The following is a 113,810-nucleotide window of genomic DNA, read 5'->3' as shown; positions in this document are numbered from 1 at the left end:
CTTCGGCTGTGGCGAGTTACGTCACCAAGGCGCACGCGGAAGGCACCGTCGAATTCCTGCTCGATATCATTCCGAAGACCGCCCTGAGCGCCTTCGTCGACGGCAATATTCTGCAGATCCTGTTTTTCGCGCTGCTGTTCGCCTTCGCGCTCCAGGCCATGGGCCAACGCGGCAAGCTCGTGCTCGATCTCGTCGATCAGACTTCGCATGTGCTTTTCGGCATCGTCGGTATCATCATGAAAGCGGCGCCCATCGGCGCTTTCGGTGCGATGGCTTTCACGATCGGGAAATACGGCGTTTCGGCGCTCGGCTCCCTCGCAGCCCTGATGGGCACTTTCTATCTGACGTGCATCCTTTTCATCGTTTTTGTTCTGGGTTCCATTTCCTGGTTCGCGGGCTTCAGCATCTTCAAGTTCATCCGCTACATCAAGGATGAGCTGTTAATCGTGCTCGGCACCTCATCTTCCGAGTCGGTTCTGCCCCGGATGATCTCTCGCATGAAGCGACTCGGTTGCGATGAGTCCATCGTCGGGCTCATCATCCCAACAGGCTATGCGTTCAACCTGGATGGCACCTGCATCTATCTGACGATGGCGACGCTGTTCCTCGCACAGGCGACCAATGTGGATCTATCGCTGGCGCAACAGCTCGGCATTCTCGGAGTTCTCCTGCTGACTTCGAAGGGCGCCGCCGGGGTTACGGGATCGGGCTTCATCGTGCTCGCGGCGACCCTTGCCGCCAGCGGTACGATAAACGTGACCGCGATGGCGATCATACTCGGCATCGATCGCTTCATGTCGGAAGCGCGTGCGTTGACCAACCTCATCGGCAACGGAGTTGCGACGGTCGTCGTCGCCAAGATGGAGGGAGCGCTCGATCTTGAACGGATGCATGCTGAGCTTGATCGACACCCAAGGCCGAGCGTGAACCAGGACGATCAGGGCCTTGAGCCATCCCGAGTGTCGTAATTCAAGGGTTTGGCGATAAGGTCCCTTGCTTAGGTTGACGATTGGTCATTGTGCCCTGCCGATCAGGCGGCCGGATCACAATGTGGTTCTAGTCAAGGGCTCACCTCCGGGTGCCGGCGAAAAATTGCCGTTGCGGTAACGGGGCCGCTTTGCTTTATCTGTCAGGAAACTTCATTCACTACTAAGATCGATCGTCGAGTCGCTGGGGTTAAGGGTACAGACCGGGAATCCCGTTTGCATAATGACATTGAGTTCCGTTCGGTCACCAAGAACTATGGTGCCGTAACGGCTGTTTCAGATGTCGATCTGCAAGTGCCGAAGGGCGCCTTTCTCGCGCTTCTCGGCCCTTCAGGTTGTGGGAAGACGACGTGCTTGCGGATGATCGGGGGCTTCGAGCAGCCGACCTCCGGTACGGTATTGATCAGCGGACGGGAAATGAACGGCATCGCGCCGTACCGCCGTCCCGTCAACATGGTGTTCCAGCACTACGCATTGTTTCCGCACCTCAATGTCGAGCAGAACGTCGGCTACGGACTGAAGCAGATGCGGCCTCGCATAGAGGCTTCCGAGATTGCGCGGAAGGTAGCCCTGGCCCTCGAGATGGTGCGCCTTGGCGGCTTCGCACAGCGACGCGTCCATGAGCTATCCGGCGGCCAGCAGCAGCGGGTCGCGCTCGCGCGGGCCATTGTGAACAAGCCCGCCGTTCTCTTGCTCGACGAACCGCTTGCGGCGCTCGACAGAAAGCTCAGAACCGCCATGCAGATCGAGTTGCAGACGCTGCAGCGCGAACTCGGCATCACCTTCGTTCTCGTCACGCACGACCAGGAGGAGGCTCTGTCGATGGCCGATCTGGTTTGCGTGATGAATACCGGCAGCATCAGGCAGCTCGGCACCCCGCAGGAGGTTTACGACCACCCGACCGACCTGTTCGTGGCGGATTTCGTCGGCAAGACCAATCGCGTCACCGCGACACTGGAAACCGACGGCCGCACCTTGCGGCTTGCTGATGGCTCGGCACTCAACGTCGGTGAGCGGCGCGGCATGACTGCCGGCGATGCGATCCTGGCCATTCGCCCTGAAGCCATTCGCGTCGATCGCCATGCAAAGCCTGGCGCCACCGGGTTCCAGGGCACCGTGACAAACCGGATATTCCTTGGCTCGACCGCGGAATATTCGGTCGCCGTTCCGGGCCTCGGCGACTTCCTGATTACGTCCGACCGCCGCAACCTTCACGAAAGCGAACTTGTCGAGCCGGGGCAGACGGTCTTCCTCGGCTTCGATCCTACCACTGCTCATCTCTTTCCTGTTTCAAGCTCCGCCTGACCAGAAGGGAATACGCACATGACCAAGAAGCACAGGGAAAACCTGCCGATCTCTCCTGACGATTTCATGCACGAGTTCATGCGCTTCAAGCGGGGCTCGGTGACCCGGCGCCACTTTCTGGGCGTCACCGGTCTCGGCCTCGCAACAGCAGTGATGGCACGCAGCCCAGGCGCGTTTTCGACGGCCGCATACGCGGCGGAAGACCTCGGCACGAAGATGTCGATCGCCACATGGCCGAACTACCACGATCCGGCGACATTCGAAAACTTCAAGGCCGCCACCGGCGTTGCAGTCGAGGTCAATGTCTTCGGTTCGAACGAAGAGATGCTGGCCAAGCTCCAGGCCGGCGCCACCGGCTGGTCGCTCTTCGTGCCGACCAACTACACGATTTCGACCTATCACAAGCTGGGCCTGATCGACGAACTCGACCTGTCGAAGCTAACGAATTTCAGTGCCGCGACCGAGAACCCGCGCTTCACCAAGGAAGGGCAGATCGATGGGAAGACCTACGCCGTGCCGAAGAATTGGGGCACCACGGGTTTTGCCGTCAATACTTCCAAGCTCAAGACGCCGATGAAGACCTGGAAGGACTTCTTCGAGGTTGCTCAGACGGAGGCTGATCATCGCGCTATGGTGCACGATTATCAGCTCACCACGATCGGCAGTGCGTTGGTGGCGCTTGGCTATGGCTTTAATTCGATCAAGCCCGATGAACTCGCAAAGGCGGAAGAATTACTCATCAAGGTCAAGCCGCATCTTTTCGCGATCAACAGCGACTACCAGCCCGGCATGCGCGCGACCGATGCCTGGATGACCATGTGCTGGACCAACGACGGCGCGCAGCTCAATCGCGACATACCGGCGATCGCGTACGTTCTGGGCACGGACGGCGGCGAGATCTGGACGGATTACTATGCTATCCCCAAGGATGCTCCGAACAAGGCGGCCGGCTATGCGCTGCTCAATTATCTGATGGATCCGCAGAACGCGGTGAAGGAGCATATCGCCAACGGCGCTCCGACCACCGACAGCCGTGTGATCTCGCTGCTGCCCAAGGAGATCGTGTCGAACAAAATCGTCTATCCGGATGAAGCCGCGTTGACGCCGCTTGAATTCGGCGCGGCCGTGACGCTGACAGACCCAGGCCGGGCCGAGCTGATGGCGCGCTTCAAGTCCGCCTAAGCAAGCCCGACCTAGTTGCCTTTGAGACCACAGTCCGGTCCTCGCCGTCCCGGCGAGAACCGGACGGCCTCAGGGGATAGCACTTCCCGAAAGCCAAGATCACATGGCGGTTTCAGCCGAGAACAAGCGAAGGTTGGTGACCGCGGCCCTGGTTGGGCCCGCAGCGGTCTGGCTATTCACGTTTCTCGTGCTGCCCTTCACCGCCGTCGTCATATTTGCATTCGGCGAGCGGGCGCCGGAGGGCGGCTATCAACCGGCTTTCACTCTTGCGCAGTTTGCCAATCTCGGAGCCCGCTCCGCAGCCTTTGCAAATACGCTGACGCTCGCTCCGATCGGGGCTCTCGCCTGTCTGCTGATCGCGTATCCGGTCGCTTATTACTTGGCGATCAAGGCCGATCAAAAATACCGGATGTTACTCATCTCGCTGATCGTCATACCGTTCTGGACGAGCATGCTCGTGCGGACCTATGCCTGGATGTATCTCCTTGGCGCGCGCGGAATTCCGCATCTTTTCGAACTCGCAGGCATCGACGATGTGCGGCTTCTGAATACTCCGGGCGCGGTGCTGCTCGGCATCGTCTACGGCTACCTGCCGCTGATGATCCTGCCAATCTACGTCAGCCTCGAAAAGCTCGACCGGCGTTTGCTCGATGCCTCGGCAGATCTTGGCGCGTCGCCCGTCTCGACCTTTTTCGGCGTTACGCTGCCGTTATCGCTGCCGGGAGTGATGACGGGTGTCGCACTGGTCACGATTTTGCTGCTCGGCGAGTATTTGATCCCCCAGCTCCTCGGAGGAGGAAAGGTCTTCTTCATCGGCAACGCGCTGGTCGACCTCTTCCTGCAATCGCGCAATTGGCCGTTCGGATCCGCCATTGCCGTCACGCTTGTCGTGGTCGTCGTCGCAGTGCTTCTGGTGGCCATGCGCATCGCATGGCGCGTCTCCGGCTCACGTCAGGTGGATCTGATCTGATGCGAGCGCTGGTTTTCGCCCTGTATCTTTTCCTCTACGCGCCAATTGCGCTGGTGGTGCTGTTCTCGTTCAATTCGGGCCGCAACGCGAGCGAGCTCGTCGGCTTCTCGACGCAATGGTACGGCCGCGCGCTTTCCAATCCTTTTCTCATGGATGCCCTTCAAACCAGCCTAATCGTCGCCTTCACCAGCGCGAGCCTTGCCGCGATTTTCGGCACCATGGCGGCGATTGGCTTAGAACGCCTCGGTCAACGGACGAGAGCCGTCTTTGACGGCCTCCTTTCGGCTGCCATCGTCGTACCGGGCGTCGTCATCGGCATCGCCACGCTGGTTGCGCTTGTGGAGCTGTTCTCGTTTTTGAATCCCGCGATCGCCGCGGTTTGGCCCGGCACCGATCCACCGAAACTCGGCCTCGGCTATGGCTCTATCGTCGCGGCACATGGGCTGTTCACCATGGCTCTCGTAACGATGATCGTGAGAGCGCGACTCGCGAGCCTTGGCCGGGACATCATCGACGCGTCGAGCGACCTCTATGCGACCCCGCTGACAACGTTCCGGGAGATCGTGCTTCCGCAGATCGCTCCATCCATCCTTGCGGGTTTTCTGCTCGCCTTCACGTTCTCGTTCGACGATTTCATCATCGCCTTCTTTGTTGCCGGCTCAAGAACAACGCTGCCAATGTATGTTTTTGCCTCGATCAGGCGCGGTATCACGCCCGAGATCAATGCTATCGCAACGATCGTTCTCGTCGCCTCGCTCGTCCTCATCGTCATGGCGCGCTTCCTGACGCGCGAGAAAAAGCTCAAATCCGGCGCCGTGCTTCAAAAAGCCTGATCTGGAGCTGCCGCAGGAAGATCGGCCAGACCGAGCACTTCTCTCACCGGTGCGAATGAACGGCGATGTATGGGGCAAGCGCCGAGCCTCTTGAGAGCGGCGAGGTGCTCGCGAACCGGATAGCCCTTGTGTTTCGAGAAGCCGTAACCTGGATGCTCGGCGTCGAGCTTGTCCATCAGTTCGTCCCGTGCCGTCTTGGCGAGAATGGATGCCGCGGCGATCGTCAGACTTTTCGCATCACCGCCGACGATCGCTTGCTGATCTATGTCGACGTCCTTGATACGCCGGGCATCGATCAGCAGATGCTCGGGAGCCGATTGAAGCCCTTCGACGGCGCGGCGCATCGCGAGGATGCCAGCCCAATAGATATTGATTGAATCGATTTCGGCGACCTCGGCAAAGCCTACCGACCAAGAGAGAGCCGACTCCTTGATTTGCACGGCAAGCCGAGTACGGGCTGCAGCGGTGAGCTTCTTCGAGTCGTCGATACCAGGAATGCGCGAGCCAGGTTTGAAAATTACGGCAGCTGCGGCGACGGGGCCTGCGAGGGGGCTCATACCGGCCTCGTCGATGCCGGCCACGTGCACGATGCCTTTCGCCCACAGCGCGTTCTCATACCGTAGCAAGTTCCGAAGCCGCTGGCCTTCGGAGCGATTTGAAAAACGACGGCGCGCAATGGCTTCCAAGATGGCTTTGGCACCCGGCCGAGGATCAGTCGCGAGCATCAACTCGGTGACTGCATCAAGAGGTTGCGCTTCGATCAAATAGCGCTGTCGTATGTAGGCGAGCGAGATGGTCATAACCAGATAAACATACTCAGAACGGGGGCCACGAGTTTAGCGTCATTTGGGTGCAAATTTCGGTCAAGTTTTGTTCTGCGGAGCCTGAAATGCCTTATCCGAACAATAATAGCCTGCCGCCGTCGGTTCGTGATCACCTTCCTGACCACGCACAGGATATTTATCGCGCCGCGTTCAATCATGCGTTCGAGGCGCACATCGGTGATCCGCGGCAGGAGGAAGCCGCGCACCGCATAGCTTGGGCGGCCGTCAAGCGTGATTACGTGAAGGTCGGGACCCGTTGGATTGCGCGAAGCGATGCCGATTAGCACATACTCTCTTCCCCAAGCCTCAGCCAATCGCCGCCCCACGATGCATCCTCCCGGCATCCCGCATTGAGATTAATTGTTCGAGACGCTAGCGTTTGCCATGAACGATGGGCGGTTTCGCCAGTTCTTCATTCAAGGCGCGGCGCTGGAGGCGCATCGTCGTGTCGATGACGCCCGACCAGCCGCTCATGATATTTATGCATGAAGGGAGTGACTGCCATGAAAGTAATGGAGGCAATGCACAAAGGTGCGGAATGGGTCAGCCCAGAAACGCCGCTAACCCAGATCGCGCAGATGATGAGAAACCTCGATATCGGCTGTGTGCCCGTCGGGAAAAACGACCGGCTCGTCGGGATGGTGACCGATCGCGACATCATATGCCGGGGGCTTGCCGACTCTTCGAACCCGTCGAAGCTCACCGCCGCAAGCGTGATGACCAAGGGCATCGTCTACTGCAAGGCGGAAGAGGACCTTGAGGATGCTCTCCACATCATGGAGGAGAAGAAAATCCGGCGCTTGCCCGTCATAGACGACAACAAGCGGATGGTCGGGATGCTGAGTATTGGTGATATTTCGCATTCCGTGCCTCGCGATCTTTCCGGCGAGGTCATCTCTGCGGTGTCTGCTCACCACCAATGATGGGAATTAACCGGCCCGTGACGCTGCGCGACCGGCTGACGCCTGGCACACATGACTCGGATTTCAGCCGGTTAGCCGCCGTCAGATCGCATCTACTATTGGGATCAACCTGGGCCCCGGCTTTGAGGGCTCTGAAATTCCCGCAACGCCTGAAAGTTTTTGCACAGATAGCTAAGTTCGGCTTCAGAGATATAGAAATTCAAAAGCTTGCAAAGATATTGATTGCTGCGAGCGGCGTTCTGGCCCCTCGCCTGGCGGGTTAGTAGAAATGCGCAATCCTTGCACGTACCGAAGGGACGGCGCGGATGCTCTCCCCCGATATTCGTCAATAGATAGCGCAGAACATCGCGAAGATGCAGCAAGTCCGCGGCGCTTAGATCGTCGATCTCCTGCCCCAGGTGCGCGAGCGGATCCTCTTCCATGACCGCACTTCCCGCTTCGGTAATCGTAAATACCGAACTGCGCCCATCGCGCTCAGAGATGTCGCGCTCGAGGTAGCCAGCTTGTTCGAGATATTTGATCGTCTGTGAAGCCGTGCCCGCAGTCGTCGCCTGATACCGAGCCAGCCCCGTGAGGGTACGGCTGTACGCATTGGATCGCGAGAAATAGCGAAGGGCGATCCACTGCGCGGCCGTCAATTGGTCTCCGTCGTTTTCTGCAAGAAGCGCGCGACTCAACTGCAAAAGAACGTCAACAACCTCTTTCTCAACCATTATTCCCCCGAACCAGCACAGCCTTCATACCCGAATCCTGCCTCCAGAAGTCAACAAGAAATATGGAGAAGAAACCGCGATCGAATGGGGGCAACGAAAGAAACTTGTTTCGCATCGCAAGCATCGTCTTTCGTGCTGGTTCGAGATGTCCATCCGATAGATAGCGTCGACGCAAATTGCTCGCCGATTTAGAAATTGCTTCACCATATCGCTCTCACACTGCGGGCCGACTGCTTGCAGTGGGAATTGCCAAATGAGCTTCGATCCCGGAACAGAGCACCACAAGAGGAATAGAATCGTCCTCTCCTCCGGCGCATTGCGGAGCGACCTACAGCTCACCGTCGAGCAAGAACTTGTCGCGACAATCCTTTCTTGCACGCACGAAGCGGTGATCATAACCGATGCCAACGGCACCATCATCAGCGCCAATGCCTCGTTCTCGCGGATAACGGGCTACTCGGCTGAAGATATCCGCAACCAGAACATGCGCGTTCTTCAATCCGGCATGCATCCGAAGTCGTTTTATGAAGCCATGTGGAATTGCCTCAAGGCGAACGATTATTGGCATGGCGAAATTTGGAATAGGAGGAAGAACGGGGACATTTATCCGGCGCTGCTTACAATCAGCGCCGTCCGTTCCGAGGATGGCCAGCTGACGCACTATGTCGGCACCAGCGCGGACCTTACTCCGATCAAATCATCACAACGCGAACTCGAGCGCCGCGCGCAACACGATGACCTTACCGGACTTCCAAATCGGCGCCTTCTCGCGTCGCGACTTGATCAAGCGCTCGCGCGAGCACAAGCCAAACAGTCAACGGGTGCCGTCATTTTCGTCGGCCTTGACCGATTTAAACTCGTCAATGACAGCCTCGGGCATTCCGCCGGGGACGAGGTTTTGATACGCGCGGCCGAGCGCCTTTCATCGTGCGTGCGAACCTCGGACATGGTTGCGCGGTTCGGAGGCGACGAGTTTGGGTTGCTTTGCGAAGGGACGCCACGCTCGACGATTGGCGATCTCGTCAGCCGGATTTTGGATCAGCTATGCCAGCCTTATTTTCTTTCGGGAGGACGGCAGGTGTGGCTCGGCGCAAGCGCCGGGATCAGCCTATTTCCCGATGACGGGCGAGACGCCGCGTCGTTGATACAGTACGCAGACGCGGCGCTCGATCACGCAAAATGCGCCGGCAAGGGCACGTATCGCTTCTTCTCGACCCGCCTGACGGAAGCTGCCAACACGCGGCTTTCGGCCGACCTGCAGTTGAGGCAGGCGCTCGAGCGCGAAGAGTTCGTTCTCCACTATCAGCCTCTCGTTTCGATGCCCGGCGGCAGAGTTACGGGCTTTGAGGCCCTTGTCCGCTGGAAGACTCCGAACGGCAAGGTCGTGCCGCCGGGAGATTTCATCCCGGTGGCCGAAGAGACGGGACTTATCGTTCCACTTGGCGAATGGGTACTTCGGACCGCGTGCCGCGATATGAAAGAGCTTCTTGCCGGCGGCGCGGACCTCAAAACGATGGCGATCAATGTGTCGGCTCAACAGCTCCGCCACGGCGGTTTTGTCGATACGCTTCAGTGCATTATGAAGGAATTCGATCTCAATCCTTCCGTGGTCGAACTCGAGATAACCGAAGGCACGCTCATGGGCCAAGGCAAAGCCCCTGTAGCCATCCTTCATGCTTTAAAAGCCTTGGGATTGCGCCTCGCCGTGGACGACTTCGGCACCGGTTATTCGTCGTTGGCGTATCTTCAAAAGCTGCCGATCGACAAGCTCAAGATCGACCGCAGTTTCGTTTCGGATCTGGAATCCGGCGGTGCCGCGCAGGCCATCGCCGCGGCCATCATCGGTCTCGGCAGGAGCTTGCGCCTCGAGGTTCTCGCGGAGGGCGTCGAAAACCGCTTCCAATTGGACTTTCTAGTGAACAACGGATGCAGAGAGGCACAGGGATATTATTTCGGACTTCCTATCCCCAAGGAAGCCCTACCTGCTTTAGGAGGGATCAAGTGGAGGCGAGAGGCGGGCGCTAGGCGGCGTGCTGATCCACAGCCGGCAACACCGTATTCAACGCAAGAAGGCTGATCATACGGCCGTCGATCGGGATCACGCCCCGCACGAATGACTTGGCCATATCAGAGGCGACTTCTGGCGTCGGCTGAACCTGCGCCAAATCAATTGTCAGAATGTCGGAAACGCCGTCGACGAGCAGACCGATCACTTGCTCGCCCTGCTGAGTGACGACGATGGCATGACGCGCAGTTGGCTCGGCCGGGGGAAATCCGAGCCGGGCCGCGAGGTCGACAATTGGCAGCACGATGCCACGCAGGTTGACCACGCCGCATAGGAAACTCGGGGCATGAGGCAGCGGAGTGGCCGGTGTCCAGCCGCGGATTTCCCGCACCGCCACCACGTCGATGCCGAAGTCCTGGTTGCCTACGCGAAACGCCAAAACTTCGAGAGTTTTCGTTCCCTCAGTCATTTGGTTCTCGATCATTGTTCAGCCTCGGATCGGACTTCGATCAATCATGGTCATGTGTCCAGAAACGTTAAAATTCCTCCCATCCCTCGTCAGGCTTGCGCGCCGCGGATGAACCGCCTGGCGAGGACGGCGTTTTCAAAGCTGTCGCCCGGGCGTCGCGCCTCGACTTTGCCGCCCCGGGTTTCATGCTCGATTGCCGCGCCGCCGTCATTTGAGCCGATGTTTGCCTCAGCGCCATGATCGACGAGTTCTGATTGACTTTGAACTCGCTCATGAGGTCTGAGAGCTGGTTCGTCTCCTCCGTCAGCGAGTGGCAAGCCGCCGTCGTTTCTTCCACCATCGCAGCATTTTGCTGCGTGGTCTGATCCATGCCGGCGATCGCGGTGTTGATTTGCTGCAGACCAGTGGCCTGCTCCTCAGAAGCACCGGCGATCTCGGCGATCATCTGATTGATGCCGACGACGTGGGAAATAATCTGCTCGAGAGTCTTGCCGCTTTCGGAAACGTAGCGTGCGCCCTGCTCGACCTGTCCGCTCGAAGTCGAGATGAGCATCTTGATTTCCTTCGCGGCTTCGGCTGAACGCTGCGCGAGCGCGCGGACCTCAGAGGCAACCACAGCAAATCCGCGTCCGGCATCGCCTGCGCGCGCGGCTTCGACACCTGCATTCAGTGCGAGCAGATTCGTCTGAAAGGCGATTTCATCGATCACACTAATGATCTGAGTGATCTGCCTTGAAGATTTCTCGATGTTGCCCATCGCATCGACCGCTTGGCGTACGACTTCGCGGCTCGATTCAGCAGCGTTCTTGGCTGCGGCGGCCGTATCGCGGGCGTGGGCGGCGCCCTCCGACGATTTCTTGACGGTCATCGTGATCTCTTCAAGAGCGGCGGCCGTTTCTTCGAGGCTGGCCGCCTGCTGCTCCGTGCGGCGAGAGAGATCGTCGGCGGCGGCCGCTATCTCGTGAGTTCCCGACGTCATCTTCTCAGAGCTTGCGATGACAGATTGCAGGGTCACATCGAACTGCTCGAGAGCCGCATTGAATTCCCGCTGCAGCTTGCGATAGGCATCCGGAAGATCGTCGGTCAATCGGAACGACAGGTCTTTTGCGGCGAGTTTGGCGACGGCTGCCCCAATAGAATTGGATACCATGGCGCGTTCGCGCCCGATCGCCTCCTCTTCGGCTTTTCGCTCCGCCTCGCGTCTCGCCTGCTCTGTCCGGATGCGCTCGGCTTCGGCGTCCTCTTCGTACTTGCGTCTCGCGTCCTCGGCGGCCTCGGCATACACAGAAATGGAGAAATCCATATCGAGCATCATTGCCTTGACGAGCGCGCCTAGGCATCGCCCAACATCCTCGGCGTCGTTTTTCTTCCGGCCAAGCGAAAAGCCGGTGGGCCACATGTCGTTGACGACCGCACGAATGAGGTGTTCGACCACGATCGCATAGCCGCCGATATACCACCGGGGCTCAAGGCCGATGCGTGCGTGCGTCTGGCCGACTTTTCGCACATTGGAAACGTAGCGCGCGTCGAAATCCGCATTGCTTATCGACGCCCAGTGGTTGACCTGGGCCGTCTTGGCCGCAACCATGTGCGTGTCGTTTTTGAAGAATCTCCGGGTTTCAGGAGTCTTGCGGATCGTTTCGTAAAACACGCCGAGCGCCACGGGCAGCTCGCGGTCGATGATGGGCTTAATACTACGGAGGCTTTTGCATCTCTCGTCGTCGAGTTGAATAAAGGACATGCGTTCGGCCAACCCGCCATCAGTTGCAGAAGCCGCGTTGTTATGCGCACCGTGACTCATATCACCCCCCGGGGTTATGCCCAATGTCCGTTTGCAATTCTCAATCTGATATCGCGCACTCTCGCTTTGCGGCTTTTCTTGCCCCGCGCCCCAACAATTCGCCGCGCAGCAGCCGAATAGAATCAGTGCGCTGATTGTGCGCTGATTTGCCGTTGCGCGGCGTGGCGATAATGAGGATCGATGATATTTTGGCGCGTTCGTTTGCGGCTGAAATGGAAGCCTAAGCGTTGCGCAATCAGATACTTTTGATCCGCAATTAACAGTGGACGGAAATCGATAATGGACGAGCTTCTGAACTGATCGGTTCCGTCGCCACGCTGATGGCTCGGCGCGAAGTCTAATCAGCGCGCCTATAGGCATCAGATCTTGCGCCAGCCATCGTCGCTCATGTGGAAGGCTGGCATCCGCCGCTCGATTGCCGGACCGCACTCGCCCGGCTTGTGCGGGATCCGCTAGGCTGGGATGGCGCTTCGCTCGTGACGCAAACGGCTGCCGAGCGATATCCACCAGAGACCGTGAAGCAAAAGGTCGATGCCAACGACGAGACCCAAAACCCACAAGCCGCTGACGGGCCATTTTGAAAGAATGACAAGGCCTGCCGCGATGCCTACTACCCCCGAGAACAGCAGCAGCCAACCGGCCCATTGCCAGTACTCGACCGCCTGGACGATACGTACGGCGCCCGAGGCGATGAGCGACAGGGCGAATACCAGAGCAAGTATGATGGAGGCGCGTCCAGGATCGGTTACGAGCATCAAGCCGCAGACGGCATATAGAGCGCCAATGAGGATCCTGAGCAAGAAGCCCCGCCAATGCGGTGCCGAGAACGCCTGGATTGCCTCTGAGACACCGGCGATGAGAAGCACGATGCCGATAACAACGGCGCTAATCACCGTCGCCGCGACGACGTCCCCCAGGAGGAAGAGGCCGGCCGCAACGAATACGGCGCCGAGAAGCATCGCTCCCCACCAGCTTGGACTTTCCGTTCCCGAATGAGATTCTAGAGTTGGCCTGAACGCCATGGCTATCTCCTAACGGACGAACAAAAACTTCTTAGTCGCGACCGGCGTCCCTGCTCGGCAGGAAACGCCGATCGCGTTCTTCAATGAACAAACTCAATTGAGCGCGATAACATCCTACTTGTCCGGCGTATCCGGGCTCTTCGGTGTGCTCATTTTCGGGACTTGGTTGGTCATGGAGTTCGTGGCGGGGAGTTTTCCTTCGTCGCCCATTCTGTGGGACGTACCTGCGGTGCCTTCGCCTGTGCCGGTACCAGCGCCCATTTCTGGAACTCGACTATTCACCGCGCCACTTGGCGGAAGTTTGCCTTCCTCGCCGAACGTGTGGCGCGCTCTGTCCGTTGCTGATTGATCTTCGGCGATTGCCAGTGTGGTCGCCGCGGATAGACAGAGCGCAGCGAATGCCGGAGCGATAATATACTTCATCATATTTGGACTCCTTGGTGATCGGCAGTTCCTCCAAGTGTCCCCCATCTGCTGCTAGTATAGCGCCCCATGTACGCAAGCTGTCTTATGTTTGTATTTAAAAATCGCGATAATTTTTGATCAGCGTTGCTCTCATTTCCATTCTATCATGCACCGGCAGCGTCATCACGAATGGCGGCAAAGTTGTTTGCGTTAATCCAGCGAGCCGTTGGCAAATTAATTGGGACACGAGCTTCGATCCTGTGCAGTGGAAAAATCCCGATTTGCGTTCCGAAAAACACCTGCTCACGCTGCTCAGCGTGATCGCCGGCATGACTGAACTCCTTGGATTTATAACGCTTGGCAATATCTTCGCCGCGCATATGACGGGTAATCTCGTATTGGTCGCGGCCGACCTCGTCAGCAGCGGGTCAATGAAAATTGCACAGGCACTCACCATTCCTATGTTTGTCTTGGCCATTGCAGGCACCTGGCTTATCGCAACACGATCGAAGGCATCCGGCGCTGCTCTCTTGCGTCTTTTACTCGTCACACAATTTGCATTCCTTGTGGCCGTTGTCGTTCTTGCGAACACGCTGCAACCCTCTTTGAACCCGCACCGGTTGTTGACCGGCATCGCCGCGATGATGGCGATTTGCGCCATGGGATGCCAATTTACGTTGCGTTATTTCTGCTTTCCCCAAGCGCCATCCACTGTTGTCATGACGTCAAATCTGGCGAACGCGGTGCTTAGCTTTGTCGGAGCAATTGCGCGAACACCGGCAAGCAATGCTGATATGCTGTCGTTCGAACGCCATTTTCGCCCGGTTTGCGGCTTTGTGATTGGAGGCGCGTCGGCTGCGCTTGCCGTCTATTTTATGGGTAGTTTCGCCTGGGTGTTACCGGCTGCCTGCGCCGCCATTGCCATTCAGCTTTGTCCGCGTCAGGACTAATTCGAGCACGCAAGTTAATCCATGACTTCGCCTTCCTACCGGAATAATCCTATTGCGGTCTGCCCTATGGTAACGTCACGTTCTGTCAGAAGCGGAGACTGATGCGATGTCCGAAACTGCGCAGCCTAGCGGACCTGACTTAACGAAAGGGATCTCGTTCTCAGATTTACCCGCCGGTGCAATGCTGCTCGGTCATATTGGCGACGAAGCGGTTCTGGTCGCCCGGCAGGGCGAAGAAATCTTCGCGATCGGCGCAATTTGTACGCATTACAATGGCCCCCTCGCCGATGGCCTTCTGGTCGCCGACACGGTCCGCTGTCCGCTGCATCACGCTTGCTTCAGCCTTCGCACTGGGGAGGCATTGCGCGCACCAGCGCTCAACCCGGTTTCTTGCTGGCGCGTCGATCGCGATGGCGACATGCTATTTGCCCGCGAGAAGATGAAAGTCGATCGCAAGCATGCGCGGAGCGACACCGAGTTGCGCTCGGTCGTCATCATCGGCGGCGGCGCGGCCGGCAATGCCGCCGCGGAGATGTTGCGCCGTTACGGATATGACGGAAGCATCACCATGCTGAGCGCGGACGATGCGTTGCCTTATGACCGGCCCAATCTGTCGAAGGATTTTCTCGCCGGGACCGCCCCTGCGGATTGGATCCCGCTTCGCTCGGCCGACTTCTACTCGAAAAGGCGGATTGACGTTCGCCTCGGTGCCCGGGTCGCGTCGATCGATGCGACTGGCCGCGTCGTAACGCTGGAGGATGGCGGTCGCTTCGAGTTCGACGCACTGTTAATCGCAACCGGAGCCTCTCCGGTTCGGCTCGACATTCCCGGCGCGAACCTCGCAAAGCTGCGCTACCTGCGCACACTCGATGACAGCATCGCACTCATTGACGAGGCGAAGACCGCTAAGCGTATCGCGGTGATCGGCGCCAGCTTTATCGGCTTAGAGACCGCTGCGGCGCTGCGCGAGCGCGGCCTCGACGTACATGTGATCGGGCCGCAATCACGGCCTCTGGAACGTGTTCTCGGTCCAGAGCTGGGCGACATGATCCGAGCCATTCACGAGGAGCACGGCGTCAAATTTCTGCTCGGCACGAGCGCGGCAGCAATCGACGAAAGGGGTGTCATTCTCAAGAGCGGAGAAGCTATCCAGGCGGACCTCGTCGTCGCTGGCATCGGAGTTCACCCTGATACGGCGTTGGCATCGCAAGCGGGCCTTCGCGTCGATAATGGTATAGTTGTAGACGAGTATCTGCGGACAACCGCGAACCGCATCTTCGCAGCCGGAGACATCGCTCGCTGGCCCGACCAGCATACGGGCTCTTCCATTCGCGTCGAACATTGGGTTGTAGCAGAGCGACAAGGGCAAACGGCTGCGCGCAACATGCTCGGGCACAACGAGCGTTTCGATGCCGTACCATTTTTCTGGAGCCAGCATTACGATGTCGCGATCCGCTATGTGGGTCACGCCGAACGCTGGGACAAGATTGAGATCGACGGCAATCCCGCAGCCCGCGATTGCAAGGTCACGTACTTCCAAGCGGGCCGAACGGTAGCAGTCGCTACGGTATCGCGCGATCTCGCGAACCTTCGCGCCGAGGTCGATCTGGAGCGGGAGATTTTTCAGCGCAGCCAGCTATAGTCAACGCCCCCCGAGCGAAGCGTCACTGTTCTGCATGGATTGATCAACACCTGGCGCTAAATCCTAGGATGGCGTGCTCGGCACAAATCTCCGGGTTTTGTTCAGAGAACATAAAGATGCTTGGCTAACACTGACCCCTCGCTTAAATGCCCCGGCATTCTGCGACAGGCTGCCGAACGACGGTACGCCAATCAATGCCGTGAAGAACGCTCGATCAGTTTGAGCCGAGGTGTAAGTACGCGCGACGCGGCGAACGAAGGGGCGAGCGCATCGTGGCCCGGCCGCCAAGCCGCACACCCTTGGATCCAAACCACGAAAGGATCTCGTCATGAAACTGAGACATCAAGTTCCCTCGACACTGCGCAATGACATAACTCGCTCAGGCGCCGTTCTCTTTGGCCCTTTGCACCGCGAGATCGATCGCTTGTTCGAGGATTTTTCGCAGGGCATCGCCGCCCAGCAGAAAATGATGCATCTGCTGCCAAACATCGACGTTGCCGAAAACAATAAGGAAATCGATATTACCGTCGAGATGCCCGGACTAGAACGCGGCGATGTCGACATGTCACTCGAAGACAACGTGCTGACGATCCGCGGCGAGAAGAAGATGGAATCCCATCGCGACGACAAGAATGTCTATGTCAGCGAACGCGCCTACGGAACGTTTCTTCGAACAATCGAACTACCGGCTGGCGTCGATTCATCGAAGATCAATGCGACGATGTCAGATGGCGTGCTGAAGATTACCATTCCGAAGCCAGCCAACATCGAAGCCAAGAAAATCGAAGTGAAAGAGGGCAAAAACGGAAAGCCATCTAGCCGCGCTTAGTAAGTCACGTCAGCATATGAGCGCAGCGCGAGCATGAACACCAAAATCCCTGCCGAATTTCGGCAGGGCTTTTCTGTCAGGCAAAGTGCGTGTCTATTCCGGAGACGCCAATACACTGCCAACGTCGGTCTTCTTGGATCCTGGCGGTGGCGAGAATACAAAAGTATCCGCGGTTAAACTTGGTGCCTTTTCCCAGGTGAATTCGTTGACCTGCAACGTCGCGGATGGATCGTCCACGTCGCCACTAACGAGCTTGCATGGGAGATGAGGTGCCGGCATCTCTAACGACACATCCCATTTCTCGACCATCGATGTCACAATGAAGCGATCGCATTCGCGTCCGCCGACGGTTCCCGCGCCCTTGGGGGTAATCTGAACAGAACTTAGTCCGTCTGACGCTTGATCGAGTGCTGCAAAGAAATCGAAGATACGCGCCTGAAATCCCATGAGACCCGCAATCAAGGACATGTTTCCCTGTACATTCGCGCGGGCCGCGACCTGCGCATACGACTTCTGAGCAATGTTATAAATCGTCAACACCGTACCATCGGAGACGTATTCATACGACGCGTTATGAGTCGAAACCTCGATCCGAAATTGATTGGGCTTCCGGACCAGAAAGTGTGCCGACCCTTCCGATTGGATGTTCAGGACGTTGCTGGAGGTATGGAACGAAGTTTTAAAGTCCATCGTCTGTTCGGCATCGACATGAGCGCGAAGGTCCTTGAGTGCCGGAGGAAGCGTTGAGGCACCACCCTGAGCTGCTGGAACGTCGTTCTCCGCCTCCATCGCCGTTTGCGCGCAGGCGGGGGATACAAATAAGCAAAACAGGACAAAAACGACTACGCGATTAAACATGGAACGACGCCCCAATTCTCATATTTATTTTTGCTTTATATTTGCGCCAATGACGAATTCAGCACAAGTGTTCTGACTATTCAAGAATGGCAGATGCGCATTAACATCGTTTAGATTTTGATTTTCTTCCGCAAACTTCTGAGCTTGTCGTCAATACGATGTGAAATTAGCGCTTCACTATTAATCTGCATGCGTTCTTTCCATCTCAGGCGCCGGACGAAAGCTGATGCGCGGGCCGGAACGCCGCTAAGGGTGCAGCATTAACTAGTGTTGGTTCTGCGCCCGCTCGGAGGGAACATGCATTTCCCAAAGATGCCTGTTCCCAGTCCTGATGTCTGGAAAGCCGGCCTACGCACAGCAGTCGCTGGCGGGCTCGCATACGGCGTCGCGGATTTTTTCGCCCTCCCCCAAGGTTTTTGGGCCGTCGTAACGGCCATTGTCATCATGGGGCAGCCCCGGGTCGGCGCATCACTCAGAGCCGGCGCCGATCGCTTTATCGGCACGATCGTCGGTGCGTTGGCCGGCTTTTTGGTTGCCATGATGACTCCGTCGACCGTGTTCGGCACGGCGAGCGGCTTAGTCGTTTCCATTGGCGTTCTTGGGATACTAGCAGCGCGCGATTCAAGCTTCCGTGTTGTGCCATGCCTTATATGCTTCGCGATATCGCACGCGAGGCGACGAGAATTTCAACCACGACACCTCCGTCTCGGGACTACCGGTCAGCGTCGTACTGGCGAATTGTCCTATGGAAAGAATTTCACCTAATTGTTGCTCCGCATGCGTTCCAAATCTTCGTTTGAGTCTCTCGCGATACTCACTATCGCCTGACGTCCGCACGCTATCCCAATAGCCGATCGCATCGAATACTTCCCTGCGAATGAGTAGGGAGGAATAATTCTCTTGAACGAAACTCGTAATACTGGTCGGCATCACGCGCCCACTGCACTCCATCCGGATCCATCTGGAAATATTGGATGCGGAATTCCCGCCAGCGGTAATCGCCTACATCTGAAGCGTCAATTTTTCGGGATGAGCGATGTCATCCGCGTCGTGGCATGTGATGAACTCCCCCGTTGCAACCGAAAGGGCCGCATTGCGTGATATATATGGGCCAACGTTCCGATCGTTGCGGCGAATTTTTACTCTCTGATCTTCCTGCGCCAATGCCGCGATCAAAGAGCCTGTTTCGTCGGTGCTTGCGTCGTCCGTGATAATGACCTCCACGTTGCGCCAAGTCTGATTCAAGATTGATTTCGTCGCGCGACGGATGCTCGATGCCGAATTGAAGGCGCTAATCAGTACAGTCACCAGCGGACCGCCTTCGAATTTCCCGGACGTGCGAAATTCGAATGGAATTTGCGCGTCGACCGGATTGAGACCGGCCGAGACGCCACTTGCCGCAAAGGCGTGTTCGATCCAACGCGCCCGTTCGGCAGCGCGCCTCGATAAATTTGCAGCCAGTAGAGACGTATCTTCCCTATCCGCGCTTTCTGCACGCTGGGTGCTCGCATCTGCGAGGCGGCGTCTCTTCGCTCCATTCGCCGGCTGCCGCGAAGCCCACTCATCGACCAAGCCAAGTGGAAACACCGCAACAATTTCTTCGATGTCGCAACCGTTCACGATCGCAAAGATATCGTCGAGCAGCGGACGCAGCGAGCCCCCGCCGCTGTGAGCGATCACCCAACGGATATCTTGAGCAAGCAACCGGCGCAGGCGCTCCAAGACGGCATCGCGGCGAACGTCATTGTCGAACAGGCGGCGAAGCACCAGGAGAGATTCGCGGAACTCCATTTCGGTTTTGGGTTTTCGGACCGGCGTTTGAGCAAGGGAGGTTCTGAAGGTCCATTCTTCGGAAAGGCGCTGAAGAACCCCAGATCGTCGAACCGAGCCAAGCACGTCCACCTCAGAAGTTATTCGCGTCGAGATCTCATTTCAAAATTCAAGATCGGATGTCCACGCCTGAACAAACGCGGCGCGCCGCTATTGCTCGGTGTCACATTCGAGTTTGAAACGATGTTGTCCCAAAAGGGATAGCCGATGACGTAATGCGAAAAGCTATCCACGGAATTTTATGCTCACCCCGCGAACTTCTGTAGATACCTGCGAAAGGATCGATCATGCTCACCCAGTACGACCAATCAAAAACTGTTCCCGCAATTGGGGCAGGCGAGCGAAAACAGCTGATACGATACTGTAAATGGCGCGTTTCACAGTTACAGTATGCACCTCCAAGCGGCTCCAAATGCTTAGCCGCGCGCTGGAGAGCTTGAGCCAGCTTTCAGTCCCGAATGGTTCCTCCCTTTCCATCGTCGTCGTGGAAAACGATCACGAGCAACGGTCGCAAAGCGTCGTCGATCAATTTCGCAGTTCGCACGCAATTCCCATAACTTATTATTTCGAACCAAAAATCGGCATCCCGCACGCGCGAAATCGCGCGATTGAGGTCGCAATCGCCGGGAATTGCGATTGGATCGCGATGCTCGACGATGACGAATACGCGCCGCCGGATTGGCTGCTTCGGCTGTTCGACGGGTGCACCCGATTCGGCGCAGACGTTGCGACCGGCCCGGTAACGCAGGTGACCGATAGCGAGCCGCCCCACTGGTGGAAGCCGATTCCGCAATCACGACGGGTGACAGGTGAATTCCGGCGGGACGCTTATACGAACAACGTCCTATTCAATTCCCGCATTGTTGAACGCGATGGGCTGGGCTTACGCTTCGACGATCGTCTTACATTCGGCGCCGAGGACGTTGATTTCTTCAGGCGCGCGCATGCGAAAGGCGCACGCATCGTATTCGTCGCGGAGGCGATGGTTATCGAAACCGTACCAGCCTCCCGGCTGACGCTCAGGCGCATTTTGCAGCGCACATACATGGTCGCAGCGGCGGCTGTATTTCTCGACATCATGCGCGACGGCTATCCGAAAACCGCAGCCAAGCGCTTGCCGCATGGCGTGAGGCGGATCTTCATCGGTATCTTATTGATGCTCGCCGGCGCGTGTCTCTGGCCGTTGCGGAGGTTTGCGGGCGAAAAAACAATGCTGAAGGGCATGATCAGCGTCACCAAGGCGTGGGGAAACCTCTCGGGCTTTTTCGGAAGAACATCGACCTATTACCAACGTGTCGATGGCGCGTGAGCACGCCGCGTACCGGCGGCTAAGCTAGGCCGGCTTCGCCGATCACCCCTTTACCTCGCGCTCTGAGTGCATCGGCTGCTTCGCACTAAACCTCCGTGCTCAAAATCGAAGCATTTTTCTCAATTGCTTCAGGCCGATTTGCGGTTAGTGTGCAGCGCCAATTGCGGGAATGCCATGCGAACCAATCTCAGCATCAATTCACGACGCCTGTGGGACAGTTTGATGGAGACCGCCAAGTTCGGCGGCACCGGCAGAGGCGGCATCCGCCGTCTCGCTCTCTCGGATGAGGACCAGAAGGTCCGCGACTGGTTCAAAGCCCAGTGCGAAGCGCTTGGCTGCACGGTTCGTGTCGACGAGGTTGGCAATATGTTTGCCGTGCGGCCCGGCCGCAACAACGACCTGCCGCCGATTGCCATGGGTTCGCATCTCGATACTCAGCCGACCGGCGGCAAGTTCGACGGCATTCTCGGCGTGCTTGGCGGGCTCGAGGTGATGCGCACGCTCCACGAACAGGATTATGAGACGAACGCACCGATCGAGATCGTCAATTGGACGAACGAGGAAGGTTCGCGATTTCCCCCGGCCATGATGGCATCCGGCGTCTTCGCGGGAGCGTTTCCGGCGGAATACATCTACCAGCAGACCGATCGGGACGGCGTCACCTTTCTCGAAGAGCTTGAACGCATCGGATATCGCGGCCCGATGAAGGTAGGCGACCACACATTCTCGGCCATGTTCGAGCTTCACATCGAGCAGGGACCGATCCTCGAAAACGAGCAGAAGATGATCGGCGTTGTCACCGGCGTGCAGGGCATGCGCTGGTACGAGGTAACGGTCAAAGGCGTCGATGCCCATACCGGTGCTACGCCAATGTACCTGCGGAAGAACGCGCTTGTCGGCGCGGCCCGCATAATCGATGCCGTGGACGCGATCGGCCAGAAGCATCAGCCGGGCGTCGCAACTGTGGGCCTCATTGAAAACAAGCCCAACAGCCGCAACGTCGTGCCAGGCGAAGTCTTCTTCACCATCGACCTGCGCCATCCCGACGAGGAAGCCCTTGACATCATGGAAGCGGAGTTGCGTGCGGCTCTTAAAGCCAACCTCCCTCCTCTGCAGTTGAGCTACGAGGAAAAGCGGATCTGGTCGTCGCCGGCGGTAAAGTTCGCGCCGGAGTTGATCGATTGCGTACGCCACGCGGCCGGCAAGTCGAGCTTCGCAATGCGCGATATGGTGTCGGGCGCAGGCCATGACGCGGCATACATCGCCCGCGTCGCCCCGACGACGATGATCTTCGTGCCGTGCGAAGGCGGCCTCAGTCACAATGAGGCGGAATCGACAAGCATGGACGAGTGTGCCGCGGGCGCGCAGGTGCTGCTCGATGCGGTGCTCGCATACGATGAGATACTGGCGAGCGAAACGCGAAAATGATCGAGAGCCCGGTGCCTTGTCGGGACGGGCGTTTCGTTACACTCACTTGTCACAGACTTGGGATAAGCGACCCCTAACCGATCATCACCGGTCGGCTTTCTTTGGGGGACTACTCATGAAATTCACGACAGCGCTCGCTCTGGCTGCTTTCAGCTTCTTTGGAACCGGCTTGGCAACGACGGACGCCTTCGCAAAGGCCAAGCCGCACAAAGCTGCGCATCATCACAAGGCGAAAAAAGACAAGAAGAAAGACTGCAAGGGCGCCTTCAAGTACTGGAAGGGCGGCAAGTGCGAAGATTCGCGCAAGAAGAAATAGCGGCAAGATCGACCCCGGAGGCCACTCACGGGGTCGATCGACCTTTCACGACCGGCGGCCGAAGAGCGATCAGGCTCGCCACAGGGCGCCGAGAACGAAGCCCGCTGCCGCCGCCATGGCGAGCGTCGTATAGGGCTCATTTTTCATCGATTTATTGATCGCGCGCTTGAATTCGGCGCCGACGCTTTGGAGATCGTCAAATGCCGAGACGGCGAAATCGGCAGTTTGATCGATATTTTGCTTAGCGACGCTCGTGGCGCTGCGGACCGTCGCGGTCACATCTGGTTGAGAAGCCATCGAAACTCTCCCTAACAGCTATCGTCAGGGAAATGACTGATCGTGGCGCTTTGTTCCCGTTTGGAACCGCCGCAATGCCTCTCATCGACGCCTGCGCCGGCCTACATGGGACAATTCGCGAAAAAGCCCGTGACGTCGCCATCACGGGCAGGTTTTGCGTCGTCTTTTTGAGGAATTAAGCGTGGCTAGCGAATGAACTGGTTGACGAAATCGGCTCCGAGGCCAACCTCTTCGTAGTGCTTGCGGCAAGCTTCGATGAGTTGGAAGTTGTCTTCGACAAGCGTGACTTTATCCTTCTCGTCGATGTAGAGCGTCGCGCCCTGGATGAAGAACAAGGTCTGCATTTCATCGCCGCTGTCGCATGTCAGCGTGTGCGTTTCGCCGGGCGGCTCCATAACGTAGGAGCCTTCGGTCGCGCGCCATGTATGCTCGAGATACCGCCAGCTGCCCTTCAGGACGAAACCGTGCACGGGCGACGGGTGACGGTGGCGCGAGAGAACGCCGCCCTTTTTGACACGCAGCACTTCGCCGTGTGCGCCGGAGTTCATGTCGAAAAACAGCGGTCGGAACCAGACGTTCGGCTCCAGGAGCACCCAAATGCGCTCGTCCTTCACGGGCAGCACAACCAGCTCCGGGATCATTCCAAGATGAGCCAGCTGAGGAGGGTCGAAGGTGACGTGTTCAGATTTAACCGGCGCGATAAGTGTCATCAGCAGAACCTCTCAGGAAACGCGTGGAGTGTCGGCAACGATCGGATGGAACTCGCCGCGGAAGAAGACCAAGGGGTTGCCCTCCGGAGCGCGCCGCATTTTCACAACTTCGCCGACAACGATTTCGTGATCGCCGCCATCGTATGTGGTCCACAGGCGGCACTCGAATGTTGCGATGGCATCCGGCAGCACGGGGCAGCCCAATGATCCGCGATACCATTCGACGCCGTCGAAGCGATCTGCGATCGGAGCCGCGAAACGCTTCGCGAGTTCGACGTGCTCGTGACGAAGGACGTTCACGCAGAACGATCCGCTGCCCTTCACAAGACCGACGCTGGCCGCGCCTTTGCGGACGCTGTAGAGGACGAGCGGCGGCGTCAGGCTGACAGGCTGGAACGATGATGCCGTCAATCCGAAGCGCGCACCTTCTTCCGTCGTTCCCGTGATGATCGTGATGCCCGTTGCAAAGCAGCTGAGGGCCTTGCGCAGGTTCAACGGGTCGTCGGGCGAGATCCAATCGTCTGCAGCCATCATTCTGCGGCGACCTTCCTGGCTTGAAGCTCGGAATTCAACTTCGCGATGATCCGCTCTTTGCCTGCGTCGTCGAGCTTGCCCAGCTCAGTCATCAGAACGGGCTCGTCGACCTTCTGATTCCACCAGTCGATCGCTTCGGCCCCGAACAGGCCCCATTTGCCGATGAGTTGCGCGGTGACTTCGTTGGACGGCGCCATGATCCAACCGGCCTTCGAGTCGCGCACGAGACGCTCGAGCTCGAGGTCGCGCATATAGCCTCGGCCGCCGCAGGCCTGGAGCATCTTGTCTGAGACTTCGAATGCGAACCGCGTCGAAAGAAATTTCGCCTTGAAGCACCATAACGCGTATTCGGAGCGCGGCATCGCTTTTGGGTCTTCGTAGTAAATGTCCCAGCGGCCGCCGTCTGTCGCGTCGTCCAAAGCCTTTGCGACGGAGTAGGCATACAAGCGCGAGGCTTGGGCATCCATGATCGCACGGCCGAACACGTCCTGAATCGTCGGATAGTCGGCGACGCGGCGGCCATATTGCACATGGGCCTTGCGTGTCACGTGTCTTTTGGCAACGTCGATACAGGCGAGCCCGACGCCGTTATACGAGCCCGCATACATGAGCATCGCGAGCGGATCGATCGCCTCGTCGTTGGACATCGCTCCATCGCCCGGCCAGCCGACGATGCGGTTCAGCGGAACGACCGTGTCGATCTCGACTGGGCCGGACTGGTTGCCGTGCATGCCCATCGCGTCCCACTTGCCGGCGGAACCCTGCACTTCATTCTTGTAAAAGAGGAATACGGAAAGGTTGCCGTAGTTGCCGTCGAAGTCCGGGCTCGTCGTCTGAGAGATATACCAGTCGGCGTAGCCGGACGACGTCGTCCAGGCGGCTTTCTTGTGCACGTGCCAGCCGTCTTCGACGCGTTTCGCACCCGACATTTTGGGGTACCAGAAATGTCCGCCGGTTTCGGGGTCGGTGTATGACGCGGTGCCGATGAGGCATTCGCTGTCGATCCGCGACAGCAGGCTCTCGATCTCGGTGTTGCCTTTGGCGCGATAGACGAGCCCGGCGACGGCCACCATATGCATCATGTAGATCAGCGCGGTGGACGGACAGCCATACCTTGCGATCGTCTCGGCGATCATCGTGATCCCGACATGATTTTCGCCTCGGCCGCCCATTTCCTTTGGCACGATGGCAGCCAGAAGCCGCAGCTTGGCTAGCGCTTCGATGTTTGCGCGCGGATAAGCGCTCGTCTTATCGCACTCGATCGCGTTCGGCCGCAGGACCTTGTGGCAAACCTCGATCAGCTCACGGCGAAGCTGTTTTTGCTCTGCAGTTAAAAACCAGTCCGGATTGAACTCTGCATCCAGTCCGTAATAGGCGCTATCGCCCCACATTGTCGTCATGCTCATCTCCCGCGAGCGGCCACCTCGCCCTTGCGGGGGGATGATGGGCGGGAGAAGAGGCGCCGGTCTCTCGGAATATTGCGAATTTTGCTCAGGAAAGGGCGCGGCGGCGCCATTCACGGGGAGGCATGCCGACGTGGCTAAGGAAAACCTGGCCGAAATGGCTCTGGCTTTCGAATCCGACCAGCGAGGCGACGTCGATGATGGTCGTGGTGCGGCTCAGGAGCAATTCCTTGGCGCGTTCGATACGCAGCCCGACGAGCCAGCGGTGGGGCGGCGTTCCGACGGCCGTCTTGAACGCTCGTACGAAGTGGAAGCGGCTTAACCCTGCAGCTCCCGCCAGGTCGTCGAGCGAGATATCTTCCGAGAGGCGATCCTCGACGAGCGACAGCACGCGGCGCAGTTGACGCGCCGTCAACGCGCCAGCCGTGCTCGCGCCTGGCTTTCCATCTTTCTGGCAATGGCGGAACAGGATGCGGCGCGCGATGACATCGGCGGCCATATCGAAGAAAAGCGGCGAAATGCTTGCGGGACGCTGCATTTCTTCGGTGAGCGCCAGGATCGTATGACGAAGCGGCGTGTCCGTGAACGCGAGGCGATCGGAGATGTCTGCGCGGCCGTTGCCGGCCTCAGCCGCAATCCTGTCGAGAAAATCAGCGTGCAGGAATACGTGCGCTTCTTCCGTCGGCCGGTCCCAGCGCCACACGTTGCTGCGCTCCGCTGCCATGATCAGGGATTGACCGGGCAGAACACGTCCTTTGACCTTTTCCCCGCCGAGGCACGCTTCGATGACCAACGGTCCACCGAGCGCAACCGAGACGTAATGAAAAGGGAGCTTCGGACATTCGACTTCTTCCGCCAAGCCGTCGAAGCGGAAATGACCGATTGCCAGAACCGGCGAGGCCGCGAAGCTCTGAGGCCTCACTGGGCTTCCGCCGAGTTTGCCTATCCACGCTTTCGCCGACAAAATATCGGGATGGCCATCACGCGGGGGCGCAGAGCTATCGGGCAAATTCATCATTGCGAAATTATGCCTTGCAAATTTCGCCTGACAAGTTGAAATTTTAGGCGTGACTAATCAAAGGCCTGGGGGAACGCAAATGCCGGCGTCAATTGAGAAGGCGGCGACGGCTTCGGAGGACGAAGATCTGACGCCGACGCGCGTTGGTGCGGAAATTCGCGACCTCCGAAAAGCCAAACGGCTGACGATAAAGGAGCTTTCCCTCGCGACTTCGTTGTCGATCGGGCATCTGAGTGAGATCGAGCGTGGAATTGCTTCTCCCGGCATCAAGACGTTGCATGATATTGCCAAGGCGCTTGGCGTCACCATCGGATGGTTTCTGCACAACGCAGAGGGTGGAGACCCGGACGAGCGCGACTATATCGTGCGCGCGGGCAACAGGCGTACGCTGCGCTTTTCGTCGGGGATAACCGACGAGCTGCTGTCGCCCAATCTGCGCGGGCAGCTTGAGTTGCTGATGTCGCGATTTCCGCCCGGATCAACGGAGGCCGGAACGCCCTATACGCATAATGGCGAAGAGGCCGGGCTGATCCTCGCCGGGTCGCTCGAACTGTGGATCGGCGAACAATCGTTCATGCTGCGAGAAGGCGATAGCTTCAGCTTTCCTTCGACAACGCCTCATCGCTACCGCAATCCGGGCAGCGTAGAGACCGTCGTCGTCTGGGCAATCACACCGCCGTCCTACTGACTCTCAAAACATTGGCGCTCAGAAGATGGGTGGCGTGCACGCGCAGGCCACAACCGCTTCGGTCTTGCCGACGTTGCGCAACCAATAGGGCACGCGCCCGAAAAGCTGATAACCACCACCTTTGCGCAGGCGGTACGTCTCGCCGCCGACTTCGACTTCGATCGTCCCTTCGATGACCAGGACCGCGGTTTCGCCGTCGTAAATAATGGGATCGTCGCCAGTGCCGGCGCCTGGCTTATAGCGCTCAATGAACATTTGAAGCCTCTTGTCCCGGCGCTCACCGCCGAGAACGCGAAGATCGGCGGCGCCGCGGGAGACGACGGCGAGATCCTCCGCATTGTAAAAAAGTGCGTTTTTCTGCGACACCGGCAATGCGAAGAAATCCGCGAGTGAGATCGGTATCGCCGTCAGCAGACGATGAAGCGACGCAAGTGATGGTGCGTGGGTTTCCTGCTCTATTGTCGATACGGTCGCGTTGGTGACGCCCGCTCGCTTGGCGAGTTCGCGTTGCGAAAGGCCTGCTGCTTCGCGCACCTGCTTGAGACGGGACCCAACCGCAAGCTCGCTTGCCTCCGCGCGTGCGCGAGCCTTCGCGGTGACCGCAACTACCGCTTTTTTTCGCTCAGCCATCGTCTTCCCATCCACGCGAATGTCGGTGTTTCGCAAATACGCTCCAGCGCTTGCGCGTAACCCACGTCATCACGTTTGGATGCCGGGTCGTCAACGCTCCAGATCGACATCGCGAAGCGCGACGGCGATCATATTTTTATGGCGCTATGTTCGATAAATTTATACACTGAGGCTCTGAACTCAGCAACGGAGTAGAGACCAATGGCGGCTCTGGACGATTTCGCATTCCTGTCCGGCAAGATCTACGTCGGGGGCAAATATGTTGCCAGCCGAGCGAGCGAACGTTTCGACGTCATCGATCCGGCGACGGAGGATAAGCTCGGGTCGATCGCCGACTGTCCCGACGACGAAGTCGACCACGCCATCGACGTCGCGAATGACGCGCGCGGCGTTTGGATGGCGATGGACGCGCGAAGCCGCGCCGTCATTCTGCACGACATTGCGTCGGCGCTTCGTCAAGGCAGCCGCCCGTTCGCCGAATGCCTGACGCGCGAAGAAGGCAAGCCCTTCAAAGAATCCACGGACGAGGTTTCGTGGTGCGCGACCGCAATCGATTATTACGCCGAACTCGCACGGCACGAGACCGGACGCCTCGCTGGCGCTACGGTTCCCGGGCAGTTTCATTTCAGCGTGAAGGAGCCGCTCGGCACGATCGTCATCATCCTGCCGTTCAACTATCCGCTCGTTCTGTTGTGCTGGGAAGCCGCGGCGGCGCTGGCGGGCGGAAACTCCGTCATCATCAAGCCGCATGAACAGACAAGCCTGACCACGCTCAAATTCATGGAAGTTTTCGCGGGTCTGCCGGCTGGGTTGCTGCAGGTCGTGACAGGCGGCGCGCGCGTCGGCCAGCGCCTCATCGCGAGCCCGAAGACGCATGGCGTTGCCTATACTGGTTCCGTTGCTGTCGGTCAGGCCGTGGCGCGGACGTGCGCGGAGAGTTTCAAACCGAGCCTCATCGAAGCTTCCGGCAACGATCCGTTTATCGTCATGCCGTCAGCGCCGCTCGACATGGCCGTCAGAGGCGCCGCCTTCGCCGCGTATCTCAATTGCGGTCAGGTCTGCACGTCGGCTGAGCGGTTCTACGTTCATGAAGACATTCACGACGCCTTCGTCGAAGGGCTTGTCGCCGAGGCGCGCAAGCTTCGCATCGGCAACGGTCTCGGCGCCGTCGATCTCGGCCCGCTCGCGACCAGCCGTCAGCGCGATCGTTTCGAAGGGCTGATCGCGCGCGCGCGCCAACAGGGCGCCAAGGTGGAAACGGGCGGCGGACGTCCCGCAGCGCTCAACCGCGGCTGGTTCGTCGAGCCGACCGTTCTGTCCGGCGTCACTCCCGATATGGAGATTCTCAACGAAGAGCCGTTCGGTCCCGTCGCGCCGATCTGCAAGGTGAAGAGTTTCGACGAAGCCATCACGCTCGCCAATCGCTCTCGGTTCGGGCTCGGCGCTAATCTCTATTCGCTCGATATGGATGAAGCCTTCCGCGCAGTGCGCGAAATCGAATCCGGCATCCTCTGGGTCAACGCGCCTCTACTCGACAATGACGCCCTGCCCTTCGGCGGACGGAAGCTTTCAGGAAGCGGCCGTCAGCTTGGACCGGAGGGCCTTGCGCAATTCCAGAATACCAAGTTCGTGATGATCGATCCGAAAGCTTCGAACCAGGACTTCTGGTGGTTCCCGTATTCCAAGGCGGAAAGCTTCGAGCCGGCGAAGTCGTAATATCGCGACCGCTTTTCTTTCTTGCTAACGGAGCGGGGGCTTCATGCGGCCAGGCGTTGCCATGTTATGGATGGTGACGGCCCGGTCCCGGGGCCCCCGCAGTCTTTCCCTTCGCTTCACCGAGGATTTTGCACGGATGAAAATTCTTCTCGTCACTGCGCATCCGCGCTCCGACTCGCTCACCTATGCCGTTGCCAAGGCTTTCGCCGAAGCTGCAAAGAAGAACGGACACGAAATCGAAGTTGCCGATCTCACGGCCGAATCATTCGACCCCGTACTACGTGAACCCGATGAACCCGACTGGGCTGATTCCAACAAGGTCTATTCGGCTGCGGTTCAAAGCGAGATGGCGCGAATTGAACGTAACGACGCGACCGTGATGATCTTTCCGGTATGGTGGTGGTCGATGCCGGCCCTTCTCAAGGGCTGGATCGACCGCGTTTGGAATAACGGTTGGGCTTACGGCGATAAGAAATATCCGCAGTCGCGCGCCTGGATGCTCGCCATCGCGGGAAGTTCAGCAGAGACCTACGCAAAACGCGGCTATGACGACGCGATGCGCACGCAGCTCGAAGTCGGCATCCTAGGTTATTGCGGGATTGCCGAGACGCGGCTCGAAATTCTGTTCGACGCAATTGAAGGACCGCCGGGGCCGGAGAACATTCTCGCGGCCGCGCGGCGACTAGGTTCTGAATTCTAAACCCGCTCAGCTTTTGATGCGTTCGCTCTTCGGGTCGTACCAGGGCGCAAGCTGCGCGCGTGCCGGATAGCGCTTCCACGCGACTTCGACTTCGAGCGGTGCAGCGGCGAGCCACGCAGCGTCGACGCCCTCTTCGCAGCGCACGTAGCCCATGCCGAGCGACGCGCCGATACGGTGGCCGTAGCCGCCAGACGTGATCGAACCGATCACCTTGCCGTCCCGCCAGATCGGCTCCTCGTGATAGAGCAACGGCGCGTCATCGCCTTCGAGTTGGATTTGCACCAACCGTCTTTTCAGCGGACCGCTGTCGCGCTGCTTCAGGAGCGCCTCGCGGCCGATGAAGCCACCCTTCTTGTCCCAGGCGACAGCGAACCCGAGCCCGCCTTCGAGCGGGGTGTCGTCTTCGCCGATGTCGTGGCCCCAGTGCCGGTAGCCTTTCTCCATGCGCAGCGAATTCATCGCGAAATAGCCGGCCTGCTTCAGGCCAAAGGCTTTTCCTGCTTCGACAAGAACATCGAAGATGTGCTGGGCGAATTCGGCCGGCATCAGAATCTCGAAGCCGAGCTCGCCGACGAAGGTCACGCGGTTCACGCGCGCCTTGGCGTATCCGATCTCGATTTCGCGGCTGGTGCCGAACGGAAATGCGGCGTTCGAGAGGTCCGCATTCGAGATGGAGCTTAGAAGCTCGCGCGACTTCGGGCCCATCAGCGCCAGCATCGGCAGTCCGGAAGAGATGTCGCGCGCGAAAACGTGCGCGTCTTTCGGCAGGTGCCGCGTCAGCCACGCAAAATCGCGAACCTGCGATACTGCAATCGAGACAACCATGAAGGACGTTTCAGAGAGGCGCGTGACGGTGACGTCCGCCTCGATGCCGCCGTGCTCGTTCAGCCACTGCGTATAGACGAGACGGCCGACTGGAACGTCGATATCGTTGGCGCAAATGCGATTGAGCGCGGCACAGGCGTCACGGCCGTCGACTGCGAATTTTGTGAAGCAGCTGTGGTCGAACAAGGCGACTGCGTCGCGCGTCGCCCGGCACTCTTCCGCTGCCAGGTTGAACCAGTTCTGGCGTCCGTAGCTGTATTCGATTTCGGGCTTCGTTCCCGGTGCACCGAAGAAGCCGGGACGTTCGAAGCCTGCGGCCTCGGTCATGAACGCGCCTTGCGCGATCAGCCTGTCGTGGAACGGGCTGCGGCGGACGTTGCGCGCCGTTTCGAACTGCCGGTAGGGCCAGTGCATATCGAAAAGCAGGCCGAGCGTTTCGGTCGTCCGGTCATAAAGATATTTGCTGTTCGACTGGAACGGCATCATGCGGCGAACGTCGACGTCCGTCAGCTCGACCGGCGGACGGCCGTCGCGGATCCATTGCGACAATGCCTTGCCGACGCCGCCGGACGACAGAATGCCGATGGAATTGAAGCCGCATGCGCAGAAGAGATTCTCGACCTCCGGCGTTTCGCCAAGCAGATACCGGTCATCGGGCGTGAAGCTCTCGGGACCGCAGAAGAAAAGCTGAATGCCTGCATCCGCGAGCATCGGTACGCGGTTCATCGCCCTTTCCAATATCGGCTCGAAATGCTCGAAGTCCTCGGGCAGAGAGTCGAAGCAGAAGTCGGGCGAAATGCCTTCATGTCCCCACGGCTTGGCATTCTTCTCGAAGCAGCCGAGCAAGATCTTGCCAGCGTCCTCTTTGTAATAGGCCTCCTCGTCGGTGACGAAGAGAACGGGTAGATCGCGCGGCAGGTTCGGCAGCTGTTCGGTGACGATGTAGAAATGCTCGGCGGCGTGGAGCGGAAGCGATACACCGCTCAGCGCGGCGAGATCGCGCGACCACATTCCGCCGGAGATGACGACCTTATCAGCGCGAACTTCGCCCTGATCGGTGATCGCGCCAACGGCGCGGCCGCCTTCGATGAGGATGCGTTCGACGCGAACGTTCTCGAGGATCGTTGCGCCGGCTTTGCGCGCACCCTTCGCCATCGCGATCGTCACGTCGACGGGATTGACCTGCCCGTCTTTCGGCGCCCAAAGGCCACCGACGAGGCCGTCTGTGTTCAATGGCGACCAGCGCTCCTTGAGTTCTTCCGGCCGCAAGACCTCAACGGGCAGACCGAAATTTCTCGCCATCGAGGCGCCGCGCTTCAACTCTTCGAAACGGCCTTCCGTTTTCGCCGCGCGGAGCGCACCGTTCTGACGGAAGCCGGTTGCCTGGCCTGTTTCGGATTCGAGGCTGGCGAAGAGTTCGCCCGTGTATTTCGCCAGCTCCGTCATGTTGCGCGTGGCGCGGAGCTGGGTGACGAGGCCGGCTGCGTGCCAGGTCGTGCCGCACGTCAGCTGCTTGCGTTCGCAAAGCATGACATCGGTGATGCCGAGCTTCGCCAAGTGATAGGCAATCGAGACGCCGGCTACGCCGCCCCCGACAATCAGAACCTCGACGCGATTCCGGAACGACGACATAAAACCTACCTATCGACTGATTTTCCCTCCGCAGATCTTCATCTGTCATCGTGAAATTTTCAATCGAAATTTTCACATATGTGATTTTTCTTGACGTATTTTATTTTTTGCCGCGGCGTGAAAGTCCGTACCAGACGTAGGCGAGACCAACGGCCGTGAACACCGAAGCCGCCAATACGAACGACGCGACCGCGATCTGAGGTGTCGCGCTCGAGCGGAGCGACAGCCAAAGCATAACCGGCAATGTCTGCGTTTCGCGCGTCGTCAAGAACAGCGCCATGATGAATTCATTCAGTGACGTGATGAATGCAAACAGGCCTGCCGAGACGATGCCGGTCATCGCGACGGGCATGATGACGTTGAAGAACGCCTTGAGCGGCGGCGCGCCGAGATCGCCAGCCGCCTCCATCAAACTCTTGTCGAGCGTTTCGAACGTCGGCACGAGAACCGTGATCGCCAACGGAAGCGCCCAAAGCGTGTGTGCGCAAGCGACGAGGAATTTGGAGCCGAACAGATCGTATCCGAACAGACTGACCGAGCCGAGAGCCATCGCCACCGATATGCCGAGCACGACGCCTGGTACAAAGAGAGGTAAGATCAAAAGCGTTTGCAAGACAGGCCGGGCTTTTTTGCCATTCGCCAGTGCGTAAGACGCCGGCAGCGCCAGGATCATCGACATGAAAGCGGTCAAAACCGCGATGTGGAGTGAGTTCCAGGCGGCGTTGATCCACTGTGCGTCGTTGAAGAACTGGGCAAACCAGCGTCCGGAAAAGCCGCGGATCGGAAAGCGGATGACGTTGTCGTCGCTGAACGCCATGACTGCTGTGATGCCGAGCGGAACCAGCACGTACAGAATGAAGATCGCCGCAAAAGCGCGATGGAGATATCCGAAGGCGCGGTCCTCAAGCATGGCTCGATGCCTTTCTATGCCGGAGCCATTGCGCCACGAGCGCCGTCGCAGCGATGATCGCAATCAACACGACGGAAATCGCGGCGGCCATCGGCCAGTTGCGGCGCGTCAGCATCTGAAGTTGGATTTCGTAGGGCATCGTCCAGAGCGAATCCGGTCCGAGCGCGTTCGTGGTCGCGTAGATGCCCATCGTGAAGACGAACGCCTGCGTGAACGCTGCTGCGATGCCGCCTTTTGAGAGGGGCAGGAGGACCGTGAAGAAGGTTCGTAGTGGCGATGCGCCAAGGTCGCCGCTGGCGGTCAGAAGATTGCGATCGATCCCGTTCAGAACGCTCAAGATCGAGAAGAAGCAATATGAAATCGAGATGTAGGATAGGCCGACGATCGCCGCGATCTGTGTGCCGAGGAGGTTGACCTTCTGATCGCTGAGCCCGGTCGAGATCAGCGCGTAGGAAAGAAGACCGTTCGAAGGAAAGAACATCCGCCATCCGATGATGACAGAGACCTCGGAGATCAACATCGGCGCGATGGCTATGGCGAGCAGCATAACCTTATTGCGCCCTTCGCGCAGCCAAACGAATTGCGCGAAGAAAAATGCGGCGACGACGGTGACAGTAGCGGTAACCAACGAGATGTAGATCGTTCTGCCGATCATGGCGAGCATGTTGGGCTCGGTCATCACGACCAGATAGTTCTGCAGCGACCATGCCTCGACATAGATCCCTTGCGCGGGATGTATGTTGAAACTCATGCGCAGCAGATAGAGCAGCGGCCAGCCGAAAGCGAAGACGATAAACACCAGCGTCGGCAGCATCAGCCATGGGATGCTCGGCAGTGCTGCCGAGACCTTTGAGCGGCTCGGCACGATGTCAGCCTCGACAGTCATGAGTTCGGAAAATAGGTTGCGTCGGCTGTCTTCCAGCCAACCTTGACCATGTGGTCGGGGCCGACGGCCGGAGCTGCCGGGCTATCGAAGAAAAGATTGCCGCGATCCGTCTCGGCATGGATTCGATATATGCCGCCGAGGTACTCGACCGATGTGATGCGCGCCAGGACCTCGTTTTCGGCGCCGGCTCCGTTGACCAATCCGAGGCTCGTCGGACGGATGAAGACTTTTCCGGCTGCCACATCCGGGCCAGTTCCGCCGAGAGCGGGCGGCAGCCGCAGCGAACAGGACTCGCCGACGAAGGCGTAGACGAATTCGCTCGCGGGTCTTTCGAATATTTCGATGGGCGAACCGATCTGCTCGATTTTGCCCTTGTTCATGACTGCGATGCGATCGGAGAGCGCCATTGCCTCGCTCTGATCGTGCGTCACGAAGACAGCCGTATAGCCCAGCTCTTCATGAAGGCGGCGGATCTCAGAGCGCAGCTCGAGCTTCAGTTTCAGATCGAGCGCGCTCATCGGCTCGTCAAAAAGCAATATGCTTGGTTCGACGACCATGGCGCGCGCCAGCGCCACGCGTTGGCGCTGGCCGCCCGACATCTCTGCCGGATAGCGCTGGCTAAAACTCTCCATCCTCACGACATCGAGGATGCGCTTCACGCGCGGGGCGATATCGCCCTTCGATACGCCGCGCATCTTCAATCCGTAAGCGACGTTTTCCGCCACCGTGAGGTGAGGAAACAACGCTCCGGATTGAAAGACGGTGGCGGTATCGCGCTTGTGACTCGGCAGGCGATCGACTCTGCGCCCCATGATTTCGATGATGCCGCCGTCAGGACGATCCATCCCGCCTATGAGACGGAGTGTGGTCGTCTTCCCGCAGCCGCTCGGGCCGAGAAGAGTGAGAAACTCACCCTTCTCGACCGAGAGATCGATTTCATCGACTGCGGCGTGATTTCCATAACGCCTGACGACACGTTCCAACCGAAGGGCGCAAACCATATTCAGTCTTAGCCCTTCGAAGTCTTAAGCACTGCTTGTTGGAAGCGCTCGCCCATTGCGTCGAAGTTCGGCAACAACCGCTCCAGGCCCTGCATCGTCATCAAGCGCACGTTTTTCACCAGGTCTTCGTTCGTTACAGGATAGTTGTTCCAGAAGGTCGGAACCTTCACGTCCTTACGCGACATCACCGACATCTGCACTTGAATGAAACGATCCTGCGTCTCTTTTTCAAGCAAATAGCCGAGGAAGGCGTCTGCAAGCGCATCGTGCTGCGTGCCTTTAACCTTGATGTACCAGTCGCCGTAAGCGACGGTGCCGTCCGTCGGAATACCGGTCTTGTACGTCGGGCCGCCGTTCTGCATGAGACCGAGAGCATCGGCCGAATATATCTCCGCAAACGACGCCTGCTCCTGCAGCATGAGGAACGAGAGTTCAGCGCCATCCTTGTAGTACTTGGCGGGTCGCAGCCGTTCGACCGCATCGAAGATGGGATCGGACGCCATGCCGGGCTTCCAGTCATAGAAGGTGTTGAAGTCGACCTTGGCGCCCCACAGAGCCGAGATTGCGATCAGCCACCAGTAGGCGCCGGCGTCGAGCGCGAGCTTGCCTTCGAGATCCTTGTCCCACATCGTCGACCAGCTGAGCGGCTTGTCGGTCGTGAGCGCCGTGTTCATCATCGGGAGCAGGAAGCCGAGGCCCAACGGCACGCCGTAGTCGCGAGCGGCTTCCGGCCGTGCCGTGAGGTAGAACGGCTGCACTTCGGAAAGCTGAGGAAGCTTGGACCTGTCGGTCTTCGCGTAGAGGTCTTCGGCGAGCGCCCCGAGCGTGGTGTATTCCTCAGAGATGGTGATATCGAACGGAGGCTTGCCTGCCGGCGCCGCCTTCATCTGCGCGACCATCTGATCCCAGCCACCGACGAGCGAAACCTTCGTGCCGTACTTGGCGTTGAACGGATCGGAAATCGCGGTCTTGAATGAGTCCAGGTAACCACCGGACCAGGCGCAAACCGTCAACTCTTCGCCCTTGAAAGCGTCCTTGGCGTCGAGTGCGTAAGCGCGCCCGATAATTGCGGGCATCGGCAAAAGCGCGGCGCCGGCTAGGACACTGCCCGTCTGCAGTATCTGGCGGCGAGACAGAGTCTTCTTGTTGGTCTTACCTTCACCGTCATTCATTTCAGAAACTCCCGATGGCTGCTGGTGCTGTTGCGAAGTAGGTCAGGCGGGATCGCGTTTCGCCCGAGTTCGATGACTGGAGAAAGTCTCGTCGGGGCGGCGCGCAGATCGGCCTGATGACGAAGCCCGGCGCGCCGATGAGACAGCGCGCGTTCGGCGGAGCGAAGAAGGCGAATGGCCCGGGCTTTTGAAAAAGCCACGGCCGGCGCATTGCGCGGCCCGATCGCCACTTCGGCATTCCAAGAATGCATCGTGCCCCCGCGGCGCTCGGCCGACATTGAAGACAGTTCAATTAGTCCGTTCAACGCGCGTTGCGTCTCACGTCCGTCGAATGGCGCCTCGATTTGGATGTTTGTCCAAATTCGAGGCAGGTTGCGCATCAGGCAAGCAGCAGCAAACCGTAATGCGTATTTCAGAAGACTTAGACGACCGTATTTCGCAAATTGATCTAAGTCAACGACCCCCTTCCGCTCTTATGGGCTTTCTTTTTACAGTGGGCGCTCGGATACCCGCCCCGCGTCGCCATCCGATTTCCATACGCATCCTGAGCGCGACGACGCGAAGCGTCTCTCGAAATATTGCGCAATGGTGCGGGCGCGCGAGGTTATCCGCGCGCCGCCAGCTCGGGGCGCGCGGTCCAGCTCGACAGTTCGAGGCTTACTTGTAGTCGCCTTTCCTCATGCGCATGACGAGGAGACGCGTCACGGCGACGAACACGATCCCGGCGATGAGAGCGGCCGGTAGCGAAGCGGTGGTATATTCGTAAGGCCACCTGCTCTCGTAGGAGACAGGATTCAGAAGATAGAGATAGGTTGCGAAACCTGCCGCCATCGCGAGCAGAGCGGCCGGATTGAAGCCGCCCCAGAATTCGTAAGGCGTGCCCGGTCCATCTTGATAGATCCCACGGACGTTAAGCGAATTGCGCCGCAGCAAAAAGGTATCGGCGATTTGGATCGCGCATAGCGGCGCAAAGAAGACGCCGATGAACGCCAAGAACGTGCCGAAGTTCGAGAAGAACTCTTCGGGGATGAGAATGCCGACTGCCGCGACCGGCACGATCGAAAAGAGAATGAGCGTGCCCCAGCGCGCATCTCCGAGGGCCGGCACGCGGCGCAGGCCTATGGCGGTCGAATAGACACCGGCGAGCGATGGCCCAAGATTGGCGGCCATGATCAGCAGCAACGCAATGAGGCCATAGAGCGGGCCGCCGAGAGACACGAGCCACGCGGTCGGGTCCGGCACCTGCAGCACCAGCATCGCTGCGAGCCCGACAATGCTCAGCAATGGCAGCGACAATCCCATCGCCAGCATGGACGGCAACACAGACTTCGACGGAGACGGCGATTCACGGACGATCGTGCCGAAGTATGCCCAGAACCCAAGAAGCGAAACGATGCTGATTTCGACGCCCGTGACGTAATTCCAGGCCAAGCTTGGCGACGCCATCGACGGCTTTGCGACGGCCAGAGCTTCCGCGTTCGAGGAGAGCAGCTGATAGAGCATCCAAATGCCGATGCCCACGACGACGAAGAAGAGCACGTTGGAGGCGGCTTCAAGACCCTTGAGCCCGCGAAGCAGCACTAGATAGACGACGATACACGTCACCCCCGATACAATTCTGACGATCGTGAGGGAGCTTTCCGGATCGGCCAATCCCAGCGTGATCAGAGCTTGAGCAACGGCTTTTCCAAAGAATACGAGCAGCAGGGTATTCCAGCCGATGATCGACGCATATTGCAGGAAGACGGTGATCAACCAGCCGCGATTGCCGAACTGCGGCTTCGACGCTGCGATCGAGTCGATGCCGTATTTCGTCGACATCGGCACGACGGCAAGCGTGAGCATCAACATCCCGATCATCGATCCTGCGATCAACGCCGAGACACCCATTTTGAAATCGAGATAGAAGGCGACGTATTGGCCAATGAGATAAGACCAGTTCCCGCAGGCGGTCACAAGCAGGACGACGGTCAACTGTCTCGTCGTCCACGTCCGGTCTTTGACCGTCAGCGGCCAGCCGGATTCGGCTACGCTGTCCTGCGTCGAACTCATTTTCCCCCCTTACGATTTCTTCGCGATTTTCTTGATTCCAAAGTCCATCGAGAGCACCAGCACAGCACCTGCCAGCATGAAGACAGCCAGCAGCGCGATGGCATACTGCGAAGATGCGCCCTGCTGCTTGGCGAAGCCAACCAGATACGGGCCGAAAAAACCACTGCTGTTTGCGACGGAATTGATAAGTGCGATCCCGGCTGCGGCCGCGGGCCCTGTGAGGATCGCCGCCGGTACGGTCCAGAAGACCGGGAAAATCGACAGTGTGCAAGCGGATGCGATGGTCAGCAGGACGAGCAACAGAACCGGTGAAGATACGAAAGCGCACAACGCAAAGGCGGCCGCTGCGACAAAGTTCGGGATCGCGATATGCCAAATGCGTTCGCCCGTCTGATCCGAATGGCGGCCCCATGCCCACATGAAAAGCGCGGAGATCAGGTATGGCACGGCGACGACAAAGCCTGTTTCGGTATTCGTCAAGGACATGCTCTTGACGATTTGAGGCAGCCAAAAGCCCAGCCCATAGAGTCCTATGCCTGTGCCAAAGCAGGAGGCGGCAAGGACCAGCACGCGCCGATCCGTCAAAGCCCCTCGGATAGAGTGACTGTGGCTCGGGATATTCACTTCACGATCGGCCTTGAGACGGGCAAGCAGTGCGTCGCGCTCTTCTTCGGACAGCCATTTTGCCTTTGCGGGCGTATCCACAAGAACGAAGAAGCAGATCACGCCAAGGACGATTGCGGGCACGGCCTCAAGCACGAACAGCCATTGCCATCCACGGAATCCCAGGACGCCGTTCCATGCATCCAGGATCCAGCCAGAGAGCGGCGATCCGACAACCGTGGATATCGGGACGGCCATCATGAAGATGGATACGACGCGAGCGCGTTCCGCCGCCGGAACCCAGTTGGTGAGATAGTAGATGACGCCCGGGAAGAAGCCCGCTTCCGCCGCACCGAGCGTGAAACGTAGAACTGCGAGAACCTTGACGTCGGTGACGAATGCCGTCGAGGCCGACAACAGGCCCCACGTAACCATTATCCGCGCCAGCCAAATTCGCGCGCCTACCCGCGACATGACGATGTTGCTCGGAACCTCGAAGAGGCAATAGCCGAGAAAAAACACGCCGGCGATGAATCCGAACGCTTCAGGCTGGATCGAAAGATCCGCATTCATCTGAAGCGCTGCGAAACTGACATTGACCCTGTCCAGGTAGGCCGTGAAATAACCCGCGATCAGCAGAGGCAAGATTCGATACTGCACTTTGGCGAGCGCACGGGAGAGCGGTGGCGGCATATGATGATGATCCGTGATGCGGGTTCTGAGAGATCAGCCGAGAGACGCTGTTCTGCTCGAAAGGACTGGGTGGGATTGGCGGAGAAGCGGGACGCGCACGGCCATCAGGCGCCCGCCCGTTCCTGCTGATCGGATATCGTCTCATCGCGGATGGTCGAGAGACGCTTGTAGAAAAGATTGCTGTAAATCGACACTTCGAGCCGAGCAACTCCCTGAAGCGACCGGACGCTCTGGTCGATCACATCGAGCAGTTCGCGATCTGTCTGGCAGATGAATTCCGTCAGGATGTCATAGCGCCCGGCGCAGATGACAATGTAGGTTGTATTCGCCAATCGCGCTAACGCATCGGCGACGTCCTTCACGCTATGCCCGGCCGCCACATTGATCCCGACCCACGCCATCGACCGGAACTCGAGGCTCATCGGGTTGATCAACGCGATGACACTGACGGTGCCGGTATCTGACAAATTCTTGAACCGCAAACGCACTTGGCCTTCAGAAACGCCGAGTTCCTCAGCGACCTGCAAAAACGGCTTGCGTCCGTCCTCGCTCAGCGAGCGAATGATGCGAACATCCATTCCGTCTATCTCTCGGGGCCGCACGCCCGTCTCGCTCTCGGCCTTGTTCTGGGCGGCCGCGAAATGCGCGAGCTGATAGTGGAGACTGAGATAGGGCACGATCTCGATCGTCTGAATGCCCTCGATTTTGCCGACCTCGTTTTCGATCGTCGCCTGCAGGGCGGCGCGATCGCGACAAAGAACTTCGGCGAAAAGAGAAAAATGAGAGGCCGAAACGACGACGTAATCGATCGAGGGAATGCTCTGGAGCTGCCGTGCAATTTCACTCGCTGGACGGTCCGGCCGGTTCGTCATGCAAAGGAGCGCTGCCGCGCCATAGCCCAGCACCGATGGATCGGTAACCGCAGTAATCTGCATCACTCGCTGCTCGATCAGATCAAGGACGCGCGTGCGCGCGGTCTTCTCGGTCACTCCGACTTCGCGCGCGATGCGTGAGAACGGCATCCGTCCATCAGCTTGCAGCAGCGAAACGATGCTCCGATCGAGATTGTCGAGCGATGCGACGAGCCGGAGATAGTCCGGCGTCGTCATAGTTCCCTTCATTCAAGCCTCCCCAGCCAGCACGATACACCGCTCCTGCGAAAGAGCCCGAACCTCGCGATTGGATCAAGCCCGGAATGCGTTTCCCAGTCTTGACACGTAAGTTCGTACGAATTACAGCATTATCTAATGATATTTTGACGAATTACGGTTATGGGAGCGGCCATCGGTGAAAGTAGGGATCCTTCAGGAAGGCGAAGTAATGCCGGGCGTGAGTTACGCCCAACGCTACCGGGACATCATCGAAGAGGTCGCCCTCGCAGACAAACTGGGGTTCTCGACCTGGGGGACTTCGGAACAGCATTTCAGCCCTCCCCGGTTCACCGTCTCCGCTCCGGAGGTGCTCTACGCCGCCGTCTCGCAGCACACCAAGCGCATCAAGCTGCGCGTCATGTGCTCGGTATTGCTGAAGTGGAATCATCCCATCCTCGTCGCCGAGCGCCTTGCAACGCTCAACATCGTTTCTAATGGCCGCGCAGAGATCGGCACCGCCCGCTCCAACAATCTCACGACGCTCGGTGCCTTCGGCGTGAAGCCGAATGAAACTGTCGAACAATGGAACGATTCGATGGCCGTGCTGGCCAAGATCTTCGCCAGCGACCAACTCGAGCATGACGGTCCTGTTTGGAAAATTCCGCAGAGAACGATCGTCCCCTCGTTCGATAAGGATACCCATCCTCCTGTGTCCGTTGCCGCCTCCAGCGTCAAGACCCATGCTTCGGCGGGCGAAATGCAGATCGGCGCAATGTGTTTCGAAAATTACTTCGGGTTCGATTACCTGCAGGAATGCATCAACGCCTATCGCAATGCCTATCCGACCGGCCGCAACGCGATGCCGAACCCCAACTCCTACATGGGGCTTTACGTTGCGACTTCGTTCTGCGGGCCGACGCGCGCTGAGGCTGCCCGCATCGCTCGCGATGTCGCGCTCGGTTATTTCAAGTTCATTCTCGATCTTTACGTGCCGCTATCCAAGAACCCGAGCTACGAATACCTCGAGCGCATCCAGCTTTTGGAAGCCAACGAGACCAATCTCGACTTCCTGATGACCGAGACGCCTTCCGTGTTGATCGGCTCGCCCGCCGACTTCATCGAGCGGCTTCGGAAGCTTGAAGCCATGGGCATCGATGAGGTTTTGCTGCGCATCGACGGCGTTCCTCACGAAGAGATCATGAAGAGCATCCACTTGATCGGCACGGAGGTCATCCCCGCTGTCGACCGCGAGCACAAGATTGCAGCTGAATGACCGGAATCGATAGCACTCCAGAACCGGCAGACATCGTCGTTCTCAGCCGTCGCATCATAACGATGGACCCTGAGACCGATCCGCGGATCGAAGCCGTTGCCGTGCGAGGCAAGCGCATCTTGCGCCTGCTCCGCCGTGACGAAATCTCTGCGGTCACCGACGAGAAAACGCGGATCATCGATGTCGGCGATCGTCCAGTCATGCCGGGCTTCGTCGATCCTCACGCCCATATCGAAGTTGCATGCCGTTCCTCTTACGGCGTTGTCGACTGCCGCGCACCGGAATGCGGTACGATCGACCAAGTCATTGCGGCGCTCTCGGCAAAAGCCGTCGAGACGCCTCCGGGCGAATGGGTCGTTGGCCAAGCCAATCTCTTTTTCGACCGCAAGCTCGCCGAGAAGCGCTTTCCGACGCGCTACGAACTCGATCGCGTGAGCACTGCGCATCCTGTTGCGCTGCGCGCTGGCGGCCATCTCACCATCCTCAACTCGAAGGCGCTTGCGGTCTGCATGATCGACCGCAACTATTCCCCGCCTCCCTATTCGATCACGGGCCTTCCGAGCGTCGAGCGCGATGAGTCGGGTGAGCCGACCGGCATCGTGAAGGAGATGGACAATCTGCTGCCGTTCTCGGCCATGGATCGCGAACAGCTGGCTGCCGCCTTGCAGACGGGCATTCCGAAGCTCTTCACGCAGTTCGGCGTCACGACGATCGGGGAAATCTCCGAGACGGTCGACGGGCAGCAGATCATGAACGATATGGCCGCTCGCGGCGACCTGCCGGTATCCGTGCGGACATATCTCTGGGCACCAGGAACACTGGCGCTCGAGGCGGCATGCAATTGGAAGAAGAGTATTTCCGTCACCGCGCCGGACGATCTCTTCCGCATCCAGGGCGTCAAGCTGTTCGCCGACGGTGGCTTCTCTGCGAAGAGCGCGGCCGTCAAATTTCCGTATCTCGTGTGCGGATGCCGCGGCGGACACACATTCCGCGGCGAGGTCGCGCTCGATAAGGGCTTTGCCCAGCGCGCGATCGAACTGACGCAGAATGCGGGCTTGCAGTTGGCGGTTCACGCCAACGGCGACCGGGCGCAAGAATGGGTTTGCGATACGCTTCTCGAAATGGGCGGCGCTCCAACAGGGCGGATCCGCACGCGTATCGAGCACGCGGGCAACCTGATGCCTTCCGAGGTGACAGCGGATAAGTGGGCTGCGGCGGGCATCATCCCCGTTCCCCAACCTGTGTTCCTCTACACTTTCGGCGAATACTTCCCCGACTATCTTGGCGAGCACGGCGCGATCGGCCGCTTCTCGTTCTCCACGCTCATGAAGCAGGGCTGGCGGCTGTCGGGCAGCTCGGACGTTTGGGTCGGCTCGGAAAGAGGCGCAACGAATCCTCTCTTCAGCGTCTGGTGCTGTCTCAAGCGGGAAACGTATTCCGGCGCAACGCTCGACGCCGACGAAGCAATCACGCTCGATCAGGCGCTTAGACTGCACACGCTCGACGCGGCATCCGTGCTTGGCGAAGATGACGTTCGCGGCAGCATCGCCCCCGGCAAGTTCGCCGATCTGATCGTCCTCGATCGCGATCCGCACGCCGTTGCCGTCGACGAGTTGCCGAAGCTCAAAGTCGATCTCGTGTTCAAAAACGGCAAGCAGATCTGGGACCGTACGAAGACTGCGGGGAATTGATGCTTCAAACCAGCGAACTCGCGATGAAAGGCCTCCAACCCGTCGATCCTGGTGAGTTTCGCTCTGCGATGGGCGACATGCCGGGCGCCGTCACGGTCATCACGTCATGGGGGCCCGACGGCGCGCCATCGGGGGCAACGCTTTCCGCGGTCGTTTCGCTGTCGCTCGACCCGCCTCAGATGCTGGCGTGCTTCGATCATGGATCGAACACGCTCGCAGCCATCCAGTCTCATGGCCGCTTTCTCGTGCACGTGCTGGCGCACGGCCAGCAAAGCGTTGCAATGAAGTTCTCCGGGAAATCGCCGGATAAATTCAACGGCGTGGAATGGGAGGCCGACGTTTTCGGGCTCCCGAGGATCGACGGCTGCGTCGTCGCGGTCGCATGCGAACTCGATAAGATCATCGAATCCGGCGACCACAAGATCGTCATCGGCCGGGTGGTCGAAATCGAGCGCGCGGGCAAGTTGAATCCAATGGTCTATGCGCGCAGAAAAATGCTTCCATTCGAAAGCGACGGAGCGAACCAATGATACGCCTCACAGTAATTTACGGTGTGCCGACCGACGCCGCGAAGTTCGACGCGTACTATAGGGACGTGCACGCTCCGCTCGCAGCGAAGATGCCTCTCCTCAAGGACTTCAGGTATAGCCGCGGCGCGGTCACCAGCAGCGATGACGCGAAGCCGGTGCATCTCGTCGCGTTTCTCGACTATGCTTCCAAGGCCGATCTCGAGGCGTCTCTCAACTCGGAAGCCGGCAAGGCGGCGGTGGCTGACGTCGCCAATTTCGCCAACGGCGGAGTGACGATCCTGACGACTGATATTTAAGGCGCTGCGAACACGACAGGCGAACAGATATAGGGAATCCGGCATGGGCGGCTTCGATCCAGAACTTGAACGGCGCATTCGCTCTTTCGAAAACGCGACCGCGGATAACGCAAGTTTCACCTTTTGGGATTGGCTCGCGCTCGTGGCGCTTGGAGTAGTCTTTCCCGCCGGCCTCCTGATCTGGGGATGGCCGTGGTGATGCCAGCATCCCGGCGATCAGCGTTTTTTTCGATGAGCAGCCATCCTCGCTCGCTCGCACTCAACCAGCGTAGGTGAACCTCTAAATGTCGAATTCCGCTTCGAAGCAGACGACCGAATTTCTGTCCGCGCAGCACAAGCTCGTAATTGGCGGAGCCGAGGTCGGCAGCACGTCGGGAGAGAGTTTCGAAACTTTCGATCCGGCATTTGGAAAAGTGCTGGCGTCGGTCCAGCACGCCAAGCAGGCGGACGTCGATGCGGCTGTCGCCTCGTCGCAAGCGGCGCAGCAGGTGTGGCAGAAAATGGCGCCGAGCGAACGCGCTGCACTCATCATGCGGTTCGCTGACCTTATCGAACGCGATACCGCATGGATTTCGGAAGTCGAAAGCCTGGATTCCGGAAAGCCCAAGGTGCACATCGCAGCGGTCGACATTCCGTTGGCCGTGGGTGCGCTTCGCTATAACGCCGGCTGGTGCACAAAGCTCGCGGGCGAGACCATTCCCGTCAACGCTCCTGACATGCACGTCTATACGCGCCGCGAGCCCGTCGGCGTCGTTGCTGCGATCGTTCCGTGGAATTTTCCGCTCTGCCAAGCTTGCTTCAAGATCGCCCCGGCTCTCGCCGCAGGCTGCTCCGTCATCTTGAAGCCCGCTGAGCAGACACCGCTTTCGGCCCTCATTCTCGGAAAGCTTGCCCTCGAAGCAGGCATCCCGCCCGGCGTTCTCAACGTTCTGACGGGCGAAGGCGCGACGACGGGCCAGGCGCTCGTTGAGCATCCGGGCGTCGCCAAGATTTCGTTCACGGGCTCCGAAGAGGTCGGCAAGCATATCGCGCGCAGCGCTTCCAAGACGCTCAAGCATGTCTCGCTGGAACTGGGCGGCAAAAACCCGAACATCATCTTCGCCGATTGCGACGTCGACGCCGCCGCTTCGGTCGCCGCAGGCGCGATCTTCTTCTACAGCGGGCAAGTCTGCTCGGCGGGCTCACGCCTTATGGTCGATGCGGCCGTCTACGACCGCGTCGTCGACCGCGTCGTATCGGAAGCGAAGCAGCTCAAGCTCGGCCATGGTTTGAACGCCGATACGACGATGGGGCCGCTGATTTCCGAAGACCAGCTTGCGCGGGTCAATGGCTTCGTCGAACAGTCGCGCAAGGGCGGTATCGACGTTGCCATCGGGGGAGCGCGGGGCAAAGGCGATCTGGCATCCGGTTCGTTCTATGAGCCGACCGTCCTCTGCGGGGCGGACGATAACGCCAGCGTCGTCAAGGAAGAGATTTTCGGACCCGTTCTTACGATCCAGAAATTCAATTCTCTCGACGATCTCGTGCCGCGGGCGAACAACAGCAACTTCGGTCTCGCGGCCGGGATCTGGACACGCGACATCTCCAAGGCCCACGCTGCCGCCGCAGCGATCCAAGCCGGCACAGTCTGGATCAATACCTATAACCAGTTCGATGCAGCTGTCGGTTGGGGCGGCTTCAAGCAATCGGGCTACGGCAAGGACAACGGACGCGAAGGTCTCGATAAATATCTTCAGACAAAGACCGTTTGGGTCAACTACGCTTCATAACACTGCCAAGTTTTCCATAGACGGCCCGATGGAAGGCTGTCTTTAAAACTGTCGCGTCCGGTGATACGGACGCGCCCAAGAAGCCAAGGGAGTGAAAATGAAAAAGTACGTTATCGAACGGAACATACCCGGCGTCGGCGATTCAAGTGCGGAGCAGCTGAAAGGCGCAGCAGCGACTTCCAACGCTGCCCTGGCGAAGTTAGGGCCGGACGTGCAGTGGCTTCACTCCTACATCGCGGGCGACAGCACATTCTGCGTCTATCTCGCAAAGGACGAGGATGCGATCCGCAAGCATGCGGAACTCAGCGGCTTCCCCGCGAACCGCATCATCGAAGTCAAGACGGTCATTGATCCTTCGGCTGCAGGCTGAAGAACAGGCATTGGTTGGGGCACTATCGGGGCGCGCAGATGAAGGTCTGCGCGCCCCACTTCGTTTCACCGGGTATCTCAAACAGGGCGGCCGGCCTGAACCCGCTTTACAATCTTTCATATTAGTGAAAACCTGCGTCCCGCTTCATAGGGGGGCGAACGATGGTTGCCGGCTACCAAGCAAAGTCCGTGTGGGCCGAGCGCACTTTCGCGCCCCTGGCCTCCGACGCGTTGAAGCCGAGCGAAAAAGTCGATCTCGCCATCGTCGGCGGCGGAATTCTCGGTCTTTCCTCAGCCCTTCACGCAGCACGCTGCGGACTTTCCGTCTGTGTTCTTGAAGCGGCGAATGTCGGCGATCGTGCATCGGGCCTCAACGGCGGCCAAGTCATCCCCGGGCTGAAGTACGATCCGGATTGGCTGCTCCAACATTTTGGCGAAAAGCGCGGCGAGTCTCTCGTGCGTTTCGGGGCATTGCTCGCAGACGGCGTCTTCGATCTCATTGCGCGCGAGAAACTCGATGTGCCCATCCAGCGAGCGGGTTGGATCCAGGCGGCCCACTCGGAGGGTGCGGTGCGGACCGCCGAGCAGCGCGCCAAGCAATGGGCTGCAAGGGGCGTACCGGCCAAGCTTTTGAGCGCGGCCGATGTCAGCGGCCTCACCGGCGCGCGCGGATATCACGGCGGTTGGCTCGACCCTCGCGGCGGCGCTATCCAACCGCTCGCATATACGCGCGAGCTGGCGCGGGTGGCCATCGATGCGGGCGCCCGCATTGCCGAAAACACGCGAATAACGGCGCTAAAACGTGAGAATTCCGCTTGGGTTCTCAAGTCCGCCGATGGCCGTTCTCTCTCTGCGAACGGCGTCATCGTCGCGACGAATGCCTATGCTGATGCCCTCGTTCCGGGTCTCGCGCGGACGCTTCTGCCGCTGCATTCATTTCAAATCGCGACTGCGCCGCTCTCGGATGCGCTTCTCTCAACGATCCTGCCGGAGGGGCAGGTGGTCTCAGATTCCCGCCGTATCGTCGTTTATTATCGGAAGGGTCCCGACGGCCGTATGCTGCTCGGCGGCCGCGGATCGATGTCCGATCCGGCAGACCCTTCAGCGTGGGCTCATCTCGAGCACGCCTTGAAGCGGCTCTATCCGGCGCTTTCCAATGTCCCGATCGAAAATCGATGGTACGGACGTATCGCGATGACGCTCGATCACCTGCCCCATGTGCACGAACCCGAGCCGGGATTGCTCGTGGCAGCCGGATGCCAGGGCCGGGGTATCGGCCTGATGACCGGCCTCGGTCCTCGGCTTGTCGACTATTTCGTCACGAAGAACGCGGAACTTCTCCCGTTTCCGCCGACGCCGATCCGGCCGATCCCCTTCCATGCGTTTCGGAATGTTGGAATCGGGGTGGCGATCGCCTGGTATCGCCTCGTGGACATGCTGGAAAAGTAAGTGGGCGGATTGACAATTTCTCAAATGTGAAAAACTATCGCGAGAATTCAGGAATGCGTGCACATGTCCGTGTCCTCCGAATCTGTCCTCGCGTTACCGGCCGCTTCCGAGCGCCAGCGGCGGCTTTTCGGAATTGGCATGACGGCACCGGGCGCGCTCGCAACATCGGTGCTGGTGCTTTTCGCGCTTGGGGTCGTTCTGTTTCTCGGCTTCCGCACGAATGACGGATCGCTGCTTGGCGGCGCCTTCACGCTCGACAATTTCAAAGCGGCACTGACGGACCCGCTCTACGCGACGGTGATATTGCGTTCGCTGGCGATTGCCGGGCTCGTCACGCTCGCGACTGTCGTGACGGCATATCCGGTCGCCTACTATCTCGCGTTTCACGCCGGCAAGCATCGGGCACTCTTACTCTTCATCGTAACGCTGCCGTTTTGGACGAGCTATCTTTTGCGCGTTTTCGCGTGGAAGGTCGTCCTTGCGTTCAATGGCGTCTTGAACTCGGCGCTCATGACGGCCGGCATAACGTCAGAGCCGATCCTCGCATTCCTCAACACACCGGCCGCTGTCGTGATCACGCTCGCGCACGCTTACGCGGCGTTCGCGATCCTGCCGATCTATGTCGCGCTCGAGAATGTGCCCCGATCCCTGATCGAAGCGGCCGAAGATCTCGGCGCGCGTCCAACAGCGATATTCCGCAAGATCATCTTGCCGATTTCGATGCCGGGCGTCATGGCCGCCGCGCTCGTCGTATTCGTGCCGACCGTCGGCGATTACGTGACGCCGGCGCTCGTCGGCGGTCCGAACAGCACGATGATCGGTTCGATGATCCAGGCTCAGTTTGGAAAGGCCAACGACTGGCCGTTCGGAGCCGCGCTCTCCGTCATCGTCATGCTCGTTATCCTTGCGGTCGTGGTCGTCGCGCGCCGTGCCGACAAACGTTTTGGGAGCAGAACGTGACCCCGGCACGCTCCCAAAAAGCGCCTTGGCTCACGGTCTACGTCGTCGCGTATGTTTTGTTTCTGTATCTACCAATCGCGATCATCCCGCTCTTCTCGTTCAACAATTCGATCCAAGCGGCTTTTCCGCTGAGCGGGTTCACGCTCGAATGGTATCGAAGCCTTTTCGGGAACGAGAACCTGCACCGTGCCTTTCAGACGAGTTTGATCGTCGGCGTTTCTGCGGCGTTCCTTGCGACATCAATCGGCGTCACGGTCGGTTACATGGAAGTCGCCGGGGGGAACCGTACGGCGCGGGTGATATCGGCGCTCTGCCGTCTGCCGATATTGATTCCCGGCGTCATTGTCGGGATCGCGCTTCTCGTACTCGTCAACCTCGCGGGCCTTGGACCCTCGCGGATCGCCATCGTGCTCGGTCACACGCTCGTTGCGCTGCCGACCGCCGTCGTCATCATGCGGGGCCGCTTTTCGTCGCTGCCCAGAAGTTTCAGCGAAGTCGCGATGGATCTCGGCGCGCATGAATGGACAACGTTCCGGCGTATCGTTCTGCCGCTCGCGGCGCCCGCGATCACATCATCGTTCATGTTGTCGTTTTTGACGTCGTTCGATGAATTCATCGTCGCGTTTTTTCTATCAGGCGCGGAGCCGACGTTGCCGCTTTACGTCTGGGGGCAGCTGCGCTTTCCGAAGGCGCTTCCGAGCGTCATGGCGCTCGGCACGTTCATTCTACTTGCATCGATCGTTATCGCCACCGTCGCCGAGATCATCCGGCGGCGCGGTGCGGCGAGCGACGAACTTCCCGTCACTACACCAAGACCTCTGCCGATTTCTTGAGCGCGAACAGGGAGTATAAAGTCATGGACGGTTCGACGACACGCACAATGCTTCGCAGGGCCGCCGGCCTTGCGACGATCATCGCCTCACTCGCAACACCCGCACTCGCCGCCGACAAGCTGACGTACTTTACGTGGTCCGGTTACGAATTGCCGGACTTCAACAAGAGCTTCCTCGGCGCTCATCCCGATGGCGTCGAAGCTTCCGTCTTCAGCGATGACGACGAGGCCTTCACCAAGGTCAAAGCGGGCTTCCATCCCGACCTCGCGCATCCCTGCTACGACAAGATCGCGCGCTGGAACAAGGAGGGCCTGCTGCAGCCGATCGATACGAAGCGCATCAAGAACTGGGATACAATTTTCCCGGTGTTCAAGAATTTGGCTGACATCCAGGCGGGCGACGGCAAGGTCTGGATGGTTCCGTGGGATTGGGGAAACACCTCCATTCTCTATCGCACCGATCTCGTGAAGGACCCGGCGCCTTCCTGGAATCTCCTCTGGGACAAGCAATACAGCGGGCGGATCGCGACGATCGACGCCGTGCACGATACGCCTGTGGTTGCGGCGCTTCTCGCCGGTGTCAGTCCGTTTGACATGTCGGCCGAGGAACTCGAGAAGGTTGCGGCGAAGCTGCGCGAGCAGCGACCGCTTCTTCGCGCCTACACGACGGACATGACATCCGTCGAGCAATCGCTTGCGAGTGGCGAACTCGTCGCCGCGATGACCTGGAACGCTTCGGCCACGACGCTCAAGAAGCAAGGCGTCAAGGTCGAATTCATGAAGCCGAAGGAAGGCATGCTGACCTGGAGCTGCGGGTTCGTGATGCTGAAGGACGCCAAGAACATCGATCTCGCCTACGACTTCATCAACAGCCGTCTCGAAGGCGCGTCAGGCAAAGAGCTGATCACGCAGTATGGCTATGGCAGCGCATCGAGCGCGGCGTTTGCTCTCGTTCCGAAAGAGGAACTCGACCGGCTGCAGCTTCCGGCCGAACCGGACGAAGTTTTGAAGAGCACGGTTTTCACCGGGCCGATGAAGCAGAACGACGATCTCGCTAAAATGTTCGAGAAGGTGAAGGCCGGCGGCTAGCCAACAGGCGAGCAGGTTTCGAGCATCCGCAGTCCAAAACTCTGAAACTTTCGAAGGAAGGGAAGCAACGTGGTTCGGACGAAAACGAGCGAAGGGCGTGCGGAAGTCTTGGAGCAAGTGCCACCAGAGTCTGATGTTCGTCTCGGGCGCCGCATCCGCGCGGCGCGTCTCGAGCGGAAATTGGGTCTCTCAGACGTTGCGCAGCGCGCCGGCATTTCTGTCGGCGCGCTCAGTCAAATAGAACGGGGAATATCTTCGTTGCGCGTGCGCGTGCTGTGGCCGCTTGCGGCGGCGCTCGGCGTCGAGCCGCACAGCCTACTTGCGGAAAGCCAGGAGGACGGCGGCGATCTCTATGTCGTTCGGGCGGCGCACCGGAAGGACATACCCGTTCGATCGGAAGGCATTCGCAAGGAGCTTCTTTCGCCACCGGGCTCGGTGCTGACGGGACTACTCGTCTCCGTCGATCCCGACTGCGGAACCGGACATTCCTACAGCCACGCCGGCCACGAGTTCGGCATCGTGAGGAAAGGACAAGTCGAATTGACGATCGACAGCGTCGTTTATCTGCTCAAGGCCGGTGATAGCTTTGCTTTCAAGAGCACGCTGGAGCACGCATTCCGCAATCGCGGCAAAGAGCGGTGCGAGATCATCTGGATCAATACGGCGAAGCCGAATGAGATCAGCAATGGTGCGTGATCCGCTCCTGCGCCTTGAAGCTGTTTCGAAGGTGTTCGACGGCGGCACGGTCGGTCTCGACAACGTCGATCTCGATATCGGGCATGGCGAATTCGTCAGCCTCCTTGGCCCGTCAGGTTGCGGAAAGACGACGAGCTTGCGGCTGATGGCGGGATTCGAGCAGCCGACGAGCGGACGGGTGCTTCTCGATGGGCAGGACATCACTGCGCTACGCCCCTATGACCGCCCGCTCAACACCGTGTTTCAGGACTACGCACTTTTCCCGCACATGGACGTCGCGGAGAACGTCGGGTTCGGCTTGACGCTTCGCAAAGTTTCGGGCGCCGAGATTGGCCGAAAGGTGAAAGAGGCGCTCGATCTCGTCGGGCTTGGCGACAAAATCCATGCACGCGTTTCAATGCTGTCGGGCGGTCAACGCCAGCGCGTCGCCCTGGCGCGAGCGCTCGTCTGTTCCCCGCGCGTGCTGCTGCTCGATGAGCCTCTTTCGGCTCTCGACGCGAATTTACGCGAGCAGATGCAGATTGAATTGAAGCGTCTCCAGGCGCGCCTCGGCACGACGTTCGTTATGGTTACGCACGATCAGACCGAAGCGCTTTCGATTTCGGATCGCATCGTCGTGATGAACCGCGGAAAAATCGAGCAAATCGCATCGCCCGCGGAACTCTACGACGCGCCGGCGACGCGCTTCGTCGCGCATTTCATCGGGACGATGAACCTCATCGAGGGCAAGGCTCTGGAGACGACGGGCGCGTTTCATCGCGTGGCGGCGGGACCGATGACGCTCGAAGTGCCGGCAGATCGGGGAGCGGCCCCGGCGCCCGGCGCGCCTGTTCTCGTTTGTATTCGGCCGGAAGAGTTGTCTGTCCTTGCGTCTCCTTCGGATGACGCCGTCGCGGCGCAAATCATGTCGACCGTGTTCTATGGACCGACGTTGCGGTTGTTCGTGGAAATCGGCGGCGGCCAGAAGCTGATGATCGATACGCCGCGGCGCACAGCGGTGGGGGCGTTCGAAGCCGGCGCGTTCGTCCACGTCCGCCCCAACCGCGGAAGCGGGCGGATCTTAAGCGGGACCTGAATGGAACTTTTTGGCCACGGCCGGGCCGCTTCCCGAGCGACGCGGGAACCATTCAACGATCTTCGGCGTCTTGCCGCAAGGTTGGTCGATGGCGAGGGCCGAGATGCCGTTTCCCCGTGGGGTCATAGACAGCGAACACCTCGATATCATGCAGCAGGCGATGGACCTCGCTTGCAGTGAACTTGCCATCAAAGAGACCGACACCGCGAGTCGCGAGCGCATCGCCTTTTTGGTGACTGGCTTCATGAGAGCGGGCGAACATGACCCCAAAACAGCTGACCATCTACGTGGTCGATCGGTTCAAACTCCCGCTTTGAGCGACAAGAATTTATTCGGCCGCGGCGGCTTTAGCGGCCGGCTCCAATTTCGGTTCGGCTGTTTGTGCCTTCGGCGCGGCGCCCGAAATTCGGAGCAGGCGGCCAAACCGAATAAGTGCTTCCGGCAAAACACCGAGATTAAGCAGCGTCGCCGTCGTCAGGCCGCCGAGCACGGTGATCGCCATCGGCGCTTCGATTTCGTGTCCCGGCCGACCAAGGCCCAAAGCTAGAGGCACAAGCCCGAGCGCCGCCATCAGCGCCGTCATGAAGACCGGTGCCATGCGCTCGGACGCCGCGAGGCGGATGGTTTCGGGATTCCAGCCCTTCCCTTCCACGTCCGCCACATGCTCGACGTGCGCGAGCATCATGACGGAGTTGCGCGCGCCGATGCCGAAAACGGTAATCAGGCCCACGAGACTTCCGAGCGTCATGCCAATGCCGCTCACGACAATCGCCGCGATGCTGCCGATCAGACAGAACGGCAAATTGATCAGCACCAACGCCGCGAGCCCCCGACGACGGAACGCCATCGTCAGCGCCGCGATGATGAGCGCAGTGCTCATGGCGGTTAGACCGGCGAGGCGGATTTGGCCCTGGCGCTCCGCCTCGGCCTGTCCCGCGAACGCGACGTAAACGTCCTTAGGCAATTGAAGCGCTTCGACGCGCTGACGCGCTTCGGCGACGATCTCGCGAAGGGAATGGCCCTTCGCGCCGTTGAAGGTGACGGCGACGCGACGTTGACCGCCGTCGTGCTGAATGTTCGACCGGCCTTCCGTGATCTCGATTGTTGCGACGTTCTTCAAAGGCGTTCGGGTCGTGGCGTTGCCGACCATCAGCTTGCTGAGTTCGCTTATGCGGTTGCGGTCGTCGGGCGACAGAATGACGACGACGTCTACGGTGCGCGCGCCATCGTACGTCTGGCCGACGGTCGTTCCGGCGAATGCGGTCTGTATAGTATCGAGAGCGTCACGCGCGGAAAGGCCGTAGCTTGCGAGCGCGACCGGATCGAGCTTGACCGACAGCGTCGGCACCATCGCGCTTCTCGGCATTCTAAGATCGGTGACGCCTGGAACATCCGCAACGGCTTTCTGGATTGCGGCCGCCGCGCTTTCGAGCGACGCGAGATCGGTTCCGAGAGAGCTAATGACGACTTGAGCCGTTTCCCCGCTCAGGCTTTCGCTGATGCGATCGCCTAGGAACGTCAATGTCTCGCTTCTGACCTCCGGGAAGCCGCGAAGCGTGTCGCGAATGATGCTCTGGGCTTCTTCCTCGCTTTTATCGTGTACCGGTTTCAGCTCGATGTGAAATTCGCTCTTGTCGACGCTCCAGGTATCTTCGCCCGCTTCGGCGCGGCCGATCTGATGGCCGACGGTGTCAACGAACGGTAGCTTCAGCAGTGCCGCCGTGACGCGCTCGCCGACAGCCACGACGTCATCCGTCGACGTACCGGGAGACGCCATCGACATCTGCAGCACGAAATGGCCTTCGCGGAACTGCGGGATGAGCTCGCTGTGAAGGAAGGGCACGGCCGCGGCGGCCGCCAGCGCGCTTGCCGTCAGCAGAAGAACCGTCGTGCCCCAAGCCCGTTGGACGCGCGCCAAGACCCACCGCTGAGCGGCTTTGAGACTTTTCAGGAGCGGCGATTCCTTCGTGTCCTCGGTCTTCGTCAGAAGCAACGCGCACAACGCGGGCGTGACGGTCAGCGCGACGAGCATCGAGGCGAGCACCGCGATGACGAACGTCAACGCCATCGGCCCGATGAACCGGCCCTGCACGCCACCCGCAAAGAGCACCGGGAAGAATGCAAAAATCACCGCGAGCGTGCCGTAAAGCATGGAACCGCGAATTTCGATGGACGCATCCTCGATGATACTCAGCCGGTCGGCGCCAGGTCCCGCGAGGCGCAAGCGTCTCGCGATATTCTCGATATCGATGATTGCGTCATCGACGAGAACGCCGAGCGCGAGCGCGAAGCCGCCGAGCGTCATAGTGTTCAACGATTGGCCGAATTCGCTCAACACGACCACAGCGGCGAGCAGCGACAATGGGATTGCGAGAAACGAGATCAGCGACGCGCGTACGCTTCTGAGAAAGGCGTAGAGCACGAACAAGATCAAAGCCGATCCGAGGGTCAGAGCGGTCTCGAGATTTTTCAACGCGCGAACGACGAACGATGCCGGGCGGTGCAGTGCCGGATATATCGTTACGCCGCGCCGCTCGAGTGCCGGCGTCAACTCTGCAAGCGCGGCCTCGGTCGCGTTGGTGGCTTCGAGAGTATTCGCGCCGAACTGCCCGGAGACCGTGATCAAGACGCCGGGCTGCCCCATGATCGTCGCGTCGCCGATTTTCGGTGCGGGGCCGATCGTCACCGTCGCGACATCGGCCAGGCGGACCGGCCGGTTGTTCTGCATCGTGACGACGGCTTGGGATATCGTGCGCGGATCGGGCGCCGGTGGCGGCGTTGCGATGGTGATCCGTTGGGACGACGTTTCGACGACACCACCACCGCGAAGCGCGATGGCTGCGCTGGCCGCGTCCATGACATCGGTTACAGTCAGGCCGAGCGCGGCGATCCGCTCGAGGTCAGGCTGAATCTGAACCTGTCTGATCGCCCCCCCGTACACTGTGACGCGCGCAATTCCCGGCACGGCAAGCAAGCGCGGCTTGACGGTCCAATCGGCGATATCGCGGAGTGTATAGGGATCGACCTGATCGGAAACGAGGCCGAGCTTCAGCACATCCATCGTGCTCGACGTCAATGGTGTCAGCTTCGGCGGCCCAATGCCCGTCGGCAATTTGCCATTGAGCGTCGTCAGACGTTCTGCGATGCCTTGCCTCGCAGCGGTGGCGTCGGCGCCCTCTTCAAATGTGACGAGCACGACCGACAGGCCGTAGATGGATTCCGATCGAACCGTATCTATGCCTGGTCCACCGACGATCGCCGCCTCGATTGGGCGGGTGACGATCTGCTCGACCTGCTCAGGCGCGAGGCCGGGCGTCTCGGTCTGGATCGTGACTTGCGGTGGTACGAACTCGGGGAAAACGTCGAGCGGCGCCCGCAGCGCGAGAATGCTTCCGGCGATGAACCATACGACGGAAAGCAGTGCGACGAAACCACGATAGCGGATCGACCAGCGGATGAGCGCGTTCATGCCGGCTTAGTCCGGATCATTTGTTGGTGCGGAATGGCCTTGCGCCACGGACGAGGCAGCGGGCTTTGCCGTCCCCGCTGTTGCAGGTGCCTGGGGCCCGGGACCATCATCATCGTCGTCATCGAAGCTTCCGGGCGCCGCTTCACGTGCGAGCAGAACGGACGCGCCCTTCACCACGACGCGCGTGCCGGGGTCGAAGCCACTTTCTACGAAAAATCCATCGTCAACCGGCGCTTCCAACGACACGAGCTTGCGTTCGTATTTGCTCGGTTCCGTTTCGACATAGCACCAGGATTTGCCGCCGAAGACGACCAGAGCAGAACTCGGAATGACGACGCCGTTCAGTCTCTCCGGACTGTCGGCGATGACACGCGCCCGGTCGCCGGCGCGAAGACCAGGGCCCGCGTTGATCAAGCCGAAGAAAGACACTCCCGGCATCGCGAGATTTCCCGAGGGCGCGGCCCACAGAACATCGACCTTCGTTTCCGAGCCTCCGCGAAGGGGAACGACGCGAACATTCCGGGGCAGGTCCGCCGCCATGTCGGAGAAATCGAGACGAAGCACCGCGCGCGAGCCATTCGCAATATCGGCCATCAATGTCTGGCGGGCGTCGGCGTTCAGAAACGGGGCCTTATCGCCCCAAGATTGTTGAAGGCGCGTCAGCAACAGCTTCAGCTGGGACGCGTCGATACCTTCCTGACGGACGGCGTTTTCGAGTGTCTGCCTCGACAGCATGGTCGACGCTTTGAAGCGCTCGAGCTGTCCATGACTGAAGTTGGCCGCGACCGTCGCAGAGCGGATGTCCGCGTCGAGTTGCAGGAGCGCATCTGGATTGAGCACCGTCGCGATACCCTCGAGCTTCACAGGTTCGTTCGACGCGGCGAGAACGATCGTGTGCACGGGAGGGGGAACAACGTCGGGTACGTTGTTTCGTTCTTCGGCCTCTTCGGAATGCGGTGCGTTGCAGCCGGCAAGAATGGCGACGCTGCCTACCATTAGTAATGTTCTTATTATTGCGGGGACCTGCAAGCTCGCCTCCGTCGTGCCCGGATTAACCCCCGCGAATATCGGGAAAAAATCCGCACGTTTTCGGGATAGAATGCTCCAAAGATCCGGCCCAGACTAGCGGTATTTGTGAGGGCGTGAATTCCAGCGAAACCAAAGCAATTCGCTCCCGCCAAAAGTCGCCGATCAACGGCAGACAGGGCGATCAGCGATGTGGACTTCAAGGATAAGCGGGATCGCCCAAGCGCAGGGCCAAAGGAGACAAAGATCAGTGAGGTAGATGTGCTGCCAAGCGGAGACGTCGCCCAGCGCTAACTCATGTTGCAAGGCATCATTTTAATCGAAAACCTGCGGCTCCCGAAGTTGTACAGCAACCTATAATTACGATCATCGAGATCTATACGGGCTGAGCCAAATGACCTAACGTCATCGCACCGCCTTTATCCAATTTCTTCTAACATTGTGGGTTTCACTATGGGTGACGAATCCGTACTGCGATCGTCCGGGCGCAGTTGCATGACACAAGCCATCTCACGTTCGCCGGGCTTCGGCCGGGGATGGCGCGGGACCGTGGCGTGCTTCGTTGCTTCAACACTCGCGCTTTCAGCGTGCGGCGATAAGAATACGTTCGTTCCACCGCCTCCCCCGAAAATCGATGTGGCGCTGCCATTGAAGGAATCGGTGACGCGCTATCTGACCACCACCGGCAGCACTGCGGCGGTCAACAGCACGACGCTGGTCGCCCGCGTTCAGGGTTTCGTCGAAGCGATCAAGTATCAGGACGGCGACTTCGTAAAGACCGGTCAGGTGCTGTTCGTGATCGAGCAACAACCCTATCAGCTTGCGCTTCAGCAGGCCGAGGCGGGACTTGCGAGTGCGACCGCGACCACAACGCAGACTACGGCCGATTACAATCGCCAGCTGGATCTCGCCGCCAAGAATATCGCCAGCCAAGCCACGCTCGACACGGCGACTGCAAATAAAGCCGCAGCGGTCGCGAAGCAGCAGCAATCACAGGTCGATATCGATCAGGCAAAGCTCAATCTCAGCTATACGGAAGTTCGCGCGCCATTCGACGGCATCGTGACATCCCGCGAAGTCTCGTTGGGCCAACTCGTCGGCGCGGGCAGCCCGACGACACTCGCGACCATCGTCCAACTCGAGCCGATTTACGTCAATTTTTCCATCAGCGAGGTCGACGTTCAGGAGATCCGCTCCGAGATGAAGGCGCGGGGCATAACCAACGAGGAACTCAAGAAAATTCCCGTTGAAATCGGCCTTCAGAGCGAGAATGGATATCCGCATCAAGGCACGCTCGACTACGTCGCGCCGAGTATCACGGCCGCGACGGGAACGCTTGCCGTGCGTGGCGTATTGCCGAACAAGGATCGCGCGCTGCTTCCTGGCTATTTTGTTCGCGTTCGCGTTCCCAGAGCGAAACAGCCGGGCTCGCTTCTCATTCCGGACCGCGTGATCGGCAGCGATCAGAGCGGCCGCTACGTGCTCATCGTCAACAAAGACGACGTGATCGAGCCGCGCAAAGTCGAGCTCGGACAGCAGGTCGGCGATCTGCGCGTCATCGAGAAGGGCATCACTCCGGATGATCGCGTCATCATATCGGGGTTGATGACGGTCGTCCCGGGCCAGAAGATCGAGCCCGAGCTGAAGACTATCGCCAAGCCCGAAGCCGAGCCGAAAGCGGATGGCGCCCCATGATCTCGAAATTCTTCATCGAGCGTCCGGTTCTCGCGAACGTCATCGCGCTTCTGTTCGTGGTTATCGGCCTCGTTTCATTACTTCGGCTCCCCGTTTCCCAATACCCGGACGTCGTTCCGCCGACGGTGCAGGTGACGACGCGCTATCCAGGCGCGAGTGCCCGTACGGTGATCGATACGGTTGCGTTGCCTATCGAACAGCAGGTGAACGGTGTGGAGCGGATGCTCTACATGCAGTCCTACGCGGCGTCGGACGGCAGCTACTCGCTGACCGTCACGTTCGACATCGGCACCGATCTCAACGCGGCGCAAGTTCTCGTGCAGAACCGCGTCTCGGCTGCGATGGCGTCACTGCCGCAATCCGTACAAGTGCAGGGCGTCGTCGTTCAGAAGAAGTCGACGGCGATTTTGCAGATCGTCACGCTGACTTCCCCCGACAATCGATTTGATAGCCTTTATCTCAGCAACTACGCGACGATCCGACTGAAGGATGAAATCGCGCGGTTGCCGGGGGTCGGCAACGTCAACGTATTCGGGGCGGGTCAATATGCGATGCGCATCTGGCTCGATCCGGAAAAGATGCAGGCGCGCGGGCTCAACGCGCAGGACGTGATCCAGGCGCTGCAGCAGCAGAGCCAACAGGTGACGGCGGGACAGATCGGGGCGCCGCCTGTAGCAGGCGCGCAGACATTCCAATACACGGTCGACGTTGTCGGGCGCTTCGAAGATGCGGAGCAATTCGCGAATGTCGTCGTCAAAACGGGTACGGCCGGAGATTTGACCCGGTTGCGCGATGTCGGCCGGGTCGAACTCGGCGCGCAGACCTACGCGCAGATTTTCAAACTCAACGGAAACCAAGCTGCCGGCCTCGCGATTTTCCTGACACCCGGGGCGAACGCACTCGATGTCGCCACCGAAGTCGGCACGAAAATGAAGGCGCTCGCGAAAGAATTTCCGGAAGGCGTCGCCTACTCCATTCCGTTCGACACCACGGTTTTCGTGCAGCAGGCGGTGTCGGAAGTTTACAAGACCCTGATCGAAGCTGGTTTTCTGGTGCTGATCGTCATCCTCGCGTTCCTGCAGGATTGGCGCGCGATGCTGGTTCCGGCCACTACGGTGCCGGTGACGATCATCGGTGCCTTCGCCGCCATGGCGGCGTTGGGTTTTTCGGTCAATCTCTCGACGTTGTTCGCGATCGTTCTCGCTATCGGTATTGTCGTCGACGATGCGATCGTCGTCGTCGAGGGCGCTGCCCACAACATCGAGAAAGGCATGTCCGGCAACGACGCCGCGATTGCCGCCATGAACGCGTTGATGGGCCCGATCATTGGCATAACGCTGGTGCTGATGGCGGTGTTTTTGCCATCCGCCTTCCTGCCGGGGCTCACGGGGCAGATGTACGCGCAGTTCGCTCTCGTCATCGCCGCGACAGCGTTGATCAGCGCGATCAACGCGGCAACGCTGAAGCCCACCCAATGCGCGCTTTGGCTTCGGCGTCCCGTGCCGCCCGAAAACCGCAACTTCTTCTACCGCGGCTTCAACGCCATCTATCAGCGTATGGAGGACCGCTACGCCGGCTTGATCGGCGGCATGGCCCGCCACAGCGGATTGATGTCTCTCATCGCGCTGGCAATCATCGGTGGCGCTATATACGGAATGTCGCGCGTCCCGACCGGCTTTCTGCCGATCGAGGACCAAGGATATTTGATCGCCGCCGTGCAGCTTCCCGACGGTGCGGCGCTCGGGCGAACGCAGAAATCGCTCGAGCAGGTTGAACAGCTCGCCAATGCGGTGCCGGGCGTCGAGCGCGTCATTACCATTGCCGGCATATCGGCTCTCGACAACAGTGCTTCGCTCGCCAATGCCGGCGTTGCCTACATCATGCTGAAAGATTGGAGCGCGCGCGGTCCGGGCCAGGACTTGGCATCGCTCTATAAAACTCTCAACGAGAAGCTCGCTGACATCCAGGACGGTCACGTTCTGGTCGTGCCGCCGCCGCCGATCCAGGGCATCGGCAATGCGGGCGGCTTTACGATGCAGATCGAGTTGCGCGACAGCAGCTTCGATTTGGCGAAGCTCGAAAGCTCGGTCAACGCCATGGTGCACGCGGCCAGCACTCAGTCGAGCATCGCGCGTGCTTCGACCACTTTCCGCGCGACCGCTCCGCAATATAAGGTTACAATCGACCGCGAGAAAGTTCAGACACTTCTGCTGACGACCGACCAAGTGTTCTCGACGCTTGCGAGCTATCTCGGCTCTAGCTACGTCGACCAATTCAACAAGTTCGGACGCGTCTTCCAGATCTACGTGCAGGGCGATGCTGCATTCCGAATGTCGCCTGACGATATTCTTGCTCTCAGGGTGCGGAACCAGAACGGCGACATGATCCCGCTCGGCACGGTTCTCACGATTACGCCCCACATCGGGGCCTCGCTCATCAGCCTTTATAATCTCTATCCGTCGGCCGCTATCGTCGGCGTACCGGCCAAGGGCTTTTCATCCGGGCAGACCATCGCGCTCATGGAAGAGATTGCCGCGAAGACGCTGCCGCCCGGCGTCGGCTATTCGTGGACGGCGCTGTCCTATCAGGAGAAGCTCGTCGGCGGCCAAATCTATTACGTGTTCGCGCTTGCAATGCTTCTCGTCTATCTGGTGCTCGCCGGTCAGTACGAGAGCTGGTACGCGCCCATGTCGGTTATCCTGGCGGTTCCGTTATCGCTGCTCGGCCCAGTGCTGGTGTTGACCGCAGCCGGCGTCGATAACAACCTCTATGTCCAGATCGGACTCGTGCTTCTGATTGCCCTTTCGGCGAAGAACGCCATTCTGATCGTTGAGGTCGCGCGCGAATTGCGGGCCGAGGGCAAGCCGATCTTCGATTCCGCGCTGGAGGCGGCGCGGGCCCGGTTCCGGCCGATCCTGATGACGTCGTTCGCGTTTATCCTGGGCGTCGCGCCGCTGGTGTTTGCGACCGGCGCCGGGGCATCGGCGCGCAAATCGATCGGCATCACCGTTTTCAGCGGCATGCTCGCTTCGACGTGTCTCGCGGTGCTGTTCGTTCCCTCGTTCTTCGTCGTCATTCAGCGCTTCGAAGAATGGCGCCGGTCCCGGAAGAAGCCTGCGGAGCCTGCCATGATCGCACCGAAGACCAAATAACGTCGCCTGAGGCAGGGCGCTTTATTCGCGCCCTGAGTGCCACCACAACGCCGGGTTGGTCAGCAAATCGATGACGCTGGCCTTTTGCCCTGCGGCTGCGAGCGCCATTGAAGCGGTCGTGCCCGTCTCGCGTTCTTCGCGTTCGGCCATTCGAGAGTTTCGCGTCGCTTTGGCGAGGGCTTTCTGTGGAATGCGGTGCGTGTTCCCATTGCCTTTTGTACGATCGGTTGGGGGAGCCTCCTTCGGCGGAGCCGAGCTCTTTTCGGTTGTATCCTCGGCCGACCGGTTCGACGCCAGCATGATCGAGCGTCCGGATGGCGCTTCCGTCATTGGCCGCGATGCAAGCTTTTCCGGATCGGCGACCGCGGGATCAGGCTCGGACGGCTTTGGCTTGGACGGCGCAACATCGTCGCTTTTCGAAATTGAACCGGTTGTCATTCCGGCGAAGAGGGCGCTGTTTTTTTCCGCTTCCTGGCGCGCGGCGACAGCCTGGCCGCGATTAGCGTGCAAGGCCGACGCATATTTTTCCTGGCCCGATGACGGGACGAATGACGGCAGGGGTGTCGAGTCTTCGGATTGCGGCTCGGCCGCCGCGAATGCGGGATCTGCAAAAGCCGGCGGTCCATAAGCGGCGAGCAAGGCCACAACCGGTACAACGACTGACGCAACTGATTTCATAACTGACGCCCTTTACTCCCCAAGGCCATTCAGCAAGCCCAACGACGGCAATAGAAAGGCTGGAGTTCTCGCAGCGATACTAACTGGCGGACACCGCCCTGCTCGTGGCGCCATGCGCTTCCTCATCCGGCTTCGGACCTATCCGGGAAGCGCAAAATGCATTCGTTAACTTTTCTGACCGAGAGGTTACGCGCTTCTTCAATTCCAAGGGCGCGTAAAATGAATAGCGTTTATCCAATCGGGATGCTGACAGCCTCGGTTAAGCTCAGAGTAACGCATTGCAACGAAGATATTCCGGGGGGTTGATAAGCGTGCCCCGCGCGTTGATGAAACAATCATTTGCCCCCGATGAAATCTGCAAATCTCGAGGCCTTGATTATCGACGAGGGCACGGTCCTAGATGCCGGAAAGCTGCTGCGTATGCGCGGCTATCTCGATTTGGTCGGCTTTCGCGATATTATCGGCGAATTCGCGACCGCCATTGAACAACGCCTTCTGAATCTCCAATCGCTGGAGCTCTCACCGTCGCAAATTGAAGCGATCTGCCACGATCTCATTAATTTCACCGGCACGCTCGGAATGTGCCAGCTGATGTCGGCAGCGGAGAAATTGAGGGAATTCGCCCGGGATCACGCGCGGGCAGATATGCTTTCGGCGCAGGTAGAAATTAAGTACGCCGGCGAACGCGCCATGGCCGCGTTGAGGGCGTATATGGAGGCCGCCAGTGACTAAGCTGCGGCTTCATCGCGATCAATTGGCCGCCGTCGCCCGCGTCACGCCCTATGCAATGGCCGGCTATGGCGTCAATGTGGCGCTCGCCGCAGCGGCATTTTGGAACACCTTTCCGGCTCACCATCTTTTTCTTTGGCTCCTCTTCTCGTTCGCCGTTTGCGGCTTGGCAGGGGTGCGTTCGTTGCCTCGCACGGCCTCGAAGCAGCGCCATAATGCCGACACGACACGAAGCGCCCGGAATGCTCTTGTATTCGCAGTCCTACTTGCGCTCCCCTGGTCGTTCCTGGCAGCGGCATGGGCTGGCGCCGTAAGCGGGACCAGCGAGGCTATCCTCACAGCATTTGTCATCGGCATGGCTGCAAGCGGCAGCATTCTGCTCGCGCCGATCCCCGCGGCCGCACTCACCTACGCGGGGACCATCCTTGGCCCGCTCATTCTGAAACTGCTCATTCTCGGCGGCAGAGAAAATTTCGTCCTCTGCGCGCTCGCGGTGAGCTTTTTAGTTTTTCTGGTCGTGCTCATCATGACAAACGCTCGCATGTTCATGGAGCGGCTCAAGGTTCTGGAGCGGCTCAAAGTGTCCATTGCCGATGCGAAGGCCGCGAATGAGTCGGCGCAGCGCGCGACTTCGGCGAAGTCAGAATTCTTCGCGACGATGAGCCATGAAATCAGAACGCCGCTGAACAGCGTCATTGGCTATACGAGCCTCGTTCTGGCGCGACGCAGCCTCAATACTGAAGATGCGCGCGATCTGGAGATCGTGCGGGATGCGGGACGGTCGCTCCTCAACACCGTGAACGACATCCTCGACTTTTCCGCAATCGAAGCCGGGCGCATGAAGCTGGTGCTCGCCCCTACCCTGCTCCGTCCGATCATCGAGAGCTGCCTGTCGCTGATACAGGTCGACGCACGGGCGAAGGGGCTAATCTTGAGCGCTGAAGTCGACGGCGCTTTGGATGAGGTCGCAGTTTTGGCGGATGCACAGCGCGTCAGGCAGGTGCTCGTCAATCTCGTCGGCAATGCCGTAAAATTCACGGCGGTTGGCCGTGTCGATGTCCATGCCAAGTGGGTGAAGCGGTCGGCTGACGACGTCATCGTTCGCTTCGTCGTCAAAGATACCGGTCCTGGCATACCGGAAAAGTCGATACCGGAATTGTTCAACAGGTTCAGTCAGCTCGATGGAAGTTACGAGCGGCGCTTCGCAGGATCGGGCCTGGGGCTCGCCATCAGCAAGAGCATCGTCGTTGCCATGGACGGCCGGATCGGCGTCGACAGCGTGCTCGGCGACGGGTCGGCTTTTTGGTTTGAATTGCCGCTCGCCGTCAGCCGGTCACAGCCGTCAACCGAGCGGTCTGCGGATTCGAAGCCAGCTGGCCCCGGCGGCCTGAATGTTCTGGTGGTCGACGACATGGAGCCAAACAGACGGCTCACATCCACCGTGCTGAGACGTGCAGGACATCGCGCCGTGACGGCCGCGAGCGGCGCCGAAGCCATTCTGCTGGTGCAGTCGGAATCATTCGATGTCATCCTCATGGACATGCAGATGCCTGGGATGAACGGCCTCGCGGCGACGAAGGAAATCCGGAAGCTGCCGCCAAATCAAAGCCAAGTTCCGATCATCGCCATGACGGCGAACGTTCTCCCGAACGAAATCGCGAGCTGTTATGCGGCAGGCATGACGGCACACATCGGCAAGCCGTTCGAGATCGATGTGCTGCTTCACGCGATCGAAGCCGTGTGCGACGGAGCAGGAATTAGCACGCGTCATCGCGTTCCGGTCGCCGCATCGGGCGGAAGAAATCCTTTCTGATCGTCGTCCACGCAATAGCCGACGCGGGGCCGGCCTCACCGTTCGCCGGCGAGCCGCTTTCCAAACGTGGCATCTAGATCACAACCTGTTACACGCTGCGTCGGATTGTGAATTGTTTGTGACCACAATTTTCTGTATTGGCTGCCTCCTTCAGCGGGAAGAGCGTCGCTGCTTGAACGGTCGGCACAGCGGGAGCCGATACCGCCAAGCGTGAGGGTGACGTGTTCCTGTCAGCCCTGCCAGCGATGGCAGGGCTCTCTATTTTCTACGGCTCGCGCGCATGAAAAATCCCCGGATATCCGGGGCTTTTTCATCAATAGCCATATCCGTAGCCGCAGTAGCGCCGTCCGTAGCGCCAGTAGCAGTAGTAATCGTCGTCGTAATAGCCGTCATAGCCAAACGCGAAGAACGGGCCGCGTCTGAAATGGCCGTGATGGTCGTGATGACCTCCGTGTTCTCCACGGAAATTTCCGCCCATTGGACCGGCGCGGAATCCGTGCCCTTCGAAGCCACCGCCGCTCCAGCCGTGGGGGCCCATCCCGCCCATGCCCATGCCGCCATGTCCCATGCCACCACCGAAGCCGCCGCCTCCGTGACCCATTCCGCCCCCTCCCCCACCGCCTCCCATGAAGCCACCGCCTCCCATTCCCCCGCCTCCTCCGTGACCACCGCCTCCGCCGCCGCCACCGTGGGCATCGGCAGAAATGGAGAATGCCGTAACCGCAAGCGCCGCGGCAGCGACAGTCGCCAACTTACGCAATGTCTGCATTTGAGCTTTCCTCATTCTTGGAGGAGCTGAAACAGCTCCGATGAGGTGCAAACCTTCGCCACATCCGTTTGTTGCGCGGCGCGCGCTCGAATAACGTCGCACGCTGAGCAATCAGTCGCAGAGTTCAATCCGGTGGCCGCATTTCGAATCCGATGAGCGGCCGGCGCAGGCCGGAGAAGACTGAGAGACGATCGACGCTGCAGTCACGTCGTCATTTCACGATTTTCACTTTACGATTTTCGTATGGGGGATGCCAAACGAGAAGACGCCGGCTTCGGGGGGAAAGCCGGCGTCTTATGGGACGGCGCTATCGGGGGGAGTAGCGCCTAGACTACAATCTTGGGGGAGATTGTAGGTGGAAAACGACCACCGCGATCTCCGGTTCCCGCCTCGTACGCAAAATTTTTCCTGAGTCTCCAAGCATGAGAAGCGCCGCACCAGCGGGTTCGATTTTCCCGATCTGGGACAGCAAAGGTTCGTCTTGGCGGGAAGGAAACCGAAGGCTGCGCGCACGAGCGCATCGATTGCGTCTCGATAAAACTCTTGCTGAAGGATCGCGCATCGGCCAGCCCGTCATCGATCGTGAAGCAGTGAACCGCACCTCGACCGTTAAATTTCATTCGAGACGAAGTGTCGAATGGAAGCTTTGATCCCCTACCCCAAAGCCGCCGCTTCACAGCGCGCGTAGCCCGGTCGCTCGCGATGACACGCCAAAAATGCAGCACCTACTTCCCGTCGGTACTGTCTGCGTCCTTGAAGCGGCTGCCGTTGGCAATCCGGAGAACTCCAAAATCCTGCGATCGGGAATGGTCATCAACCGTACCTGTCGGCGCGCTGGTCAGCCCACGCTTCAACAATTCGCGCACCGCCGCGGCGCGGCTCGGCAGGCGGTATTTGTAGCGGAAGTCATCGACAGCTCTCAGTTCTTCCGGCTCAAGCATAATCTGGAGCCGTTCATCCCTATTTGCAGCTGCGCTCATGGCAAAATCTCCTCGGGCGCTTGTTTTCGCCGGCTCATAGTTAGTAACTCGCTCAATTTGAGCTACGGCCCGTGTTAACGAGGATCCCCCTAAAACCGTTCCCTACGTATGCTTACAATTTCACGACTGCACGGTAAGTTGCTGTTTTATCGGATTGATTAATCCCGGGAACGGCATGAAGTAGGTGTTTTCGGAGTTGACGGTATGACGTATTCCGGTTCGGCAAGCATGGTGGATACGAAGATATTCGGACATGTCCGCCCGCCGCGTGTGCTGCTTGTCGAAGACAACACGCTCGTCGCCCTTGATCTTGAAGACATCCTCAGGGGCTATGGTTGCCAGGTCATCGGACCGTCCGCGACGGTGCGAGATGCGCTCGAAGCTCTCGAGCGCGAAGAGATCGACATCGCCGTGGTCGATTATCTTCTGGAGGACGGGGAAGCGGCGCCGCTCGCGCGTTCCCTCGATGTCAAGGGCATCCCCTTCGCGATCTGCACGGGTGCAGGCGTAGCCGAACTCAGCTCGCTTTATCCGAATACGCCGATCCTCGCAAAGCCGTACAATCCCGACGACGTTTCGATTGTTGTGAACAGTCTCATTGCCAGCCGGCTTGCCGCCAGCTGAGTTAGCCTCGGTCCTAGCGAACCGAGGCAATGCATTCGCATCTCAATAAAAAGACTTCAGAAGCGGCGGACCCGCAAAAAGCGCTCTCGCCCGAGTTCGAATATCATCGGGCATTAACGCGCCGCACTCGAAGATGCAGTCGTTTCACATCTATCGGATGATGAAACTACGCGCCATGTCGAGCGTAACTCCATCAGCTAAACTGCTTGGTCTTTTTTTGCGTCGTCCGGCGCGCGCGACCAGTACCGCAACGTTCCAGGCCCGGCTTTTGCCGGAGCGTTGCGCGATGAAACTTAAAACAACTTTATCCGCGTGCTGACGTCAATTTCTGACGAGTCATGAGGTTTCTCCATGAATAAATTTAAGCGGATTGCGATGGCGGCTGTCGCGTCGCTGGCCGTCATTTCGATGGCACCGGTTGCGGAGGCTGCTCACGGAGGATTTGGGGGCGGCGGATTCCATGGAGGTTTCGGCGGAGGAGGTTTCCATGGAGGATTTGGTGGTGGCGGGTTCCGAGGCGGCGGCTTCCGCGGATTTGGCGGTCCTCGCTTCGGCGGTCGTGGGTTCGGATTCCGAGGTCCAGGCTTCCGCGGTCCGGGATTCGGATTCCGCGGTCCCGCAAGGTTCCATGGACGACCGTTCTTCGGTCGACGCTTCGTTGGTGCTGGCTTATGGTGGCCGTGGTGGTGGGGACCGGGGTGGGGATGGACAGGCGGTTACTATCCTTATTATGGCGGCGGTTATGGATTCTGCCGTCGCTGCAGCCGCTACTGCGGCGGCTACTGATTATTTGTTGTGTTGAATCGCGGGCCTGTGCCCACGCCTCAAGCTGGTGGGCACATGGCCTTTGAGCGAAGCTTGAGCGCCGATGACAAAAGGTTGGTAACGACCAGACGGATCAGCGTGGCCGACCGGGAACGCCAACTCTTGGCCAGGGTTTAACTTCCAAATCTTGGAGGCGACAATGGCTACCTCGCTGGAAATGCTTCAAGAGGAAGGCATCGAGCATGCGGCTATAGAGAAGCAGCCTTATGCGCCCAATGCGCAAGACTTCGAACACCACATCGACACCTATCGCGGCTTCCTCCGTGGAGTGATGCTTTTCGTGGCTCACGCCGCGGTCATTCTGATCGCGCTGGCATATTTCTTTGGTTGACCGAGGCATGGCGCAGAAGACCCCAACAGAAGTTAGACAGGGCAGTTCGCGAAGGACAAATTTTCGCGTTCTTATCTTGTCGACGCTGATCGCGGTTCTGGTTCTTGGTGGCTTTACACTTGCGTTCATTATGAAGACTCCTGCCCGGATGGAGGGAGTTACGACTAACGCACCGCAGGATCAGTCTGCGCACGTATCGCCATCGGAATCGAAGCCGCTTCCGAAATAACCGGCGCTTCAAGTCGTTGTTAACGAGTCGACGTGCGGAGCCCTTCCGGCGTCTATTGCCCTGCGCTTTTGAGAAAATTGCATCTTGAAATCGCGATCGTGATGTGGCGAAGCGGTCAACCGCAACGCGCAAAGCGCGCTGGCGCGCTCGTGAAATCGCAAGCAAAATCTAAAGATGTTGCATACATGCCGGAGGTATACCGATTTTTGAGGTACGCGTGCCTCCAAGCTGGGTGACCGCGAGGTCAAGTTGTAATATTCGTTGGCGGTTGCTACGAGACCGCGTACCCGCAGTACGTTCGCGGGGCTTTGCCTAGTTGGCCGGCATTGGTGCCGCCTACGCACGTTCGCACTGTGGCTGCTGCTCCTGTTGAGCGCGCGTCGTTATCCGCATCGATGATTGGGCGGGGGCTTTTCTCAAGTTGGATGTTGCATGCGACCTCAGTGGATTTTAGGCATTGCCGCCGCAGCTATCTTAGTGGTGGGCGGCACCCGATTGTCTCCCGCATATGCGGATGATGCGTGCCCCGAGGGCACGCTCGGCGTTTCAAGAACGATCGAGGTCGATACGACCGGCGGCCCTTGGATCGGCGCACCTCATGGCGATCCGAATTTCCTTGCTGCGGGCGAGGTCGTTCTCACATTCGACGACGGGCCCTCTCCGAAGGATACGCGGGCGATTCTCGCCGCCCTCGCGAAGGAATGCACCAAGGCAGTCTTCTTCATGGTCGGCGAAATGGTGGCCGTGCATTCGGAGATCGTCAAAGAAGTTGCGGACCAGGGACATACGATCGGGACGCACACCTGGTCTCATCCCAATCTCGCGCGGCTTGCGTTGCCTGAAGTCACGCATGAGGTCGAAGCGACGTTCGACATCGTTCAGAAGAACAGTCCGCAGCCGGTCGCGCCGTTCTTCCGCTATCCCTATCTTTCGAGCAGCAAGCTCGCCGAGGACTACTTCAAGAGCCGGAACATCGCGCAGTTTGCTGTCGACATCGATTCATCCGACTGGCGCATGCGTAGCTCCGCACCGGTCATCGCGAGGGTTATGGCGGGCCTCAAGGCGCGCGGTCGCGGCATCATCCTGATGCACGACATACACAAATGGACGGCTGACGCGGTGCCTGGGCTGCTCGCGAAACTGAAGGCGGGAGGCTACAAGGTCGTCCTGCTGAAGCCGAAAACCGCGCTTGAGCTCGTTGCGGACGTCACGCCGCCGGAGCCGCAGAAGAGCTCAGTCAAATCCGCATCGCGAAGGGTCAAACACCAGCGGACGTCTTCGCGCGGTAGAAAAGCGGTGCTTCTCGGCAAGAGGTCAGCGGCGATCCAATAGGGACTGCGCCGTGTAGCCGGATGCAAAATGCGAAGCGTGCTTATCGGCCGAGCCGATCCAGATAGAGTCACGGCGCCGACTGGTGAGCCGGCGCCGTGATTGAGAGACTTAAGCTGCCTTTGCGACGGCGCCAGCCGGTACTTCGGAGATCGTCTTCAGGATCTGCGAAGCGATCTGGTATGGGTCGCCCTGCGAGTTCGGACGGCGATCCTCGAGGTAACCCTTGTAGCCGTTGTTGACGAACGAGTGCGGCACGCGGATCGAAGCGCCACGATCTGCAACGCCGTAGCTGAATTTGTTCCACGGCGCCGTCTCGTGCTTGCCGGTCAGGCGCATATGGTTGTCCGGACCGTAAACCGCGATGTGTTCATCGATGTTCTTGTCGAAGGCCTTCATCAGGCTCTCGAAGTACTCCTTGCCGCCGACCGTACGCATGTACTCGGTCGAGAAGTTGGCGTGCATGCCCGAGCCGTTCCAGTCGGTGTCGCCGAGCGGCTTGCAGTGGAATTCGATGTCGATGCCGTACTTCTCCGTGAGGCGGAGCAGCAGGTAACGCGCGATCCACATTTCGTCAGCGGCCTTCTTGGAGCCCTTGCCGAAAATCTGGAATTCCCACTGGCCCTTCGCGACTTCGGCGTTGATGCCTTCGTGGTTGATGCCAGCGGCGAGGCAGAGATCGAGATGCTCTTCAACGATTTTGCGCGCGACGTCGCCGACGTTCTTGTAGCCGACGCCCGTATAGTACGGCCCCTGCGGAGCCGGATAGCCGGTCTCAGGGAAGCCGAGCGGACGGCCATTTTTGTAGAAGAAGTATTCCTGCTCGAAGCCGAACCAGGCGCCGCTATCATCGAGAATGGTTGCGCGCTTGTTCGAAGCATGAGGCGTCTTGCCGTCCGGCATCATGACTTCGCACATGACGAGCACGCCGTTCGTGCGAGCGGGATCGGGATAGTGAGCGACGGGCTTCAGAACGCAGTCGGAGCTGTGGCCCTCGGCCTGCATGGTCGAGCTGCCATCGAAACCCCAGAGCGGGAGATCAGCGAGATCAGGGAATGCACTGTATTCCTTGATCTGCGTCTTGCCACGCAGGTTCGGAACCGGCGTGTAACCATCGAGCCAGATGTACTCGAGCTTATACTTCGTCATTCTTTAGTGCTCCCTAAGTTTGACGTCTGAGAATTCCCTACTGCGTGCGCTGCCGCCGGCACGCTTGGCCGCGGGCGCCCGAAACGGCGGGGCGCGCCACGAATGCGCGAGAAGCTGCTTCAACCGAGGGGCCGTCCTGAAGCCGCCAGCGGGCAGCAACGGTCGATCGAGAAACGCTTGCGAACGCTCGCCCGGGGTAGAGGCTCTTGCTCTCAACCTGAGCCACGCCGGTCAGCATTCATTCTCCCTCATGTGATGCAGGTTCATTACGAAGCCTGGCGAGATGTGGCGGAACACGGCGGTTGCAAAGCGCGTTCACCACGGCACGGATGCTATCCAAAGACACAAAACCAAGCATGCCCATAATATGTGCAACTGCTGATTTTTATTGAGGCATCAGCATAATCAGGCGAAAATGGATGCCGAACCGGTTGCGCCGTGCGGCCGGTGAGGCTTGGAGAGACAAGAATGACCGAGATCCAGTATCGACAAACGGCAAAGATCTACCAATTCCCGAGAGGCGGACGTGCGTCCCTACACGGACAACGGCTCGTCAAGAAGGCTTCCGCAATCGTGCCCTACCGGCTCGCGCGACACGTCGAGTTTGGCAGCTGCTGGTATCACGAAGCGGCCATTGAAGAAGACGCCGAACTGGTGCGTTGGAGCTGAGCTCGAAGTTTGTAGGCGTCATGCGTAACGTGAATTCCATCGACTGCAGACACTGATCGATACCGCGGGAAAGGCGTTTTTGGCCCTTCCCCGCGCGGTGGGCGCTGATTGCCGCCCGGTCACCAAAACGGTTTATATTCTGGCCACTTCCAGCCCAACGGTTCTCTCGTAACTCCCCCTGCACTGCGAGAACCTGCGCGCGAAAAAATTCGGGCGCGTCGAAGCACAATGCATCGCGCCGGCCCTTCGCCTAATCCTCACGCACCGAAGATCGACCAGCCCATCCGGTGGGTAAGATGCTCGAGTGCAATCTGCCCCAGCCGCGAGTTGCCTGTCGTATCCAATCCGGGCGACCAGACGGCAATTGAGGCCTTGCCGGGAGCCACTGCCAGGATGCCGCCGCCTACCCCGCTCTTGCCCGGCAGGCCGACGCGGTAGGCGAATTCGCCCGATCCGTCGTAATGGCCGCAGGTCAGCATGAGAGCGTTAATCCGACGCGCCCTCTCTGGCTGCACAACTGCATGTCCGGTGGACGGATTGCTGCCAAATTGTGCAAGAAAGCGTCCGGCCATGGCCAATTGTCTGCAAGACATCGCGATGGCGCAGTGGTGAAAGTAGACCCCGAGCGTGAAGTCGACGGGGTTATCGAGGTGTCCGAAGGACTTCATGTAATTGGCGAGCGCGGCGTTGCGGAAGCCGGTGCGCTGCTCGGAGGCCGCCACCTGCTGATCGATTGTTATGGTCGAATCATCGGCCAGGAACTGCATGAACCTCAGGATTTCGCCCAGCGCCTCACGGGGCAAATGGCCGGAGAGGATCAGATCCGTCACGGCGATCGCGCCGGCATTGATAAAGGGGTTTCGCGGAATGCCCTTCTCGTTTTCGAGCTGGACGATAGAGTTGAAGGGGCTTCCTGACGGTTCGCGGCCGACCCGCTTCCAAAGCCTGTCGCCGACCTTTCCTAAAGCAAGCGTCAGCGTGAACACCTTCGAGATGCTTTGAATTGAAAACGGCGTATCGGCGTCGCCAGCGGCTGCGACGTTTCCTTCGGCGTCGATGACGGCGATGCCGAAGGCTTTTGGGTCAACGCGCGCCAATTCGGGAATGTAGGTTGCGACTTCTCCCCGTTCGGGCCTGCGCCGCATCTCGTCAGCGATTTCTTTGACGACATCGTCAAGCTTACTCACGGCATGCCTATCTCATGATTGCGATCCTCCCACGTACTAGCGGGCATTCACTCAATCACACAAGAAGGCGAAATTGCTTCCGGCTTTGATATTGGCTCTGCTTGGCTCGCAACGTGCGCCGGGCATTTCCTACGAGACGAGCAGATTGCATCGTTCGCGATGACGGAAGCGGACGTAGGTTGCTTGGCGCTATGGCAGTCAAAAGCGGCTTCAATGCACGCGTGAAATATGCGCAAGAACGTTGAATGTTGAAATCCGAGAAAACCGGCCAAAATAGCCGCTAAATCGCGTGCGTATCGGCGCCGAGATCGACGTCGGCGATTGCCGAATCGGAGCTGTTGTTTTAGGGTTTTTCTATTGTACGCTCCCGTACATTCATTAGATGATATTGTCTTGGCCCCGAAGCTTCCCACTTCGGGGCCTTTTTTAATTTTGCAATTTGAGTGCTCTTAAAAATCTCTTCACCGCTAGCTGTGTGAGCGCATCTTATCATTGAGATCTTTGGCCATCGTCAGATGATGCTCGAGTGTTGGCAACAATGCGACGGCAAAGGCCTTCACCTGAGGAGTCGGTCCGTTCGCGGCATAATCCTTGAACTTAGCGACCGCGTCCTCGTGAGCTTTCAGCTGATCATATGCGTAAGCGGAGTCGAAGCCTTCTTTGGTCGTGAAGAGGCGAAGCTTCGCGTATTTAGCTTCGTGCGTCATATCGAGTGCATTCTCGGGCGGTTCTATCTTGGCCTCGCCGAGCGCCTTCTTCAGGTCCTCCCCGGCCTTCGTATGATCGGTGATCATTTGATGCGCAAAGCTTTGCACCTCGGGTGACCTTCCGTATTTCAATGCAAGCTCGCTTGTGTCGATTTCGAATTTATTGCCGACCGTCGCGTTGGATACGAAGTCCCTGGTCTGACTTGGGTCATCCGCGGCGAGCACCGGCAACGCAAAGCCCATTGCGATGATTGTTAAAATTACTCTCATATCGATCTCTCCTATGGTCATTCGACCTGTGGGCTCGTAACCGCCGCCGCGCAGCCAGTGTTCCCGGTTTTGACGGATGTGTTCGTTATGCTTCGTCGCGCTGGCAGATGCTTCCCGGAGCGAGCGAACGGACAGGAACTTTTGGGGTTTCGGCTGTGTTTTATGGTCGGGTGGAAATTTGGTCTGGAGATCTGGGCCGTGGACCAATATTTGAACGAATTGCTTTTGCTGCTGTCCGTCATTGGGGCGCCCATAATTCTCGGGGCGCTGCTATTTTACGGCATTACGGTTTCAGAGCGGAGACACCACTCGGAACGGGATGATAGCCCATCGCACAGAGCCGCCATCGGCAATAAACGCCGGCAGGGGTGAGCCTGTTGTTTTTACCGAGTTACTAGGTTGTCCCTTACTGAGGCCCCGGTCATCGGAGCCTCAGTTGCGGGAAACTCAATTGGTCGCCTGAAATCGCCAGAAGGTTCCAGCCGCCGACTCCACCGCCAAAATGCTTTTCAAGCGTTTGTCCGGCGGACGGATTCCCAATGAGACGAGCGCTTTGACGTCGTCGAGCAAGGCGGGATTTTCCGCATAGCCCGAGTGGTTGAGGCCGAGCGCGTCCGTCGATACTGCCGTCACGTCGATGGTGTCGACGCCCGGAATGATCAACGGTCCGTCTTTTGGAATATCGCCAGCGCGCGGAACGCCGCCCCAGAACCGCGCCGAATAACCGAGAGCGCGATCGTTGGACGCCGCATAGAGCGTTACGCCCCTCGCAAAACTCGAAATCTCGCGGGCGATGATATTGAACTTATCGCGGTCGACGTCGGGCGCCGCGAGAATGACTTGGCTGATCACCACACCGTTTGGAATTTTGGGCTTCAGCCTTTCCAGCACACGCAGCAACAGCTCGTTACCCATCGAATGCGCTATGAGGCTGATGGATTTCGCGCCGCTCTTCTGAATGACCATCGTCAGAAATTCAGCGAGCCGCGGCTCCGCCTGTTCGACGCTGCCGCGATCATAGGTATAGCTCGCGACCTTGCCGCCAGAGGGCCAACTGTAGACGAACGGCACGCCGTCGAAGCCGAGGTCGTATGTGATCTGCGCGGTCCGATAGAGGGCGCAGTCGAAGGACGTGTTGAAGCCGTGCACGAAGACGAAGGCGTGATCCTTGAACGTCGAGGACTTCGCGAGCTGCTCTTTGACGAGCGCTAGCATCTGCTCTTCCGTGAGGCTCTTAATTTCCTGCAGCGTGAAATGCTTGTTCGGGTCCTCTTTCTCTTCGTAAATCTTGTATTTGAAATACGGGATCTCGTAGACCGTCGGCCGCTCGATATGCGGCACCTTATGGCTGAGAGGAACTGAGATAAGCGCGCGCCCTAATTGCAGTTTGTGACCCCGCTCCGATCCGAATTGCAGGCGGGCCGGATCAGGCTCGATAGCCCGATCGGTTCCATAGAAGACCGGAACGACTTTGAACTTCTTCGAAGGATCGCTCTCGATCGCAGCGCGTGCAGCGGCGGAAGGCGCTGCGGGCGGCGGCACAACGGCGGCCGGAGCGGGCGGAGGCGGCGGAGCCGGCATGGCAGCCGATGGCGCGGGCGGCTGCGCATAGCTCGCGCGGGGCTTAGGGGCTGGTGCTTCGGCGGAAGCCGCCGGAGGCTCCGGCGGTGCAGCGCCACCGGCCGGCTCGGACGGTTCCGGCGGCGGAGGCGGAGCAGCGCCGACCGCTTTAGGCTCAACCTCAGTCGGGGGCGCCGATTCTTTGGGTTCTTCCGCCGAAGGCGAAGGAGCACCAGCGCCGATCCGGCCTTCCCCGATAACGGACGGAATTTTCGGACCGGACCCTCCGTTGGCTTCATGCTCGAACGTCGAGCTGGAGCCGGGCTCCGCCTCGTCCTTTTTGTAGGCATCCGTCTGGGAGTCGGAGTCCCTGCTTCCTCCCATATCTTCGCTTTGTTGCTTCGCTTCGGGAGGCGGCGCCGCTTCCGGCGCTGCGGGCGCATTGGCTACCGGCGGCGGGGGAGGCTGCGCGCTTTCCTGGGCCTGGCTCGGCGGCTCCGCACGGTCCTTGCCGACTTTCGGAGCTTCGCTACAGGCTGCGAGCAATCCGCAGGCTGCGAGTATCGTCAACCCCAATCCCGTCCGGCGCACTGGTCTACGCCAGCCTTCAGCAACCCAAATCACGCTACCCTCCCCTAGGACGCGGCCCGGCCACAAGCTAGGCAGCTTACGGCCGCCAAGCAACCGGCTCTATGGCATGAGATTGTGACGGGGAAGAGCGTCGAATTCCCGGCTTGCGGGAAAGCGTCTTTCCTGCCCATCGTCTCCACCGATGAACGAACAGGATTCACCTTCGCAGCCATGCCCGTTACCGCCCTCCCAGCCCACAAAATTTCCGTCGCCGACTATGTCTCGGGGATCGCCAACGGCGACCGGGCGCTTCTCGCTCGCGCCATAACGCTTGTGGAAAGCTCAAACCCCGACCACGGCCGGCTCGCCCAGCAGGTGCTGCAGGAGCTACTGCCCAAAACCGGCAAGGCCGTGCGGCTCGGCATCACCGGCGTTCCCGGCGTCGGCAAGTCGACGACAATCGATCAGCTCGGGATGAACCTGCTTGCCGAAGGGCACCTGGTCGCCGTTCTCGCCATCGATCCGACTTCCAAACGCTCAGGCGGCTCGATCCTCGGCGACAAGACACGCATGAGTTCGCTCGCGCAGGAGAAGAATGCGTTCATCCGGCCATCGCCTTCGTCGGGCACGCTCGGCGGCGTGACGCGGCGCACGCGCGAGACCATGGCGCTCGTCGAAGCGGCAGGCTTCGATGTCGTCATCGTCGAGACGGTGGGCGTCGGTCAGTCCGAAGTCGCCGTCGCCGATATGGTGGATTTCTTCCTGGTGCTACTGCTTTCGGGCGGCGGCGACGATTTGCAAGGCATCAAGAAAGGCATCATCGAGCTTGCCGACATGATCGCCATCAACAAGGCGGACGGCGACAACATCAAGCGCGCCGAAAGCGCGGCGGCCGAATACAAAAATGCGCTGCAGATTTTCACGCCGCATGGCGCGACGTGGTTTCCGCCCGTTTTGACTGTATCCGGACGGGATAACCGTGGGCTGAAGGAGCTTTGGGCAAAGGTTCTCGACCACCGGAAGAAGATGACGGGGACAGGCGAATTTGAAACGCGCCGGCAATCTCAGGCCGTGTCCTGGATGCGCGATATGCTCGAAGACCGGCTCATGGGTGCGCTGAGGGCCAATCCGAGTGTCGCGGCAGAGCTTCCGAAGATCGAACAATCCGTTCGCGACGGCACGCTTCTTCCGACGCTCGCGGTAGAACGCATCATGACGATGATGGGGATCTGAGATCCCGGACAATCGGGCCCGCGCAAGGCCCGACAGCACGTTGGTCTTGGACAGGCGTTGATCGCGAAGGCCGGCTAATGCGTTATTATTGCGCGATGCTACCGGTCACCAAGGATCCCTGGCGAGACTTGACCTCGGATAGCGAGATTTCGATTTCCGCATTTCGCGCGGCTGCGAATTCCGCTTCCCGCCGCGCCGTCTCGACTGCGGCCAATGACGCTGCGATCTCGGCATTGCGTTCGTCCGCGAATTTGGCGTCCTGATAGGCGGCCATAGCGGCGTCAATTTCACGATTGCGGTCGCTTTCGAACTCCGCTTGCTGAAGAGCCGCAACGCGAGCCATCGAGGCGTCGGCTTCGGCGTTTTGCCGACTTTCGAATTCGGCTTCCGCGACGTCCTGTGCTTCCCGAGCGCGCAGGTTTGCAACCGCGGCCAGGGATGCGTTGATCTCGTCGTTGCGTTCGCGCTCGAACTTCGCCTGAGCGTATGCAGCGGACGCCTTTTCAATTTCGGCGTTCTGGGCGAGTTCGAAGTCGGCAGCCTGTAGATCTTCGACGCGAGCAACCGAGGCGTCGATCTCGGCGTTGCGCTCACGCGCAAACGCTGCATCGGAGGGCGACGGCATAGCGTCTTCAGCGAAAGCGGAAATCCCCTCTGCGGGGAAAGCAAGTCCGGTCAGGACAATTGCAAGCATAATGCGCATGTATGACATTGGAGATGATCCTCGCTTGGCGATTTATTTGCGACTGTCTCAGCGCCGGCAGGATCGTATTTGAATCCACTATGTTTAAAATTGCGTGCATCGAATGCAATGAAAAACGCCTGATATATATGCTCATTTTTGGCATCAGGGCGATATATGGCGAATACTGATTGTGACGGTTTTATTTTGGCCCGTCACAATCTCTTTTATGACTTCCCCCGAATACTAGGAGGCAAGATGAGCTTCGAAAAATTTCGCTATTTCTGCGAACGCCTCGTCTGACTCAGGCAATGACGGGGTCAGATATTGGGCGTGGCTCTGGCCTTCAAAAACCTGAAGCTCCGCGACGACGCCGGCTTGGCGAAGCTTTCGATGCGTGCGTACGGTATCGCTCAGCAACAGGTCGCGCGTTCCCGATGTCAGGATCGCGGGTGGGAAACCACTGAAGTCGCCAAAGATCGGCGACAGCATCGGATCGCGCGGATCCTGCTGGCCCACGTAGATGGCGCTTGCCCCGGTTGCCCAGCTGCGTCGCGAGACCAAGGCGTTGTCGACAAACGCGTTGGCCATGATCGTATCTCCCGACCACGTGAGATCAGCTAGAGGACTTCCGGGTCCGATGGCGCCCGGAAGCGCAAGCCCTTCGGCTTTTGCCCGAAGCGTCGCGCACAAAGTCAGCGCTCCACCGACGGAGGTTCCGAAGATCGCCATCTTGCGAGGGTCGTATGCGGCCATCAACACGCGCCACACGTCCATGACGTCATCAAGCGCCGCGGGATAGGGAAAATCCGGCGCCATCCGGTAATCGATCGAGACGACTTTGAATTTGCCGTGGCCTGCCATCATCATGCCTTCACCGGCTCCTGCTTCGCCCGGAAAGAGGACGTAGCCGCCACCGTGAACGTGAACGAGAAGCCGTTCGCGATTCTGCGGCGCGATCTCTTTCGGCGTGATGACGAAGACAGGGACGCCTGCCATCGTTGTCTTCTCGACCGTCAGGCCGAAACGTTCGCGAATTGCCGCCACTGCCGGAGCCGCGCTTTCCGCGCTCTTCGCCGCAAGATCTTTCCAGGCTGCAGCATCCTCGGGGAGTGCGTTCCATTCGGGTGCATATGGAGCGGCGATGACGGCTTGCAGCTCCTTGCTGACAGTCGTCGGCACCGGCAAGCTGCGCGCCGGAAGCTGGCGAGGCTGGAGATTTCCAATCGGCGCTGCGTCTTCTGCTCGTTCGACCGCGGGTAGAGTTGCGGCTGCTAGCGAACTTCCAAGAAACATCCGGCGCGAGAGCGATAGCTGTTTGTTGATCGCGGCAAACGAGTGATCGCTCATGTGTTTTGCATTCTCCATCTTGGCGAGAGCGAAGGGATTCGTGCATTCGCCTCCCGCGTCAAGACTGATGTGCGTGAAGCGTCGACTTGATGGCAATCGTAGCGGTCAAAAGGTCGCTCGATGTTCTCATTTGGATGCAGGACAACTTCCTGCACCTGCAAGCTCGCGAGCTCTAAGCGACGGCGCGCAACTTTTTCAACTGCGCCGCCTGATCATGCGTAATGGGTTCGAAGCGGCCCTCGCCATCGTACAGATAGGCGAATTGATCGGCGGAAGCATGCCAAGTACCGAGTTCGAACAGATGGAACTTGTAGCGTTGATCTCCGATCGGCAGGACATCCACGTCGGGGCGTTGACGCGGGTCAGCGAGCCCGGCGATCGGAAGATAGATTGTCTTCGCCGACGAGCGCCAGCATCCGAGCCACGCAAACGAACTCACCGAGGTGGCGATGTGCGTTGCGCGCCCCAGAATTTCAAAATCAAAAACAGGCGACGCGCGCGGTGAGAATTCAGCCTCCGGATAGTGCCCGCGAAGCCTTCGGCAATATTCGTTGTCGTCGTGCGTTTGGCCGATGAATACCGGCCGCAGCCCCGTCTCATTGATCAGCTTATCGAAATAGGCAAAAGGCAGAGGCCAATAATTCTTATGCCTTCCCTCGAGGATATCTTCTGCGCGAATGTGAATGACGAGCGTATCGTCTCCATATCGCGGCGCTCTTATTTTCCTTCCGTTAAATAGCGGCTCAACCCACTCTCTATCGTAATACTCGATCCGAAAGGCGAAGCCGGACCATTCTATGCCCTGGTATCCGCTCTCGTGGAATTCGCGCACGATCGCGTCGATATCGAATTCATGACCGCCTTCGACCCGGAGCGTACGGTCCCGAGGTACGGTTGGATAGCCGGCCGGTATAGACCATTCAGGCATGCTACCGTTGAATGCCGCAGCGCCCGGTATGCGGCGAGCGAGGCCCGTACAGAACATATATTGGAGCATTTTGTTGCCGAGCCGTGCCTTCGGAAGCACGATGATCGGGATGGGACGTCTCTTCAGACCAAGAAAGGCCGACACATCCATGCATATTCCCCCGGGACGCGGGCGGAGCGTAACCCGGGCGAAGATTCAGTGTCCATTGCTCTGCATGCAGCCATTCACGTTCGGAGCGGCAGTGGGACAATTCTGTCCGATTGTAGAGGCCCACAATTTGGGGCCGACCACATAGGGAGGAAGCCGGGAGGGGCGAGCTGATTACTGAAGTGCCGCCCGCAATACGTCATCCGACGCCTGCGAGCCGGACGTCATGCCTTGCTCGTCGGCAACCGCTTTGAGCGCGCTCAGATCTTTCAAGCGCAGCCCATGGGGAGGAGCCGCTTCGATCAGTCCGCGCGCCTCAAGCTGCGTCAGCGCGATCGTCAACGCCTCGATGTCGAGGCCGAGAAAATCGGCGATGACACCGCAGTTCACCGTATCGTCGATGAACGTAGGATCGCCGCCTTCGGCGTGACTGCGTTGCGAGACAGCCGTCAAAAATGCCGCGAGGCGCACCATCGGCTGATTGCGCGAAGATCTCGCCAGGCTTTCGCGGCGGAAAACGAACTCGCGCTCCACGGCTTCGTCGAATCTCGCCTTGTTATGAGCGTCGCTGGCGATCAGCTTGTCGGTTGCATCGAGCCGAAAGCAGCGGACGACAGTCTTCACAGAAGCGCGCGCGCTGCAGGCATGCCGCTCCAAGAAGCCCATGCCCACGACATCCCCGGCAAGCGCGTATTCGACGATCTCCATCGTCCCGTCACGGCGGGTGCAAGAGATGCAAAGCGCGCCCGCTTCGACGCGATAAACGTTTGTCTTGAGATCGCCTGTTTCAAAAAGGAGTTCGTCGCGTGCGAGGGTGCGGATCTTGCCCGCCTCGCGATGGCGCCCAGGCACTCTTCGGACGAGGATTTTGCTGCCGGCATCACCGGATCCTGGTCGCAGCATACTCAAACTCCACACAACACAAACTCGAACGCCTCGATCGACACGGGGCGTAACTCGAAACGGACGTTAGCAGAAGGAATAGCGGCATCCGCCGAAGTACCGGCGTCGTGAACATCACGATGTAGAAAAGCGGCTAAACTCTGCCTCATTTCTTCAAATATGTCCAATTGTTTCAGGAACCCATCCGTTAACGCCCCTTCTCCGAGGAAGCTTCCGCCTCCCCAATCCGCTCAAACTTCTTGTGGCGCCAACGGGTTCCGAGGCGGACATAAGTCTAAGATCGCAGGGCTATGGCCTGAGGTCGCGCCAGGCCTGGGCTATGGCCCGATGGTCAACCCGTTCGCCGAAAAGGATCGTCCGGGCGGTGTTCAGGAGGATCAGCATATCGAGAGCGAACGACGCGTTCCTGATGTACCACAGGTCGAGCGCGGCCTTGTCTTCGACGGAGAGGTGGCGCCCGCCCTTTATCTGCGCCCAGCCCGTCAAGCCCGGCCGAAGCTGCAAGCGCGCCGCTGAAAACGACGGTTGATCAACTGGCAACAACGGCCGGGGTCCCACGAGCGACATATGTCCGAGCAGCACATTGTAAACCTGTGGCAGCTCGTCGAGCCGAAGGCGGCGAAGCAGAGCTCCGACCTTCGAGACACGCTCCGCATCGGTCAGCGCGCGTCCGTTCTGGTCACGTGCGCGTCCCATGGTGCGAAACTTCAGTATCCGTATCGGCCTCCCCAATGCGCCTGGCCGCTGCTGCCAGAATATCAGCGGATATCCGACATCCAGCATGACGATGATGCCGATGACCACCATCGAAGGCGCCAGACAAATTATGCCTATCAGCGCCAACGTCGCGTCGATCAGGCGCTTCCATCGCAAATACGAACTTGGCGCGAGATTGCCGCCGCCTGAGCCCGGGACCAGCGGGGTGTTGACCTGCGCCGATGAAACATCATCAACGGCCGCAGCCACGTTGGACGTCAGCTCGCCCAAACCATATTGCGCCGAGAGATGGTCTACGCGAATTCCGTGATTCGTTTCCAAATTGGCCAGCGACCTCTGCGAGGCTGCCGACAGCTGATCCAACGGCGTCGCAAGAACGATGCTGTCGATGCGTACACCGTGAACCGAAAGGTCATGAAAAACGTCCTCCACGGCTTCAGGGCGACCGAGGATCCTGCACGAGCGCAGCAGTCGGCCGTGATGCCGCTCGGCGTCGGATAAAATTCCGGCGACGTGAATACGCTCGTGTGCATTCTCGGCGGCGCAACGCAAGAAAAGATCGGCAATCGGGCTCAGACCGACGAGCAGAACGCTCTGCCGTCCATCACGAGCGAGCGCTCTCGCCAGCCGCGCGCGACGTCTCAGCGAGTGCCGCAGACGCATTGCTGCCCGCACTCCCACTAGCAGGCATAGGATGAGCAGTCCATGCATTACCGGCAATGAAAGGGGAATGGCCTGCACGCCATCGAAGGAAAAAACTGCCGCTGTCGCCAGCGCCACGATCCAAATAGCGACGACCAGGATCGGCAAGCAATCGTTCAGCGATGTGAACCGCCAAACGGTGCGATTCAATCCGAAAATCAATAGCGTAGGAACTGCAACGGCCAGCGTGAAAGCGAGATACGTTCCCACGAGGGCGGATGATGCCTGAGGGCTGCACAGAGCAATTGCCATCAGGGTCGAAATTGCAATCAACGCAACATCAACTGACAGCAAAACGAAACGGTGCATTCAGCGGCTCCGAGAGATGCGCGTCGCGTCGGTGGACCGCGCCGGCTAAGGACTAGTTCTTCTTGATTAGCCCAGCAAGTTCTACATCATGAGCAATTGTGGATAAGCGGTCGCCTCGCATGGCTCCACAGCACTCTTGAGTGCTAGTCCTTTCGCGCTATTTGCGGAGGTCACACATGAACTGCTTTGTTTCCGAACGCGGCTCCAATGCCATCTGGATTGCGGTCAGCACTCATCCGAACCGTGAGCGAACTGCGGCGTTCAATCTTCGAAATCAGGGATACGATGTTTATGTGCCGGTGATCCGAAAGCAAATTCGGCACGCCCGGCGCGTGAGCGATGTGCTTCGCCCTCTCTTTCCGGGCTACCTCTTCGTGTGTCTGGCTTCCACGCAAAGCCGATGGCGGCCCATCCTATCGACGGTCGGCGTGAGATCCGTCGTCTGCACGCGTGCCCGCGCTACATCTGCCGAAGCGGCTGATGAAAATCGTAGCGCGCCAGCTCTTCCGAACTCTGACGATAGTCGCGGTCTTCGGCGGCCTTTATGGTGTGACGACTGATGACCTGCGATAGCTCCTGGATGGTCCGCTTGCGCGCCGCGCCGGTTACGGCGAGCACGGTCAGAATTTCCTGGATCAATTGCTCCTCGACAGCTGCATCCTGCCGGTAAGCTTCAAGTACGGCCTCAAGTTCTGGTCGCATAAACTTCTCCTCGAATCGAGAGTATTAACCTTAATTAACTAGTCCTTTTGGAGAAATGCAACGCTTCGTCGTGCCGTGCATTGTGCGAAGGTGTGGAATGGATCTCGTACGTCGGTTTTTTGGAATCGTCGTAACGATCTGATAATTCTTAGATAGTACTTTATAACCACTTTGAATCTTGTTCAGAGCATGCAGGCCGCGACCGGATTGCTTCTGCCGTCATGTTTTGAGAGTTCGACGACTGGTTGGGGCGGGATGCCGCAAATGGCTTTGTCACGAAATTTCTTGCGCAGACGGGATCCGAGGCAGCGGGTCAGCTTTACTGCGATCCTCGAATGCCGGGGTGTTAGTCAGAGCGTGCGGGTCGTCGATTTTTCCGCGTCCGGTCTCCGCGTCGATGGAATCCAGGGTCTTGCGACCGGCGACCCCATTCAGATCTCTTTCTCTCCCGACATGGTCCTCGCCGGCGAGATCGCATGGTCCGTGTGGCACAAGGCGGGGATCAAGCTCCTTCCTGCCCTCGGGGAGACGGACCCGGCGTACGTCTTCCTCTGCGACCAGGCGGCTGCCATCGAGCAACTGCGCGTTCGGGCCATCGCGGCCATCGCCAAGGAGCGAGCGGGCAGCGCCGGTCATTCCGGCTCCGGATCGCTCTAAGCCTGCGCGCGCGGGCGACAGTCTCGCGCATGGTTCCCGGTCTAAATCTCAAAATGCGCTCGGCGGCTCCCCTTTTCGGCGAAATCTCCGTTTGAGTGTGTTTGCCCGGAGAACTCGATGGCGACGAAACAATGGCCTTCGCTGTCCGACCTGATCGATGACGGCGAGTCGCCTGCGGAAGGACTTCACGGCAACGTCGCGGCATTCGATGCCGCTGCGGCCTCGGCTACGGAACTGCTCCTAGAAGGGTTGCAGGTGGCGCGCAGCGGTGAACTCGATGCCGCCGCAGAGCTCTTCGCCAAGGCGATCGTGAAAGAGCCCGACACGGCCGAAGCGTACGAAGCGCTGGCGACGGTTCTCATCCCCATGGGCCAGCTCGAGTTCGCAGCGAGAGCCAAAGGAAAGGCCATCAGCCTCGGCTACAATTCCGCATCGTCGTGGGAGATGCTGGGCGATATATTCATCAACCTCGGCCAGTTCGACGAGGCTGCGGAAGCTTACACCACGGCACTCGGTCTCGAGCCGAACGCACTTGCACTGCACAGCAAGCTTCAGTCTGCCGTTTCGCAACAGTCGGCTCGTCTCAAGTCTGCGGCTACCTCGCCGCCAGCCGCTCAACCCGCTGCGTTGCCCGATGCGGATTTGTTTGGGCTGGAGTTTCTCAGCAACGACCTCATCCCTCCAGCGTGGCGCCAAGTCACCATCGTCACGATCACGCCGGAGGGCAATCCGCACTCGGCTGCGTTCGACGACCTCACGCTCTGCTTCGAGAGCGCATTCAGATCACTCGGCGTCGACGTTCAGCGCAAAACCAACGCGCTCGGAAACTCCGGCATCAATCTGCTGCTCGGCGCTCATCTCATCGACTCGCAGGAACTTGCTGACCGGATTCCGTCGAACACGGTGATCGTCAATCTCGAGCAGGTCACTGGATTCGATGTGCGCTCGCGGCCGGTCTATTTGAGCCTATTGAGCCGGCTAGCGGTCTGGGATTACAGCGTGCGCAACATCGAGGCTTTGCGCCGCCTTACGGGTAGCCGGTATGCCCGCCATTTCAGCATCGGCTACACGCCGGAGATGACGCGCAATCTGCCCCGAACTGAACAGAGCACCGACGTTCTCTTTTACGGCAGCCTCAATCCGCGCCGCCAAGCGGTTCTTGCGGGTCTCGTGGCGGCCGGACTCAACGTCAAGCATCTCTTCAGCGTTTACGGAGAGGCGCGTGACCGGGCGATTGCGGAAGCGAAAGTTGTTCTGAACGTGCACTTCTACGAAGACAGCATCCACGAGATCGTTCGGACCTCGTATCTTCTCGCGAACCGGAAGGCGGTCGTGTCGGAGTGCGGTCCTCGCACGGAGATCGACGAGGACATCAGAAGCGCAATGCTGGCGGTTCCCTATGACGATATCGTCAGGACCTGCGTGGCGCTCGTTCTCGACGAGCTGCGTCGCCGTGAACTGGAGCGGCGCGGGTTCGAGGTGTTCGCGACGCGCGATCAGGCTAGAATACTGCGCGAGACGATTGCCGCGACGGAAATGCCGAATTTCGGATAGTCGCGGCGTTCGGCGGTATTAAGCGGCGTTACGTAATTTGCCACTCAACGGCCTGAGCTTAGACCAGCGTCCATCAAGCTCGGCAATGTCGGCTTGATGCTGCGCGCCGAAACCGTTCTTGATGTCGAAGGAGTCGCGCCGGTCCGAAATCTGAAGCTTGCGCGCCTTGAATGCATTCGACCACGGACTGAAACCGTACCACCGGATCGATCCGAGTTCGCGGCTGCCGTTGCATTGGCGCGGCAAATGGGAATCGTGACGGCCGGGCGTATAGGCGCCGATCGTGTAGCGATGATAGAGCCTGCTTCGGGTCGGAAATGTCAGCCCCGGAATGGCGAGGGCGGCGAAGTCGATCTCGTCCTCCCAAATGCCCGTCGCCTTTTGCTCGACCAACGGCCGCAACGGATCGGGCGGGCTATTCGGGTCGGTATCGACCATCACGGCACCAGGCAGGCGCACACCGGTCAAGTCGTGCTGGGCGACCAAGCGCTCCATCTTCGCCAGGCCCGGAGCCATGAAAAATTCCGTGGTGTTGAGCACGAGCTTCCAGGCGTCAGGAAAGCGCTGCTCATGCTTCATCACTTCGAAATCGCACAGAAGCGCCGCGAACGTGGCGTTTTCGGAAGGCACGATTTCCCAATGGGGCACGAGTTCGCGGCAGATTGCAACGGAGTCATCCGTCGAATGATAATCGATCAGGACACCGTGATCGAAGATCTCGCGATGATGGCGGAGCCACCAGGGCAACAGATAAGCTTCGTTGAAGAAATGCGAGACGACGACCCGCTTGGGCATTGAGCCTCACCCGATCTCGAGAAGCTTCGGAAAATAGATGACGAACTTCGGTGACGCGCCGCCGCTGTGCCGCCTGATCTTTGCGATCAGCTCGTCGGCGAAGTTCCAGGCGCCGATCAGGAACGTCGTGTCGCCCGCGATGTCGGCCGCTTTACTGAACGGCTCGATCGCATGCGGCGTGCCGGGAATGGTCAGCCCGACCTTCAGGGATGCTTCGTCGAGATAGACGTCCGGATCAATGCCTGCAGCGCGAACGAACGTCAGGGCCTTCGCGGCGACGCCGACGAGCGCAATTTTGCGGCCCGCAGCTCGATGCTTCTTGACGATGGCGGCGGCGGCGCTCATCGCGGTCTTCGCACCGTCGGCGAATGTCGCGTACGCGCTCAAGACCTCGGAGCCTCTAAGATCGCGGGAAAGCGACGGTGGCGTCGGCGTCGGCCACGCGACGGAAAAAGGCTGGCCGCCATCAAAAGCAAACGGCGCGACGTCGTCTTCCGCTCGTCGTAGGAACGATAGCAGGCTCACGCCGTGCACCGAGGTGAGTTGCGAAGCTTCGACGCGCAGGCCGTTGTTTTCCGCTAAGCGCGCCATCGAAGCGACGGTGTAGAACGAGTAATGCTCGTGATAGACGGTATCGAACTCACCGTTGGCGATCATCAATGCCTGGCTGGTCTGGATGATCGCCACGCCGCCCGGCGCCAGGCATTCGCGCACGCCGCGCATGAACGTCGCCGGGTCCGGCGTGTGGGCTGCAACGTTCATCGCGACGATGATGTCGAACTGCCCCTCTGGCCGGGCGTCAGGGAAAAATCCGGTGACGACTTTCCTGCCGGCCGCAGCCGCGATCTTGTTGAGGTTTTCCGCCGGATCGACGCCGACAGCGTCGAAGCCTCGTGCTTCCAGGCACCCCAAGAGGCTGCCGTCATTCGAGGCGATTTCGAGAACGCGGGCGCCGGGCTTGCTGGCGCGTAGCAATGTGTCTGCGAACCACTCGAAGTAAGCCTTGAGCGTTCCGCTCGTACCGCTCGCATAGAGGTAATGCTTGAACAGCTTGGCCGGATCGACGAAGTGAGTCAGCTGGCCATGCGTGCAGGTGGGACAGATCGCGAAGCCCAGAGGAAAGGCTTCGTGCGGCTCGTCAGGCCCTGAGAGAAGAAGGTTGGCTGGCGGCTGGATGTCCAATTCGAGCAATGGCTTCGCTTCGCCGCCGCAAACGATGCACGTACGCTGTGGTTCGCAATCTGCGGTCATGATGCTGCTTGTAGCTCGGGGTGATAGGCCTCGCGGAACCGCTCGCAGCGTTCGGCGATGCTGATGGGTCGCGGCGCACCGCACAGCGATTGGATCTTTTGGCAGTTCATCTGGAAGGAGTAGGTGAGCGCGTTGCCGTGGTCGACGACCGGCACACCGTGGAACGCCGCGATACTGTCCGCGAGCTGGCCGATGCTGGCGTTGAGCGAGCCCGTATTCAGGATCGGCGGCAGATCATGGCGGAGTTCAATAATTCTCAAGACGTAATGCGCGAGGTCTTCGAGGAAAAGGATGTTGCGATAGGACCTGCGATTGCGCACCTGAACACAGCCGTCGCGCATCGCTGCGATGTTCATCGCGTTGAAGATCAGCTCCGGCCGCAGCAACGGACTCATTCCGCAGACCGTTCCGAGGCGCAGGCCCGTTATCCCGTTGGCGAAGCAACGGGCGAGCGCATCCATCGAGACCTTGGAGCAGTCATACGGGTTGACCGGGTCGAGCCTCGTCTCGGATTCGTCGAGCGAGGGCGGCGCGATGCCGTTCTCCGACATCATCACCGAATAAACGCTCGCGGTGCTGGCGTAGATCAAGCGCGAATTGAGCTGTTTGCGGCGCGCAAAATGGAGGAGATCCAAACAGTTGTTGGCGAGCGCGCCGTCCGGATCGCCGAGTGACATCGGAACGCTCGAATGTCCGGCAAACCAAAGGATGACCGAAAAATCCGCGAGATCCGCGATGGTCAGTTCCTGGTACCGGCAGCGCATTGCGTTTGGGACGCCTGCGAGGCGATCGACGTTCTGATCACAGACCGAGACGTCATGTCCGGCCTGAACCAGGGCCGGCAAAAGATAGGACCCCACGTAGCCATGCCCGACGAGAAGAATTTTCATGGCCGCCTCCGCGTCACGCGCGCACTGTGGCTGATCTGTTTCAGGTTCGGCTTGCGCGTGCCTTGTGGGGGTGGCCGGACTGATCAATTGGCTGGCGGCGTCTCTTTCTCGCGGTGCTTTACGGGCGGTGGGGTGCCTGTTCCAACCAGTTCCAGAAGCGCCAGTTCGGCTTGGCTGACGTAACGTTGCTTGTGTCGCAGAATGTGGAAGGACCGGCGCGGCAGGGGAAAATCCGGCGAAACCAGCCTGCCTGAAAGCAGCGCCGATTGGACGACCAGATTTGAAATGGCCGTCGCGCCGACACCCGCTTCGACGGCGGCGCACACGGCCTCATTCGACGGCAACTCGAGAGCAACGTCGAGATCGTCCAAGGTCAGCGACAATGCCTTGAGTGCTCGCTCGAACTCGGTCCTCGTTCCTGAACCCTGCTCCCGCAAAACCCACTTAATCGACATGAGATCGGAGCACTCAAGTTTGGGTTTCGCGGCAAGAGCGTGAGCGGGCCCCACGACAATGACCAGCCTGTCTCCTTCGATGCTGCGCACCGAGAGGTGAGCATCGTCAATGGCGCCTTCGATGAAGCCGATGTCGGCCGCACCGTCGTGGGTCGCAGCGGCGACTTGTTGCGTATTGCCTGCGCTGAGCTTCAGCTTGATATCAGGGTAACGCTGATGAAACGTCGCGAGAAAGGGCGGCAGCCAATAGTTGATGATGGTCTGGCTGGCGAAGATCGACAGCGTTCCGCGCTTCATCCCGGCCAGATCCTGCAGTGCCTTTTCAGCCGTCGCAGCGCGCGCGAGAACGCCGCGCGCTTCAGTGACGAATATGCGACCCGCGTCCGTTAACTCGATGCGGCGGCCGACACGATCGAACAGTTTCACCGCATAGCGCTCTTCGAGCGCGGCGATTGCCGAACTCGCTGCCGACTGCGTGATGTTGATCTCCTGGGCCGCTTGCGTCACATGCTGGCGCTCGGCGACGGCAACGAAGATGCGCAATTGCTCGAGGGTCATGTGGTCCTCTTCACATTCAAGCCGCGACTTTAATCAGAGCCAGGCTAAAGCCCGCAATGAATAGCGACGATACGAACCCGAGCAAAAGCGGCTTGAGGCCCTTGGCCCTCAGCTTCGCAACGTCGGTCTCGAGGCCCATTGCCGCCAGCGATATCGACAGCAGGAAGGTCGTTGACGGGACGATCACGGCCTTGGCTTCGGGTGGAATAACGACCAAACTGTTCAACGCAACAAGCGCGATGAACCCTAACAGAAACCATGGCATCGGCGCTTTTCGCGTGGCGGTCGCTGCCTCAGGCTGGTTCTCACGCCGCGCAGTGAAAAGGCCGAGGCCGATCACCATAGGCGCGAGCAGCATGACACGGCTGAGCTTGGCGATGGTTCCAAACTCTCCGGACGACTGGCCATCTTGAAACGAGGCCGCGACGACCTGGGCGATCTCGTGAATCGAGGCGCCGGCCCATAAACCAAACGCGTGCGGACCGAGGTGCAGCAGACCCGGCAGGAGCGGATAGGCAAACATCGCAATCGACCCAAAGATCGTTACGCAAGCAACCGCGTACGCAACATCTTCATCGTGGCCCCTGGTGACCGTGTTTGTGGCGATGATAGCGGAAGCACCGCAGATCGATGTTCCGGCCGCGATGAGCTGGGTGAGCTTGCGATCAACGCCAACCATGTGCCCTAGCCAGGTCGTAAATGCGAACGTCGCCAGCAACGTCGCGGCAATGATCGCAAGTCCGTGAGGGCCGACCTCGGCGACCTGCTGGGCCGTCAACTGAAAGCCAAGCAGGATGATCGCGAAGCGAAGGATGCGGCGAAGCGCGAACGCGACGCCGTCCTTGGCCTGCAGGGGCGTACCCACGATATTGTGAAAAGCCATGCCGATGACGATCGCGAGGATCATCGGGCTGAAGGTCGCGACGCCCGGGATTTCGCGAAGACCAAAGGCGAGACCAGCGATTGCCGTCGTTAGAGCGAGGCCCGGCCAGATATGCAGCGCTGATGTCGCGCGCACGTGGCGCTGGACGGGCGGACCGATCGGTTGGCCTAAATTCTTCTCTGTCGACGGGGGCGGCGTGAACTGCAATGCTTGCGGCACAAGTTTCTCCGACGAGACTATGCGGAAGCATGGCGTCCGTCGAAATGCAGTTCCAACGCAAAGTATTTCTCCGTTCAATCGATTTTACTTATCGATTGCTGCAATGCCGTGTTTTCGCGGGAGAATTGTGGGGGGTCGCGGGGGCGCTTCAGGCGTGCCGCCCGGCCGCGGTGCTGTTGCCCCCAGTGCAGCCTGCGCCGAGGCCACACGGAGCGTCGCCGCTGACTTCGAATTGAAGTGTCGCGTGACGGATCTCAAATTGATCGTGCAGCATTTTCGTCGCCATTTCGATGAAGGCGTCACCAGGGTGCCCGTTCGGCATGACGAGGTGGCAGGTCAACGCCGTTTCAGTCGTGCTCATGGGCCAGATGTGGAGATCGTGGATGCTCACGACGCCAGGGAGTTGCAGCAGCCGGTTCTGCACGTCCGCAGTGTTGATGTTGACGGGCACTCCGTGCATCGCGAGCCGCATGGAATCCTGCAGCAGTCCCCAGGTACTCCAGACGATCACTGCAGCGATGATGAGACTGACTATCGGGTCGACCCAGAACCATCCCGTCAGCAATACGGCGATACCAGCGAATACGACGCCGAGCGAGACGGCAGCGTCGGCCATCATGTGCAGATAGGCGCCGCGGATATTGACGTCGCGTTCGCCACCCGACGCAAACAGCCAAGCGGTGAAGCCGTTGACCAGGACACCAGCGAACGCCACGACGATCATCATGCCGCCGGCGACGGGCGCGGGTTCGATCAGCCGCTGCACGGCTTCCAGCACGATAGCGCCGACAGCCACGAGAAGCAGAACCGCGTTGGCGAGCGCGGCCAAGATCGTCGAAGATCCGAAGCCGTAGGTGAAGCGCGGCGTCGGACGGCGCTTCGCGAGCGCGCTCGCGCCCCAGGCCATCAGCAGACCTAAAACGTCACCGAAGTTGTGACCCGCGTCGGCGACGAGGGCCATCGAGTTGGCGAGAAAACCGGCTACGACCTAGATGACGACAAAGCCAATGTTGAGAGCCGTACCCAGCGCGAACGCGAAGCCAAAATCCTTCGGCCCATGGCTGTGACCGTGCGACCCGATCCCGTGATTATGGCCGGTGTGATCGTGCCCGGCATCGTGCTCGTTATGTGACTCCGACACCTCCGTCATGATCCACCGTTCGCGAGAGGAAAATTATAGGTCAACGTAACGCCAGCGCCGCCCGATAAAATGGGAAGTACGGCTGACAACCCAATCGCAGAACGCCAGGGGCCCATATCCGATCCAATCGCTCGGGTCTACTAGCGTTTATCGATGCCGCTTATGCGCTCGAGAAGTCGCGGACGATGGGGGCCGGGCGCGGGGCTATCCGCGTTCTTGTCGGCTTCAGCGGCGGGCAACGGCGGAGGCCAGTCGACTCTCTCGGGAACTGCGTCAGCAGGTCCGCCGCCAGCATTGCCGTTCAAGGCGCGCAGGTATGATCCTTGGCGCTGGTCGGGGCGCTGGTCGGGCGTTTCCGCACTGTCGCCGTTCGGTCGCGGTTCGCGAGGCGTTGAGATGCGCTCGGCGAGCGACGGCCTTGCCGGGTTTGCCCGATCGGATGGCGTTTCGACAACCGGCTCGGGAGTTATCCGGCGCAGCTCTTCGTGGAAGCGGAGGGCCTGACGCGACAGGCGCTCTTGTCCGGCGGCGATCTCGGCGCGAAGTTCCGTAATGACTCGGCGCTGGTTTTCGAGCTCGGCCTGCAGAGCGCTGAAGTCGGCCTTCTCCATCATGCCGGGGGCCGGCGCATCCTTCTCTTCGTAGACCTTAAGCGCGGCCCTGAGCTTCGCCATTTCGGTCGACTTGGTATCAACGGCTGCTTGAAGATCGGCAACGCGATCCTCGAGCGCCATCCGCTCAGCGTCGTCGCCGCCGATGCTCGACTTCAGCGTGCTCAGCTCGGCTTCCGCCTTGGCGAGCGCGAGCAGAAGCCTCTTGATTTCTGCATTCTGCTCATCGCGATCGGGAGATGTTTGAGCGACGGCGGCAGCACCTTTCAAGCGTTCAATCAGCGCTGCCTGTTCGCGCGTCTTCTCGCGCATCGCCTCGAGCTCCGTGCGAAGAGCGACGTTGCTATCGGCACTCGCGCCTGCGGCGGCGCCACGATTGCGAATGGCTCGCGTGTCGAGCGTCGTACGTAGTTGCGCAAGCTCTCTCTCGCGCTGCTTGTTGAGTTGCGTTGCCTCCTCGAGCGCGGCGGCCTGCTTAGCGCTCGTTGCAGACAACGTCTTGATTTCACGGTCGCGCGTCGCGAGCAGCTTTCGCGTCTCGGCGAGACGCTGCTCGACCTTCGGGAGCCTATCGAGGATCGCCTGTTCGAGAACGCGACGGGCATTTTCGTGCTCTTCGACGCTCATCTTCTGGTCGGCGATCGCTTCGGACAATTCCTGTATCTTCGCATCGCGCCGATTGACCTCGACCCGCTGGCGGGCAGCCGAAAGGCCGGCTTCATCGAGCTTCGATTCGAGGCGGTGCAGTTCCATCGCGAAGTCAGCGCGCAAGCGGTCCTTGTCGGCGCGAATTTCCGCTTCAGTGAGCGGCAGTGTCCGCTTCAGTGCTTCGGAGGTGAAGCGTTCGACGCGGCGGCGGTACGCAGGCAAAAGCACAACCACGATCAGGGCCGCGATCAGAAAGCCCAACATCACGAGCATCGCGGCGGAAAGGGTTATCAAGAAAACTCGCCCTGCAATGAAAAGCTTCGCGGCCCCCGCCGACGGCAACGTTCCCAGACCGGCAGAGAAACCCCCTTTTGGGCTTCACCGCAACATCGAACCGGCACTGAGCCGACCACCGGCATCAGAAGGGGTTCCAGGTCGGACTCCTTGTATACTTCAAATAACCCACGTTGGCACCCAGTCGGAGGCCTACCCCCGCCCTAATTGGCGCTAACGAGACATGGCCTGACTTCTGAAACTGCACGCTGACGCCGCCTACGAGATAAGCCGAGCCCTCAACGCCACCGAATCGATCAAAAATGTCGTTCGGATCGCGGAGGTTGTAGACGAGCGTCATGACTTTAGATCCGTCGGCGCCGAAATCATAACCGACCGAGGGGCCTTGCCAGTAGACCCTAAAGGAGCCGGCATCCTTCGTGTAGAGAGTTCCCTCTCCGTAGGCCAGACCCGCGACGAAGGCTCCGGCTGCGTCCTGTCCCAGAATGTAACCATTGGGCCGACCAGCCTTCTGGAAAGCCCATTCGATGGCAGACGCCAGTCCGCCGCTGACTTTCCCGAAGAAACTGTTCCCTGCGCGGATAATTTCATCTTCCGAGTACGAACTTCTCTCGGACGCTCCCGGGGGCGGGCCGGAATCATAATAGCGGTCATCCCTGCCTGCGTTTTGAGGTGGCGGAGCGTAGGGAGCGCCGTAGCCGCCCGGATCGCCTCCCTGGTCGCCACCCTGATTACGGGGGCCGTTGTAGGGGCCATAGGGATCGCCGCCTGCAGCGCCTCGCGGCGGAGGGGCGTAGCTATTGTCAGGGGGCGGCGGAGATGAGCGGTACGTGTCGACGCCGCTTTGGCCGGTGTAGGTATCCGCCGGCGGTCTATAGGCGTCGTCTTGCGCCCCGGCGCTCGAGCCTCCGACGATCATGCACGCCATCAGACCGAAGATCGATGCACACGCCGCATTCCTGGCGGCACATTTAGATCGCGCTATTCTTTCGAAGCCGCGGCGCCGCATCGGCGTGACCCCTCACTTGTTCTTTTTCGCAACACGTTTTTTGGCAGGACCGAGCGGTGACAAGATCTGGCCCGGTTCGCACGCGATGCGTGCCCCTCCCGAAGACCGAGCGTGCGCCCGAATCCTATTCTACAGATTCGCCGCTATGTGTTGCTAAAGTATGGCCGCTTCGCGTTGCTTATGCCCTCGGCGCGGACAATTCGGACTCGCCACCGCGCCACAGCGGCTGGCGTCCCCAGGCGATGAAATAGGGGTTACGGTAGCCTCGTTCGAAATGCCCGTACGTCAGTAGCGATCCGTCCAATTTCGTAACCGATCCTCCGGCGCCTTCGAGTATGGCTTGGCCGGCGGCGGTATCCCATTCGTATGTTTCGCCAAACCGCGCGTAGAGGTCGCCTTCGGCAGCGGCGATGAGGCAGAACTTCATCGACGATCCGAGCGGTCTCGTGTCCTGAACCTTGAGCGTTGCCAGGAGCCCGGCGCTCGCACTTCCAACGCCCCGGCTATTGAACGCCACGAGTGTGGCCGGATCGGGAGTTCGTGTGACGAGGCGTTTGAACTGCATTACTGCAAACGGGACTTCGTCTTTCTGGGAAAGCCGAGCTTCGTAAGCAAAGCCATCCGACCTCGTCACGAACAGACGCTCCGACGGGGGCAGATAGATCAAACCAAACCGCGTCCTACCGTCCTCGACGAAACCGATGTTGATCGAAAACTCCGGCTTGCCGCGTATGAAAAGCCGCGTTCCGTCGAGCGCGTCGACGAGGAAAAATCGCTTCGCGTATTCGCATGCGGCGCCAGCAGCGATCCGCTCTTCCGCGACGACGGGCACACCCGGCGCAACGGCCGCCAGCCCTGCCAGCAGAATGTCCTCAGCTTCACGATCGGCAGCCGTTACGGGCGACCTGTCGGCCTTTTGCTCGAACTTCACGCCGTTCGTGAAATGCGCCATCTCGAGGCGCCCCGCCTCACGGACAGCCGGAAGCAAGGCCGCGATCAGTGCATCGTGATCGTTGACGTCGATTGGCGACATCTTGAAGCTAACCCCGTTCGAATCAGTTGGCGCGGACCGAGCCCGCGATTACGAATACGCTTTACCGCGCCGCAGTTCTTACCGTGGCGCGTAAGACCCATGTCTTCCATGAAAATCCGGGCCTGGACGGCCCACCGGCCGCGAGACTTGGCAACCGTCGTTCGGCGCATGTATCAGAGCATGGGGCATTATCGCAAGCCGCCTCCGCCGGTTCGCGTCGCGCTGTCGCGCTTGAGCTGCTGCACGCTCTCGATCGAGAGAATCTCAGAAAAGGGTCACTAATGAACCAGCGCGTTCCGCCGACCGATCTCGAACTCGCGGCAATGATCTCGAGCAAGATCTGTCACGACATCATCAATCCGGTCGGCGCGATCTTCAACGGACTGGAAATCCTCGACGAGGAGGACGACGAACAAGCGAAGAGCTATGCGCTGAACGTCATCCGGAACGTCACGGAACAGGCGTCCGCGCGATTGGAATTTGCCCGTTTTGCATTCGGCGCCGCCGGATCGGCCGGGAGCATGATCGACCTGACGACCGCCGAGAAAATTTCTCGCGGCTTCGTCGCCATCACGCAGGGCAAGCACAAGCTGACATGGCGTGGCGCGCCGGGTCTCGTCGCCAAAGACAAGGTGAAGCTTCTTCTCAACCTCATCGCTTCCGCGGTCACGGCGTTGCCGCGCGGCGGAGAGATCGACGTTTCCATCGGCGGCTCATTCGAGCAGCCGACGTTCCTCATCAGGTGCAAGGGCACGGCCGCACGGCCGCCTCAGTATCTGACCGATTTCGTTGCAGGCAAGCCGCTGGCGCTCGATGCCATCACGATCCAGGCGTACTACACGTGGCGCATCGCGCCCTCGGCTGGGATGAGGCTGGAAATTCTGAAGGATGGCGCGGACATTCTTCTCGTCGCGAAACCGGCAAGCTGAGGCTGACCAGAAGGGCCCGAGCGAGAAGCGATCGGACTCATCCGATCGCGGTTGCCTTTCCGCCATACATCTTAAGAGCGCGTTAGTATTTTACGTGCACTTTTCAGAACATCGTTTGCTCTGGTCGCCTTGCTGTCGGTTGGTGCAGCACTCTGCTTGCGAGACGCCCTCGATATGCTTCACTGCTTCATCATCGATGATTCCGAGATCGTCCGGAAATACACCCGGCTCATTTTCGAGAGCTTAGGCTTTCGTGTGAGCGAGGCGGACAGCCCGATCGCCGCGATTGAGCGGCTAGGCTCGGAAGCGCCCGATTATATCCTGCTCGATTGGCGAATGCCGGGCTCGAACAGCATCGAGTTCCTTGGGAAACTACGCGCGCTGCAGCTGAGCGTTCGGCCCTACATCATTTATCTGGTCACCGAAAATGATCCGCTCGAGATTCAGCGAGCGCTCACACACGGCGCCGATAATTTCCTGCTGAAGCCGTACAACCGGCAGATCGTCGAAATGAAGCTGCAGGAAATTCGAACCGCCGCTTGATCAAACGGCGGTTCGCGAAACAAGCCCGAACTTCAACTAGCCCTTGACTTTACTGAGCTCCTTCGCCGTCCGTTGGCGGCAGCGGAGTCGGATAACCTGCGTCGTCGGCGTTCGCGGGAGCTGCAGCCGGGGCATCGGCCGGCGCCTTCTGCGCTTTGTGCTTAGCGGGCTTCGCCGGAACGTCGGGCAGCGATCCCGTCTCGACCTTCGAGACGTTGTGGATCGGCTTGACGACTGGGTCAGACGACGCAGTGTCAGCGGTGGCTGCGCTTGCGTCGTGTGCCGGCGCTGCAGCTTCCTTCTTCTCCTCAGGCTTCTTCGCCTTGTGAGCGAGGACAGACTTCGGATCCGGCACCGACTCAGCGGCCGTCTTGTGGGCCGGAGCAGCACTGTCGGCGTGGGCCGTTGCTTCCTTCGTTACGCTCTTTTTCGCCGGTTTCGTTTCGGCCGGCGTGACGTCGGAAGCGGTTTTCTTCGCGGGCTCAGCAGCGACGTCGTCGGCTGAGGATTGTTCGGAACCGGGAAGCGACGAGCCGCCCCAGCACACCGTCGCTTCCGCGGTGCAGGTGTGCTCATCGAAGACGATGAAATTCAGAAACAGCTCGCACGACACGGTCTTCTTGCCGGTACGGAAATCGCTGACGCCGCGCTCGGTCATTTTCGATTGAATGAGCTTGTCGAGCAGTTCTTTGGCGTCTTTGGTCGGGCCGTCTTTGCCGTAATCGTTGACGGTGAAGCCGTAACGCTTGCACTCCGCATTTGCCGAAACGGTTGTTGCTACGGCGAAGGTCGCGGCCAATGCGAATGCGGAAACGAGTTTGACCGAGAAGCGCATAACTTTAGTTCTCCCTCAAAGCCCCACCCTGAGATCAGGCTGCCTTTCTATTGTCAGCACAATGGCAAGACGAGGGCGAGTGGCGCATCGGCACCAGTTGACAGGTTTGTCGCCAGGAGAAGGAAAAACCCACAGCATCCCGGCCGCCGATGTGACCTGGCGGCCATTATGCTCAGCAATCCCAATGGACTATTGGCTCAGTGCATGTAGGGCGAGTTGCCGCCCCAGATGCTGCCCACGCCCGAGTCGAAGAAGAAGCCGTTGTCGAACGGGCCAGCTATCGTCTGCTCGCGGAATGACGGCGGCCCGGGCGGGCGCTTCCTGTTGCGGTTGGTGCCGTAGGTGTTGATGGAGTCTGCCTTGCCGTAGGAGTAGCCGCCGCGCTTGTGGCGAATTGCATATCCATCCGACGAAGACTGGCCATCCGCAGCGATCGCGGGAGCGGCTATGCCGAAAAGCCAAGCACTGGCGAAGATGGCCGAAAGAATCCTGATTTTCATCGCTGTAGCCTCTCTGCACCGTTCACGTGTCGAGCAGTTCTATAACCCATAGATACTGAAATTATCATTGCGCGCGTTGAAGAAATGGTCACGCGCCACAATTGGCGCAAGGCTGTAACTTCTTGACAACTGATCTGCGGGTTTGGTGGCCTCTCCAAAGCGAAGCTTGGCGATTTATTCGCCGGGTGTGGTACGATTCCCACTGTGGGAGCGCTAAACGGCGCGCGGCATCTCCGATGCGGAAAGTCCGCACGGCTCAAGCCGTTGTCCCACTGGCCTCGTGGAGACGGCGCATGGAATATCTTCCACTGATCATTCAGCTCATCAGCGGTGCTCTCGGCGGTAACGCCGCCGGCGCTCTGTTGAAGAACCTGAGCCTCGGGACGCTCGGCAACGCCATTGCAGGTATAGTCGGCGGCGGCATCGGTGGCCAAATTCTCGAACAAGTATTCAATACGGCCGTCGCTGGTGGCGCCATGGATCCGGCTTCCATCATCACCCAAATTCTGGGATCCGGTGTCAGCGGCGGCATTCTGACTGCGATTGTCGGCGCCATTCGCAACGCCATGGCGAAGTAGCGTTCCTTCCAGAAAAAAACTCGCCGGCACAGCGGCCGGCGAGTCGTTATTTTTCAAGGGCTCGTCTCAGAAAGAATGGCGGCTCAGCCGCAAGCCCTCTGACGTGCGGTGCAGTGCGGCAAGCCGACCGACGACGTATCGCACTTGACCCTCACGGCGCCGCGCGCGGTCCTGCCGTGATTTTCAATCGAGTGCTTGAGCGCCTGGCCAGCCATGAACTTCGCGAGATCTTCCGTTACCATGACGGACTCGCCGCCAGCGAGAACGCAGCCGGCGTATGCCGAGCTCGAAGCCATTCCAACCGTGGCCGCGAACGCGATGAGCCCCGTACGAATAAGTTTCTTCATTTCGTTAGTCTCCCCTGGACCGGTGCGTGATACCAGCATCCGAAATCTCGCCGATGACGCGCACATCAAGTTGCGCGACTGACGAGCCGCTCCCCATTCTGGATATTCGGCCTTCGTCACACCTTTGTTCAAAGCCTCGGTTTCGAAGCTCGCAATACGGAACAGTCCAAATGCTTCGAAGTGCGCCATCGAATCGTTCGGAGTGACCGTGTGCATCATAGCGCCAATGCACGCGCAACGCTGTTCCCCAACTGCGGCAAGCGACCAGCAAATGGCGAATGAGTGAGACTCGTCGTACGTCAAAGCGACGCGGAATTCGCTCGAGCTTGCGGATGAGAATGCTCAAGCCAATACTTACTCAGCGCCGCGACCGGAGCCGAGACGCGAGCAAGTCAGTCTTCAAAGAACTTCAGCCTGCTCTTTGGAGATCGACGGCTTTAGGACCTTTGCCGCGTTTATCGGGCTCGGTCTCAAATGAAATTCGCATTCCCTCGTTGAGCTCTCCAATTCCGGATCGCTCAACTGCGGTTACATGCACAAAAACGTCATTGCCCCCTGCATCCGGCTTGATGAAGCCGTAGCCTTTCTGGGAATTATAAAATTTAACGGTACTTGTCTGGCGCATACATCGTCTCCTGGCGGCCCGGCATTCGATGCAAGCTTCGCATCAACACCGCGGCGAGCCTCGGAGCCGAAGGATCCCAAGCGCCTGCTGCCGGATCGCACTAACTCGCGCCGGACCTGTAGAACGCATCGGGAGCTACCGTGCCGCTGCCCGCCTTAGCGTGCGGCAATTTATCCTGTAAATACGGGCACCTTGCAAGGCGAAATGCTGCACAGCAACTATATGACGGTTATTGATCGGCGGAGCGCAACTCGAAGCTCGCACCCGAACCCTCCGCCAACAGATCTTTCAGAACCGGCAAAATCGCTTCGAGTTCGTCTCTAAGCAGGTACGGCGGATTGATGACGAGAACGCCGGACGCCGTAAGGCCAAGTCCCGCAAAAGACTTCAAGACTGCCAGTCTGACGTCGAGAAATTCGAGCCCATCGCGAGACGTAACAGTCGCCACGAAGCGGTCCGCTGCCGCTTCGTCCTTGAGCGGATACCAGATGGCGTAGGTGCCCGACGCGAAGCGCGTCATGGCCTCGCCGACGGCCGTCGCCAGGTCCGCAAATTCGCTTTTTGCCTCGAACGGCGGATCGATCAGCACGAGGCCGCGCCGCTCCTTCGGCGGCAGCAGCGACTTCACGGCGTGGCGGGCATCGATGTTGAGGACCGTCGTCGCCTTGAAGCGGCGCAGTTCCTCCTTGAGCCTCGCGAAATCCGCGGCGTTCAACTCGTTCGCGATCAGCACGTCGTCGGCGCGCATGAGTTGGCGGGCGATCAGGGGACTTCCCGGATAATATCGAAGTTCATCGCCGTTCATCGCGCGGACGCATTCGAGATAGGGCGCGATTAGTTCCGCAACGGCCGGCGGCAACTCAACTTCGAAGAGCCGGGCGATGCCGTCGCGCCATTCGCCCGTCTTGCTCGCTTCCGTTCCTGCGAGATCGTAGCGCCCAGCACCCGCGTGCGTGTCGATCACGCGAAACGGCCGCGGCTTCTGCTTCATGTACGTCAGGATGCGCGCCAGCACGATGTGCTTCAGGACGTCGGCGAAATTCCCGGCGTGATAGTCATGGTGATAATTCATGGTGCAGCGATCGAGTTCGGGGTGTGCGACAAACCGCAATGGTGCGGGCTGACTGCGTCAGGCTTTCTGTTCCCATCGCCCGGTTCCAGACTGCTGCCAATACGTGACGGTGCAGCCTGCGGCTTTGGCGGCCTTCCATTGGGCCCGCGCGATGGCGACGGCATCCGGATCATGTCCGTCGAAAACATAGACAAAGCGTTCGGCTCCCTTGAACTCGCGCGCTTCGGCGCCATCGACGAGAAAGCGTACGCCCGCGCCGTTCGGCGTCTCGTCGGTCAGCGTCAGATAGACCGGCTGTTCGCTCGCGTGGCCGATGCGCGCCGTGCCGTGCGGCAGAAAACTGTCGTCGGCGTACGTCCACAGCGCCTGATCCAGCGCCTCCAAACGTTCCTCGCTGCCGACCTGCACGACCGCTCGCCAGCCGCGCGCAAGTGTCTTGTCTAGGAGGCTCGGTAGAACGCGCTCCAGCGTTTGCTGCTCAAGATGGTAGAAAAAGACGTCCATCCCGCTTGCATGGCGCACTGCACGCCGGAACGCAACAATTTGCGGGGGAGGTCTTGAACCCAGGTCCGGAGCACCTATCTAACCCCGTCCGGAGCGGCGCCAGTTGATGCGGCTGACGCCCGTGCGGGCGGTGAGCATGACGGCCTAGCCGCTTGCTCCCGCCCGCTGCGATCTTCTTTCAGATTTTACTTCTTCAGATATTTCGCCGGGACTTCGCCCGCATCGATCAGAGCCGTGACGCAGGTGGGCGTCAGGCCTTTTCTGTTGGCCTCAATGCAGCGGCGAAGCTCAACGCTTTCAGGCGAATATTGCGAGCAGAAGTTCTGGTAGTCGCCCGCGCAAGCCTGTCTGACTTTGGCGGTATAGGCAGCAGCAGCCACGCCGGCGAAAAGTGCAGTGCCTGCTGCCAAAACGACTGACATCAGGGCCGCATCAAACTTTCTCATTCGTCGATCCTCGAAGTTTCGTGGTTGGCATCCTCTACGCAAACGAATCCGATTCGAAAATTAACTTTTTTTGACTCTGCGAGCACGAGGTTTTGCTCGCACGGCATCAATTTGCCAGACGGATGTTGCGCGGAACTGTCTACCGCTTCTCGGGAGCGAAGGGGTTGTCGCTTTTGCGGAGGTGGAAGCGAACAGGAACACCGGGAAGATCGAACGTCTCGCGCAGAGAGTTCGTCAGGTACTTCACATACGACTGCGGCAATGCTTCCGCGCGCTGCGAGAAGGCGACGAACGTCGGCGGACGCGTCGACAGCTGCGTGACGTAGCGGATCTTGATGCGCCGTCCGTGCACCGCCGGCGGCGAGTGACGGCTCAGCGCTCCTTCGAGCCAACGATTGAGATGCGCCGTGGAAACGCGGCGATTCCAGGTTTCGTATATTTTTGCGATCGCCGACATCAGATGATCGAGGCCGCTCTCGGAACGCGCCGAGATCGCGATAAGCGGAACGCCCGGAACCTGAGCCAAGCTTTCGGCGACCTTGGCCTTCAATTCGCGCAACGTCTTCTGCTTTTCGGGAACGAGATCCCATTTGTTGATCGCAACAACGAGCGCACGGCCTTCCTCGACGACGCGGTGGCCGATCGTCAGGTCCTGATGCTCAAAGGGCCGTTCGGCGTCGATCAACAGCACGACGACCTCGGCAAACCGGATGGAGCGGACGGCGTCGCTCGCCGACAGCTTCTCCGCCGTCTCGGTGATCTTGGCTTTGCGGCGAAGCCCCGCCGTGTCGAACAGCCGGATCGCCTGACCTTTGTATTCGAAATCGCTGGAGACGCTGTCGCGGGTCAGCCCGGGCTCGGGGCCAGTGATCATCCGGTCTTCGCCGAGGAGCGCGTTCACAAGCGTCGACTTCCCGGCGTTCGGGCGGCCGACGATTGCGACGCGGATGCGCTTTTCGCGCTCCGGTTCTTCAGCCGGCTTTTCATCATCCGCTGCGGTGTCGCCAGATCGCCGCTTCCGGGCAGCCGGCGCCGGCTTCAATCCGAGCGCGTTCAGAACATCGTCCGCGAGATCGCCGATGCCTTCGCCGTGCTCAGCCGAGATTGCTATTGGCGCACCCAGCCCCAGTGAAAATGCGTCGAGCACGCCGTCGGTACCTTTATGGCCTTCGGCTTTGTTCGCGACGAGGACCACGGGCTTTCCCGACTGGCGGGCGATGCGCGCAAATTCCTTGTCGGAGCCGGTAACGCCGGCGCGCGCGTCGATAACGAAAAGGATGAGATCGGCCGTGGCAATCGCCTGCTCGGACTGTTTGCGCATGCGGTCCGCAATCGAACCGCGCTGCGCCTCTTCGAGGCCTGCGGTGTCGACGAGGCGAATTTCTCTTCCGAAGAGTTCGGCGACGCCATCGCGGCGGTCGCGCGTCAATCCCGGCAGATCGGAGACGAGCGCGGCGCGCGTTCCGGTCAGGCGGTTGAACAGGGTCGACTTGCCAACGTTGGGACGGCCTACGATTGCAACGACGGGAGTTTGAGCGGGGCGATTCAAAAGGGAGCCAAAAAGAATTGATTGCTGGGGGAGCGCCGCCTTTCCGCATGCGAGCGGAGAGCCAACGCAGACCTCCTAGCCCAATTCTCAGTTGAGGGCGATGAGTTTTGCCGAATCGGTCAAAACGAACATGCGCCCCTGTGCCACGATCGGCGGAATATAGACCGTATCGCCGACGCTCATCTGGCCGCCAACCTTACCGGTTGCCGCATCAACGCTAACGACGTCGCCCTTGCTGGACACGAGCCAAAGGGTTCCGGCAGCCATGACGGGCCCGGAATAGCTCTTTGCCGCAGGAAGCTGCGTCGTCCAGCGCGTTTTTCCATCCTTACGGGTTAGAGCCATGAGACGGCCCCCCGTATCGACGACGTAAACCGCGTCACCGACGACGCAGGGCGGCTCGGAACCGGGAATGTTCGCAGACCACTGCCGTTCGCCGGTTTTGGAGTGAGTGGCGATCATGCGTCCGGCGTGGCCGATGGCGAAGACCGTGCCGTTCTCGATCGCGGGCCGGGCGACATCGCTCATCGAGGCTATCTGCGAAGTCTGACGCGTGCGGGACAGATTTTCGGTCCAGACGGTCGAGCCGTCCGCCAACTTAAACGCCATGATGTCACCCGACGGGTACGGCACCACGACGACGTCCTGGTCGACGGCGGGGCTCGCAGACGTCATCAGGCTCGCGCTTTGCGGCAGTCCGCGGGCGGACCATATTTCCGCTCCGTCGACGCCGTTCAAGCAAAAGAACTTGCCGTCGATCGTGATGACGTAAAGCCGGTCTCCTGACGCGGTCGGCGCGGCGCGCACGGGAACGTCGAGACTTTTGGTCCAGATCGATTTGCCTGTCGCCGGATCGAGAGCGGCGACTACGCCATATCCGTTTGCGACGTAGAGGCGGCCGTTTTCGGCAGCGAGGCCGCCACCGTAGCCGCCAAGGCCAACGGTCGTGTCAGGCTTCGTCGAGATCTTGAAGACACTGCTGCCGGACAGCGAAAAGGCTGCAACGTTCGCTGCCGCGTCGAGCGTATAAATGCGGCCATCGAATATGATCGGACTTGCCGTGACACGGCCGGTCTTCGATGAACCTTCCCCAGCGCTGGCGCTCCAAGTCTGACGCAGGGCACCGTTCAGCGCGAGATTGCCCGGTGCATTGCCCGGTTCGCCTCCCGGCTGCGCCCATGAATCGTTCGTGCGCGGCGACGGGATGACGATCGGCCCGTTCGCATCGGCCAGATTGGCGGAAATGCTTTCCGTCGTCTCGACAATGGGGATGCGCCGGCCGGGTAACGGCGTCTGCTTTTCCTTGAAGGGATTGAGGTCGCTCATCTTGGGGAGAGACGGACCGTCTCCCGCACAGCCACCGAGCAACAGCGTTACGACGAGCGCGAAAAGCGATGACGCGCCGAAACGTGTCTGCGATCCCCCGTTGCCCAACCCCATTCTCCCCTCACCGCTTCGCGGTTTTTACTTCTTATCGGCCGTGCCACCCGCGGCGGGCTGCGCTTCCGTCTTCGAAGGCTCGGCCGGCTTGGCTGGTTCGGCCGCCACTGCCGGCGTCGCGGCCGGCGGTTCCTTCGCAGCAACTTCAGCGCCGGCTATGCCGGACATGATGATCTTGACGCGTTCTTGCGTATCGCCAGGAACGTTTGGATCGACGAGAAGAGGTTCGAGATACTTACGCGCGTCATCGAACTTCTTGGCCTTGTATGCAGCTACGCCGAGCAACTCGCGGGCGCTGTTCGCGAACGGCGCGCCCTCGGCGGTTAGAGGTGTCAGGCGATTCTGGATTTCGTCATAGTCCGCATCCGCCATCCGTAGGGAGGCTGCCTGCAGCTGTGCGAAGCTTTTCAACAGATCATCTGCGCCCGCCTGCTTCGCAAGCGAATCATAAGTTGCAACTGCATCGGCCGTCTTGCCCTCTTTTACCTGGGCGCCAGCCAGTTGCAGCTTTGCGAGGGCTGCGTAGCCCGCGGGGCCGCTTTCCGCGATCGCCTTGAAGGCTTTGTCCGCGTCGTCCTTCTTTTTCTGGTCGCTCAGGTTCTCGGCAGCGGCGAATTCGGCTCCGGCCGTCTCGGCGGTCGTAATCCGATGGTGTTCGAGCATTTGATAGCCCGCCACGCCGAGTACGATGAGCACAGCACCGCCCAGGATCAGGCCGTTGTAACGCTTCCAGATTTTATGCATCTGTTCGCGGCGGAGTTCTTCCTCGACCTCGCGGAGCAGACTGTCATTATTGTCGGCCATTAACTCTTAAACCTCATTCAGTCGCCGGAGCTGAGGAGAATATCCTCACAATCAGCCCGGCTGGCGGGGCATAGATAGCGGAGCGAGCGCTCCGGGCAAGCCCTGGCCCGAAGTTTCCTTTGTGTAAGCGTAGCCGAACCCCAGCCCAATACAGTTAAGTGGTGGGAGTCTTGGGCTTTTTCGTGGCTCGGACGGCGTCGACCGGCGCCTCGGTCTCCGGGCTTTTAAGATTGTAAACGTGCTCTTGCGCCGGGAACGTCCGGGCGCGAACCTCTTCGGCATAGGAGGCTATCGCACGGTCGATGGCGGCTCCGATTGCGCCAAATTTCTTGACGAATTTCGGGACGTTCGGCGACAGACCGAGCATGTCCTCCATGACCAGGATTTGACCGTCGCACCCGGGCGAGGCGCCAATGCCGACCGTCGGGATGGGTATGGCGTCGGTGATGCGTTCGGCGAGCGGAGCCGTCATGGCTTCAAGAACGACGGCGAACGCTCCAGCCTCTGCGACCAGGCGCGCGTCATCCTCGATCGCCTGCCAGTCCTCGACAGAGCGACCTTGTGTCTTGAAGCCGCCGAGTACGTTCACGGACTGAGGCGTGAGGCCGATGTGCGCCATTACCGGAATGCCGCGTTCAACGAGAAAGCGGATCGTCTCCGCCATGCGCCTGCCGCCTTCGAGCTTCACGGCTCCGCAGTCGGTTTCCTTCATGACTTTCGCAGCGTTGCGAAACGCGACGGATGGACTTTCCTCATAAGTGCCAAACGGCATGTCGACGACGACGAGGGCCTTTTTCGAGCCCCTCACGACGGCCTGGCCGTGCATGATCATCAGTTCGAGCGGTACCGGCACGGTCGTTTCATAGCCGTGCATCACCATGCCGAGGCTGTCGCCCACGAGCAGGAAATCGCAGTGGTTATCGGCAATGGCAGCAGTGTGCGCGTGGTAGGCCGTTAGCGCAACGATAGGCTCGCCGCCTTTGCGGGCGGCGATATCGGGCGCCATGAGCCGGCGGCGCTTGACGTGAATGGACATTATACTCCGATCGGCGGTAACGCCGTCATCTCTCAAGTGGGCCGACGAGGGCCTCATACCCGTATCGGGCCGAAACGCAGTTTACGAAACCTCGGGCTTTGTCGCCAGCAGGGACGCCCGCTCAAAACCAAATCGTTTGGTAAATTTCTCCACTGACTATCCACAGTTAATGGCGCAATATCGCCGGAAGCGTTGAATTAGCGCCACATCGCAACCCCCGAATCATCGGCGGTGCGGCACTGTGGTTGCGCCTTCTGACTGGCCTCTGATAGCCAACTTATAGCGCAAGTTGAGGGTTAACTATCTGACTGATGCTTGGCGCTCTGACGGGTGTTGTTCATTTCACGTCGGGTGGGTGGCGTGCGTCGTTCGATCAAGTTCAAAGGCAGAGTTCCGCCGGCGTCGCGCTCCATCGCGATTAGCGCACTCATTTTGAGCATTTTCGGGTTGAGCATGTTCGTCGGCCCGTCTGCGGTCGATGCAAAATCCAAATCCGGCATTTTGAAATCCGCCCGCGAAGCTGCGATCATCACGCCGCCGACGTCTCCGCTTCTGGTCGTCGTTTCGCTCAGGCGGCAGAAGGTCCGCGTCTATGACGCGAACGGCGAAATCGCATCGTCTCGCATCTCATCCGGCCGTCCAGGCTTCGAGACACCGACAGGTGTGTTCTCGATCCTCGAAAAGAATGTCTACCATACCAGCAACATCTATTCCGGCGCGTCGATGCCTTATCAGGAGCGCATCACGTGGTCGGGCATAGCGTTTCATGCGGGTGACATTCCAGGCTTCCCCGCTTCGCACGGCTGCATTCGCCTTCCCTTTGCTTTCTCGAAGAAGCTTTACGGCCTCACCAAACTCGGCACCCGCGTCGTCGTGGCGTCTGAAGAAGTCGAACCGATCGCCTTCGACAGCCCAAAACTGTTCAAGCCACTTCCCGCCGACGAAGCATCGGCGATGAAATCCGATCGGTCGAAGCCGGCACAGCTCGCCGTGAACGACCAGCCGGACGACAGCTCGACATCCGACGCTTTGCAAGAATTGCCACTGTTCATCGGCGTCTCCCCTGCACTCATCAGAGCGGTCGCGGACATGCCGCGCGATCCGCAGCGCCGTCCGACGACGCGCGCCGAAGCCGATCAGATCATGCAGGAGAAGCTTGATCGCGCGCGAGCATCGCTCAAGACCGCAGAGGCGGCGCTCGCAACAGCGCAAGAACGGGCCACCGCCACGGCGAAGGAATTCGACGGTCCGAGCCAGCGCTATGAAGCGGCGCGGCGCGTGGTCGAGCCGCTCCGCGAAAACCTCAAGGCTGCGGAGGCGCGCCAGCAGGACGCGATAAAGGCATTCGCCGCGTACATGTCGGGTACGACCACAACGCTGCAGCTGGCATCCGCCGATGCGAGCATCGCCCTTGATCGCGAAAGTGCGCTCGAAGAGGCATTGCTCGATCAGACGATCGAAGCCGATCGGGCGCGGGCCCAAGCAGCTCAGGGCGAGATGAGCTTCGCGGAAGTACAGGCTGGTTATTCCGCAGCGCAGACGGCTCGCGATACGGCGGCTGACGTGCTGCGCGATGCCCAATCGGATCTTACGTCGGCGCAGGCCGCGCTCTCTGACGCCAACAAGGAAATGCGGCTCCGATCCAAACCGGTTTCGGTTCTGATCAGTCTTCGCGCTCAGCGGCTCTATATCCGCCAGGGGATCGATCCGCTTCTCGAGGCGCCGATCACAGTCACACCTCTGCCGCACAGGGTCGGAACGCACGTGTTCACCGCCATGCGGTACAGCACCGATCCCAATACTTTCGATTGGAGGCTGGTCAGCGCCCAAACGCCGGTTGCGGGACAGCCGTTCGAAGATGGCAAGAAAAAGCGCAGCAGGACGGCGCTTGCGCAAGGACGCGCGCTCAATGTGCAAATGGCGACCGAGGCGCTCAGCGCCTTCACGATCCCCGACGATATACTTGCGACGATTACAGAGCTTGCACGGCCCGGTTCGTCACTGATCGTTTCCGACGGCGAGCTGCCGCTGCACGAAAACGGAAACGGCACGGAATTCGTCGTGATGACGCGATAACCACACTGCCGCGGATTTTTTTTTGAACCCGCGACGGCATTCGAGTTCACTATCGTTTCAGTGTCGTTGAACGGGGGGCTTACTACAGCTATACCCCCCGAACTTGAACACTCCGGCGGGGACACAACTTTTGCTGAAAAATGCCGGAACGAAGGCCCTTGCGTGGGGAACTTGGGCGACGTGGGCAATGCTTCTTTGCTCGGCCGTTCTCGTCGCCCTTCTACTCAACAAGATGTCACCGCGAAGCGAGCCGTGGACATTCGCGGTCAACGTTCCTGAAACGCCGGTGCGCGGGCCTCTCGAGACCCAAGCCGAAATCATCACACCGGCGGACCAGAAAAAATTCGTCCATGGGGCTTCGGTCATCGCCACTCCAGACGGGCTTCTCGCCACTTGGTATAGCGCGACCTACGAAGGCGCCGTGGATGGCGAACTCGTTTCATCGCGCTTCGACGGTTCGCGCTGGTCGCCGAACGCCGTCATAACGACGAGCACCCGGGTCAGCCACGACTTCGGCATCACGATCAAGTCGGTCGCCAACCCGGTTTCTTTCCGGCGCTCCGCGAACGAAATCTGGCTGTTCTTCGCAGCTTCCAGGCTCAGCGGCTGGGCAACCTGCGAGATCGGGCTGATACGCAGCCTCGACAACGGGCAAACCTGGGGCCCGGCGGAGCGGCTTTATGCGTCACCTTTCTTGAACATGTCGCATCTGACGAAGTCGGTTCCGATACTTTTTTCCGACGGCCGGATTGGCCTTCCCGCGTATCACGAGATGAGCCGGAAATATCCTGTCTTGCTCGTGCTCGACCAAAGCGGGCGCGTCGTTGACCGGCGACGCATGGGGCACGGCGGAAAGGTCGGATATCAGCCGTCCATCGTGCCAACGGGTCCGTCGACGGCCATCGCCTTCGTGCGGCGACTGAGGCACCCCAAAAGCATCCTGATCACCCGAACGGCGGATGGCGGCCAGACCTGGACACCACCGGCGCCGATCGATCTTCCGAACCCTGGCGGACCGATATCGGCGATACGATACGACTCTTCCCACATCCTCATGGCGTTCAACGACGATCCTGAGATCGAGCGCAACATCACGCTCGCGCTCACCGATCTCGAAGGGAAAACCTATCAACGCGTCGGCGTCGTCGCGCAGATGGATGCCGGGATCAAGAAGAGCACAGTGACGTACCCGTATCTTATCGCGTCCGCGCCCGGCCAGTTCGATGTCGTCTATTCGCGACCGATAAAATCCATCAATCACGTCCGGTTTTCGAGTGCCTGGGTGCAACGGGGCGCGCAACCTCCGGCGGCGGGACAATGACAATGACCCTCGATTTTTTTCTCAACCGATCGAGCGCCGTGCTCTTGATCTTCATTTTGTCGGCGGCGGTTGCGGGCTTCGTCACCAAATCTCCGGCGTGGCGCACGGCTTTTGGGATCGCGGGCGTAATTGGCGCGCTGCTCATCGCAATCTCGACGCGATCCGCTTTCGAGTGGACCGCGTCTGCGGTGGAGCGGCCGTCGCCGCCGGGACTTCTGCTGCTCGTTGTTGTGGCGATTGCGACAATCATGAATCGGCCGCTCGTAACATCAGCGGAATTCCGCTTCGGGACGCTGATGCTCGCCGTTGCCGGGCTTGTACTTTATCCCGCCGCGGTGGGCTTTTTCGACTACGATAGCTACGTGCTCGGCTATAGCGGATATCTGTTGCCGGCCGCGGTTGCGGTCGTTCTCGTGTACGCGATCTACCGCGGGTATTTCATCACCGCGCTGGCGCTGAACGCGGCGATCCTGGTGTTTCTATTCGGCACGCGACAAAGCCTCAATCTCTGGGACTATGTCGTCGATCCGGTTGCCTGGATCATCGCGACCGCAACGTGGATTGCGATCGCCATTCGATTTCTCGTCGTGCGCGTCAGCGCGAAAAAGGTATTGGCCCCGGCTTAGGCTGTAAGTCCCGGCATCGGCGCAACACCGATCAGCCATTGATGGCCGACGAGCAGTATCCATGCGTAGAGCGCCAGCCCGATGACGATGACGAGAACGTCATTGAGCGCACTGGCCGGAGCCGCCGTTCCGAGCGGTCCCGCAGCACCACGCTTCTTCACCGAGATGCGGTCGTAAACAGCGAACGCCAGGAACGACCCGAAAAGCAGAAGCGAGGCGAGATCGCCATTCGCGAGCAAGTGCGCGAGTGCCCAGATCTTGATCGCAACAAGCATCGGATGGCGGGTCGCCGTGCGGATCCGCGACGGGATGAGCGACGCTACGAGCAGAATCATTGCCGGCAGCATCAAGGCCACGGCGAGGTGGCGCGTCCAGACCGGCGGTTCCCACAGAATGGGATTTTTCCCCGGATGGAGCTGCAGCTTGTGGAAGCCGAGCACGATGACGACGAGCCCCACGAGCGACAACAGCGAGAAGAGGATTTTATACGGCCCCTCGCCGATGCGCTCTTTCAGGCCATCGCGAAGTTCGGGTTGCGTCGGAATGAGATGAACGCCCAGGAATAAAATCAATCCAACGATCAAGACCATCATGGCGTGCGCGCTCCCTCAAATTGGCTTGCCCGCATAGCATCAAAAAAGGGCCAGCACCAAGCGCGCCGCGATCAGGGGATATAGCCTTTGTCGAGCTCGAGGGCCTGGCGCGCGATGACCTTGCCTTCCGGGCTTTTATGAACGGCGGTCCACCCGAGGTCAGTACCGCCTTCCTCGGACGAACTGGAGCGCAGATCTATCGAGACGACGTCGCTTGGGCGGGCTTCGATCGGCGCCAGCAGCGGGAAGTACAGTTGTTCCCAATGGGTGCGCGGCGACAAAGGTCCCGTCGAAAATCCGATGCCGGGGACCAGCTCGACTTTCCACCACGTCGCAAAGCCGTAGATTTTCGCTGGACGCGGAAAACGCCACTCGGCATCGCCGCGCCGTTTCGATTTCGTTTCGGTCGTCAGGTCGACCTCATCCCACACCATCGCGCTTCGGCAACCGTCGAGAATTTCGTCCGGCTGCAAATGGCGGACGTAGGCGTTGTTCAGCGACATCGTCTGCGCGACGGCGAGATCGAGGCCGTGACCGACGCGTCCCCAGGCCCGAAGTTCTTCATCGATGCGCGGCGTCACGACCGGGGCGACGTACTGAATTATTCCATCGGGAATGACGTGGCCGCCCGGTTTCAGGAAGCGCTGGCGCGCATCGGCGAGCGTCGCGATGATATTTTCTTCGAGCGCGTAGTTGCCGAGCGTTTCCGAGACGATGATGTCGACCGCGAGCTTGTCCTGAAACTCCGTCGAGTGGCACGGGATCAGATGGCAGTGCTTGGCCTTGTTCGCCTTCAGAACAGCCGCCGCGACGCCCGCGACCTCAGCGGTCTCGAACAGAAAAACTTCGCGGGCTCCGAGCTTCGACGCCATCAGACCAAGCAGGCCGGTACCTGCGCCGATGTCCGCGACGACCGATTTACCGGGCACAATGACGGCCTTCAGCGCTGCGAAGAACGCTTCGTTGCGGACCTGATCGGCGATCAGCGTGCGATGATATTCGATGCGCATGTCAGAGCTTCAAATGTGGGCCGCGGATCTGATAGAGCATCAGTGCGGTTGCGATGGCGAGATTGAGGGAATCCAGATCGCCGGCCATGGGGATTTTGACGAGGTTCGTGCATGAGGATGCCGCGCCGGGAGAGAGGCCCGGACCTTCGCCGCCCATCACCAACAGCACCGGATTCTTATATTCGACTTTGCGGAAATCCTCGCGTGCAGCAAGGTGCGTTCCGATGACGTCGCCCGGCCAAGACCGCGCCAACGTGACGAATGCCTGCTGATCCATCTTGACGACGGGGACGGCGAAGATGGAGCCCATCGTCGCGCGGATTGCCTCTATGGCGTAAGGGTCGCATGTCGTGC

The 113,810-nt window shown here is 59.7% G+C and carries 108 protein-coding genes and 1 pseudogene (2 of these 109 cut by a window edge); 48 read left to right on the top strand and 61 right to left on the bottom strand.

All coding sequences use genetic code 11. The features are described 5' to 3' along the window. The 5 genes from K2Q04_RS02595 to K2Q04_RS02575 all read left to right on the top strand — a co-directional run. Window positions 1-968, top strand: the 3' portion of a protein-coding gene (locus tag K2Q04_RS02595; RefSeq protein WP_291158834.1) for a dicarboxylate/amino acid:cation symporter. 385 nt of this gene lie to the left of the window's left edge; 968 of the gene's 1,353 nt are visible here — the last part of the coding sequence; its start codon lies off the left edge, out of view; it ends in the stop codon at window positions 966-968. A gap of 234 nt (window positions 969-1,202) precedes the next feature. Continuing rightward, window positions 1,203-2,291, top strand: a complete 1,089-nt coding sequence (locus K2Q04_RS02590) for an ABC transporter ATP-binding protein (protein WP_291158832.1) — start codon at window positions 1,203-1,205, stop codon at window positions 2,289-2,291. A gap of 18 nt (window positions 2,292-2,309) precedes the next feature. Beyond that, on the top strand, window positions 2,310-3,473 hold the full coding sequence (locus K2Q04_RS02585; protein ID WP_291158829.1) for a spermidine/putrescine ABC transporter substrate-binding protein: 1,164 nt from the start codon (window positions 2,310-2,312) through the stop codon (window positions 3,471-3,473). A gap of 103 nt (window positions 3,474-3,576) precedes the next feature. After that, window positions 3,577-4,443 (top strand): ABC transporter permease, encoded by an 867-nt coding sequence (locus tag K2Q04_RS02580; RefSeq protein ID WP_291158826.1) that lies wholly within the window; start codon window positions 3,577-3,579, stop codon window positions 4,441-4,443. Continuing rightward, window positions 4,443-5,276: an ABC transporter permease gene (locus K2Q04_RS02575; protein ID WP_291158824.1), complete on the top strand. Its 834-nt coding sequence runs from the start codon at window positions 4,443-4,445 to the stop codon at window positions 5,274-5,276. Before K2Q04_RS02580 ends, K2Q04_RS02575 begins: the two co-directional genes overlap by 1 nt. Here the strand turns inward: K2Q04_RS02575 and K2Q04_RS02570 are convergent. Next, complete coding sequence (locus K2Q04_RS02570; RefSeq protein ID WP_291158821.1) at window positions 5,264-6,076, bottom strand: ribonuclease HII; 813 nt, start codon at window positions 6,074-6,076, stop codon at window positions 5,264-5,266. The genes K2Q04_RS02575 and K2Q04_RS02570 overlap by 13 nt on opposite strands. A gap of 89 nt (window positions 6,077-6,165) precedes the next feature. On the opposite strand from K2Q04_RS02570, the gene K2Q04_RS02565 reads away from it, so the two are divergent. After that, entirely contained in the window at window positions 6,166-6,384 is a 219-nt protein-coding gene (locus K2Q04_RS02565; RefSeq protein ID WP_291158818.1) for a ChaB family protein, read from the top strand. Between the two features lie 219 nt (window positions 6,385-6,603). Next, on the top strand, window positions 6,604-7,023 hold the full coding sequence (locus K2Q04_RS02560; protein ID WP_291158816.1) for a CBS domain-containing protein: 420 nt from the start codon (window positions 6,604-6,606) through the stop codon (window positions 7,021-7,023). 104 nt (window positions 7,024-7,127) lie between these two features. Here K2Q04_RS02560 and K2Q04_RS02555 read toward each other — a convergent pair whose 3' ends face one another. Next, window positions 7,128-7,736, bottom strand: a complete 609-nt coding sequence (locus K2Q04_RS02555; protein WP_291158813.1) for a MarR family transcriptional regulator — start codon at window positions 7,734-7,736, stop codon at window positions 7,128-7,130. Between the two features lie 253 nt (window positions 7,737-7,989). Between K2Q04_RS02555 and K2Q04_RS02550 the strand changes: the two genes are divergently transcribed. Beyond that, window positions 7,990-9,813, top strand: a complete 1,824-nt coding sequence (locus K2Q04_RS02550; protein ID WP_291158810.1) for an EAL domain-containing protein — start codon at window positions 7,990-7,992, stop codon at window positions 9,811-9,813. On the opposite strand, the gene K2Q04_RS02545 is transcribed toward K2Q04_RS02550, so the two are convergent. From K2Q04_RS02545 to K2Q04_RS02530, 4 genes are all read right to left on the bottom strand, one after another. Beyond that, on the bottom strand, window positions 9,758-10,225 hold the full coding sequence (locus tag K2Q04_RS02545) for a chemotaxis protein CheW (RefSeq protein WP_291158807.1): 468 nt from the start codon (window positions 10,223-10,225) through the stop codon (window positions 9,758-9,760). The genes K2Q04_RS02550 and K2Q04_RS02545 overlap by 56 nt on opposite strands. Before the next feature lie 52 nt (window positions 10,226-10,277). Further along, window positions 10,278-12,011: a globin-coupled sensor protein gene (locus K2Q04_RS02540; protein WP_291158805.1), complete on the bottom strand. Its 1,734-nt coding sequence runs from the start codon at window positions 12,009-12,011 to the stop codon at window positions 10,278-10,280. 452 nt (window positions 12,012-12,463) lie between these two features. Further along, on the bottom strand, window positions 12,464-13,033 hold the full coding sequence (locus K2Q04_RS02535; protein ID WP_291158801.1) for an HdeD family acid-resistance protein: 570 nt from the start codon (window positions 13,031-13,033) through the stop codon (window positions 12,464-12,466). Between the two features lie 114 nt (window positions 13,034-13,147). Further along, a complete protein-coding gene (locus tag K2Q04_RS02530; RefSeq protein ID WP_291158799.1) occupies window positions 13,148-13,459 on the bottom strand; it encodes a hypothetical protein in 312 nt (103 codons plus the stop codon). 113 nt (window positions 13,460-13,572) lie between these two features. On the opposite strand from K2Q04_RS02530, the gene K2Q04_RS02525 reads away from it, so the two are divergent. The 3 genes from K2Q04_RS02525 to K2Q04_RS02515 all read left to right on the top strand — a co-directional run bounded on the left by K2Q04_RS02525 (window position 13,573) and on the right by K2Q04_RS02515 (window position 16,859). Then, complete coding sequence (locus tag K2Q04_RS02525) at window positions 13,573-14,388, top strand: YoaK family protein (protein ID WP_291158796.1); 816 nt, start codon at window positions 13,573-13,575, stop codon at window positions 14,386-14,388. A gap of 106 nt (window positions 14,389-14,494) precedes the next feature. Continuing rightward, window positions 14,495-16,030, top strand: coding sequence for an FAD-dependent oxidoreductase (locus K2Q04_RS02520; RefSeq protein ID WP_291158793.1), 1,536 nt, complete (start codon window positions 14,495-14,497; stop codon window positions 16,028-16,030). Window positions 16,031-16,358: 328 nt separating this feature from the next. Continuing rightward, window positions 16,359-16,859 (top strand): Hsp20/alpha crystallin family protein, encoded by a 501-nt coding sequence (locus K2Q04_RS02515; RefSeq protein ID WP_291158790.1) that lies wholly within the window; start codon window positions 16,359-16,361, stop codon window positions 16,857-16,859. Window positions 16,860-16,952: 93 nt separating this feature from the next. On the opposite strand, the gene K2Q04_RS02510 is transcribed toward K2Q04_RS02515, so the two are convergent. Then, window positions 16,953-17,717, bottom strand: a complete 765-nt coding sequence (locus tag K2Q04_RS02510) for a DUF2092 domain-containing protein (RefSeq protein WP_291158787.1) — start codon at window positions 17,715-17,717, stop codon at window positions 16,953-16,955. Window positions 17,718-18,014: 297 nt separating this feature from the next. Between K2Q04_RS02510 and K2Q04_RS22160 the strand changes: the two genes are divergently transcribed. Then, a complete protein-coding gene (locus tag K2Q04_RS22160) occupies window positions 18,015-18,482 on the top strand; it encodes an FUSC family protein (protein WP_366935733.1) in 468 nt (155 codons plus the stop codon). 237 nt (window positions 18,483-18,719) lie between these two features. Here the strand turns inward: K2Q04_RS22160 and K2Q04_RS02505 are convergent, their stop codons facing one another. After that, a complete protein-coding gene (locus K2Q04_RS02505; RefSeq protein WP_291158784.1) occupies window positions 18,720-19,508 on the bottom strand; it encodes a glycosyltransferase family 2 protein in 789 nt (262 codons plus the stop codon). A gap of 406 nt (window positions 19,509-19,914) precedes the next feature. On the opposite strand from K2Q04_RS02505, the gene K2Q04_RS02500 reads away from it, so the two are divergent. From K2Q04_RS02500 to K2Q04_RS02490, 3 genes are all read left to right on the top strand, one after another. Further along, complete coding sequence (locus K2Q04_RS02500) at window positions 19,915-20,856, top strand: glycosyltransferase (protein ID WP_291158781.1); 942 nt, start codon at window positions 19,915-19,917, stop codon at window positions 20,854-20,856. A gap of 174 nt (window positions 20,857-21,030) precedes the next feature. Further along, entirely contained in the window at window positions 21,031-22,284 is a 1,254-nt protein-coding gene (locus tag K2Q04_RS02495; RefSeq protein WP_291158778.1) for a M20 family metallo-hydrolase, read from the top strand. A gap of 115 nt (window positions 22,285-22,399) precedes the next feature. Then, a complete protein-coding gene (locus K2Q04_RS02490) occupies window positions 22,400-22,600 on the top strand; it encodes a hypothetical protein (protein WP_291158775.1) in 201 nt (66 codons plus the stop codon). A 69-nt stretch (window positions 22,601-22,669) separates the two neighbouring features. Here K2Q04_RS02490 and K2Q04_RS02485 read toward each other — a convergent pair whose 3' ends face one another. The 5 genes from K2Q04_RS02485 to K2Q04_RS02465 form a co-directional block, all read right to left on the bottom strand. Next, on the bottom strand, window positions 22,670-22,897 hold the full coding sequence (locus K2Q04_RS02485) for a hypothetical protein (protein ID WP_291158772.1): 228 nt from the start codon (window positions 22,895-22,897) through the stop codon (window positions 22,670-22,672). A gap of 185 nt (window positions 22,898-23,082) precedes the next feature. Beyond that, the gene (locus tag K2Q04_RS02480) at window positions 23,083-23,607 is read right to left on the bottom strand and encodes a 2,4'-dihydroxyacetophenone dioxygenase family protein (RefSeq protein WP_291158769.1); all 525 of its coding nucleotides are present in this window, start codon (window positions 23,605-23,607) and stop codon (window positions 23,083-23,085) included. A 12-nt stretch (window positions 23,608-23,619) separates the two neighbouring features. Further along, window positions 23,620-24,141 carry a flavin reductase family protein gene (locus tag K2Q04_RS02475; protein WP_291158765.1) on the bottom strand — a complete coding sequence of 174 codons (522 nt, stop codon included), beginning with the start codon at window positions 24,139-24,141 and terminating at the stop codon, window positions 23,620-23,622. Further along, complete coding sequence (locus K2Q04_RS02470; protein WP_291158762.1) at window positions 24,138-25,541, bottom strand: acyl-CoA dehydrogenase family protein; 1,404 nt, start codon at window positions 25,539-25,541, stop codon at window positions 24,138-24,140. Before K2Q04_RS02470 ends, K2Q04_RS02475 begins: the two co-directional genes overlap by 4 nt. A 91-nt stretch (window positions 25,542-25,632) precedes the next feature. Beyond that, the gene (locus K2Q04_RS02465; RefSeq protein ID WP_291158759.1) at window positions 25,633-26,466 is read right to left on the bottom strand and encodes an AraC family transcriptional regulator; all 834 of its coding nucleotides are present in this window, start codon (window positions 26,464-26,466) and stop codon (window positions 25,633-25,635) included. 175 nt (window positions 26,467-26,641) lie between these two features. Between K2Q04_RS02465 and K2Q04_RS02460 the strand changes: the two genes are divergently transcribed. Beyond that, a complete protein-coding gene (locus K2Q04_RS02460; RefSeq protein WP_291158756.1) occupies window positions 26,642-27,250 on the top strand; it encodes a cupin domain-containing protein in 609 nt (202 codons plus the stop codon). Window positions 27,251-27,268: 18 nt separating this feature from the next. Here the strand turns inward: K2Q04_RS02460 and K2Q04_RS02455 are convergent, their stop codons facing one another. Further along, window positions 27,269-27,880, bottom strand: coding sequence for a helix-turn-helix domain-containing protein (locus K2Q04_RS02455; protein WP_291158753.1), 612 nt, complete (start codon window positions 27,878-27,880; stop codon window positions 27,269-27,271). Window positions 27,881-28,081: 201 nt separating this feature from the next. On the opposite strand from K2Q04_RS02455, the gene K2Q04_RS02450 reads away from it, so the two are divergent. Together K2Q04_RS02450 and K2Q04_RS02445 are read left to right on the top strand one after the other, a co-directional pair. Then, on the top strand, window positions 28,082-29,596 hold the full coding sequence (locus K2Q04_RS02450; RefSeq protein WP_291158750.1) for an aldehyde dehydrogenase family protein: 1,515 nt from the start codon (window positions 28,082-28,084) through the stop codon (window positions 29,594-29,596). A gap of 136 nt (window positions 29,597-29,732) precedes the next feature. Next, window positions 29,733-30,296 (top strand): NAD(P)H oxidoreductase, encoded by a 564-nt coding sequence (locus tag K2Q04_RS02445; RefSeq protein ID WP_291158747.1) that lies wholly within the window; start codon window positions 29,733-29,735, stop codon window positions 30,294-30,296. 6 nt (window positions 30,297-30,302) lie between these two features. Here the strand turns inward: K2Q04_RS02445 and K2Q04_RS02440 are convergent, their stop codons facing one another. From K2Q04_RS02440 to K2Q04_RS02400, 9 genes are all read right to left on the bottom strand, one after another. Then, the gene (locus K2Q04_RS02440; RefSeq protein ID WP_291158745.1) at window positions 30,303-32,753 is read right to left on the bottom strand and encodes an FAD-dependent oxidoreductase; all 2,451 of its coding nucleotides are present in this window, start codon (window positions 32,751-32,753) and stop codon (window positions 30,303-30,305) included. Between the two features lie 100 nt (window positions 32,754-32,853). Then, a complete protein-coding gene (locus tag K2Q04_RS02435; protein ID WP_291158743.1) occupies window positions 32,854-33,663 on the bottom strand; it encodes an ABC transporter permease in 810 nt (269 codons plus the stop codon). Further along, on the bottom strand, window positions 33,656-34,549 hold the full coding sequence (locus K2Q04_RS02430) for an ABC transporter permease (protein ID WP_291158740.1): 894 nt from the start codon (window positions 34,547-34,549) through the stop codon (window positions 33,656-33,658). The genes K2Q04_RS02435 and K2Q04_RS02430 overlap by 8 nt, the downstream gene beginning before the upstream one ends. Then, entirely contained in the window at window positions 34,546-35,550 is a 1,005-nt protein-coding gene (locus K2Q04_RS02425; RefSeq protein ID WP_291158738.1) for an ABC transporter ATP-binding protein, read from the bottom strand. The genes K2Q04_RS02430 and K2Q04_RS02425 overlap by 4 nt, the downstream gene beginning before the upstream one ends. Before the next feature lie 8 nt (window positions 35,551-35,558). Then, window positions 35,559-36,722: an extracellular solute-binding protein gene (locus K2Q04_RS02420; protein ID WP_291158735.1), complete on the bottom strand. Its 1,164-nt coding sequence runs from the start codon at window positions 36,720-36,722 to the stop codon at window positions 35,559-35,561. Continuing rightward, a complete protein-coding gene (locus tag K2Q04_RS02415; protein WP_291158732.1) occupies window positions 36,719-36,973 on the bottom strand; it encodes a hypothetical protein in 255 nt (84 codons plus the stop codon). The genes K2Q04_RS02420 and K2Q04_RS02415 overlap by 4 nt, the downstream gene beginning before the upstream one ends. Window positions 36,974-37,379: 406 nt before the next feature. After that, window positions 37,380-38,774 carry a cytosine permease gene (locus K2Q04_RS02410; RefSeq protein ID WP_291158729.1) on the bottom strand — a complete coding sequence of 465 codons (1,395 nt, stop codon included), beginning with the start codon at window positions 38,772-38,774 and terminating at the stop codon, window positions 37,380-37,382. Window positions 38,775-38,783: 9 nt separating this feature from the next. Continuing rightward, window positions 38,784-40,070, bottom strand: a complete 1,287-nt coding sequence (locus K2Q04_RS02405) for an MFS transporter (protein ID WP_291158728.1) — start codon at window positions 40,068-40,070, stop codon at window positions 38,784-38,786. 104 nt (window positions 40,071-40,174) lie between these two features. Next, window positions 40,175-41,191 (bottom strand): AsnC family transcriptional regulator, encoded by a 1,017-nt coding sequence (locus K2Q04_RS02400; protein WP_291158726.1) that lies wholly within the window; start codon window positions 41,189-41,191, stop codon window positions 40,175-40,177. Window positions 41,192-41,357: 166 nt separating this feature from the next. Here K2Q04_RS02400 and K2Q04_RS02395 point away from each other — a divergent pair, with 166 nt between their 5' ends. From K2Q04_RS02395 to K2Q04_RS02340, 12 genes are all read left to right on the top strand, one after another. Beyond that, window positions 41,358-42,434: an LLM class flavin-dependent oxidoreductase gene (locus K2Q04_RS02395; protein WP_291158724.1), complete on the top strand. Its 1,077-nt coding sequence runs from the start codon at window positions 41,358-41,360 to the stop codon at window positions 42,432-42,434. After that, window positions 42,431-44,125, top strand: a complete 1,695-nt coding sequence (locus K2Q04_RS02390) for an amidohydrolase (RefSeq protein ID WP_291158722.1) — start codon at window positions 42,431-42,433, stop codon at window positions 44,123-44,125. Before K2Q04_RS02395 ends, K2Q04_RS02390 begins: the two co-directional genes overlap by 4 nt. Beyond that, window positions 44,125-44,655: a flavin reductase family protein gene (locus K2Q04_RS02385; protein WP_291158720.1), complete on the top strand. Its 531-nt coding sequence runs from the start codon at window positions 44,125-44,127 to the stop codon at window positions 44,653-44,655. The genes K2Q04_RS02390 and K2Q04_RS02385 overlap by 1 nt, the downstream gene beginning before the upstream one ends. Next, window positions 44,652-44,951, top strand: a complete 300-nt coding sequence (locus K2Q04_RS02380) for an EthD family reductase (RefSeq protein WP_291158717.1) — start codon at window positions 44,652-44,654, stop codon at window positions 44,949-44,951. Before K2Q04_RS02385 ends, K2Q04_RS02380 begins: the two co-directional genes overlap by 4 nt. A gap of 284 nt (window positions 44,952-45,235) precedes the next feature. After that, window positions 45,236-46,720, top strand: a complete 1,485-nt coding sequence (locus K2Q04_RS02375) for an aldehyde dehydrogenase family protein (protein ID WP_291158714.1) — start codon at window positions 45,236-45,238, stop codon at window positions 46,718-46,720. Window positions 46,721-46,817: 97 nt separating this feature from the next. Continuing rightward, the gene (locus K2Q04_RS02370; protein ID WP_291158711.1) at window positions 46,818-47,090 is read left to right on the top strand and encodes a DUF4242 domain-containing protein; all 273 of its coding nucleotides are present in this window, start codon (window positions 46,818-46,820) and stop codon (window positions 47,088-47,090) included. 161 nt (window positions 47,091-47,251) lie between these two features. Then, a complete protein-coding gene (locus K2Q04_RS02365) occupies window positions 47,252-48,538 on the top strand; it encodes an FAD-dependent oxidoreductase (RefSeq protein ID WP_291158709.1) in 1,287 nt (428 codons plus the stop codon). A 63-nt stretch (window positions 48,539-48,601) separates the two neighbouring features. Then, window positions 48,602-49,498, top strand: coding sequence for an ABC transporter permease (locus K2Q04_RS02360; protein ID WP_291158707.1), 897 nt, complete (start codon window positions 48,602-48,604; stop codon window positions 49,496-49,498). Then, window positions 49,495-50,331, top strand: a complete 837-nt coding sequence (locus K2Q04_RS02355; RefSeq protein ID WP_291158705.1) for an ABC transporter permease — start codon at window positions 49,495-49,497, stop codon at window positions 50,329-50,331. Before K2Q04_RS02360 ends, K2Q04_RS02355 begins: the two co-directional genes overlap by 4 nt. Before the next feature lie 23 nt (window positions 50,332-50,354). Then, the gene (locus K2Q04_RS02350; RefSeq protein ID WP_291158702.1) at window positions 50,355-51,419 is read left to right on the top strand and encodes an ABC transporter substrate-binding protein; all 1,065 of its coding nucleotides are present in this window, start codon (window positions 50,355-50,357) and stop codon (window positions 51,417-51,419) included. A 69-nt stretch (window positions 51,420-51,488) separates the two neighbouring features. After that, window positions 51,489-52,115 carry a cupin domain-containing protein gene (locus tag K2Q04_RS02345; protein WP_291158700.1) on the top strand — a complete coding sequence of 209 codons (627 nt, stop codon included), beginning with the start codon at window positions 51,489-51,491 and terminating at the stop codon, window positions 52,113-52,115. Beyond that, entirely contained in the window at window positions 52,093-53,190 is a 1,098-nt protein-coding gene (locus K2Q04_RS02340; protein ID WP_291158698.1) for an ABC transporter ATP-binding protein, read from the top strand. The genes K2Q04_RS02345 and K2Q04_RS02340 overlap by 23 nt, the downstream gene beginning before the upstream one ends. A 328-nt stretch (window positions 53,191-53,518) precedes the next feature. Here K2Q04_RS02340 and K2Q04_RS02335 read toward each other — a convergent pair whose 3' ends face one another. Beyond that, window positions 53,519-56,659, bottom strand: a complete 3,141-nt coding sequence (locus K2Q04_RS02335; protein WP_291158696.1) for an efflux RND transporter permease subunit — start codon at window positions 56,657-56,659, stop codon at window positions 53,519-53,521. A 6-nt stretch (window positions 56,660-56,665) separates the two neighbouring features. Then, window positions 56,666-57,655, bottom strand: a complete 990-nt coding sequence (locus tag K2Q04_RS02330) for a hypothetical protein (protein WP_291158694.1) — start codon at window positions 57,653-57,655, stop codon at window positions 56,666-56,668. A 525-nt stretch (window positions 57,656-58,180) separates the two neighbouring features. Here K2Q04_RS02330 and K2Q04_RS02325 point away from each other — a divergent pair. Next, window positions 58,181-59,380, top strand: coding sequence for an efflux RND transporter periplasmic adaptor subunit (locus K2Q04_RS02325; protein WP_291158691.1), 1,200 nt, complete (start codon window positions 58,181-58,183; stop codon window positions 59,378-59,380). After that, on the top strand, window positions 59,377-62,532 hold the full coding sequence (locus tag K2Q04_RS02320) for an efflux RND transporter permease subunit (RefSeq protein ID WP_291158689.1): 3,156 nt from the start codon (window positions 59,377-59,379) through the stop codon (window positions 62,530-62,532). The genes K2Q04_RS02325 and K2Q04_RS02320 overlap by 4 nt, the downstream gene beginning before the upstream one ends. Before the next feature lie 21 nt (window positions 62,533-62,553). On the opposite strand, the gene K2Q04_RS02315 is transcribed toward K2Q04_RS02320, so the two are convergent. Beyond that, on the bottom strand, window positions 62,554-63,210 hold the full coding sequence (locus tag K2Q04_RS02315) for a hypothetical protein (protein ID WP_291158687.1): 657 nt from the start codon (window positions 63,208-63,210) through the stop codon (window positions 62,554-62,556). Window positions 63,211-63,582: 372 nt separating this feature from the next. On the opposite strand from K2Q04_RS02315, the gene K2Q04_RS02310 reads away from it, so the two are divergent. Together K2Q04_RS02310 and K2Q04_RS02305 are read left to right on the top strand one after the other, a co-directional pair. After that, entirely contained in the window at window positions 63,583-63,942 is a 360-nt protein-coding gene (locus K2Q04_RS02310) for a hypothetical protein (RefSeq protein ID WP_291158685.1), read from the top strand. Further along, a complete protein-coding gene (locus K2Q04_RS02305) occupies window positions 63,935-65,752 on the top strand; it encodes an ATP-binding protein (RefSeq protein WP_291158682.1) in 1,818 nt (605 codons plus the stop codon). Before K2Q04_RS02310 ends, K2Q04_RS02305 begins: the two co-directional genes overlap by 8 nt. A 313-nt stretch (window positions 65,753-66,065) precedes the next feature. On the opposite strand, the gene K2Q04_RS02300 is transcribed toward K2Q04_RS02305, so the two are convergent. Then, on the bottom strand, window positions 66,066-66,521 hold the full coding sequence (locus tag K2Q04_RS02300; RefSeq protein ID WP_291158680.1) for a hypothetical protein: 456 nt from the start codon (window positions 66,519-66,521) through the stop codon (window positions 66,066-66,068). 725 nt (window positions 66,522-67,246) lie between these two features. Then, window positions 67,247-67,501 carry a hypothetical protein gene (locus K2Q04_RS02295; RefSeq protein ID WP_291158678.1) on the bottom strand — a complete coding sequence of 85 codons (255 nt, stop codon included), beginning with the start codon at window positions 67,499-67,501 and terminating at the stop codon, window positions 67,247-67,249. 204 nt (window positions 67,502-67,705) lie between these two features. Between K2Q04_RS02295 and K2Q04_RS02290 the strand changes: the two genes are divergently transcribed. The 3 genes from K2Q04_RS02290 (at window position 67,706) to K2Q04_RS02280 (ending at window position 70,842) form a co-directional block, all read left to right on the top strand. Beyond that, window positions 67,706-68,125 carry a response regulator gene (locus tag K2Q04_RS02290; protein ID WP_291158676.1) on the top strand — a complete coding sequence of 140 codons (420 nt, stop codon included), beginning with the start codon at window positions 67,706-67,708 and terminating at the stop codon, window positions 68,123-68,125. Between the two features lie 964 nt (window positions 68,126-69,089). Beyond that, the gene (locus K2Q04_RS02285; RefSeq protein WP_291158674.1) at window positions 69,090-69,281 is read left to right on the top strand and encodes an aa3-type cytochrome c oxidase subunit IV; all 192 of its coding nucleotides are present in this window, start codon (window positions 69,090-69,092) and stop codon (window positions 69,279-69,281) included. Between the two features lie 661 nt (window positions 69,282-69,942). Further along, window positions 69,943-70,842: a polysaccharide deacetylase family protein gene (locus K2Q04_RS02280; protein WP_291158671.1), complete on the top strand. Its 900-nt coding sequence runs from the start codon at window positions 69,943-69,945 to the stop codon at window positions 70,840-70,842. Between the two features lie 108 nt (window positions 70,843-70,950). Here K2Q04_RS02280 and K2Q04_RS02275 read toward each other — a convergent pair whose 3' ends face one another. Beyond that, window positions 70,951-71,988, bottom strand: coding sequence for a glutamine synthetase beta-grasp domain-containing protein (locus K2Q04_RS02275; RefSeq protein WP_291158669.1), 1,038 nt, complete (start codon window positions 71,986-71,988; stop codon window positions 70,951-70,953). A 468-nt stretch (window positions 71,989-72,456) separates the two neighbouring features. Here K2Q04_RS02275 and K2Q04_RS02270 point away from each other — a divergent pair, with 468 nt between their 5' ends. Then, the gene (locus K2Q04_RS02270; RefSeq protein WP_291158666.1) at window positions 72,457-72,657 is read left to right on the top strand and encodes a DUF2735 domain-containing protein; all 201 of its coding nucleotides are present in this window, start codon (window positions 72,457-72,459) and stop codon (window positions 72,655-72,657) included. Between the two features lie 257 nt (window positions 72,658-72,914). Here K2Q04_RS02270 and K2Q04_RS02265 read toward each other — a convergent pair whose 3' ends face one another. The 3 genes from K2Q04_RS02265 to K2Q04_RS02255 all read right to left on the bottom strand — a co-directional run bounded on the left by K2Q04_RS02265 (window position 72,915) and on the right by K2Q04_RS02255 (window position 77,005). After that, window positions 72,915-73,844, bottom strand: a complete 930-nt coding sequence (locus K2Q04_RS02265; protein WP_291158663.1) for a glutaminase — start codon at window positions 73,842-73,844, stop codon at window positions 72,915-72,917. A gap of 467 nt (window positions 73,845-74,311) precedes the next feature. Next, window positions 74,312-74,821, bottom strand: coding sequence for a DUF4142 domain-containing protein (locus tag K2Q04_RS02260; RefSeq protein WP_291158661.1), 510 nt, complete (start codon window positions 74,819-74,821; stop codon window positions 74,312-74,314). A 447-nt stretch (window positions 74,822-75,268) separates the two neighbouring features. Beyond that, a complete protein-coding gene (locus K2Q04_RS02255; protein ID WP_291158658.1) occupies window positions 75,269-77,005 on the bottom strand; it encodes an alpha/beta hydrolase in 1,737 nt (578 codons plus the stop codon). A gap of 177 nt (window positions 77,006-77,182) precedes the next feature. Between K2Q04_RS02255 and meaB the strand changes: the two genes are divergently transcribed. Next, a complete protein-coding gene (gene meaB, locus K2Q04_RS02250; RefSeq protein WP_291159114.1) occupies window positions 77,183-78,184 on the top strand; it encodes a methylmalonyl Co-A mutase-associated GTPase MeaB in 1,002 nt (333 codons plus the stop codon). 85 nt (window positions 78,185-78,269) lie between these two features. Here the strand turns inward: meaB and K2Q04_RS02245 are convergent, their stop codons facing one another. From K2Q04_RS02245 to K2Q04_RS02225, 5 genes are all read right to left on the bottom strand, one after another. Continuing rightward, window positions 78,270-78,896: a hypothetical protein gene (locus K2Q04_RS02245; RefSeq protein ID WP_291158655.1), complete on the bottom strand. Its 627-nt coding sequence runs from the start codon at window positions 78,894-78,896 to the stop codon at window positions 78,270-78,272. A 216-nt stretch (window positions 78,897-79,112) separates the two neighbouring features. Beyond that, window positions 79,113-80,216: an alpha/beta hydrolase gene (locus K2Q04_RS02240; protein ID WP_291158652.1), complete on the bottom strand. Its 1,104-nt coding sequence runs from the start codon at window positions 80,214-80,216 to the stop codon at window positions 79,113-79,115. 172 nt (window positions 80,217-80,388) lie between these two features. After that, window positions 80,389-81,294 carry a hypothetical protein gene (locus K2Q04_RS02235; protein WP_291158650.1) on the bottom strand — a complete coding sequence of 302 codons (906 nt, stop codon included), beginning with the start codon at window positions 81,292-81,294 and terminating at the stop codon, window positions 80,389-80,391. A 171-nt stretch (window positions 81,295-81,465) separates the two neighbouring features. Beyond that, window positions 81,466-82,194: a Crp/Fnr family transcriptional regulator gene (locus tag K2Q04_RS02230; RefSeq protein ID WP_291158648.1), complete on the bottom strand. Its 729-nt coding sequence runs from the start codon at window positions 82,192-82,194 to the stop codon at window positions 81,466-81,468. 288 nt (window positions 82,195-82,482) lie between these two features. Beyond that, a complete protein-coding gene (locus tag K2Q04_RS02225) occupies window positions 82,483-83,922 on the bottom strand; it encodes a sugar transferase (RefSeq protein ID WP_291158646.1) in 1,440 nt (479 codons plus the stop codon). Between the two features lie 176 nt (window positions 83,923-84,098). Between K2Q04_RS02225 and K2Q04_RS02220 the strand changes: the two genes are divergently transcribed. Beyond that, the gene (locus tag K2Q04_RS02220; protein WP_291158644.1) at window positions 84,099-84,482 is read left to right on the top strand and encodes a transcription termination/antitermination NusG family protein; all 384 of its coding nucleotides are present in this window, start codon (window positions 84,099-84,101) and stop codon (window positions 84,480-84,482) included. On the opposite strand, the gene K2Q04_RS02215 is transcribed toward K2Q04_RS02220, so the two are convergent. Beyond that, window positions 84,382-84,624, bottom strand: coding sequence for a hypothetical protein (locus K2Q04_RS02215; RefSeq protein ID WP_291158643.1), 243 nt, complete (start codon window positions 84,622-84,624; stop codon window positions 84,382-84,384). The two genes, K2Q04_RS02220 and K2Q04_RS02215, sit on opposite strands and share 101 nt — an antisense overlap. A 189-nt stretch (window positions 84,625-84,813) precedes the next feature. Between K2Q04_RS02215 and K2Q04_RS02210 the strand changes: the two genes are divergently transcribed. After that, on the top strand, window positions 84,814-85,281 hold the full coding sequence (locus K2Q04_RS02210; RefSeq protein WP_366935732.1) for a PilZ domain-containing protein: 468 nt from the start codon (window positions 84,814-84,816) through the stop codon (window positions 85,279-85,281). A 117-nt stretch (window positions 85,282-85,398) separates the two neighbouring features. Then, window positions 85,399-86,835: a tetratricopeptide repeat protein gene (locus tag K2Q04_RS02205; protein ID WP_291158636.1), complete on the top strand. Its 1,437-nt coding sequence runs from the start codon at window positions 85,399-85,401 to the stop codon at window positions 86,833-86,835. An 18-nt stretch (window positions 86,836-86,853) separates the two neighbouring features. Here the strand turns inward: K2Q04_RS02205 and K2Q04_RS02200 are convergent, their stop codons facing one another. The 9 genes and pseudogenes from K2Q04_RS02200 to K2Q04_RS02160 all read right to left on the bottom strand — a co-directional run bounded on the left by K2Q04_RS02200 (window position 86,854) and on the right by K2Q04_RS02160 (window position 96,622). Then, entirely contained in the window at window positions 86,854-87,630 is a 777-nt protein-coding gene (locus K2Q04_RS02200) for a glycosyltransferase family 2 protein (RefSeq protein ID WP_291158634.1), read from the bottom strand. A gap of 6 nt (window positions 87,631-87,636) precedes the next feature. Then, entirely contained in the window at window positions 87,637-88,881 is a 1,245-nt protein-coding gene (locus K2Q04_RS02195) for a class I SAM-dependent methyltransferase (protein ID WP_291158631.1), read from the bottom strand. Beyond that, the gene (locus tag K2Q04_RS02190) at window positions 88,878-89,771 is read right to left on the bottom strand and encodes an NAD(P)-dependent oxidoreductase (protein WP_291158628.1); all 894 of its coding nucleotides are present in this window, start codon (window positions 89,769-89,771) and stop codon (window positions 88,878-88,880) included. Before K2Q04_RS02190 ends, K2Q04_RS02195 begins: the two co-directional genes overlap by 4 nt. Window positions 89,772-89,854: 83 nt before the next feature. Further along, entirely contained in the window at window positions 89,855-90,784 is a 930-nt protein-coding gene (locus K2Q04_RS02185; RefSeq protein WP_291158624.1) for a LysR substrate-binding domain-containing protein, read from the bottom strand. A gap of 16 nt (window positions 90,785-90,800) precedes the next feature. Continuing rightward, window positions 90,801-91,826, bottom strand: coding sequence for a YeiH family protein (locus K2Q04_RS02180; protein WP_291159112.1), 1,026 nt, complete (start codon window positions 91,824-91,826; stop codon window positions 90,801-90,803). Between the two features lie 208 nt (window positions 91,827-92,034). Then, window positions 92,035-93,036, bottom strand: a pseudogene (locus K2Q04_RS02175) (cation diffusion facilitator family transporter). Between the two features lie 131 nt (window positions 93,037-93,167). Beyond that, complete coding sequence (locus K2Q04_RS02170; protein ID WP_291158619.1) at window positions 93,168-94,580, bottom strand: hypothetical protein; 1,413 nt, start codon at window positions 94,578-94,580, stop codon at window positions 93,168-93,170. 124 nt (window positions 94,581-94,704) lie between these two features. Continuing rightward, a complete protein-coding gene (locus tag K2Q04_RS02165) occupies window positions 94,705-95,508 on the bottom strand; it encodes a DUF1134 domain-containing protein (RefSeq protein WP_291158613.1) in 804 nt (267 codons plus the stop codon). A gap of 259 nt (window positions 95,509-95,767) precedes the next feature. Continuing rightward, window positions 95,768-96,622, bottom strand: a complete 855-nt coding sequence (locus tag K2Q04_RS02160) for a 3'(2'),5'-bisphosphate nucleotidase CysQ (RefSeq protein ID WP_291158609.1) — start codon at window positions 96,620-96,622, stop codon at window positions 95,768-95,770. A gap of 281 nt (window positions 96,623-96,903) precedes the next feature. Between K2Q04_RS02160 and K2Q04_RS02155 the strand changes: the two genes are divergently transcribed. Together K2Q04_RS02155 and K2Q04_RS02150 are read left to right on the top strand one after the other, a co-directional pair. Continuing rightward, window positions 96,904-97,551, top strand: coding sequence for a histidine phosphotransferase family protein (locus tag K2Q04_RS02155; protein WP_092867887.1), 648 nt, complete (start codon window positions 96,904-96,906; stop codon window positions 97,549-97,551). Window positions 97,552-97,725: 174 nt separating this feature from the next. Further along, window positions 97,726-98,094 carry a response regulator gene (locus K2Q04_RS02150; protein WP_092867888.1) on the top strand — a complete coding sequence of 123 codons (369 nt, stop codon included), beginning with the start codon at window positions 97,726-97,728 and terminating at the stop codon, window positions 98,092-98,094. Between the two features lie 49 nt (window positions 98,095-98,143). On the opposite strand, the gene K2Q04_RS02145 is transcribed toward K2Q04_RS02150, so the two are convergent. Both K2Q04_RS02145 and K2Q04_RS02140 read right to left on the bottom strand, forming a co-directional pair. Continuing rightward, on the bottom strand, window positions 98,144-98,929 hold the full coding sequence (locus tag K2Q04_RS02145) for a hypothetical protein (RefSeq protein WP_291158599.1): 786 nt from the start codon (window positions 98,927-98,929) through the stop codon (window positions 98,144-98,146). Window positions 98,930-99,126: 197 nt separating this feature from the next. Next, complete coding sequence (locus tag K2Q04_RS02140) at window positions 99,127-99,429, bottom strand: hypothetical protein (protein ID WP_291158595.1); 303 nt, start codon at window positions 99,427-99,429, stop codon at window positions 99,127-99,129. Window positions 99,430-99,722: 293 nt separating this feature from the next. Here K2Q04_RS02140 and K2Q04_RS02135 point away from each other — a divergent pair, with 293 nt between their 5' ends. Beyond that, the gene (locus K2Q04_RS02135; protein ID WP_291158590.1) at window positions 99,723-100,007 is read left to right on the top strand and encodes a hypothetical protein; all 285 of its coding nucleotides are present in this window, start codon (window positions 99,723-99,725) and stop codon (window positions 100,005-100,007) included. Window positions 100,008-100,090: 83 nt separating this feature from the next. On the opposite strand, the gene K2Q04_RS02130 is transcribed toward K2Q04_RS02135, so the two are convergent. The 9 genes from K2Q04_RS02130 to panB form a co-directional block, all read right to left on the bottom strand. Further along, a complete protein-coding gene (locus K2Q04_RS02130) occupies window positions 100,091-100,354 on the bottom strand; it encodes a hypothetical protein (RefSeq protein ID WP_291158587.1) in 264 nt (87 codons plus the stop codon). A gap of 409 nt (window positions 100,355-100,763) precedes the next feature. After that, window positions 100,764-100,979, bottom strand: coding sequence for a cold-shock protein (locus K2Q04_RS02125; RefSeq protein WP_291158583.1), 216 nt, complete (start codon window positions 100,977-100,979; stop codon window positions 100,764-100,766). Between the two features lie 229 nt (window positions 100,980-101,208). Beyond that, entirely contained in the window at window positions 101,209-102,051 is an 843-nt protein-coding gene (gene rlmJ, locus K2Q04_RS02120) for a 23S rRNA (adenine(2030)-N(6))-methyltransferase RlmJ (protein ID WP_291158579.1), read from the bottom strand. 57 nt (window positions 102,052-102,108) lie between these two features. Continuing rightward, complete coding sequence (locus K2Q04_RS02115; protein WP_291158575.1) at window positions 102,109-102,555, bottom strand: DNA polymerase III subunit chi; 447 nt, start codon at window positions 102,553-102,555, stop codon at window positions 102,109-102,111. 185 nt (window positions 102,556-102,740) lie between these two features. Then, complete coding sequence (locus K2Q04_RS02110; RefSeq protein WP_244531202.1) at window positions 102,741-103,001, bottom strand: hypothetical protein; 261 nt, start codon at window positions 102,999-103,001, stop codon at window positions 102,741-102,743. 139 nt (window positions 103,002-103,140) lie between these two features. Further along, window positions 103,141-104,550 carry a ribosome biogenesis GTPase Der gene (gene der / locus K2Q04_RS02105; RefSeq protein WP_291158573.1) on the bottom strand — a complete coding sequence of 470 codons (1,410 nt, stop codon included), beginning with the start codon at window positions 104,548-104,550 and terminating at the stop codon, window positions 103,141-103,143. Window positions 104,551-104,637: 87 nt separating this feature from the next. Continuing rightward, window positions 104,638-105,990 carry a PQQ-binding-like beta-propeller repeat protein gene (locus K2Q04_RS02100; RefSeq protein WP_291158571.1) on the bottom strand — a complete coding sequence of 451 codons (1,353 nt, stop codon included), beginning with the start codon at window positions 105,988-105,990 and terminating at the stop codon, window positions 104,638-104,640. A 24-nt stretch (window positions 105,991-106,014) separates the two neighbouring features. Further along, window positions 106,015-106,794, bottom strand: coding sequence for a tetratricopeptide repeat protein (locus K2Q04_RS02095; protein WP_291158569.1), 780 nt, complete (start codon window positions 106,792-106,794; stop codon window positions 106,015-106,017). A gap of 154 nt (window positions 106,795-106,948) precedes the next feature. Then, window positions 106,949-107,830: a 3-methyl-2-oxobutanoate hydroxymethyltransferase gene (panB, locus tag K2Q04_RS02090; RefSeq protein ID WP_291158567.1), complete on the bottom strand. Its 882-nt coding sequence runs from the start codon at window positions 107,828-107,830 to the stop codon at window positions 106,949-106,951. 360 nt (window positions 107,831-108,190) lie between these two features. Between panB and K2Q04_RS02085 the strand changes: the two genes are divergently transcribed. The 3 genes from K2Q04_RS02085 (at window position 108,191) to K2Q04_RS02075 (ending at window position 111,853) form a co-directional block, all read left to right on the top strand. Continuing rightward, entirely contained in the window at window positions 108,191-109,906 is a 1,716-nt protein-coding gene (locus K2Q04_RS02085) for a L,D-transpeptidase family protein (RefSeq protein WP_291158565.1), read from the top strand. 187 nt (window positions 109,907-110,093) lie between these two features. Beyond that, entirely contained in the window at window positions 110,094-111,227 is a 1,134-nt protein-coding gene (locus K2Q04_RS02080) for an exo-alpha-sialidase (RefSeq protein ID WP_291158563.1), read from the top strand. A 2-nt stretch (window positions 111,228-111,229) separates the two neighbouring features. Next, window positions 111,230-111,853 (top strand): hypothetical protein, encoded by a 624-nt coding sequence (locus tag K2Q04_RS02075; RefSeq protein ID WP_291158561.1) that lies wholly within the window; start codon window positions 111,230-111,232, stop codon window positions 111,851-111,853. On the opposite strand, the gene K2Q04_RS02070 is transcribed toward K2Q04_RS02075, so the two are convergent. The 3 genes from K2Q04_RS02070 to K2Q04_RS02060 form a co-directional block, all read right to left on the bottom strand. Continuing rightward, complete coding sequence (locus K2Q04_RS02070) at window positions 111,850-112,446, bottom strand: NnrU family protein (RefSeq protein WP_291158559.1); 597 nt, start codon at window positions 112,444-112,446, stop codon at window positions 111,850-111,852. The genes K2Q04_RS02075 and K2Q04_RS02070 overlap by 4 nt on opposite strands. Before the next feature lie 71 nt (window positions 112,447-112,517). Further along, on the bottom strand, window positions 112,518-113,456 hold the full coding sequence (locus tag K2Q04_RS02065; protein WP_291158557.1) for a 50S ribosomal protein L11 methyltransferase: 939 nt from the start codon (window positions 113,454-113,456) through the stop codon (window positions 112,518-112,520). Window position 113,457: 1 nt separating this feature from the next. Further along, window positions 113,458-113,810 carry the final stretch of an RNA methyltransferase gene (locus K2Q04_RS02060; protein ID WP_291158555.1) on the bottom strand. 457 nt of this gene lie beyond the right edge of the window, so only the last 353 of its 810 coding nucleotides appear in the window; its start codon lies off the right edge, out of view — the gene reads right to left on this strand; the stop codon is at window positions 113,458-113,460.

Source organism: Hyphomicrobium sp. (assembly GCF_019753045.1).
In the GTDB taxonomy this organism is placed as follows: Bacteria; Pseudomonadota; Alphaproteobacteria; order Rhizobiales; family Hyphomicrobiaceae; genus Hyphomicrobium_B.
This window is presented reverse-complemented; position numbering and strand designations above follow the sequence as displayed.

Excerpts from the sequence above, each read along its gene's own strand:
- K2Q04_RS02585 (WP_291158829.1), top strand. The coding sequence starts at position 2,310 with ATGACCAAGAAGCACAGGGAAAACCTGCCGATCTCTCCTGACGATTTC.
- K2Q04_RS02580 (WP_291158826.1), top strand. The coding sequence starts at position 3,577 with ATGGCGGTTTCAGCCGAGAACAAGCGAAGGTTGGTGACCGCGGCCCTG.
- K2Q04_RS02575 (WP_291158824.1), top strand. The coding sequence starts at position 4,443 with ATGCGAGCGCTGGTTTTCGCCCTGTATCTTTTCCTCTACGCGCCAATT.
- K2Q04_RS02570 (WP_291158821.1), bottom strand. The coding sequence starts at position 6,076 with ATGACCATCTCGCTCGCCTACATACGACAGCGCTATTTGATCGAAGCG.
- K2Q04_RS02565 (WP_291158818.1), top strand. The coding sequence starts at position 6,166 with ATGCCTTATCCGAACAATAATAGCCTGCCGCCGTCGGTTCGTGATCAC.
- K2Q04_RS02560 (WP_291158816.1), top strand. The coding sequence starts at position 6,604 with ATGAAAGTAATGGAGGCAATGCACAAAGGTGCGGAATGGGTCAGCCCA.
- K2Q04_RS02555 (WP_291158813.1), bottom strand. The coding sequence starts at position 7,736 with ATGGTTGAGAAAGAGGTTGTTGACGTTCTTTTGCAGTTGAGTCGCGCG.
- K2Q04_RS02550 (WP_291158810.1), top strand. The coding sequence starts at position 7,990 with ATGAGCTTCGATCCCGGAACAGAGCACCACAAGAGGAATAGAATCGTC.
- K2Q04_RS02545 (WP_291158807.1), bottom strand. The coding sequence starts at position 10,225 with ATGATCGAGAACCAAATGACTGAGGGAACGAAAACTCTCGAAGTTTTG.
- K2Q04_RS02540 (WP_291158805.1), bottom strand. The coding sequence starts at position 12,011 with ATGAGTCACGGTGCGCATAACAACGCGGCTTCTGCAACTGATGGCGGG.
- K2Q04_RS02535 (WP_291158801.1), bottom strand. The coding sequence starts at position 13,033 with ATGGCGTTCAGGCCAACTCTAGAATCTCATTCGGGAACGGAAAGTCCA.
- K2Q04_RS02530 (WP_291158799.1), bottom strand. The coding sequence starts at position 13,459 with ATGATGAAGTATATTATCGCTCCGGCATTCGCTGCGCTCTGTCTATCC.
- K2Q04_RS02520 (WP_291158793.1), top strand. The coding sequence starts at position 14,495 with ATGTCCGAAACTGCGCAGCCTAGCGGACCTGACTTAACGAAAGGGATC.
- K2Q04_RS02515 (WP_291158790.1), top strand. The coding sequence starts at position 16,359 with ATGAAACTGAGACATCAAGTTCCCTCGACACTGCGCAATGACATAACT.
- K2Q04_RS02510 (WP_291158787.1), bottom strand. The coding sequence starts at position 17,717 with ATGTTTAATCGCGTAGTCGTTTTTGTCCTGTTTTGCTTATTTGTATCC.
- K2Q04_RS22160 (WP_366935733.1), top strand. The coding sequence starts at position 18,015 with ATGCATTTCCCAAAGATGCCTGTTCCCAGTCCTGATGTCTGGAAAGCC.
- K2Q04_RS02505 (WP_291158784.1), bottom strand. The coding sequence starts at position 19,508 with ATGGAGTTCCGCGAATCTCTCCTGGTGCTTCGCCGCCTGTTCGACAAT.
- K2Q04_RS02500 (WP_291158781.1), top strand. The coding sequence starts at position 19,915 with ATGGCGCGTTTCACAGTTACAGTATGCACCTCCAAGCGGCTCCAAATG.
- K2Q04_RS02495 (WP_291158778.1), top strand. The coding sequence starts at position 21,031 with ATGCGAACCAATCTCAGCATCAATTCACGACGCCTGTGGGACAGTTTG.
- K2Q04_RS02490 (WP_291158775.1), top strand. The coding sequence starts at position 22,400 with ATGAAATTCACGACAGCGCTCGCTCTGGCTGCTTTCAGCTTCTTTGGA.
- K2Q04_RS02485 (WP_291158772.1), bottom strand. The coding sequence starts at position 22,897 with ATGGCTTCTCAACCAGATGTGACCGCGACGGTCCGCAGCGCCACGAGC.
- K2Q04_RS02480 (WP_291158769.1), bottom strand. The coding sequence starts at position 23,607 with ATGACACTTATCGCGCCGGTTAAATCTGAACACGTCACCTTCGACCCT.
- K2Q04_RS02475 (WP_291158765.1), bottom strand. The coding sequence starts at position 24,141 with ATGATGGCTGCAGACGATTGGATCTCGCCCGACGACCCGTTGAACCTG.
- K2Q04_RS02470 (WP_291158762.1), bottom strand. The coding sequence starts at position 25,541 with ATGACGACAATGTGGGGCGATAGCGCCTATTACGGACTGGATGCAGAG.
- K2Q04_RS02460 (WP_291158756.1), top strand. The coding sequence starts at position 26,642 with ATGCCGGCGTCAATTGAGAAGGCGGCGACGGCTTCGGAGGACGAAGAT.
- K2Q04_RS02455 (WP_291158753.1), bottom strand. The coding sequence starts at position 27,880 with ATGGCTGAGCGAAAAAAAGCGGTAGTTGCGGTCACCGCGAAGGCTCGC.
- K2Q04_RS02450 (WP_291158750.1), top strand. The coding sequence starts at position 28,082 with ATGGCGGCTCTGGACGATTTCGCATTCCTGTCCGGCAAGATCTACGTC.
- K2Q04_RS02445 (WP_291158747.1), top strand. The coding sequence starts at position 29,733 with ATGAAAATTCTTCTCGTCACTGCGCATCCGCGCTCCGACTCGCTCACC.
- K2Q04_RS02440 (WP_291158745.1), bottom strand. The coding sequence starts at position 32,753 with ATGTCGTCGTTCCGGAATCGCGTCGAGGTTCTGATTGTCGGGGGCGGC.
- K2Q04_RS02435 (WP_291158743.1), bottom strand. The coding sequence starts at position 33,663 with ATGCTTGAGGACCGCGCCTTCGGATATCTCCATCGCGCTTTTGCGGCG.
- K2Q04_RS02430 (WP_291158740.1), bottom strand. The coding sequence starts at position 34,549 with ATGACTGTCGAGGCTGACATCGTGCCGAGCCGCTCAAAGGTCTCGGCA.
- K2Q04_RS02425 (WP_291158738.1), bottom strand. The coding sequence starts at position 35,550 with ATGGTTTGCGCCCTTCGGTTGGAACGTGTCGTCAGGCGTTATGGAAAT.
- K2Q04_RS02420 (WP_291158735.1), bottom strand. The coding sequence starts at position 36,722 with ATGAATGACGGTGAAGGTAAGACCAACAAGAAGACTCTGTCTCGCCGC.
- K2Q04_RS02415 (WP_291158732.1), bottom strand. The coding sequence starts at position 36,973 with ATGCATTCTTGGAATGCCGAAGTGGCGATCGGGCCGCGCAATGCGCCG.
- K2Q04_RS02410 (WP_291158729.1), bottom strand. The coding sequence starts at position 38,774 with ATGAGTTCGACGCAGGACAGCGTAGCCGAATCCGGCTGGCCGCTGACG.
- K2Q04_RS02405 (WP_291158728.1), bottom strand. The coding sequence starts at position 40,070 with ATGCCGCCACCGCTCTCCCGTGCGCTCGCCAAAGTGCAGTATCGAATC.
- K2Q04_RS02400 (WP_291158726.1), bottom strand. The coding sequence starts at position 41,191 with ATGAAGGGAACTATGACGACGCCGGACTATCTCCGGCTCGTCGCATCG.
- K2Q04_RS02390 (WP_291158722.1), top strand. The coding sequence starts at position 42,431 with ATGACCGGAATCGATAGCACTCCAGAACCGGCAGACATCGTCGTTCTC.
- K2Q04_RS02385 (WP_291158720.1), top strand. The coding sequence starts at position 44,125 with ATGCTTCAAACCAGCGAACTCGCGATGAAAGGCCTCCAACCCGTCGAT.
- K2Q04_RS02380 (WP_291158717.1), top strand. The coding sequence starts at position 44,652 with ATGATACGCCTCACAGTAATTTACGGTGTGCCGACCGACGCCGCGAAG.
- K2Q04_RS02375 (WP_291158714.1), top strand. The coding sequence starts at position 45,236 with ATGTCGAATTCCGCTTCGAAGCAGACGACCGAATTTCTGTCCGCGCAG.
- K2Q04_RS02370 (WP_291158711.1), top strand. The coding sequence starts at position 46,818 with ATGAAAAAGTACGTTATCGAACGGAACATACCCGGCGTCGGCGATTCA.
- K2Q04_RS02365 (WP_291158709.1), top strand. The coding sequence starts at position 47,252 with ATGGTTGCCGGCTACCAAGCAAAGTCCGTGTGGGCCGAGCGCACTTTC.
- K2Q04_RS02360 (WP_291158707.1), top strand. The coding sequence starts at position 48,602 with ATGTCCGTGTCCTCCGAATCTGTCCTCGCGTTACCGGCCGCTTCCGAG.
- K2Q04_RS02350 (WP_291158702.1), top strand. The coding sequence starts at position 50,355 with ATGGACGGTTCGACGACACGCACAATGCTTCGCAGGGCCGCCGGCCTT.
- K2Q04_RS02340 (WP_291158698.1), top strand. The coding sequence starts at position 52,093 with ATGAGATCAGCAATGGTGCGTGATCCGCTCCTGCGCCTTGAAGCTGTT.
- K2Q04_RS02335 (WP_291158696.1), bottom strand. The coding sequence starts at position 56,659 with ATGAACGCGCTCATCCGCTGGTCGATCCGCTATCGTGGTTTCGTCGCA.
- K2Q04_RS02330 (WP_291158694.1), bottom strand. The coding sequence starts at position 57,655 with ATGGTAGGCAGCGTCGCCATTCTTGCCGGCTGCAACGCACCGCATTCC.
- K2Q04_RS02325 (WP_291158691.1), top strand. The coding sequence starts at position 58,181 with ATGACACAAGCCATCTCACGTTCGCCGGGCTTCGGCCGGGGATGGCGC.
- K2Q04_RS02320 (WP_291158689.1), top strand. The coding sequence starts at position 59,377 with ATGATCTCGAAATTCTTCATCGAGCGTCCGGTTCTCGCGAACGTCATC.
- K2Q04_RS02315 (WP_291158687.1), bottom strand. The coding sequence starts at position 63,210 with ATGAAATCAGTTGCGTCAGTCGTTGTACCGGTTGTGGCCTTGCTCGCC.
- K2Q04_RS02300 (WP_291158680.1), bottom strand. The coding sequence starts at position 66,521 with ATGCAGACATTGCGTAAGTTGGCGACTGTCGCTGCCGCGGCGCTTGCG.
- K2Q04_RS02295 (WP_291158678.1), bottom strand. The coding sequence starts at position 67,501 with ATGAGCGCAGCTGCAAATAGGGATGAACGGCTCCAGATTATGCTTGAG.
- K2Q04_RS02290 (WP_291158676.1), top strand. The coding sequence starts at position 67,706 with ATGACGTATTCCGGTTCGGCAAGCATGGTGGATACGAAGATATTCGGA.
- K2Q04_RS02285 (WP_291158674.1), top strand. The coding sequence starts at position 69,090 with ATGGCTACCTCGCTGGAAATGCTTCAAGAGGAAGGCATCGAGCATGCG.
- K2Q04_RS02280 (WP_291158671.1), top strand. The coding sequence starts at position 69,943 with ATGCGACCTCAGTGGATTTTAGGCATTGCCGCCGCAGCTATCTTAGTG.
- K2Q04_RS02275 (WP_291158669.1), bottom strand. The coding sequence starts at position 71,988 with ATGACGAAGTATAAGCTCGAGTACATCTGGCTCGATGGTTACACGCCG.
- K2Q04_RS02270 (WP_291158666.1), top strand. The coding sequence starts at position 72,457 with ATGACCGAGATCCAGTATCGACAAACGGCAAAGATCTACCAATTCCCG.
- K2Q04_RS02260 (WP_291158661.1), bottom strand. The coding sequence starts at position 74,821 with ATGAGAGTAATTTTAACAATCATCGCAATGGGCTTTGCGTTGCCGGTG.
- meaB (WP_291159114.1), top strand. The coding sequence starts at position 77,183 with ATGCCCGTTACCGCCCTCCCAGCCCACAAAATTTCCGTCGCCGACTAT.
- K2Q04_RS02245 (WP_291158655.1), bottom strand. The coding sequence starts at position 78,896 with ATGTCATACATGCGCATTATGCTTGCAATTGTCCTGACCGGACTTGCT.
- K2Q04_RS02240 (WP_291158652.1), bottom strand. The coding sequence starts at position 80,216 with ATGAGCGATCACTCGTTTGCCGCGATCAACAAACAGCTATCGCTCTCG.
- K2Q04_RS02235 (WP_291158650.1), bottom strand. The coding sequence starts at position 81,294 with ATGGATGTGTCGGCCTTTCTTGGTCTGAAGAGACGTCCCATCCCGATC.
- K2Q04_RS02230 (WP_291158648.1), bottom strand. The coding sequence starts at position 82,194 with ATGCTGCGACCAGGATCCGGTGATGCCGGCAGCAAAATCCTCGTCCGA.
- K2Q04_RS02225 (WP_291158646.1), bottom strand. The coding sequence starts at position 83,922 with ATGCACCGTTTCGTTTTGCTGTCAGTTGATGTTGCGTTGATTGCAATT.
- K2Q04_RS02220 (WP_291158644.1), top strand. The coding sequence starts at position 84,099 with ATGAACTGCTTTGTTTCCGAACGCGGCTCCAATGCCATCTGGATTGCG.
- K2Q04_RS02215 (WP_291158643.1), bottom strand. The coding sequence starts at position 84,624 with ATGCGACCAGAACTTGAGGCCGTACTTGAAGCTTACCGGCAGGATGCA.
- K2Q04_RS02210 (WP_366935732.1), top strand. The coding sequence starts at position 84,814 with ATGCAGGCCGCGACCGGATTGCTTCTGCCGTCATGTTTTGAGAGTTCG.
- K2Q04_RS02205 (WP_291158636.1), top strand. The coding sequence starts at position 85,399 with ATGGCGACGAAACAATGGCCTTCGCTGTCCGACCTGATCGATGACGGC.
- K2Q04_RS02200 (WP_291158634.1), bottom strand. The coding sequence starts at position 87,630 with ATGCCCAAGCGGGTCGTCGTCTCGCATTTCTTCAACGAAGCTTATCTG.
- K2Q04_RS02195 (WP_291158631.1), bottom strand. The coding sequence starts at position 88,881 with ATGACCGCAGATTGCGAACCACAGCGTACGTGCATCGTTTGCGGCGGC.
- K2Q04_RS02190 (WP_291158628.1), bottom strand. The coding sequence starts at position 89,771 with ATGAAAATTCTTCTCGTCGGGCATGGCTACGTGGGGTCCTATCTTTTG.
- K2Q04_RS02185 (WP_291158624.1), bottom strand. The coding sequence starts at position 90,784 with ATGACCCTCGAGCAATTGCGCATCTTCGTTGCCGTCGCCGAGCGCCAG.
- K2Q04_RS02165 (WP_291158613.1), bottom strand. The coding sequence starts at position 95,508 with ATGGCGTGCATGATCGTCGGAGGCTCGAGCGCCGGGGCGCAAGACGAC.
- K2Q04_RS02160 (WP_291158609.1), bottom strand. The coding sequence starts at position 96,622 with ATGTCGCCAATCGACGTCAACGATCACGATGCACTGATCGCGGCCTTG.
- K2Q04_RS02155 (WP_092867887.1), top strand. The coding sequence starts at position 96,904 with ATGAACCAGCGCGTTCCGCCGACCGATCTCGAACTCGCGGCAATGATC.
- K2Q04_RS02150 (WP_092867888.1), top strand. The coding sequence starts at position 97,726 with ATGCTTCACTGCTTCATCATCGATGATTCCGAGATCGTCCGGAAATAC.
- K2Q04_RS02145 (WP_291158599.1), bottom strand. The coding sequence starts at position 98,929 with ATGCGCTTCTCGGTCAAACTCGTTTCCGCATTCGCATTGGCCGCGACC.
- K2Q04_RS02140 (WP_291158595.1), bottom strand. The coding sequence starts at position 99,429 with ATGAAAATCAGGATTCTTTCGGCCATCTTCGCCAGTGCTTGGCTTTTC.
- K2Q04_RS02135 (WP_291158590.1), top strand. The coding sequence starts at position 99,723 with ATGGAATATCTTCCACTGATCATTCAGCTCATCAGCGGTGCTCTCGGC.
- K2Q04_RS02130 (WP_291158587.1), bottom strand. The coding sequence starts at position 100,354 with ATGAAGAAACTTATTCGTACGGGGCTCATCGCGTTCGCGGCCACGGTT.
- K2Q04_RS02125 (WP_291158583.1), bottom strand. The coding sequence starts at position 100,979 with ATGCGCCAGACAAGTACCGTTAAATTTTATAATTCCCAGAAAGGCTAC.
- rlmJ (WP_291158579.1), bottom strand. The coding sequence starts at position 102,051 with ATGAATTATCACCATGACTATCACGCCGGGAATTTCGCCGACGTCCTG.
- K2Q04_RS02115 (WP_291158575.1), bottom strand. The coding sequence starts at position 102,555 with ATGGACGTCTTTTTCTACCATCTTGAGCAGCAAACGCTGGAGCGCGTT.
- K2Q04_RS02110 (WP_244531202.1), bottom strand. The coding sequence starts at position 103,001 with ATGAGAAAGTTTGATGCGGCCCTGATGTCAGTCGTTTTGGCAGCAGGC.
- K2Q04_RS02100 (WP_291158571.1), bottom strand. The coding sequence starts at position 105,990 with ATGGGGTTGGGCAACGGGGGATCGCAGACACGTTTCGGCGCGTCATCG.
- K2Q04_RS02095 (WP_291158569.1), bottom strand. The coding sequence starts at position 106,794 with ATGGCCGACAATAATGACAGTCTGCTCCGCGAGGTCGAGGAAGAACTC.
- panB (WP_291158567.1), bottom strand. The coding sequence starts at position 107,830 with ATGTCCATTCACGTCAAGCGCCGCCGGCTCATGGCGCCCGATATCGCC.
- K2Q04_RS02080 (WP_291158563.1), top strand. The coding sequence starts at position 110,094 with ATGCTTCTTTGCTCGGCCGTTCTCGTCGCCCTTCTACTCAACAAGATG.
- K2Q04_RS02075 (WP_291158561.1), top strand. The coding sequence starts at position 111,230 with ATGACCCTCGATTTTTTTCTCAACCGATCGAGCGCCGTGCTCTTGATC.
- K2Q04_RS02070 (WP_291158559.1), bottom strand. The coding sequence starts at position 112,446 with ATGATGGTCTTGATCGTTGGATTGATTTTATTCCTGGGCGTTCATCTC.
- K2Q04_RS02065 (WP_291158557.1), bottom strand. The coding sequence starts at position 113,456 with ATGCGCATCGAATATCATCGCACGCTGATCGCCGATCAGGTCCGCAAC.